This window comes from Kineosporia babensis (assembly GCF_021129305.1).
GTDB lineage: Bacteria > Actinomycetota > Actinomycetes > Actinomycetales > Kineosporiaceae > Kineosporia > Kineosporia babensis.
This window is the reverse complement of the sequence record NZ_JAJOMB010000012.1, coordinates 1-115,343: the sequence shown is the minus strand read 5'-3', so window position 1 is coordinate 115,343 and position 115,343 is coordinate 1. Positions and strand designations below refer to the sequence as shown.

General features: G+C 67.7%; 107 protein-coding genes, 2 pseudogenes and 1 riboswitch (1 of these 110 running past the window's edge). Of the genes and pseudogenes, 38 read left to right on the top strand and 71 right to left on the bottom strand.

The window, feature by feature from the left end; translation table 11 throughout:
- The 3 genes in view from trpS to LR394_RS21955 are tightly spaced (at most 48 nt apart) and all read left to right on the top strand, a layout consistent with a single transcriptional unit that may run on beyond the window.
- Nucleotides 1-327, top strand: the end of a protein-coding gene (gene trpS, locus LR394_RS21965; RefSeq protein WP_231444906.1) for a tryptophan--tRNA ligase. 693 nt of this gene lie to the left of the window's left edge; only the last 327 of its 1,020 coding nucleotides appear in the window; its start codon lies beyond the left edge, outside the window; its stop codon occupies nt 325-327.
- A 5-nt stretch (nt 328-332) separates the two neighbouring features.
- The gene (locus tag LR394_RS21960; RefSeq protein WP_231444904.1) at nt 333-902 is read left to right on the top strand and encodes a 2'-5' RNA ligase family protein; all 570 of its coding nucleotides are present in this window, start codon (nt 333-335) and stop codon (nt 900-902) included.
- A 48-nt stretch (nt 903-950) separates the two neighbouring features.
- Nucleotides 951-2,141, top strand: coding sequence for a YihY/virulence factor BrkB family protein (locus tag LR394_RS21955; protein ID WP_231444902.1), 1,191 nt, complete (start codon nt 951-953; stop codon nt 2,139-2,141).
- Nucleotides 2,142-2,188: 47 nt separating this feature from the next.
- Here LR394_RS21955 and LR394_RS21950 read toward each other — a convergent pair whose 3' ends face one another.
- Both LR394_RS21950 and LR394_RS21945 read right to left on the bottom strand, forming a co-directional pair.
- Nucleotides 2,189-3,574, bottom strand: a complete 1,386-nt coding sequence (locus tag LR394_RS21950; RefSeq protein ID WP_231444901.1) for a TolB-like translocation protein — start codon at nt 3,572-3,574, stop codon at nt 2,189-2,191.
- 295 nt (nt 3,575-3,869) lie between these two features.
- Nucleotides 3,870-4,166, bottom strand: coding sequence for an AbrB/MazE/SpoVT family DNA-binding domain-containing protein (locus LR394_RS21945; RefSeq protein WP_231444899.1), 297 nt, complete (start codon nt 4,164-4,166; stop codon nt 3,870-3,872).
- A 237-nt stretch (nt 4,167-4,403) separates the two neighbouring features.
- Between LR394_RS21945 and LR394_RS21940 the strand changes: the two genes are divergently transcribed.
- Together LR394_RS21940 and LR394_RS21935 are read left to right on the top strand one after the other, a co-directional pair.
- On the top strand, nt 4,404-4,658 hold the full coding sequence (locus tag LR394_RS21940) for a type II toxin-antitoxin system Phd/YefM family antitoxin (protein ID WP_231444897.1): 255 nt from the start codon (nt 4,404-4,406) through the stop codon (nt 4,656-4,658).
- An 86-nt stretch (nt 4,659-4,744) separates the two neighbouring features.
- Nucleotides 4,745-4,921, top strand: a complete 177-nt coding sequence (locus LR394_RS21935; protein WP_231444895.1) for a Txe/YoeB family addiction module toxin — start codon at nt 4,745-4,747, stop codon at nt 4,919-4,921.
- Between the two features lie 48 nt (nt 4,922-4,969).
- On the opposite strand, the gene LR394_RS21930 is transcribed toward LR394_RS21935, so the two are convergent.
- On the bottom strand, nt 4,970-5,119 hold the full coding sequence (locus LR394_RS21930; protein WP_231444893.1) for a hypothetical protein: 150 nt from the start codon (nt 5,117-5,119) through the stop codon (nt 4,970-4,972).
- 53 nt (nt 5,120-5,172) lie between these two features.
- Between LR394_RS21930 and LR394_RS21925 the strand changes: the two genes are divergently transcribed.
- Together LR394_RS21925 and LR394_RS21920 are read left to right on the top strand one after the other, a co-directional pair.
- Entirely contained in the window at nt 5,173-6,837 is a 1,665-nt protein-coding gene (locus tag LR394_RS21925) for a recombinase family protein (protein WP_231444891.1), read from the top strand.
- Nucleotides 6,838-7,259: 422 nt separating this feature from the next.
- Nucleotides 7,260-7,841, top strand: a complete 582-nt coding sequence (locus LR394_RS21920; protein WP_231444889.1) for a hypothetical protein — start codon at nt 7,260-7,262, stop codon at nt 7,839-7,841.
- 219 nt (nt 7,842-8,060) lie between these two features.
- On the opposite strand, the gene LR394_RS21915 is transcribed toward LR394_RS21920, so the two are convergent.
- From LR394_RS21915 to LR394_RS21900, 4 genes are all read right to left on the bottom strand, one after another.
- Entirely contained in the window at nt 8,061-9,524 is a 1,464-nt protein-coding gene (locus tag LR394_RS21915; protein WP_231444887.1) for a replication initiator, read from the bottom strand.
- Nucleotides 9,525-9,847: 323 nt separating this feature from the next.
- A complete protein-coding gene (locus LR394_RS21910) occupies nt 9,848-10,045 on the bottom strand; it encodes a hypothetical protein (protein WP_231444885.1) in 198 nt (65 codons plus the stop codon).
- On the bottom strand, nt 10,045-11,562 hold the full coding sequence (locus tag LR394_RS21905; protein ID WP_231444883.1) for an FtsK/SpoIIIE domain-containing protein: 1,518 nt from the start codon (nt 11,560-11,562) through the stop codon (nt 10,045-10,047). Before LR394_RS21905 ends, LR394_RS21910 begins: the two co-directional genes overlap by 1 nt.
- Nucleotides 11,559-11,951, bottom strand: a complete 393-nt coding sequence (locus tag LR394_RS21900; protein ID WP_231444881.1) for an SCO3933 family regulatory protein — start codon at nt 11,949-11,951, stop codon at nt 11,559-11,561. Before LR394_RS21900 ends, LR394_RS21905 begins: the two co-directional genes overlap by 4 nt.
- A 218-nt stretch (nt 11,952-12,169) precedes the next feature.
- Here LR394_RS21900 and LR394_RS21895 point away from each other — a divergent pair, with 218 nt between their 5' ends.
- A complete protein-coding gene (locus tag LR394_RS21895; RefSeq protein WP_231444880.1) occupies nt 12,170-13,015 on the top strand; it encodes a GntR family transcriptional regulator in 846 nt (281 codons plus the stop codon).
- 567 nt (nt 13,016-13,582) lie between these two features.
- On the opposite strand, the gene LR394_RS21890 is transcribed toward LR394_RS21895, so the two are convergent.
- The 6 genes from LR394_RS21890 to LR394_RS21865 all read right to left on the bottom strand — a co-directional run bounded on the left by LR394_RS21890 (nt 13,583) and on the right by LR394_RS21865 (nt 16,799).
- Nucleotides 13,583-13,777 carry a hypothetical protein gene (locus tag LR394_RS21890; protein ID WP_231444878.1) on the bottom strand — a complete coding sequence of 65 codons (195 nt, stop codon included), beginning with the start codon at nt 13,775-13,777 and terminating at the stop codon, nt 13,583-13,585.
- A gap of 72 nt (nt 13,778-13,849) precedes the next feature.
- Nucleotides 13,850-14,284, bottom strand: a complete 435-nt coding sequence (locus LR394_RS21885; protein WP_231444876.1) for a hypothetical protein — start codon at nt 14,282-14,284, stop codon at nt 13,850-13,852.
- Between the two features lie 182 nt (nt 14,285-14,466).
- A complete protein-coding gene (locus LR394_RS21880; protein ID WP_231444874.1) occupies nt 14,467-14,739 on the bottom strand; it encodes a hypothetical protein in 273 nt (90 codons plus the stop codon).
- 5 nt (nt 14,740-14,744) lie between these two features.
- The gene (locus LR394_RS21875; protein ID WP_231444872.1) at nt 14,745-15,140 is read right to left on the bottom strand and encodes a hypothetical protein; all 396 of its coding nucleotides are present in this window, start codon (nt 15,138-15,140) and stop codon (nt 14,745-14,747) included.
- Nucleotides 15,137-15,493 carry a hypothetical protein gene (locus LR394_RS21870; protein WP_231444869.1) on the bottom strand — a complete coding sequence of 119 codons (357 nt, stop codon included), beginning with the start codon at nt 15,491-15,493 and terminating at the stop codon, nt 15,137-15,139. Before LR394_RS21870 ends, LR394_RS21875 begins: the two co-directional genes overlap by 4 nt.
- 124 nt (nt 15,494-15,617) lie before the next feature.
- On the bottom strand, nt 15,618-16,799 hold the full coding sequence (locus LR394_RS21865; RefSeq protein ID WP_231444867.1) for a helix-turn-helix domain-containing protein: 1,182 nt from the start codon (nt 16,797-16,799) through the stop codon (nt 15,618-15,620).
- An 87-nt stretch (nt 16,800-16,886) separates the two neighbouring features.
- Here LR394_RS21865 and LR394_RS21860 point away from each other — a divergent pair, with 87 nt between their 5' ends.
- From LR394_RS21860 to LR394_RS43690, 4 genes are all read left to right on the top strand, one after another.
- Complete coding sequence (locus LR394_RS21860; protein WP_231444865.1) at nt 16,887-17,423, top strand: flavoprotein; 537 nt, start codon at nt 16,887-16,889, stop codon at nt 17,421-17,423.
- A 139-nt stretch (nt 17,424-17,562) separates the two neighbouring features.
- On the top strand, nt 17,563-18,486 hold the full coding sequence (locus LR394_RS21855) for an abortive infection family protein (RefSeq protein ID WP_231444863.1): 924 nt from the start codon (nt 17,563-17,565) through the stop codon (nt 18,484-18,486).
- 78 nt (nt 18,487-18,564) lie between these two features.
- A complete protein-coding gene (locus LR394_RS21850) occupies nt 18,565-19,392 on the top strand; it encodes a hypothetical protein (RefSeq protein ID WP_231444862.1) in 828 nt (275 codons plus the stop codon).
- On the top strand, nt 19,389-19,988 hold the full coding sequence (locus tag LR394_RS43690) for a metallophosphoesterase (RefSeq protein WP_407937095.1): 600 nt from the start codon (nt 19,389-19,391) through the stop codon (nt 19,986-19,988). Before LR394_RS21850 ends, LR394_RS43690 begins: the two co-directional genes overlap by 4 nt.
- Here LR394_RS43690 and LR394_RS21845 read toward each other — a convergent pair.
- Entirely contained in the window at nt 19,981-21,549 is a 1,569-nt protein-coding gene (locus tag LR394_RS21845) for a tetratricopeptide repeat protein (RefSeq protein ID WP_231445158.1), read from the bottom strand. The two genes, LR394_RS43690 and LR394_RS21845, sit on opposite strands and share 8 nt — an antisense overlap.
- 384 nt (nt 21,550-21,933) lie before the next feature.
- On the opposite strand from LR394_RS21845, the gene LR394_RS21840 reads away from it, so the two are divergent.
- Nucleotides 21,934-22,758: a hypothetical protein gene (locus tag LR394_RS21840; RefSeq protein WP_231444860.1), complete on the top strand. Its 825-nt coding sequence runs from the start codon at nt 21,934-21,936 to the stop codon at nt 22,756-22,758.
- A 90-nt stretch (nt 22,759-22,848) separates the two neighbouring features.
- Here LR394_RS21840 and LR394_RS21835 read toward each other — a convergent pair whose 3' ends face one another.
- Together LR394_RS21835 and LR394_RS21830 are read right to left on the bottom strand one after the other, a co-directional pair.
- The gene (locus LR394_RS21835; RefSeq protein WP_231444858.1) at nt 22,849-23,658 is read right to left on the bottom strand and encodes an exodeoxyribonuclease III; all 810 of its coding nucleotides are present in this window, start codon (nt 23,656-23,658) and stop codon (nt 22,849-22,851) included.
- Nucleotides 23,652-24,371 carry an exodeoxyribonuclease III gene (locus tag LR394_RS21830; protein WP_231444856.1) on the bottom strand — a complete coding sequence of 240 codons (720 nt, stop codon included), beginning with the start codon at nt 24,369-24,371 and terminating at the stop codon, nt 23,652-23,654. Before LR394_RS21830 ends, LR394_RS21835 begins: the two co-directional genes overlap by 7 nt.
- A gap of 379 nt (nt 24,372-24,750) precedes the next feature.
- Between LR394_RS21830 and LR394_RS21825 the strand changes: the two genes are divergently transcribed.
- Both LR394_RS21825 and LR394_RS21820 read left to right on the top strand, forming a co-directional pair.
- Entirely contained in the window at nt 24,751-26,526 is a 1,776-nt protein-coding gene (locus tag LR394_RS21825; RefSeq protein ID WP_231444854.1) for a hypothetical protein, read from the top strand.
- Between the two features lie 167 nt (nt 26,527-26,693).
- Nucleotides 26,694-27,902 (top strand): M20 metallopeptidase family protein, encoded by a 1,209-nt coding sequence (locus LR394_RS21820; protein WP_231444852.1) that lies wholly within the window; start codon nt 26,694-26,696, stop codon nt 27,900-27,902.
- Nucleotides 27,903-27,956: 54 nt separating this feature from the next.
- Here LR394_RS21820 and LR394_RS21815 read toward each other — a convergent pair whose 3' ends face one another.
- The gene (locus LR394_RS21815; protein ID WP_231444850.1) at nt 27,957-28,835 is read right to left on the bottom strand and encodes a bifunctional methylenetetrahydrofolate dehydrogenase/methenyltetrahydrofolate cyclohydrolase; all 879 of its coding nucleotides are present in this window, start codon (nt 28,833-28,835) and stop codon (nt 27,957-27,959) included.
- On the bottom strand, nt 28,832-30,124 hold the full coding sequence (glyA, locus tag LR394_RS21810; protein WP_231444848.1) for a serine hydroxymethyltransferase: 1,293 nt from the start codon (nt 30,122-30,124) through the stop codon (nt 28,832-28,834). The genes LR394_RS21815 and glyA overlap by 4 nt, the downstream gene beginning before the upstream one ends.
- A 60-nt stretch (nt 30,125-30,184) precedes the next feature.
- Nucleotides 30,185-30,270: riboswitch (ZMP/ZTP riboswitch) on the bottom strand.
- Nucleotides 30,271-30,376: 106 nt separating this feature from the next.
- Here glyA and LR394_RS21805 point away from each other — a divergent pair.
- A complete protein-coding gene (locus LR394_RS21805) occupies nt 30,377-30,763 on the top strand; it encodes an SUKH-4 family immunity protein (RefSeq protein WP_231444846.1) in 387 nt (128 codons plus the stop codon).
- Between the two features lie 192 nt (nt 30,764-30,955).
- Here LR394_RS21805 and LR394_RS43100 read toward each other — a convergent pair whose 3' ends face one another.
- Nucleotides 30,956-32,896, bottom strand: a complete 1,941-nt coding sequence (locus tag LR394_RS43100) for a glycoside hydrolase family 26 protein (protein ID WP_231444844.1) — start codon at nt 32,894-32,896, stop codon at nt 30,956-30,958.
- A gap of 535 nt (nt 32,897-33,431) precedes the next feature.
- On the opposite strand from LR394_RS43100, the gene purU reads away from it, so the two are divergent.
- The 3 genes from purU (at nt 33,432) to LR394_RS21785 (ending at nt 36,009) form a co-directional block, all read left to right on the top strand.
- A complete protein-coding gene (purU, locus tag LR394_RS21795; protein WP_231444842.1) occupies nt 33,432-34,388 on the top strand; it encodes a formyltetrahydrofolate deformylase in 957 nt (318 codons plus the stop codon).
- A 314-nt stretch (nt 34,389-34,702) separates the two neighbouring features.
- Nucleotides 34,703-35,137, top strand: a complete 435-nt coding sequence (locus tag LR394_RS21790; RefSeq protein WP_231444840.1) for a DUF6318 family protein — start codon at nt 34,703-34,705, stop codon at nt 35,135-35,137.
- Nucleotides 35,125-36,009 (top strand): hypothetical protein, encoded by an 885-nt coding sequence (locus tag LR394_RS21785; RefSeq protein WP_231444837.1) that lies wholly within the window; start codon nt 35,125-35,127, stop codon nt 36,007-36,009. Before LR394_RS21790 ends, LR394_RS21785 begins: the two co-directional genes overlap by 13 nt.
- A 107-nt stretch (nt 36,010-36,116) precedes the next feature.
- Here the strand turns inward: LR394_RS21785 and LR394_RS21780 are convergent, their stop codons facing one another.
- From LR394_RS21780 to purN, 13 genes are all read right to left on the bottom strand, one after another.
- A complete protein-coding gene (locus LR394_RS21780; protein WP_231444835.1) occupies nt 36,117-37,001 on the bottom strand; it encodes an FHA domain-containing protein in 885 nt (294 codons plus the stop codon).
- Nucleotides 36,998-38,281, bottom strand: a complete 1,284-nt coding sequence (locus LR394_RS21775; RefSeq protein WP_231444833.1) for a vWA domain-containing protein — start codon at nt 38,279-38,281, stop codon at nt 36,998-37,000. Before LR394_RS21775 ends, LR394_RS21780 begins: the two co-directional genes overlap by 4 nt.
- 104 nt (nt 38,282-38,385) lie before the next feature.
- Nucleotides 38,386-39,612: a PP2C family serine/threonine-protein phosphatase gene (locus LR394_RS21770; protein WP_231444831.1), complete on the bottom strand. Its 1,227-nt coding sequence runs from the start codon at nt 39,610-39,612 to the stop codon at nt 38,386-38,388.
- 33 nt (nt 39,613-39,645) lie between these two features.
- Nucleotides 39,646-41,895: a serine/threonine-protein kinase gene (locus LR394_RS21765; protein WP_231444829.1), complete on the bottom strand. Its 2,250-nt coding sequence runs from the start codon at nt 41,893-41,895 to the stop codon at nt 39,646-39,648.
- Nucleotide 41,896: 1 nt separating this feature from the next.
- Nucleotides 41,897-43,018, bottom strand: a complete 1,122-nt coding sequence (locus LR394_RS21760) for a hypothetical protein (protein ID WP_231444827.1) — start codon at nt 43,016-43,018, stop codon at nt 41,897-41,899.
- A 46-nt stretch (nt 43,019-43,064) separates the two neighbouring features.
- The gene (locus LR394_RS21755; protein ID WP_231444825.1) at nt 43,065-44,036 is read right to left on the bottom strand and encodes a glutamate ABC transporter substrate-binding protein; all 972 of its coding nucleotides are present in this window, start codon (nt 44,034-44,036) and stop codon (nt 43,065-43,067) included.
- Between the two features lie 5 nt (nt 44,037-44,041).
- The gene (locus LR394_RS21750; protein ID WP_231444823.1) at nt 44,042-45,340 is read right to left on the bottom strand and encodes a hypothetical protein; all 1,299 of its coding nucleotides are present in this window, start codon (nt 45,338-45,340) and stop codon (nt 44,042-44,044) included.
- Nucleotides 45,337-46,902, bottom strand: a complete 1,566-nt coding sequence (locus LR394_RS21745) for an AAA family ATPase (RefSeq protein ID WP_231444821.1) — start codon at nt 46,900-46,902, stop codon at nt 45,337-45,339. Before LR394_RS21745 ends, LR394_RS21750 begins: the two co-directional genes overlap by 4 nt.
- Complete coding sequence (locus LR394_RS21740) at nt 46,899-47,564, bottom strand: hypothetical protein (RefSeq protein ID WP_231444819.1); 666 nt, start codon at nt 47,562-47,564, stop codon at nt 46,899-46,901. The genes LR394_RS21745 and LR394_RS21740 overlap by 4 nt, the downstream gene beginning before the upstream one ends.
- A gap of 257 nt (nt 47,565-47,821) precedes the next feature.
- Nucleotides 47,822-49,078, bottom strand: a complete 1,257-nt coding sequence (locus LR394_RS21735) for a toxic anion resistance protein (protein WP_231444817.1) — start codon at nt 49,076-49,078, stop codon at nt 47,822-47,824.
- 175 nt (nt 49,079-49,253) lie between these two features.
- Entirely contained in the window at nt 49,254-49,550 is a 297-nt protein-coding gene (locus LR394_RS21730) for a DUF3017 domain-containing protein (protein ID WP_231444815.1), read from the bottom strand.
- A gap of 19 nt (nt 49,551-49,569) precedes the next feature.
- Nucleotides 49,570-51,204: a bifunctional phosphoribosylaminoimidazolecarboxamide formyltransferase/IMP cyclohydrolase gene (purH, locus tag LR394_RS21725; protein WP_231444813.1), complete on the bottom strand. Its 1,635-nt coding sequence runs from the start codon at nt 51,202-51,204 to the stop codon at nt 49,570-49,572.
- Nucleotides 51,205-51,346: 142 nt separating this feature from the next.
- Nucleotides 51,347-51,991, bottom strand: coding sequence for a phosphoribosylglycinamide formyltransferase (gene purN / locus LR394_RS21720; RefSeq protein WP_231444811.1), 645 nt, complete (start codon nt 51,989-51,991; stop codon nt 51,347-51,349).
- Between the two features lie 161 nt (nt 51,992-52,152).
- Between purN and LR394_RS21715 the strand changes: the two genes are divergently transcribed.
- Nucleotides 52,153-53,436 carry a hypothetical protein gene (locus LR394_RS21715; RefSeq protein WP_231444808.1) on the top strand — a complete coding sequence of 428 codons (1,284 nt, stop codon included), beginning with the start codon at nt 52,153-52,155 and terminating at the stop codon, nt 53,434-53,436.
- A 387-nt stretch (nt 53,437-53,823) separates the two neighbouring features.
- On the opposite strand, the gene LR394_RS21710 is transcribed toward LR394_RS21715, so the two are convergent.
- The 3 genes from LR394_RS21710 to sucC all read right to left on the bottom strand — a co-directional run bounded on the left by LR394_RS21710 (nt 53,824) and on the right by sucC (nt 57,812).
- Nucleotides 53,824-55,497 carry a cell division protein PerM gene (locus tag LR394_RS21710; RefSeq protein WP_231444806.1) on the bottom strand — a complete coding sequence of 558 codons (1,674 nt, stop codon included), beginning with the start codon at nt 55,495-55,497 and terminating at the stop codon, nt 53,824-53,826.
- A 242-nt stretch (nt 55,498-55,739) separates the two neighbouring features.
- On the bottom strand, nt 55,740-56,627 hold the full coding sequence (sucD, locus tag LR394_RS21705) for a succinate--CoA ligase subunit alpha (protein WP_231444804.1): 888 nt from the start codon (nt 56,625-56,627) through the stop codon (nt 55,740-55,742).
- A gap of 3 nt (nt 56,628-56,630) precedes the next feature.
- Nucleotides 56,631-57,812: an ADP-forming succinate--CoA ligase subunit beta gene (gene sucC / locus LR394_RS21700; protein ID WP_231444802.1), complete on the bottom strand. Its 1,182-nt coding sequence runs from the start codon at nt 57,810-57,812 to the stop codon at nt 56,631-56,633.
- A gap of 252 nt (nt 57,813-58,064) precedes the next feature.
- On the opposite strand from sucC, the gene LR394_RS21695 reads away from it, so the two are divergent.
- Nucleotides 58,065-59,348 carry a glycoside hydrolase family 3 N-terminal domain-containing protein gene (locus LR394_RS21695; protein ID WP_231444801.1) on the top strand — a complete coding sequence of 428 codons (1,284 nt, stop codon included), beginning with the start codon at nt 58,065-58,067 and terminating at the stop codon, nt 59,346-59,348.
- Here LR394_RS21695 and pcrA read toward each other — a convergent pair.
- The 3 genes from pcrA to LR394_RS21680 form a co-directional block, all read right to left on the bottom strand.
- On the bottom strand, nt 59,335-62,064 hold the full coding sequence (pcrA, locus tag LR394_RS21690) for a DNA helicase PcrA (RefSeq protein ID WP_231444799.1): 2,730 nt from the start codon (nt 62,062-62,064) through the stop codon (nt 59,335-59,337). The two genes, LR394_RS21695 and pcrA, sit on opposite strands and share 14 nt — an antisense overlap.
- Before the next feature lie 416 nt (nt 62,065-62,480).
- Entirely contained in the window at nt 62,481-63,221 is a 741-nt protein-coding gene (locus LR394_RS21685) for a response regulator transcription factor (protein ID WP_331283091.1), read from the bottom strand.
- Nucleotides 63,218-64,921 carry an ATP-binding protein gene (locus tag LR394_RS21680; RefSeq protein ID WP_231444796.1) on the bottom strand — a complete coding sequence of 568 codons (1,704 nt, stop codon included), beginning with the start codon at nt 64,919-64,921 and terminating at the stop codon, nt 63,218-63,220. Before LR394_RS21680 ends, LR394_RS21685 begins: the two co-directional genes overlap by 4 nt.
- Before the next feature lie 191 nt (nt 64,922-65,112).
- On the opposite strand from LR394_RS21680, the gene LR394_RS21675 reads away from it, so the two are divergent.
- Together LR394_RS21675 and LR394_RS21670 are read left to right on the top strand one after the other, a co-directional pair.
- Entirely contained in the window at nt 65,113-66,792 is a 1,680-nt protein-coding gene (locus LR394_RS21675) for a PspC domain-containing protein (RefSeq protein ID WP_231444794.1), read from the top strand.
- On the top strand, nt 66,792-67,796 hold the full coding sequence (locus LR394_RS21670; RefSeq protein ID WP_231444791.1) for a hypothetical protein: 1,005 nt from the start codon (nt 66,792-66,794) through the stop codon (nt 67,794-67,796). The genes LR394_RS21675 and LR394_RS21670 overlap by 1 nt, the downstream gene beginning before the upstream one ends.
- 52 nt (nt 67,797-67,848) lie before the next feature.
- Here the strand turns inward: LR394_RS21670 and LR394_RS21665 are convergent, their stop codons facing one another.
- The 3 genes from LR394_RS21665 to LR394_RS41865 all read right to left on the bottom strand — a co-directional run bounded on the left by LR394_RS21665 (nt 67,849) and on the right by LR394_RS41865 (nt 72,652).
- Nucleotides 67,849-68,988, bottom strand: coding sequence for a glycerophosphodiester phosphodiesterase (locus tag LR394_RS21665; RefSeq protein WP_231444789.1), 1,140 nt, complete (start codon nt 68,986-68,988; stop codon nt 67,849-67,851).
- 165 nt (nt 68,989-69,153) lie between these two features.
- Nucleotides 69,154-71,322: an Eco57I restriction-modification methylase domain-containing protein gene (locus LR394_RS21660; RefSeq protein ID WP_231444787.1), complete on the bottom strand. Its 2,169-nt coding sequence runs from the start codon at nt 71,320-71,322 to the stop codon at nt 69,154-69,156.
- A gap of 112 nt (nt 71,323-71,434) precedes the next feature.
- Nucleotides 71,435-72,652: an NUDIX hydrolase gene (locus tag LR394_RS41865; RefSeq protein ID WP_331283090.1), complete on the bottom strand. Its 1,218-nt coding sequence runs from the start codon at nt 72,650-72,652 to the stop codon at nt 71,435-71,437.
- 163 nt (nt 72,653-72,815) lie between these two features.
- Here LR394_RS41865 and LR394_RS21645 point away from each other — a divergent pair, with 163 nt between their 5' ends.
- The 3 genes from LR394_RS21645 to LR394_RS21635 all read left to right on the top strand — a co-directional run bounded on the left by LR394_RS21645 (nt 72,816) and on the right by LR394_RS21635 (nt 75,093).
- Nucleotides 72,816-73,343, top strand: a complete 528-nt coding sequence (locus LR394_RS21645) for an NUDIX domain-containing protein (protein ID WP_231444785.1) — start codon at nt 72,816-72,818, stop codon at nt 73,341-73,343.
- Entirely contained in the window at nt 73,336-74,130 is a 795-nt protein-coding gene (locus LR394_RS21640; protein WP_231444783.1) for a nucleotidyltransferase family protein, read from the top strand. The genes LR394_RS21645 and LR394_RS21640 overlap by 8 nt, the downstream gene beginning before the upstream one ends.
- Before the next feature lie 99 nt (nt 74,131-74,229).
- Nucleotides 74,230-75,093: an NAD-dependent epimerase/dehydratase family protein gene (locus LR394_RS21635; protein WP_231444781.1), complete on the top strand. Its 864-nt coding sequence runs from the start codon at nt 74,230-74,232 to the stop codon at nt 75,091-75,093.
- Nucleotides 75,094-75,194: 101 nt separating this feature from the next.
- On the opposite strand, the gene guaA is transcribed toward LR394_RS21635, so the two are convergent.
- From guaA to LR394_RS21620, 3 genes are read right to left on the bottom strand one after another with little or no spacing between them, the layout of a single operon-like run.
- Nucleotides 75,195-76,778 (bottom strand): glutamine-hydrolyzing GMP synthase, encoded by a 1,584-nt coding sequence (guaA, locus tag LR394_RS21630; protein WP_231444779.1) that lies wholly within the window; start codon nt 76,776-76,778, stop codon nt 75,195-75,197.
- A 21-nt stretch (nt 76,779-76,799) separates the two neighbouring features.
- Nucleotides 76,800-77,210 carry a DUF3817 domain-containing protein gene (locus LR394_RS21625; protein WP_231444777.1) on the bottom strand — a complete coding sequence of 137 codons (411 nt, stop codon included), beginning with the start codon at nt 77,208-77,210 and terminating at the stop codon, nt 76,800-76,802.
- Nucleotides 77,211-77,236: 26 nt separating this feature from the next.
- A complete protein-coding gene (locus LR394_RS21620; protein WP_231444775.1) occupies nt 77,237-78,037 on the bottom strand; it encodes an SURF1 family protein in 801 nt (266 codons plus the stop codon).
- 81 nt (nt 78,038-78,118) lie between these two features.
- Between LR394_RS21620 and LR394_RS21615 the strand changes: the two genes are divergently transcribed.
- Together LR394_RS21615 and LR394_RS21610 are read left to right on the top strand one after the other, a co-directional pair.
- Nucleotides 78,119-79,858: an ABC transporter transmembrane domain-containing protein gene (locus tag LR394_RS21615; protein ID WP_231444773.1), complete on the top strand. Its 1,740-nt coding sequence runs from the start codon at nt 78,119-78,121 to the stop codon at nt 79,856-79,858.
- Entirely contained in the window at nt 79,855-81,633 is a 1,779-nt protein-coding gene (locus tag LR394_RS21610) for an ABC transporter ATP-binding protein (RefSeq protein ID WP_231444771.1), read from the top strand. The genes LR394_RS21615 and LR394_RS21610 overlap by 4 nt, the downstream gene beginning before the upstream one ends.
- A gap of 43 nt (nt 81,634-81,676) precedes the next feature.
- Here the strand turns inward: LR394_RS21610 and LR394_RS21605 are convergent, their stop codons facing one another.
- Together LR394_RS21605 and LR394_RS21600 are read right to left on the bottom strand one after the other, a co-directional pair.
- Entirely contained in the window at nt 81,677-82,069 is a 393-nt protein-coding gene (locus LR394_RS21605; RefSeq protein ID WP_231444769.1) for an ArsR/SmtB family transcription factor, read from the bottom strand.
- Nucleotides 82,070-82,083: 14 nt separating this feature from the next.
- Entirely contained in the window at nt 82,084-82,728 is a 645-nt protein-coding gene (locus LR394_RS21600; RefSeq protein ID WP_231444767.1) for an SRPBCC domain-containing protein, read from the bottom strand.
- Between the two features lie 110 nt (nt 82,729-82,838).
- Between LR394_RS21600 and LR394_RS21595 the strand changes: the two genes are divergently transcribed.
- Both LR394_RS21595 and LR394_RS21590 read left to right on the top strand, forming a co-directional pair.
- Nucleotides 82,839-83,168, top strand: coding sequence for an ArsR/SmtB family transcription factor (locus LR394_RS21595; protein ID WP_231444765.1), 330 nt, complete (start codon nt 82,839-82,841; stop codon nt 83,166-83,168).
- The gene (locus tag LR394_RS21590; RefSeq protein WP_231444763.1) at nt 83,165-84,052 is read left to right on the top strand and encodes an SRPBCC family protein; all 888 of its coding nucleotides are present in this window, start codon (nt 83,165-83,167) and stop codon (nt 84,050-84,052) included. Before LR394_RS21595 ends, LR394_RS21590 begins: the two co-directional genes overlap by 4 nt.
- A 94-nt stretch (nt 84,053-84,146) precedes the next feature.
- Here LR394_RS21590 and LR394_RS21585 read toward each other — a convergent pair whose 3' ends face one another.
- The 17 genes and pseudogenes from LR394_RS21585 to LR394_RS43685 all read right to left on the bottom strand — a co-directional run.
- A complete protein-coding gene (locus tag LR394_RS21585) occupies nt 84,147-84,428 on the bottom strand; it encodes a DUF4287 domain-containing protein (RefSeq protein ID WP_231444761.1) in 282 nt (93 codons plus the stop codon).
- 108 nt (nt 84,429-84,536) lie between these two features.
- Entirely contained in the window at nt 84,537-84,953 is a 417-nt protein-coding gene (locus tag LR394_RS21580; protein WP_231444759.1) for a hypothetical protein, read from the bottom strand.
- Nucleotides 84,954-85,075: 122 nt separating this feature from the next.
- On the bottom strand, nt 85,076-86,470 hold the full coding sequence (locus LR394_RS21575) for a DUF2786 domain-containing protein (protein ID WP_231444757.1): 1,395 nt from the start codon (nt 86,468-86,470) through the stop codon (nt 85,076-85,078).
- Nucleotides 86,471-86,835: 365 nt separating this feature from the next.
- Nucleotides 86,836-87,639: a DUF1295 domain-containing protein gene (locus LR394_RS21570; RefSeq protein WP_231444754.1), complete on the bottom strand. Its 804-nt coding sequence runs from the start codon at nt 87,637-87,639 to the stop codon at nt 86,836-86,838.
- Nucleotides 87,640-87,645: 6 nt separating this feature from the next.
- On the bottom strand, nt 87,646-88,869 hold the full coding sequence (locus tag LR394_RS21565; RefSeq protein ID WP_231444752.1) for an SAM-dependent methyltransferase: 1,224 nt from the start codon (nt 88,867-88,869) through the stop codon (nt 87,646-87,648).
- Entirely contained in the window at nt 88,866-90,182 is a 1,317-nt protein-coding gene (locus tag LR394_RS21560; protein ID WP_231444750.1) for an SAM-dependent methyltransferase, read from the bottom strand. Before LR394_RS21560 ends, LR394_RS21565 begins: the two co-directional genes overlap by 4 nt.
- Entirely contained in the window at nt 90,179-90,940 is a 762-nt protein-coding gene (locus LR394_RS21555; RefSeq protein ID WP_231444748.1) for a DUF1365 domain-containing protein, read from the bottom strand. Before LR394_RS21555 ends, LR394_RS21560 begins: the two co-directional genes overlap by 4 nt.
- Entirely contained in the window at nt 90,937-92,187 is a 1,251-nt protein-coding gene (locus LR394_RS21550) for an NAD(P)/FAD-dependent oxidoreductase (protein WP_231444746.1), read from the bottom strand. Before LR394_RS21550 ends, LR394_RS21555 begins: the two co-directional genes overlap by 4 nt.
- Complete coding sequence (locus tag LR394_RS21545; RefSeq protein ID WP_231444744.1) at nt 92,184-92,843, bottom strand: alpha/beta hydrolase; 660 nt, start codon at nt 92,841-92,843, stop codon at nt 92,184-92,186. Before LR394_RS21545 ends, LR394_RS21550 begins: the two co-directional genes overlap by 4 nt.
- Nucleotides 92,844-93,064: 221 nt before the next feature.
- Nucleotides 93,065-94,186, bottom strand: coding sequence for a GuaB3 family IMP dehydrogenase-related protein (locus tag LR394_RS21540; RefSeq protein WP_231444742.1), 1,122 nt, complete (start codon nt 94,184-94,186; stop codon nt 93,065-93,067).
- Nucleotides 94,187-94,249: 63 nt separating this feature from the next.
- Nucleotides 94,250-94,891, bottom strand: a complete 642-nt coding sequence (locus LR394_RS21535; protein ID WP_231444740.1) for a DUF4276 family protein — start codon at nt 94,889-94,891, stop codon at nt 94,250-94,252.
- Between the two features lie 25 nt (nt 94,892-94,916).
- Nucleotides 94,917-96,056, bottom strand: coding sequence for an AAA family ATPase (locus LR394_RS21530; protein ID WP_269329553.1), 1,140 nt, complete (start codon nt 96,054-96,056; stop codon nt 94,917-94,919).
- Nucleotides 96,057-96,120: 64 nt separating this feature from the next.
- A complete protein-coding gene (gene guaB / locus LR394_RS21525) occupies nt 96,121-97,593 on the bottom strand; it encodes an IMP dehydrogenase (protein ID WP_231445152.1) in 1,473 nt (490 codons plus the stop codon).
- A 162-nt stretch (nt 97,594-97,755) separates the two neighbouring features.
- Nucleotides 97,756-98,910, bottom strand: coding sequence for a hypothetical protein (locus LR394_RS21520; protein ID WP_231444736.1), 1,155 nt, complete (start codon nt 98,908-98,910; stop codon nt 97,756-97,758).
- Nucleotides 98,907-99,488, bottom strand: coding sequence for an RNA polymerase sigma factor ShbA (gene shbA / locus LR394_RS21515; protein ID WP_231444734.1), 582 nt, complete (start codon nt 99,486-99,488; stop codon nt 98,907-98,909). The genes LR394_RS21520 and shbA overlap by 4 nt, the downstream gene beginning before the upstream one ends.
- Before the next feature lie 64 nt (nt 99,489-99,552).
- Nucleotides 99,553-100,167 (bottom strand): response regulator transcription factor, encoded by a 615-nt coding sequence (locus LR394_RS21510; RefSeq protein ID WP_052530831.1) that lies wholly within the window; start codon nt 100,165-100,167, stop codon nt 99,553-99,555.
- A 1,962-nt stretch (nt 100,168-102,129) separates the two neighbouring features.
- Nucleotides 102,130-102,372: pseudogene (locus tag LR394_RS43685) on the bottom strand (MerR family transcriptional regulator); the annotation flags it as partial.
- Between the two features lie 367 nt (nt 102,373-102,739).
- Between LR394_RS43685 and LR394_RS21500 the strand changes: the two are divergent.
- Complete coding sequence (locus tag LR394_RS21500; protein ID WP_231444730.1) at nt 102,740-103,054, top strand: WhiB family transcriptional regulator; 315 nt, start codon at nt 102,740-102,742, stop codon at nt 103,052-103,054.
- 149 nt (nt 103,055-103,203) lie between these two features.
- Here LR394_RS21500 and LR394_RS21495 read toward each other — a convergent pair whose 3' ends face one another.
- Entirely contained in the window at nt 103,204-104,400 is a 1,197-nt protein-coding gene (locus LR394_RS21495; RefSeq protein ID WP_231444728.1) for a class I SAM-dependent methyltransferase, read from the bottom strand.
- A gap of 232 nt (nt 104,401-104,632) precedes the next feature.
- Here LR394_RS21495 and groES point away from each other — a divergent pair, with 232 nt between their 5' ends.
- From groES to LR394_RS21470, 5 genes are all read left to right on the top strand, one after another.
- Nucleotides 104,633-104,932, top strand: a complete 300-nt coding sequence (gene groES, locus LR394_RS21490; RefSeq protein WP_231444726.1) for a co-chaperone GroES — start codon at nt 104,633-104,635, stop codon at nt 104,930-104,932.
- A gap of 123 nt (nt 104,933-105,055) precedes the next feature.
- On the top strand, nt 105,056-106,675 hold the full coding sequence (gene groL / locus LR394_RS21485; protein ID WP_231444724.1) for a chaperonin GroEL: 1,620 nt from the start codon (nt 105,056-105,058) through the stop codon (nt 106,673-106,675).
- Nucleotides 106,676-106,911: 236 nt separating this feature from the next.
- Nucleotides 106,912-107,613 carry a Holliday junction ATP-dependent DNA helicase RuvA gene (locus LR394_RS21480; protein ID WP_231444722.1) on the top strand — a complete coding sequence of 234 codons (702 nt, stop codon included), beginning with the start codon at nt 106,912-106,914 and terminating at the stop codon, nt 107,611-107,613.
- Nucleotides 107,614-107,693: 80 nt separating this feature from the next.
- Nucleotides 107,694-108,116, top strand: coding sequence for a hypothetical protein (locus tag LR394_RS21475; RefSeq protein WP_231444720.1), 423 nt, complete (start codon nt 107,694-107,696; stop codon nt 108,114-108,116).
- A gap of 2 nt (nt 108,117-108,118) precedes the next feature.
- Entirely contained in the window at nt 108,119-108,556 is a 438-nt protein-coding gene (locus LR394_RS21470) for a hypothetical protein (RefSeq protein WP_231444718.1), read from the top strand.
- A 46-nt stretch (nt 108,557-108,602) separates the two neighbouring features.
- Here the strand turns inward: LR394_RS21470 and LR394_RS21465 are convergent, their stop codons facing one another.
- The 5 genes from LR394_RS21465 to LR394_RS21445 form a co-directional block, all read right to left on the bottom strand.
- A complete protein-coding gene (locus LR394_RS21465) occupies nt 108,603-108,947 on the bottom strand; it encodes a hypothetical protein (RefSeq protein ID WP_231444717.1) in 345 nt (114 codons plus the stop codon).
- A gap of 177 nt (nt 108,948-109,124) precedes the next feature.
- A complete protein-coding gene (locus LR394_RS21460; protein WP_231444715.1) occupies nt 109,125-110,078 on the bottom strand; it encodes a DNA-processing protein DprA in 954 nt (317 codons plus the stop codon).
- Between the two features lie 104 nt (nt 110,079-110,182).
- Nucleotides 110,183-110,512 carry a hypothetical protein gene (locus LR394_RS21455; RefSeq protein ID WP_231444713.1) on the bottom strand — a complete coding sequence of 110 codons (330 nt, stop codon included), beginning with the start codon at nt 110,510-110,512 and terminating at the stop codon, nt 110,183-110,185.
- 57 nt (nt 110,513-110,569) lie between these two features.
- A complete protein-coding gene (locus tag LR394_RS21450; protein ID WP_231444711.1) occupies nt 110,570-110,857 on the bottom strand; it encodes a hypothetical protein in 288 nt (95 codons plus the stop codon).
- Nucleotides 110,854-111,132, bottom strand: coding sequence for a hypothetical protein (locus LR394_RS21445; RefSeq protein WP_231444709.1), 279 nt, complete (start codon nt 111,130-111,132; stop codon nt 110,854-110,856). The genes LR394_RS21450 and LR394_RS21445 overlap by 4 nt, the downstream gene beginning before the upstream one ends.
- A 191-nt stretch (nt 111,133-111,323) precedes the next feature.
- On the opposite strand from LR394_RS21445, the gene LR394_RS21440 reads away from it, so the two are divergent.
- On the top strand, nt 111,324-111,473 hold the full coding sequence (locus LR394_RS21440; RefSeq protein ID WP_231444707.1) for a hypothetical protein: 150 nt from the start codon (nt 111,324-111,326) through the stop codon (nt 111,471-111,473).
- On the opposite strand, the gene LR394_RS21435 is transcribed toward LR394_RS21440, so the two are convergent.
- On the bottom strand, nt 111,457-112,038 hold the full coding sequence (locus LR394_RS21435; protein WP_231444705.1) for a Uma2 family endonuclease: 582 nt from the start codon (nt 112,036-112,038) through the stop codon (nt 111,457-111,459). The two genes, LR394_RS21440 and LR394_RS21435, sit on opposite strands and share 17 nt — an antisense overlap.
- A 295-nt stretch (nt 112,039-112,333) precedes the next feature.
- Here LR394_RS21435 and LR394_RS21430 point away from each other — a divergent pair, with 295 nt between their 5' ends.
- Nucleotides 112,334-114,814 carry a plasmid pRiA4b ORF-3 family protein gene (locus LR394_RS21430; RefSeq protein WP_231444703.1) on the top strand — a complete coding sequence of 827 codons (2,481 nt, stop codon included), beginning with the start codon at nt 112,334-112,336 and terminating at the stop codon, nt 114,812-114,814.
- A gap of 115 nt (nt 114,815-114,929) precedes the next feature.
- Here the strand turns inward: LR394_RS21430 and LR394_RS21425 are convergent.
- Nucleotides 114,930-115,343: pseudogene (locus LR394_RS21425) on the bottom strand (Fic family protein); the annotation flags it as partial.

The window sequence follows — 115,343 nt, the reverse complement described above, 5'->3', positions numbered from 1 at the left end:
GACACCGGGCGCGAGGTCACCTTCGACCCGGCCGGCAAGCCGGGTGTCTCCAATCTGCTGACCATCCTCTCGGTGCTCAGCAGCACGCCGGTCGAGACCCTGGTGGAGAAGTTCGCCGGGGCCGGTTACGGCGACCTGAAGAAGGAGGTCGCGGCCGCGTACGAGGAGTTCGCCGGCCCGATCGCCGAGAAGGCCAACGCCCTGATCGCCGATCCGGGCACGCTGGACGACATCCTCGCCGACGGGGCGGCGAGGGCCCAGGAGACGACCGCGCGGGTGCTCGCCGAGGTCTACGACCGGGTCGGGTTCCTGCCTCCGAAGCGGTGAGTGAGATGCCGCAGTCGCCTCCCACGATGAGCATGGCGGTGCTGAGGCCGCCGGCCGACGACGTGGTGACCATCGGGGTGGTGCTGGACATCCCGCAGCCGCACGGTGATTTCCTGCGCCGCTGCCGGGCCGACTTCGGCGATCCGCTGGCGCAGGAGATCCCGCCGCACATCACGTTGCTGCCGCCCACCCCGGTGCCGCACGACGAGGACCAGGCGATCCAGGACCACCTGGCCGCGGTGGCCGCGGTGACCGCGCCGTTCCGGATCGTCATGTCCGGCACCGGCTCGTTCCGGCCGATCTCGCCGGTGGTGTTCGTGAAGCTCGGCGAGGGCGCCGAGCACTGCGCCGACCTGCAGCGTCTGCTGCGCACCGGACCGCTCAAGCGCACCCTGGAGTTCGACTACCACCCGCACGTCACGGTGGCCCACCACCTGGACGACGCGGCGATGGACCGGGCCGAGAGCGCGCTGGCCGACTACCAGGCGCAGTTCGAGGCCACCGGGCTGAACTTCTACGAACACGACGGGGACGGGGTCTGGCAGCTGCGCCGGCGCTTCGGATTTCGCGGTTGATCCGATCTTCGGACGCGCAGGTGACCCGGTTTGCTGGAAACTAGGCGCGTGAGCGAGACGACGACTGCCTCCAAGTCCCCGGCCGGGTTCCTCGAACGAGCCAAACGCACTGTGGCGTGGCGGGCCTGGCAGCGGTACGGCAAGGCCCGCGGCGGCATCCTGGCCGGCGGTATGGCCTACGCCGCGTTCTTCTCGATCTTCCCCGCCCTGGCCGTCGGCTTCACCGTCTTCGGCCTGGTGGTCGGCGACGACGTGGACATGCAGAACAGCGTCGTCGAGGCGGTCAACGACGGTGTCGGCACGGTGATCATCAGCCCGGTCGGCGGCTCCGGCGGCATCGTCTCGATCGACACCCTGACCGGCTCCAGCGAGCTCACCATCGCTGGCATCATCGGTCTGGTCGGTTTCCTGTTCACCGGTCTGGGCTGGCTGGACGCCATGCGTGAGGGCATCCGGGCGATGTTCGGGCAGGCCACCCAGGAGGCCAACTTCGTCCTGGCCAAGGTCCGCGACCTGGGCGTGCTGGTCAGCATCGGCCTGGTGATGCTGCTCTCGGCGATCTCCGGCATCTTCGTCAGCGCCTCGACCGGGGTGATCCTGGGCTGGATCGGCATCGACGAGGGCTCGGGCATCGGCCGGGTGGTGCTGGGCTGCGCCGGGACCCTGCTGGTGCTCGGCGTCGACATCCTGATCTTCATCCTGCTGTTCCGCCTGCTGTCCGGGGTGCGGCTGCCCAACCACGACCTGTGGGACGCGGCGCTGTTCGGCGGGATCGGCCTGGGCATCCTGAAACTGCTGTCCGGCGTGCTGCTGAACGGCGCCTCGAACAACAAGTTCCTGGCCACCGCCGGAGTGGCACTGATCCTGCTGGTCTGGCTCAACCTGGTCTGCCGGCTGACCCTGGTGGCGGCGGCCTGGGGGGCCACCCAGGCGATCGATCGTGGGCACCTGGCCGACACGCTGGCCCTGCCGGAGTCCACCATCACCGTCGAGCGGGTGCGCGCCGGTGTCGCCGGGCGTTCCGGACCGGCCGCCTCGGCCAACCCGGCGGCGGCGGGGATTCGTACTGCGGTTCCGGTGCCGCCCGCCGCTTATACGCCGGTGGTGAGTCCGCGTGCGGCTGACCGAGTTTCGGTTGCTGCTGGTGCGGTGCTGGGTGCGGCCGGTTTTGCCGTGGCCCGGACCGCCGTGGGTGCGGCGCGTTCGGTGGGCAGCGTGTTCCGCCGGGACGAGGACTGAGAGCTGGCCTGCCCTTTCGAGGGCAGGCCAGCTCTACGGCCCGGACGTCAGAGCTTGCGCTTGAAGATGTCCTTGACCTTGTTGGTGTCGCCACCGACCAGGTTGCTCGCGTCGCTCTCGAACACCACGGCCTTGGCCTTGGTGGTGAGGACGAAGCCGTAGCTCGCGGCGTTGGGCATCTTCTTCGCGCCGGTCACGGAGACGACCTTGAGCTTGTTGGTCTTCAGATCCCGGATGAAGATGTCCCGGACCGTCCCGGTGTAACCCTTCTTCACGTTCGGGTCCGTGCTGGCGAAAGCCAGGTAACGGCCGTCCGAAGAGACGGACGTGTCGGCGGCCGACCTGCTGGTCCGCTCGCCGTCCACCCGGGACACCACCCGGCTGGTGATCCGAGTGCTCAGGTCGCGCACGTAGGCGTCGAACTGGTGCCGCTGCTCGGCGGGCCCGTCCACCAGGTCGGCCTGCGCCCCGGACATCACGATGACCTTGCCGTTCGCGGAGATCGACACCGGGACGCTGCCGTAGCCCCGACTGGAGTTGTTGGCCTGGGAACCGTCGGTCTTCACGCTGACCCGCTTGGTGGTGCCCGTGCTCAGGCTGTGCACGAAGACGTCCGAGGCGTTGTTGGTGTCCTTCGGCACCAGGTTCCGGGCGTACGACGAGAACGCCACCACGTTGCCGTTGCCGGAGATCAGCGGGGCTGAACTGCCGCGTTCGTCGAAGTGGGTCGGGGAGCCCGGGTTGGTCGACACCACAGCGTTGTCGGACTGCTTACCCTTGGACGAGACGGAGACCCGGGTGAACTTGTTCGTCCGCAGGTCCTTGACGAAGATGTCCCTGGTCCCGTTCGTGTCGTTGGGAACGAACTCTGTGCTCCCCGACGAGAAGGCCACCAGCCGGCCGTCCGCACTGATCGACGGGCTCTCCCCGCCGCCCTCGCCGCCCTTGACCGAGACCCGCTTGGTGACACCGGTCTTCATGTCCCGCACGAAGACGTCGACCTTGTTGTTCGTGTCACCGGCGACGAGGTTGTCCGCCGCGGAGTCGAAGACGACGTACCGGCCGTTCGCCGAGATGCCGTTGTATCCGCTGAACATCGCCGTGCTGGCCTCGCCGCGCTCGGCGGACCAGGTGACCTTCTCGGTCTTCCCGGTGACCGTGTCGCGGCGGTAGAGCTCCTGGTTGCCGTTGCTGTCGCCCTTCACCAGATTGGTTGCGCTGGAAAGGAAAAGCACGTAGCGGCCGTCGGGCGTGACTGCCCCGAGCAGGCTGTAGGCGTTGGCCTGCTTGCCGTTGATCCCCAGCGAGACCCGGGTCGGCTTGGGCGCGGCTGCCTCGGCGCTCTGCGTGAGCAGGGTGACGCCGAGCAGACCGACCGTGACCGTCGCGGTGGCGCCGACCCTGGTAAAGACGCGGCTTCTGCGCGTTCTCATGTTTCCTGACCTTCTGCTGGACGGGGCCTAGAACCGAACGCGACACTAATCGCTCGCGGCGCACGCCGTACACGAAATGGTGCAAGTAACTCCGGACCGCGCGAATGCCACGCTGTGCAGGCCAGCCGGATCGGCTCCAGGCCGGCGCCATGCGTATGCGCAGCGGGCCACTTGCGCCCGCGCTCGGTCGCCACAGGCAGGGGCGAACTCGCTCAGGGCAGCCTTCAGAAAAGGGTCTTTGCGCCCGGTTTCAGCTTCTTGTAGTCCGGCTTGAGGCCGTCGAGGGTCCGGAACTTCACGAGGCGAGGTCCGTGAGAAACGCGTCGGCGCTGTCATGGTCAGCGAACCGGCCCGCCTGCAGATCAGCCGTGGCCTCGCGCTCGCGCTGCTGCCACTCCCTCTCCCAGAACCAAGCTTGGGACGCGGGGATGGCCGCCTGCGGACGCACCTCTAGGACACCGTCCGCACGCTCCGTGATCTCTACCTGGGCACCGGGCTTGTCCAGCCCGTACCGCCGCCGAAGCTCGCTGGGCAGCGCGAACAGGCCTCGCGACTGTAGGGCAATGAATCCATGGAAAAGAGCGCCTGTCACGTCGATCCCCCTTACACCCGGTCAGCCAGCCTGACCCAGGCTAACTGCGGACATCCCTCCGGGAGATTTTCGCTCAGGCAATGACCGACGGCAGGCTTATCCGAGCCCGCCTGCGCTGACTCTCGCTTCGCTCCCCTACGCACCCCGGCCTCGCGTGGGCATCTGCAAACAGCACAGGTGAGTGGTACCAATCTGGCACCAATGACTTTCTCGATGTCAAGCCGAGTGGAGAGCACCATGGCCATCACCGCAACCGAAGCCCGCAAACGCCTCTTCCCCTTGATCGAGGAAGTCAACAACGACCAGCAGGTCGTCGAGATCTTGTCCAAGGGCGGCACCGCCTTCCTCGTGCCGGAAGAGCAGTGGCGGCGCATTCAGGAGACCCTGTTCCTGATGTCCGACCCGCAGGTCGCCAACCGGCTCCGCAAGTCCGTTGCGCAGGCAGAGGCCGGCTTGGCCCAAGAGCGGGAGCTGATCGACCCCGATACCTGATCGCATCCTCACCTTCACCACCCAGGACAAGGACGATTACCAGTCCTGGGTGGCACAAGAAGCCCACGCTTCGGCGGATCAACCGCATGATCGACGAAACTCGCCGCACCCCGGAGGAAGGGATCGGCAGACCTGAACCCCTGGTCGCCGAGTGGGCCGGGTACTGGTCCCGACGCGTGACCGAGGGCGACCGTATGGTCTACAGCTTCACCGAGAAACAACTCGTGATCGTCCTTCTGCGAGGCCACTACTACGATCACTGAATCCGGGCCCATGGCACGGTCCCGCTGAGGCCATGAACCACCTGCCGTCTAAAGATCCAGGTCCACGACGACCGGAGAATGGTCGCTCCAGCGCTCGGCGTAGGTCGGCGCGAGGTCGACCTCGGCGGTAGTGGCGAGAGCGGCCAGGCCAGGGTTGGCGATGGCGTAATCGATGCGCCAGCCCGCTCCGGTGTCCAAGGGCCGTCGTTAACCTACCCAATGTATTAGAATCGTACATTGGGGGTGGTCGCATGGTTCGGGCACCACGTAAGGCTCTGATCTACGTCCGGCAGTCAACGTACAAGGAAGAGTCGATCTCGCCGGAAGTTCAGATCGAGCAATGCCTTTCGCACTGCCGACGCGAGGGGTACGAGGTCATTGGGGAGCCGGTGATGGACCTCGATCTCTCCGGGCGGACGTTCACGAAGCGCAAGATTCAGCCACTGATCGACCGCGTTCGCGACGGCGAGGCGAACACGGTTGTCGTCTGGCGCTGGTCGCGTTGGGGCCGGAATCTGGTCGAGTCGCTGCGCTGCATTGCGGAGCTGAAGCAGGTGGGTGGCCGCCTCGAATCCGCTACCGAGCCCATCGACGCCAGCACCCCGGCCGGCCGCTTCAGCGTCACCCAGATGCTCGCGATCGCCGAGTTCCAGTCTGACCAGATCGGCGAATCGTGGCGCGACGCGCGCCGGGCGATGATCGCCAAGGGGCTGCCGTCTCACGGTGGCCCGAGGTTGGGCTATGTGTACGACAAGCCCGCCAAGCGCTACACCATCGATCCTGTCACCGGACCGATCTTCCGTGAGTGCTATGAGATGTACCGTGACGGCAAGTCGATGCATGCCCTCGTGCTTCATCTTCGTGACCGCGATGTGCGCAGCCTCTTGGGCAATCCGATGTCTGAGAGCGCGCTACGCGGCTACCTCGATAGCGGCTTTGCCGCAGGCCTGATCGTGCTCAACAAGCCAGAAACCTTCTTCTCCGAGGATCGAATGGAGGAGTTGGGGATCGGTACTACCGAGCGGCCCGTGTTCCTGCCCGGAAGCTGGGACCCGATCATCTCCGAAGATCTTTGGCTCTCCTACCGGGAGCGGCGCCGGGTCCAGGCGCTCAAGCCGAAGCGTTCGCGTAATCCGCGGCAGCACCTCAGCGGGCATCTGCGTTGCGCAGGTTGCGGGAAGCGAATGCTCTATCGGCCTGAGAGATCGCGGTGGGTTTGTTGCTCCCAGCTCACGAAGGACGGGGCGCCGTGCCCGGTGCACGTCAGTGTGAGCAACTCTGAGGCGACCGAGTTCACCAAGGACTGGCTTCGGTCGCTGGCTGGCGAATACGGCGAGTCTTTCGATTCCTTGGTCGCCGAGCAGATGAAGCGCCAGGACGCCAACACCGACCGCGATGCCGTGCAAAGCCAACTGCTCACCGAAGAACGCCGGCGCGAGAACCTGGTCCGAGCCGTATCCACGGGAGCGTTCGAGGCTGCCGATGTGGCGGACGAGATGCGGCTGATTAAGAAGGAGATTGAACGGCTGAAAATTGTCCTCGCAAGCTTGAAACGCCAAGGCGATCGCATCCAAACACCTTCAGACGGCTTTCTGCAGCTCCTACAGAACTGGGAGGCCGCAGATGCTTCCACGGCCAGCGTTCTCTTGGAGCAAGTTCTGGAAGGGATCTACGTCTACCCGTTCCGTACCCGTCCCCGCATGAGCGCTCGGGCCGTATGGGAGAGCGAGAAGAAGATTCCGCGCGCGGAACCACCGGACCTGGACTTCAGCCAGGGACGGACGTGCACCAAGTGCCAGGAGTGGAAGCCACGGAGTGAGTTCACGATCTATGGACCGGCCCGGAAGATGAAGCCCAGATGCAAGCTCTGCACCGCCGCCTATACGCGCGAATGGCAGCGATCGAGGAGAGCCTGAACGACGGGTAGAACGGATCCATGTCTGCTCACCATCGCATCAGATCGACCCAAAGCCCACCCGTGGCGCCGATTGACAATCAGGCCATCCCAAAAGACCAGCGCAGCTAGCCTTCATCTGCTTGGATACTCCTTGTGGCAATGAGTTGGGTTCCGTTGTGGGCACGAGGCGACGACGACGGCGTAAAGGCATATCGGGAGACTCTCTACGAAGGCGTTCCCGAGCACCTGTTTTCGTCACTCCGATCCTGGCTTATCTCTGCTCTCGCAGACGATTACGAGATCATGGGCCGGGAGTTGCGGGTTGCAGTCGAGCCGCACTCCGGCTCGGCATCAGCTGTCAGTGCCCTACTCAGAAATCCCGACCGGCGTGACGATCTACTGCTAGCCGCCGCAGATTGGATCCTCCACCGCTGGTACGGTATGGACGACTATGAACGGACGGTCGAAGAAGATCAGCTGATCTCCGAATTGGTTCAACTCTTAGAGCAAAGCGGTTCCGCCTGGAAGGTCTCGCTCGCAGAACCCTACTGGCGGCTGATGCGTCGGGTCTCTCCCGAACTTCAGAGTCAAGCTGATCTTGTTGTGCCCAGCGGGACGACGGCTGGCTCAGAAATTGGCCTTGCGTGGGCCGCCGCCTTTGGGCTGAAACCGGACTACCCGAAGGCGTTTCAGCACGCTGTCACGGCGGTCGAATCAGAAGCACTGCAGCTGTTCATCCCAAAGGATGGCGCGGGCACCCTCGGTAAAGCGATCGCGCATTTGTCGCTGAAGCCTGAGCGCTACACCGTAGCAGGCCTGGATGACAAGAAGTCTGACTCTGCAGCAACACTTCTCGGAATGCTGCGCATGCTATGGGACAACCAAGAACGTCATGCTCCGCCGAATGGCGCTGCCCCGGAACCAGCTAGTGAAGAGCAGGCGGTGGCCGCAGTGACCGTAGCAGTCACACTGGTTCAGTGGTTCCAGGCCGGAACCATTCGCGAAGCCAATGGATCTTCGTAAACTACTACTGGAAATGGGTTTTAGCTCGCTCTCCTGCTACGGACGGACTTCGCCCTCATAGCCTCGGCAGCTGAGAGCTAAGGCGGCCGTCCCGGGCCAATCGAGCAACTTCCCCAGCTGCGATCAGAGCAAAGCCTTCAAGCGCTACGCCGCGTTCGACAGCCCGCGCAGCGAATGGCCAGTACTTGGGCTCTTCGGCCGACACCTTCCGTGGCTGTCTCATAGGTTTCGCTCGTCTCGCGCTGCGTCACGTCGGTTCTTCAGGTCACGCGCCACGTCAGCCGCGAGCCGAGCCTGCCCCTGGTTGTATCCGTGGCCAACGAGCTTCCAGGACGACCGGACTACGACATCGGGGGCGGGTTGCTGCTCAGCATCGGCGGAGTCCTGCCGGCGGTAGGCGCTTCGTGCGGCCCGTAGTTCGCCGAGGGTGGTGGAGTAGCGGCGGGATTTGGATGAGACATGGCCCCGGTAGCCGAGATCCTTGCCCCACTTGCGGAGTTTCAGGTGCTCCAGCTCGGGCCGTTCGGCCAGGGCCCAGGCAGTGTGCACCATCGTGGCGGCGTGTCGTCCGCGGGGTGTCTGGTCCCAGTTCTGGGGGTTCCAGCCGGTCTCTTCGCTACCCTTGGATGCGTATTTGGCGACGTAGGCAGCTACTTTGGCGATGCTTTCGCCGCGTTCGAGGTTTTCGCCGATGTCACGGACGTCAACTTGCTGCCCCCACCGCAGCGCCCAGGACTGACCGGCGCTGGCCTCCTGGGTAATGAGGACAGCACTGGCAGCGGACAGCACGGCTTCTTTCAGCGCGGCTGCAGTGGCCCAGGCGGGTGCGGGTGCCAGGTCGGTGGGGTTGTCGGTGCGTCCGTCCAGGCGGATGACGGCGTGGACGTGGACCAGGCCGCGCCGTTGGAACTCGATCACCTTCACGTACGAAGGTCGCAGTACTTGCCGCAGGTGGGTGATCGGAACGCCCGCGTGCCGGGCGAGGTGACGGGGTAGGTAGATGCAGAAGCGTTCCCACAGGCGCCCGAGGTTGGCTTGCCAGATCACCGCAGCTTCGTAGTCGTAGCAGTCCCTGCACAGCGGGGTTCCGACTTGCGGATCAGCTTCGGCGTGCCGGGCGAAGCACGCGACGGGGCGCCCGTGTTCGCAGTCCGGACCGCGCCGAGGACGGCAGATTCCGCGTGCGTCGCGGTGATCGCCGCGTGTGACCTTCGTGCGGCCGGCCGGTCGGGAGGAGTGAACGGCGCCGAAGGATGGGGCGGTCAGGGTGATGAACACCCGGGGGTGCCCGGCGACGGTTTCGGGGACTCCTTTGCCGCCGGCCAGTCCAGCCTTGACCAGTTGGAACAGGTCGCCTTGGTAGATCCGGGCGCAGGACGGGCAGACGGCTGCGCGGCGGTTGCGGCAGCGGATCAGGATGATGCCGTCCGGGGCATTGCGGCTGCTGAACTCGTGATCGACGCGGCCGGTGGCTTTGTCGATGATGCGGGTGGAGCCGCGCATGTGCAGGGGGTGGGAGCAGCCGCCGATGCGCTGGACTTGCTTGAGCCAGTCCCGGTGATCGGGACGGTTGACTTGCTCGATCAACTCGGCCAACTCGGGGGCCAGGCCCAGGCCAAGCGTCAGTTGCCGATCAGCGTGCTTGTCAGCGCTTTTCTGTTTCCGTGGAGCCTGTTTCGCCATCCAACCACCTACCTAATGTTCGCCATTGCTGGTGTGGTGCCGGGGAGCCCGGCCCGTCCGAGGCGGAGTGAGCGCTGCGGACGGGCCGGCCGGGAACGCGGTGAATGGTCACGATGACCTCCTGAAATGAACTGTTCTGAGGGTTGTTTAGAGGAGTCCGGTTCCCCGGCAGCGACGGCAACGCAACTGCCGGCCGCTCTCGTTCTTGCAGGTCCGGTCCCAGCTGGGAACGCAGGTGTCGCCAATACCGCGACAGGCGGGGCAGTCCACGTCAGCGAACCCGCGCAGGGCCGAAGTCGGGCGCTGGCTCGGGCGAGGGTGGTTCACGTGATGCTCCAGGTGCTGATCCAGTCGAACACGGTCTGCACCGCCTCTGAGACTGAGGGGGCGATGACGGAGCCTGCGAGGAAGAACCCGAACAGGAAGCTGCAGAACACCTGGAATCCGCGCAGTTCACCGGATCGCCAGATCGCCCAGAGGACGGCGCCGAACACCAGGACGGCCAGGGTGGGCAGGTCCACTACCAGGCACCTCCCAACCGCACCCGCTGTACCGCGGCATCGACTTCGGGCAGGTCCAGCCGCAGACTCGCGTACTGGCTGGCCAGCGCGGCAGCTTCGGTGATGTCCATTGGGTCGCTGCGGACCAGGTGCCAGGCCCCGGAGTCGTCCCCGGACACCGCGACCCCCGCCAGATCAGCCGGGATCTTCTGTGCCTCCACCACCGACTCAGCGGGAAGGCCGGCCAGGGTCATGCCGGCGGTTTCGGCGTCGGCGACCCGGTGACAGACCCGCCCGGCCAGCTGCGCCCGCAGCAGCGTCGCCCCCGGTCCGAGATCCGAGCCGAACCGTTGCCCGGAGATCCACAGGTGGATGCCGAGGGCCGCGCCGAGTTGGCCCAGGCGCACCAGGCCCTGGATGCACCGGGTGGTCTCCTCCTTACCGGCCCGATCGACCGACAGCATCAGTTTGGCGACTTCATCGACCACGACGACGATCGGCCATGGGCGCACCGGCACGGGCAGTTCCCAGATCGAGCGGGCGCCGTGTTCCTGACACGTCATCGCCCGCAGTTCGAGCACCCCGAGCAGACCCTCGATCGCCGCGACAGCCTCAGCCCGGTTAACCGCCAACGCTGACAGGCGCGGACCGAACGGCGACAATTCCATCCCGTTCTTCGCGTCGATACCGACCAGACCGACCGGGCGCCGCGCGAGTTCGGACAACATCCGGACCGTCAGGGTCGATTTGCCCGAGCGGGTGGCCCCACACACCAGGTAATGAGGGCGGCGAGTCAGATCCAGTTGCCAGGGATGGCTGTCTTCCCGGATACCGACACTCACCGACAGATCCGCCGGCGTCACCTCGATCTGATCAGGAACAACCAGATCAGTGGGGTACTCGGCTCGTTCCTGGCCATCCTGATCACTGGCCGGAACATCAACCGGACCAGCAGCGACCGCCTGAGCTTGCCGGGGCTTGGGGTGCCGGAGCGGATCGAAACCCAGCCCGACCAGGGTCCCGAACCCCGGACGAGGCACCTCCACCCGGACCCGGTGAACCCGCCAGGCATGCGCCAAACCTTCGGCCGCCCGCTCGAACTGGGCCGGAGTCTGCCCCGGCGCCAGCCGCACCCGAACCTCCAGACCACTGGCCCGGATCTTCAACCCGATCCGGCGCGGAGAAACAACTTTCAGAGGTGTTCCCCGCACGATCAACCCACCAGCGGGACCGTCCAGCAGCCCGAACCGTCCCGATCGAGCCGCCGGGACCGCCAGTCCGAGTTCCTCGCAGGCTGCTGACCAGGTACGCAGCATCCACCACACCGCAACCGGCGCCCCGAACACCGGCCACCACGACCACGGCCGTGCCTCCCGCAACCGGCCCGCCATCCGCCAAACCAGCATCCCGAGCACGATCAGAGCCAGCAGAGCCACTGGCGCAGCTGCACCGAAGATCGCTGTGAAGCCGTCCGCGATCCGGCGCAGCACCCACACCATTGCAACCAGGGCAACGACTTTCAGCAGGAGGGAGCTCATCGGGCCTCACCCCGGCTCGTCGCACCCGGACCTGCCGATGCAGCACTCGAGCTACTCGGCCGACCACCCGCCGGAGCCTGCATCGGCGCCAGAGCCGAGGCCCGCCAGGCCACACCCGAGCGACCATCCCGGTCCCACGGCGTCGCCTCCAGATCCGAAACCCGCACCGGAGCACCCAAGATCAGGCCCTGCGGTTCCCCGACGACCGTCACTTGAATCACCGAGGAGTTGCGGCCCTGGATCGCGCAGACCCCGACCGAGTACATCGTCTGACCGGTCTCCCGGTCCTTACGCAGCTCCCCGGTATCGGGGTTCGCCACCCTCGGTTCGGGCAGCATCACGCACAACCACGCCTCGAACGCCGAGACGTTCACAGGAATCGTCCTCATCCAGACCACCGGCTCTCCGTAGACCACTCATCAACTCGTTATGACGAGTGCGGTGATCAGTAGACGCCGTGGACGCCCGAGAGTCAACTACTTATGATGACGAGTGAACGAGTCGGAACTCGCCGGACACAGCCGGACACCACGAACCGGACCGGACACCAGCACAGACGATCAGGTTCGTAGCCGCAGATCGCACCAGGAAGAGAGGGGCCGAGCCCATGGGCAAGCCGCCCGCGCACGAGAACGACGCCACCGTCGGCACCTCGTCACCGACGTTTCACGCTGACAGCGCGCCCGACCGCACGGCTCGAGCCCTCAGGGCGCGCCTGCCCCGCTACGAACAGATCGCCCTCACCCTGCGAGAGCGCATCGAGAACGGCGACCTACCCCCCGGCAAGGCCATCCCCAGCGAGACCGCGATGATCGCCGAGTTCGGCGTTTCCCGGATCACCGTCCGCCACGCCATCGCAGCCCTACGCGCCGCCGGCCTCATCACCACTGAACACGGCCGAGCCTCTCGCGTACGCCAACCCTTCACCTTCGCAGCGGGACTCGTCCTCGAGTTCGACCCGTCCATCATCCTGTCCGACGCCTCTGACGGGCCGCGCTATCAGACGTGGGATGCACAAGGCTGGGCCGAGGTCGAGACGCCATCCCGCTACCGCACCGAGGCCGGATCTTACGCCATGGCCCTTGCAATTCGGCCCTCAGAACCGGTTTTCGTCCTGGAGCGCCAGCTCCTGCATGTTGGCGGCACGCAGGTCATGCACCGCGTCTGGCTCCCGTTCGCCGTCGTCGACGATCTCCACCTGGACGACAACCCGTTCCGGTTGCCGGCGGATCTCTACCAGGTCTTCAGCGAAGCCGGTCATCCGCTCACCTGGACCGACCGCACCCGCGCCGAGATGCCCCGTCCTGACGATGCAGCCACCCTCGACATCAGCCCTGGAATCCCGCTGATCATCCACGTTCGGATCACGCACGGGCAAGACGATCGGCCGCTGCTAGTCGAAGAGACCCGCATTCCAGCAGATCGAGCCACTCTGATCAGCCGTCCCAGCTGAGTCCACCCTGGAAAGACAGTAGGAGCCCAGCAGTTCAGGCGTTCGGCTCACCTTCCGTTACCACGCCCCGACTCCCGATAAACCCCGCAGTTCCAGCCCGGTCCAGGTCTGTGCTCCGCACAGGCGCCTGCAGACGAGGCGAGTCAGGGCGGGGTTGATCGCGAGCCTCCCGGGGCGCGGTACACGGTGCCCGCAGCGGGGCAGGGAAAACCACCCGGCCCCACCGCGAGACCACCATCGGGAGGGCAAGGTCATGACTCGCCGCCGTACCCCGCACTTCTGGTTCCCGGTCCTCCTGCTGCGCGATGCACTCGGTCGCTTTGCGCGAGTTCGCAGGCTCCTTGCGCCCAAGCGTCGCCGCCCCCGAGTCCGCCGCCCTACCCTGCCGGTCTTCGTGCAGCTCGAGCTCGACCTCGCGTAACCGGGAGCAGCCCCCGGGGAGCTGTAGAAAGTTGCCCTTACATCATCAAGCCGGACCGCTGGCGCGGTCCGGGGCCGTCCGCGCCGCGCGTGCGGCGCGGACGCCGGTCACGACGCGGCGGCCAGACCGCGTGACTACGAGCGCAGCTACGATCCGTCGAGCACGAGCCCTTGGATGCGTTGCAGGCAGACGCGAAGGTCCGAAAGCGTCGCCTCCTTGCTGCGCTGGCCCTGTTCCAGGACCGCGAGATAGGCCATGCACATGCCGATCTCGCGCTCGACTAGGGCCAGCCGTCGGAACTCCAGCGGTACCGACATGACTGCCCTCTCGTATCCGGTCATCGAAAGTTCCCCCGTCTCAGTGAATTGGCAAACGTGGACGGGCCAACCGGCCCAGGACCGGAGGGAAGAGATCTAAGCCGCGCTGCGTCCCTCATCACCGGGCGGCAGTCGCCGAGATTCCAGCAACAGCATCAGGCGGACGACCGTCGCTTCAGGAACCGCTCCCAGGACGACCACCGGCCGGCCATCGGGCGCGACGCCCGCACCAAGTTCCGGAAAGTCGGTGTCCGTGAAGCCGACGTCCCCGAGGCAACGACGAAGGCGAGCAGCGAGCCGACGCGCCCGGCGGTAGGACATCATCAGTTCCCGCGACTCCCCCGGACGCACCGACTGCCACGGCACGGTCAAGCTCTCTTCGCCACCGGCGAATGCTTCGTTCTCCAGGAAATCCCAGTCACGCGGGCTCATCGCGTCCCGGTCCGTGCGCGCATCACCCTTGGGCGCCTCGCGCCGGCCCCACTCTGGGCTGCTGTCCCCGTGACCGTCGTCCTCGTCTTGCTTCGTCAACTCTCGCTCCCACCTACCCCGAACATTTCTGCTCAAGGCACCGGCGAGCCAGACACGCGCGTCCGATTTATCACGCACGCCGACTACGCCCCGGTACCATCCGACACCGGGACGTGACACGTTCCAGCCGGGCCACCCTTCTCCCCGCATAGGAAACGGGGTGGCCCGGCCTCAGCTTCATCTCATGCGGCCGTCTCCCCTCGATCGACCGCCGCGACCGTCACGCGGAGGATGGTGGGGACCCCGGGCTCCTCCTCGACGCCGAAGACACCGGGGATCGCAGCAACCCTTCGCATCGCGACGCCGTGAGCCCATTGGCCGGCCGGTCCGTGCAGAAAGACCGTGAACCGCCCGGCCTCCCGCTCCTCGGTGACCGCAAGAGCCACGACGTTCACGCGCTCCAACGCCTTGACCAGAGCGGTTTGATTGAGGACGACTGCCACGGGCTCGATCACTCGGCTCACACCCAGCGGTACAGGGTGTCGACGACCCCGGTGGGGACGAGTTCCGGCAGCCGACCCGCGATGCTCAGCGACAAACGTCCCTCATTCGTCCGCTCCAACGCGATGTCGTCCTGTTCCAGCGGACGAGCCGGAGCATGGAGCCAACGACGGAGCCGATCCCGATCGACGACCGCCAGGCAGGTCGGCCCGAACCAGATCATCACGTGATCGAGGCGGGCCACGATCGACGCATCGGCGACCCGCCGTCCCTGCCGATCCGTGACCGCGAACTCGAGACGCCCCGTCCACAAGTTCGACGACCCCTTCGCCACGAGTGCCGGCCGAAGGCGCCGAAGGGAACCGGGGACAAGGCCACGGATGGGAATGCGCGGACCAGCAATCGCCTCGCTCACGCGGACCACCGCCGCACAGCCTGCGGCTCCATCGATTGGAGGACGAGAACGGTCAACCCACCGCTCTCCAGCTTGCGCCGCACCAGCTCCTGAACACGTGGCAGACGCCCCAGGTCGAGCGCCGAAGGCACCGCGACCGTTCGAACCCTGCACCGCTCAGCCGTAACCACCAGCGCGGACAACGCCGAGAAGGACGTCCCCGGCGTCCATTCCAAGAAGATCTCGCCGAGGGTGTACCCCTCCAGAGCGGCGTACGCGACCAGAAGCCGCCGCCCGTTCGTCACTTCGTCATCGGACGAGTCCGGCCGCACCGTCTGGTACCCGAACAGCATCGGACGCGGGTTCGTCCCCACGTCTTGGACCGGTTGCGCTCTCCCCGTCACGATCGCCCCGCGACGGCGTCCCCACGTAATCCCTCGCATGCCCTACAGGGTGCAGTCGCGCAAGGGTCGAAAGGTTGCCAGATTGGCAACCCCCTTATACCTCGCCGAGGACTCCGCAACGCTCGGCCAGCCCACGCAGTTCAGCGCCGGCCACCCTGCGGTGACTCTGGTTGAGCAAATCCCGCACGCCATCGCGGACCACCGGGCTCAGCCGAACCCGTAGGGGCGCAGAGCGCTCAGCCCGCCGGAACGCATCGATCGCGTCGCGATGCCGATCCATCCGCGAGAACGCGCGTCCCATGTCGACCCAGAGGTACGACATCCGCTCGCGCTGCTTCACCGGCCGAGATGCCAACGGACGCGCAGTCTCCAGCGCCGCCGCCGGGTTGCCCGACTCCACCTCGACAGCCACGCGATGCATGATCACGTTCCACGAACTGAATGACGTGTGCCGCGCGACCATCGTCGGCTCCTCAACCCGGGCCGCCAGGCTCATCGCGTCGTCCAACTGAGCCCGAGCCGTATCGATGTTGCCCAAGCTCGCATTGGTCGCCGCGCCCACCAAGAGGCAAGAACCCCGAGCAGCAAGGCTCTCGCTCTCACCCAGATCACTTGCATCGAAACCAGACTGAGCAACAGAAGCCGCCCGCCTCAACGCTCCCGAAGGCGTCAGCGCGTGAGCCTGCCCGTACGCCGCAAGCCCCAGCGTCGCCGGATCATTCGACGCCTCAGCCGCAGACCGCAGCCTCTCCGCGGCCATCCAGGCGAGGTCGAACTCCCCCATGTTCCGCGCGTAGAAGATCGCCGTGTACGCCGCTATCGCCACGCGCCGATGAGCCTCAGGCGAACCCGTCTCATCGGCAAGCTGCTGAGTCCAACGCAGGACATTGGGCACGATGCGTGCCTCATCCACGAGGTCGCACCGAGCCATGATCTGGTCCAGGCCATCGATGATGGCGGCAACTTCTTCCTCAGACCGCCCCGGCCCTTCTGGATCGAGCAGCGCCAACCGCGTCGCCTGCACCCCACGATGAGCGTCCGCATGTTTCTGCTCGCGCGGGGCGTACGGCTGACCGGTCAGATCAGCCACCGAGACTTCCAGCGCCTGAGCGATCGACGTCAACCGAGCCCGCGAGTCCACCGAGCGTTCCCCGCGCTCCAGCCTGGATAGGTACCCCTTGCTGATGCCAGCCAGCCCGGCCGCCTGATCCAAGCTCAGCCCGCGTGCCCTGCGGTATTGGCGGATGCGCGCACCGGTGTTCTCGACGTCACCCATGCGACCCCCCTCGCTATCGATGCACCGGAGGGTGACATTCTAACGACGGATCGACATTGCCCGAGCGCTATCGACAGGAGTTGCCAGGTGAGCGGCGCCAAAAGGGTTCTGTACTTGATCATCTGCGGAGTTAGCAACGCAGATGAGTCGTATGAGTTCGTGAAAAGCGCGAAGGCCGATGGTTGGGACCTTTGTGCAGTCACAACTCCAATGGGTTCACGCTTCGTCGATTCAACCCACCTGTTCGACTTGACCGGGCATCCCGTCAGGTCTCACTACAAACATCCCGACGACCCCGACGTTTTGCCAATGGCAGACGCGATCGTGGTTGCGCCTGCCAGTTTCAACACCATAAATAAAATCGCACAGGGAATATCGGACACTCTTGCCGTTGGCATCGTTTGCGAAGCGATCGGTGCCGACAAGCCTGTCATCGTTGCTCCTTGGATGAATCGCGCTCTCGCTTCGCACGGAGCCTATAGGCGAAGTCTTGCGCATCTGCGCGAAGACGGCGTCACGCTAGTTCTGACCGATCGCACAGTTGCAGACGGGGGTAGCGAGTCGGCCCCCGTCCGGTTTCCTTGGAAGCAAGTCTCCGACGAGCTACGCAAAATCACTCCCTAGCAGCCAGAAAACGCCCTCGGGTGCACATGTATGGCAAGGGGCCTCCCGGGTCAACCCAAACGAGCTTCCATACGTTCAACTCTTGCTATATTCGGCCTCAGGCGCGGAACGTCCTCGAATCCGAAAGGGATGATTTTGGTTGCTAGATCCAGAGGATTTCTTTCATCCATCGTCGGCGGTTTCAGACCCTTGGGGTTTGCCACGCCTCCAATTGAAAACCGACCTGCTGGATGAGTTGCGGCAAGCACCGGTGCCGGGCGTTTCCGATCTTGATGCTGGCGAATCTCTATCTCTTTTGCTGCACGGTGAGTTCAACACGTACGGCACGAGCGGCGGAGAACGCATCACCGATCAAGAGGCGCGCTTAGCCTTACGCGCGCTCAAGTCCATCTGTAAGCGTTTCGGTATCTCATTTGTTTGTCCTTGGCAGGACTTCACGACGTTCAGGACCTATTGGCTTTCTCATGGCGGACAAGGATCATGGGCCGCTAGGCGCAGCATGGTGACTGCCGTTTTCGAACCCACCCTTGCACACTTCCATCGGTTACAGGATCAAATTCCAGCTGGCGAGATGGCTGCCCCCGCGATGAACGCCCTAGCCGACTCAGCAGCAATTACTGAGAACCTTCGAAGGCTCTCAGCTAGCGTGGATTCTGATCCACGGCTTGCCGTCAGTGTTGCTAAGGACCTAGTCGAAAGCACCGCTAAACTTGTCCTACGCGAGCGGAGAATCGAGTTCAATTCAAAAAGCGATTTACCTGCTCTGGTTACGCAAGCGCAACAATGCTTAAAGTTGCATGCAGCAGGCGTCAAGGATGGAGCGACCGAAGAGGCGAAGGCCCTCAAAACAATACTTGGATCGCTTACTCGTCTAACTCAGGGCGTAACGGAGCTTCGCAATCAAGTCGGTGTCGGTCATGGACGGGAATCGGTTCCGGGGTGGATTCGACCAAGGCATGCACGCCTCGCAGCCGGCGCTGCAGCCACCTGGTGCAACTTGATGCTCGAGACCCTAGGAGACCCTGATGCGCCGTGGAGGAACGAAGAGGTGTCCTCCAATTGATGGTCTATCATTCTGGGCAATGTGCGCTGACCAGGGAGACCATCCAGCGGTAGATCGATCTCCTTTCGAGTCCGGATGGTGGCCATGACAGTTGACCGTGACCGTACCGCCACCAACTGGCGCGAAATCAGCAGGTCGCTAACCTCCCTACAGGTGCCTAGAAGTGTTCAAGCGGATCTTCGCGCGAGCCTTCCGGGGCAATTTCAGTGCCTATTGGCATATGGAAGTTGGGCCAGGGGTGATGTTGATGAGCACTCCGACCTGGATGTACTGGCCCTGAACTATATTTCCCCAGGGAAACATCCAATTCACGAAAACATCAGCTTCTCCTCCTACAGCGAATCGCAGTTGCGGGCAACTTCTGGAACGCTTTTTGGCTACCACTTGAAGCGCGACGGCAAGATACTGTTAGACAGAAACAACGATCTTGCCCAGATGCTCGCTTCAATCGACTCGCCCGACCCGACCAAAGTCGCATACCGCATTAAAGGGCTAACGCCGGTAATAGATGCCTCGCGGCGTGATCTTGTCGAGCACATCGTCGGCCTAACGAAGGTAGCCCGGTACCTACTTCGATCTGCCCTTTACACCAAGGCACTCCAAGACGGCGCTCCCTGTTTCTCGGTAAAAGAGATCGCTACCCGAAACAGAGACATGGATCTGATCCCGCTACTCTCGTCACATAAAAAAGTTCAGCTACCCGCATCCGAGGAGACTTTCCTTGAACTGCGCTCGCGCTTGCACGAGCTTTGCGGCGGCCTTAAATCCAATCCTTTTGGAAGCTTGGAGGAACTCGCAGAGGGCACCTGGTCGAGCGATCGGGACCTCTCAAACTTCGCCGCATTCGCGCTTCACGGATTCGACGACGAGATTGACTACGATGCGCTCGATAAGGTTGTGCTATGAAGGCCGCAAATGGAATGGTCACTGCCTTTGTCGGCGACGTCCATGGCCAACTAGATCCGCTAGTGAAAATAGTTTCACTAGCCAGTACCCAGGCCGAAAGGCTTGTGTTCCTTGGAGACTACATAAATCGGGGTGATCAATCCCGCCAGGTCCTGGATTTTCTCATAGATCTGAAGGCCAATCTCCCAGACACTCACTTCTTGCGTGGTCACCACGAAGAAGCGCTTCTCCGCGCTATTGACGAAAACAACTCTGCCGGGTTTATTCGAATTGGCGGGGCAGCGACTCTAAGCGCCTACCCACGCAGGGCCAGTTCCGAATCGCTCTCAGACCGAATGCCCGCATCTCACATTCGGTTTCTTCGTGACCTTGAAGAGGTATACCAGCAGGCTGATCTACGAGCAGCACACGCCCCCATGTTGAATGAGATCAAAGGTAAGCCGTTGTACGGAGTCTTTGGCCATGCCGTACAGGCAAGGGGGGTCCCTTTAATCACAGATAAATATGCACTCATTGATACAGGGTGCGGCTCTATCTCAGGATACCCATTGACCTGCTTCATCTGGCCAAGCCGAAAATGGTTTCAAGTTACCTAAAGAGTCTATTTAAATTATCAATTTTCCGCCTGAGCGATTGATTGGGAAACTTGGCGTGTATCTCTTCGGCTGCTAGAGCAGCCGTCGCAGCTTGCTCAGTTTTTCCTTGTTTCAGCTTCAGTATTCCCAAGAATGCTAGTAGAACTCCTTTTCCATGTGGATTATCCAGTCTTTCAGATAGATCAGAAGCTTGTGTCAGATGAAACTCGGCTGTATCCCATGCTTCAGCATTAAGAGCTAGTCGACCCATTAGTCCATGCGCGATACTGAGCCCGTCGATACTTTGAAGGCGTTCATTCAGTTCGAGCGCCTCGCGAACTGCCGGCATTGCCTCTTCGTCGCGTCCTAGCTCTATTAGACTCTCGGCCAGACCAGCCTTTGCGTTTGCGCGAAGATGATGGTCTTGACTATTGAGCAAAAGTTGGTCCGATTCTTCGAAATGACTCAAGGCTTCCGCGAACTTGGAATGCATCAGTAGCTGCCTGCCCAGATTTACTGCAGACTGGGCCTTCTTGTCGCTGTCGCCGTGGGCTTCGCGCACTTCGTATGATTCCTGGAATGCTTGCAGCGCTTCATCTGGGCGGTTTAGCTGAAGAAGCGTATAGCCGAGATTGTCCAGGGCATAGCAATACTCGTCACTCTTTTCGAGATGTCCCTGCTTGGAAGTGGCAACCGCCTCGGTCAAGGCAAAGAGCGAGTCTGCGAATTTTCCCTGCTTTCGTCTTATCACTCCGTTATTCGCTAGGGCGCTGACCCTCGCTGCAGTCTCAGCGGGTGTTTGGAGTGACGCAGTAGTGGAACTACTTATCACCTGCTGATTGAGGTCCAGGGCCTGTTCGAACCGGCCAGTGCGACGCATGAATTTGGCGTACTCAAGCAGGGCATCCGGGTCTCCTTCCCTAGTTGCCAAGGCATAAGACGTGTCAGCTTGCGTCAGTAGTTTGGCTCTCGCTTCCTCGCGAGCAGATCTGAGGTAATCCTCCTTACTCGCTCCGGTTCCAGAACCTGCAGTATCAGGTCCGGGGAGAGTCACCTTCTTGGCAATTTTCGTTTCAAGCGGTTTTGCCCATTCGACTAATCTTCGCCGGACTCGGTGCTCAAGATTCTCCAGAGAGTCGAACGTTTCGTACATAATCTGCTTGGACGCCTCTAGTCTTTGGCGAAATGCCAGCACCGTCTGAAGGCTTGGTCCCGGGTCTCGAAGTTGCGCAGGAGGAATCGCTTTGAACGCGACAAATATGTCTCTCATCGGGGCATCCTCCTTGGCGAGTAATTCCAAGGACCGATAAAACTCTTCTTCAGTGCCTGACGTATGTGCGCCCTCATTATCTGGCGGACTGCCCCACCAATCCCCCATCAACAGTAGGGTAAAATCGCACTCGTCTAGCTTCGCATTGATAAGTTCTTGGGGTCGTCCAACTCCGCCTGGAGCGTCTTCCCAAGCATGAAGGAAGAAACTTGACCTGCTTTGGAGTGAGTCCCGCTCGTTGTACTCAGTTATGAGACGCCGACATGCCTCCCGCTCATCCGCAAGGCCACCCGGACTCGCGAGAAAAACCACGCGGCATGACAACTCTATGGGCACAAGGCCGACTGTACCTCAGCATGAGAGTTGACGAGACGCTGACTCGCCAGCGTTCGCGACTAGCGTCGGCAAGCTGGGTTGGACTTAGAACGCTCTGTGCGATGCCACAGCTCTCGCCAAGACCTATCTGGCTGGAGCAACACGACCCACCTGTTTGCCCTTGGCGAGGCCGCGCCCAGGATCCTGTCCATAACGGCAGATCAGTGACGCTCCAAGGGCTGTTTACCTCGTCCTTCGGTCACTCTTAGTTTGACCGCATGCCTGGCTAGGTCCACTCCGCCTTGGAGAACTGTTCCGGTGAGTGTCGGCGGACTCTAGGATGTGCAACCCGACTGTAGAGATCGATGGGAGCGAACAGCAGTGTCAGGCGATCGTGACGAGCAGTCCAAACGTGCATTGACGTTCCGCGAAATCTTAGAAGATCCGAAACTGCAAGGGGATTCACGGATGGAGGCAATGGGAGAGGCTGTATTGGCTCACGCATTGACCTTGTTGCTACAGCGAGGAGATAAAGAGAAAGCGTTACGTTTTCTCGAGGTTCAATCGTTTGCGATTGAATACGACCATGAGTACGAAGAGTACGAACTTTGGCTCGAAGTCTTGCCGGAGCAGCAGTCAGCTATTCCCCGAGAATGGGTTAAAGCACTTCACAATACATGCGCCGAAGTAAGCAAGCGCCTGAGGTACAGGGATTTCAACGTCGGTCTCCGTGAAATCCTGCCCGAAGTTGGTCCCGATTGGCGTGCACGACTTCTTGGGGAACTGGAGCCGCCAAAGCGGCCTACCAACCAGGGGCGAAAGTTGCGTCAAGGACCGCCCCGATGGTCGACTGATTATCTGTTCTTCACTAACGAAGGCGAACAAAAAGTGTACCTCGCCTTGAAAAGGCTTCAGGAAGCCCTTCCCAAACAAGAAACGATCGCCGTTTTCCCTCTCGCAGGTGGTCGAGTGCTGGGGAGGACATGGGAGCCGGACTTTTTAGTCACCTACAAAGGGCGAGCTGGCGTGTTGGAAGTAGACGGCCCTCACCACAATGCCCGCCGAGCTCTGGACACATCACGTGAACATCTGCTACACGAGGCCGGTGTAGCCTTCGTAGATCGAGTCGTGGCTGAAGCGGTCCACGATCCAATTGAGTTGGACAGCGTTCTTTCCAGATTCTTGCGCCGACTTGAAAAATCTTGACAAGTTATTCAGTTACCACGGGAGAACCCATTTCCCAACTAGGAGCCGCCGATCCTGGCTTGGCAGCCGATCGTAGAAGCGCTCGGCCAATTAACTGAACACTACATCCAAAATCACAGGGGAATGATCACTCCAACGTTGGTCATACGTTGGAGCGAGATCAACCTCAGTAGATTCAACCATTTCGGCAAGACTGTCGGTTGCGATAGCATAATCAATTCTCCAACCGGCTCCTGTATCCCATGCGCGGCCTCTCCATGAAAACCATGTATAAGGCCCAGGCCCTTCGCCGGCCATCTTCCGATGGACATCCACAAACCCGTCCTCATGGAACAACGAATCCATCCAGGCTCGCTCCCGCGGCAAGAACCCAGACTTCTTCAGATTGCCTTTCCAGTTCTTCAGATCCACCTCGCGATGGCAGATGTTGAAGTCACCGCACACCAGCAAATGCCGACCATCAGCAGCGAGTTTGTTCATCCGCTCCCGGATCTCATCCATGAACCGGTACTTTTCATCCTGCTTCGGTGTGTCAGCCTCACCGGTGTGGATGTACACCGACACCACCGTCAAGAGCGAAGGCTCTCCTTCAGCAGAAGGCGTCAGAGCGAAGTCAGCCTCAACCCAGCGCCCAGCACCGAGGAACGAGCCCAAGCCAGAGCGCACCGCCACCGGCTCAGTCCGAGACAGCACAGCAACGCCGGCCCGCCCCTTGGCCGAGGCCGACTCTTCATGCACCCCGTACCAGCCCTCACCCATGATCTTCATGAGCGTCGCATCGTCCGCGCGGATCTCTTGGAGGCAGAGGATGTCCGGCTGACGCTCAGCGAGCCAGGCAGGCATCCCCCGCCGCTCAGCAGCCCGGATACCGTTCACGTTGGCAGTAGCAACCCTCAGCACGACGCGTAAGCACCCTTCGTAACGCTCTGACCTGCACTAATACACGGGGTAGATTTACGACTTGCGCTATCCCAAGCCTTGCCCCTCCAGGAGAACCACGTGTAGGGCCCCGGCCCCTCCCCCGCCAGCTTGCGGTGCACGTCCACGAAGCCGTCCTCGTCGAACAGCGAGTCCATCCAGGCGCGCTCGGCGGGCAGGAAGCCGGACTTCTTCAGGTTGCCCTTCCAGTTCTTCAGGTCGGCCTCGCGGTGGCAGATGTTGAAGTCGCCGCAGACCAGCAGGTGCCGGCCGTCCGCGGCGAGCTTGTTCATCCGCTCCCGGATCTCGTCGAGGAACCGGTACTTCTCGTCCTGCTTGGGGGTTTCGGCCTCGCCGGTGTGCACGTAGACCGACACCACCGTCAGCAGGCCGCCGTCGGCCAGGGTGAAGTCAGCCTCGACCCAGCGGCCTGCGCCCAGGAAGGAGCCCAGGCCGGTGCGGACCTCGGCGGGCTCGGTGCGGGACAGCACGGCCACGCCGGCGCGGCCCTTGGCGGTGGCGGACTCCTCGTGCACGCCGTGCCAGCCCTCGCCCATGATCTTCATCAGGGTGGGGTCGTCGGCCCGGATCTCCTGCAGGCAGAGGATGTCGGGCTGCCGTTCGGCCAGCCAGGCGGGCATACCGCGGCGTTCGGCGGCACGGATTCCGTTGACGTTGGCGGTGGCGATCCTCATCGTGACATCTTGCCGCATCGAGGCGATGCCCCCCGACCTGGCCACGCGAGGTCGCGGATGTGGACGGCCGACCGGATTGCCCGGACGAACTCTTTCTGGGAAGTACATCTGGGCAGGTCACCTGGGCGCCGACGACCCGGCCGACAGAAGGCTGAGGGCGTTGGATGCGGGTTCTCGTTGCCTCGCAGGCTCTCTCCGGCAGCACGCGATCAACCTGTGAGCGACCTAGGTGGCGGCTGTCGGGGAGTGTGCACCGCGGGCTCTGGGTACGGCATCGGCCCAGGTCTGCGTGTTCTGGGGCTGTTGAGTCCTGTTTAAGGTTTGCCCGGGCCCGACCTCTGAGGGCTGCTAGGAAGTCGTTTGTCTGGGGTGTGACGCAGTGGCGAATCAGCAGGATGCGGGCGATCAGGAGTCCAAGGCGGTGACCGGTGGGGAACCTGTGGCACAGGACAAGCCGGACCAGCAGACCGCCGGCACCTCGGGTTCCAACGCTTCTGGCCAGTCACCTACTCCCCCGCCGCCGGGCTGGACTCCGCCGGGCGCGCCGCAGCAGTGGAACCAGCCTGCTCCCCCGCCGCCGGGCTCTGGCATGGGTCAGTTCGGCGGCCAAAGCTCGGGCTACGGACAAGGTTCCGGCTACGGGCAAGGCTACGGCCAGGGCTCCGGGTTCGGCCAGGGCTCCGGCCCGGACCAGGGTGCTGGGTACGCACAGCCGCAGCCCTACGGTTTCGGTGGCCAGACCTTCAATTCCGGTGCTCCGGGCTGGCAGTCGGGCCCACCGCAGCAGTTCGGCCCGCAGGGCAACTGGAACCCGGGGAATCAGCCCACCGGCGGGAAGCCGCGGAACAAGAAGCTGATCATGGGCGGCATCGGAGCCGGGGTCGCGCTCGCGCTGATCGCCGTGGTGGCGTTGATCGTGGTGCGCCCCGGGACAGACAGCCCCATCGGTGGCGGTGGTGGTGACGGCCAACTGGTCAGTGGCGCCGCGTCGTCGGAACTGGCGGCGCCCTTCGTGGAGGCTGCCAACGCGCTCAAGAACTCCCCTGGGCTCGCCCTGAGCGGCTACGACTACAACATCCGGATGGGCAAGGACGGCACGCTCAACGGCACTTACGGCGTGCTCGACCGGCCGATCGCCCGGATCAACGGCCAGACTCTGCTGCAGGCGGGAAGCCTGGAGATGCAGAAGCTCCTGCCGACCGCCTTCTCCATGCGCGACTTCCCCCGGGATCCCTGGGTCCGGGTGGACAACGCCCATCTCGCGGACCTGGAAACGGAGACCGTGCTGCCGGCCACCCCGGCGACGCTCGGCCAGCGTCTGCTGGACACGCTCGAGGAGCCGACCACCGACTTCGCCCCGGACCCCTACGCCAACGACAGCCTCTCCGACCTGCGCACCCCGGAGAACGATCCGGATGCCGAGCCCACCATCGTGCAGCGGGACGGCCAGGAGGTGATGATGCTCGGTACCTCCTACGGAAACATGTACATCACCCCGACCGCGCCGTACACCTTCGTGCATCTGCCCGCCACGTTCTTCGCCCCTGACGCCATCGCCTCTGAAGGCTCGCCGCCCGCGCCCGAGAGTGAGGAGGGCAACGAGCTCGGCACCCGGCCGAAGGTCGACGGCGTGGCCTTCTCCAGCAACACCCCGCGCGAATACGTGCCCAGGGTAAGCGAGTTCAAGGGAACCGACGTGCTCCTGATGAACGCGTCCCAGGCCCAGAAGATCTACGACGACCTGTCCGACGTGGTCACCGACATGAACGGCATCTTCGACGCCCGGTACACGGTCACGGTGTCTGCGGAGTCCGGCAAGTGCACCAGCAAGTCCTGCGTGATGAAGGTCAAGGCGACCGCCAAGGCCACCAAGGCCGGTACCTCCGACATCGCCGGGATCGGGATGCAGGGGGCCTTCACCGTCGGTCTGGACTTCGACCCGGTCTACTGCTTCGGGGCCGGCGCGGTGAAGGTGGACCAGGTCTTCACGATCGACTGCTCGAGCAAGGAGGGCGGGGCGAAGTTCAGGCGGGCCAAGCAGCAGGGCTTCGGCGAACCGTTCCAGCGGGCGTCGAGCTGGGCGGCGGCGATGGTCCCGTTCAACGAGGAGCAGGTGAAGAAGAGCCTGGAGCAGCAGAAGAACGCCCTGGGCTGAGCCGGCCCGAACCGCCGGTCCAGCCGGTCCGGCCGTCTCTTGTCACCCGAATCGGCCGCCCGAAAGCTGCGGATTACCGACCGGTCACCCCACTCGGGCGACCAGATCGATACGGCTTTGCATGAAACCCCTGTCACAGCGGCGCCGGAGAGGGTAGACAACTTGTCATGAGCCTTCTGGAGGACGCGGCCGGGATCAGTGGCGATCTCGCCGAGCTGCGGCATCGGCTGCATCGGCGCCCCGAGATCGGGCTGAAGCTGCAACGCACCCAGCAGGCGGTGCTTCAGGCCCTGGACGGGCTGGACCTGGAGATCACGGCGGGCGCGGACATCGGCTCGGTCACGGCTGTGCTGAGAGGTGGGGCCGCGGCGGAGCCGGAGCAGGCGCCGGTGGTGCTGCTGCGGGCCGACATGGACGCGCTGCCGGTGCACGAAGAGGTGGACGTCGAGTTCCGTTCCACGGTGGACGGCGCGATGCACGCCTGCGGCCATGATCTGCACACGGCGATGCTGGCAGGGGCGGCCCGGCTGCTGTGCGACCGGCGTGATCAGCTGAACGGTGACGTGGTGCTGATGTTCCAGCCGGGCGAGGAGGGTTACCAGGGCGCGGCGAAGATGATTCAGGGTGGCGTGCTGGGGGCGGCCGGCCGGGCGGCGGACAAGGCGTTCGCGCTGCATGTGCTGCCGAACCAGGTACCGCGAGGCGTTGTGGCCACCAAGCCGGGCGCGGTGATGGCCGCTGCGGACGGGCTTTTCGTTACTGCGCGGGGGTACGGCGGGCATGCTGCCTCACCGCATCTGGCGCATGATCCGGTGCCGGCCATCTGCGAGATGGTGATGGCGCTGCAGACCGCGATCACCCGCCGCATTGATGCTTTCGAGGCCGCGGTGCTGACCGTGGGCAAGCTCAAGGCCGGTACGAAGCACACCGTCATTCCGGACACCGCCGGATTCGAGGCCACCGTGCGCACTTTCGACCGGGGTGTGCGGCGCAAGGTGCGCGAGGTGGTGCACCAGGTCTGCAACGGGATCGCCGACGCGCACGGGGTGGAGGTGAGCATCGAATACCTGGACGAGTGCCCGGTCACGATGAACGACTCCAGCGCAACCAGTTTCGCCTTCGAGACGGCCGCTGAGCTTTTCGGCGAACAAAGGACGTTTGTGCTCCCCCGGCCACTGACCGGCACCGAGGATTTCTCCCGGGTTCTCGAAAGGGTTCCGGGGGCAATGGTTCTGATCGGAGCCTGCCCACCGGGGCGCGATCCGGAAACCGCGCCGAGCAATCATTCCCCGCACGCCATGTTCGACGATTCGGTGCTGCCGCAAGGGGCAGCGCTCTACGCGGAACTTGCTCTGCGCCAACTCAAACAGAGCTAAACCCAAATGGGGGACGTCGGTGGTCACCGACGTCCCCCATTTGCACTTACGCTCTTACTGCCTTTCGGCGGCCTCGACCACGTTGGCCAGCAGCATGGCCCGGGTCATCGGCCCGACCCCACCGGGGTTGGGCGCCACCCAGCCGGCCACCTCGCGCACGTCGAGCGCGACATCACCGGCCAGCTTGGACTTTCCGGTGACCGGGTCCGCAACCGTACGGCTGACGCCGACGTCCAGAACCACGGCGCCCGGCTTGACCATGTCGGCAGTGATCATGTTGGCCACACCCGCGGCGGCAACCACCACATCGGCCCGGCGAACGTGCTCGGCCGTGTCCCGAGTACCGGTGTGGCACAACGTGACCGTGGCGTTGAGCTCGCGGCGGGTGAGCAGCAGGCCCAGCGGGCGACCGACGGTGACGCCGCGGCCGACCACACAGACCTCCTTGCCCTTGAGGTCGATGTCGTTGCGCAGCAACAGATCCACGATGCCGTGCGGGGTGCACGGGATCGGCGACGTCATCGGCGCGTTGACGTTGAGCACCAGGCGGCCGAGGTTGGTCGGGTGCAGACCGTCCGCGTCCTTGTCCGGGTCGATCAGCTCGAGCACCCGGTCGGAGTCCAGGCCCTTGGGCAGCGGCAGCTGGACGATGTAACCGGTGCAGGCCGGGTCGTCGTTCAGCCGCTTGATCGCGTCCTCGACCTGGGCCTGGGTGGCGTCGGCGGGCAGATCCTCGCGGATGCTGTTGATCCCGACCTCGAGGCAGTCCGCGTGCTTCATCGCCACGTACTTGGCGCTGCCCGGGTCTTCCCCGACCAGAACCGTGCCCAGACCAGGGACGATGCCCTTGGCCTGCAGCGCGGCGACCCGCTCGGTGAGCTCGGCCCGGATGGCGGCCGCGGCGGCCTTGCCGTCGAGAAGCTTGGCGCTCACCAGCTCTCCAGACCTTCGTACAGCGGGAAGTCGGCGGCCAGCGCGTCTACCCGCTTGCGCAGCGCGTCCACGTCGCAGGTGGGCTGCAGGGCGGCGGCGATCACGTCGGCGACCTCGGTGAACTGCTCGTCGCCGAAGCCCCGGGTGGCCAGCGCGGGGGTACCGATCCGCAGGCCGGAGGTAACCATCGGCGGGCGCGGGTCGAACGGCACGGCGTTGCGGTTGACCGTGATGCCGATCTCGTGCAGCCGGTCCTCGGCCTGCTGGCCGTCCAGAGTGGACTCGCGCAGGTCGACCAGGACCAGGTGCACGTCGGTGCCGCCGGTGAGCACGGAAATGCCCGCCTTGGTGGCATCCTCGGCGGTCAGGCGCTCGGCCAGGATCTTGGCGCCGCGCAGCGTGCGGGCCTGGCGGTCCTTGAACTCCTCGCCGTGGGCGATCTTGAACGCGGCCGCCTTACCGGCGATCACGTGCATCAGCGGGCCGCCCTGCTGGCCCGGGAACACCGCGGACTGGAACTTCTTGGCGTGCTCGTCGCTGTTGGCCAGGATGATGCCGCCGCGCGGGCCGGCCAGCGTCTTGTGCGTGGTGCTGGTGGTGACGTGGGCGTAGGGCACCGGGTTGGGGTGCAGACCGGCGGCGACCAGGCCGGCGAAGTGCGCCATGTCCACCATCAGGTAGGCGCCGACCTCGTCGGCGATCGCCCGGAAGGCGGCGAAGTCGAGCTGGCGGGGGTAGGCCGACCAGCCTGCCACGATCAGCTTGGGCCGGTGGGCCAGCGCCTTCTCGCGCACCACGTCCATGTCGACCAGGAACGTCTTCGGGTCCACGCCGTAGGCGGCCACGTCGTACAGCCGGCCGCTGAAGTTGATCTTCATGCCGTGGGTGAGGTGGCCACCGTGGGCCAGCTCCAGGCCCAGGATGCCGTCACCGTGGCGGATCAGGGCGTGCATGGCGGCGGCATTGGCCTGCGCGCCGGAGTGCGGCTGCACGTTCGCGTACTCGGCGCCGAACAGCGACTTGACCCGGCTGAGGGCCAGTTCCTCGGCGACGTCGACGTACTCGCAGCCGCCGTAGTAACGCTTGCCGGGGTAACCCTCGGCGTACTTGTTGGTGAGCACCGAACCCTGCGCCTCGAGCACGGCGCGGGGGGCGAAGTTCTCGCTGGCGATCATCTCCAGCGTGCCCCGCTGGCGGCCGAGTTCCTGGCCGAGAACAGCGGCCAGTTCCGGGTCGGCGTCGGCCAGCGAAGTCTGCGTGATCGCACGGCTGGTGGTGGCTTCGGTCATGCGCTCGGGCTCCTAGCGAGTAGCGGTCGTCGGGCGGGCAGGGGCAGGTGCGCCCCAGTGACCCCGGGCCCAGGCGAACGACCCGAAGACGACGACTCACCGCTTCCCGGTGGTGACCCACCCGAACGCCAGTTGCGGCGCCGACCATCCTACCAACGTGTGCCGGTGGGCAGTCGAGAGCTTGGCCACCCGGCCCGCGTACTGCCCTCGGGCGGATCCGGCCTTCGCTGGTCAAAGCCATAAACTCCGGGCATGGAAGAGCTGCGCTTCGGCATCACCCTCGACGACCGCCCGGCCCGCGTCCAGGAGATGGGCGGACGGGACTTCACGGTGCTCGGGGCGGTCTCGTCCTACCAGGAGATCGGGATCGACGCCGAAGGCCGGTTGTTCCTGCTGGATCCCACCCCGAGCACGCCCAGCCTGCTGAACACCACGATGGACACCTTCCGCGGTTTCCTGAAGGCCTTCGACGAGTTCTACGCGGGTGAGCCGGCGGCCGAGGGTGAGGAGCCGCTGGTGCCCCGCCGCAAGCGCTTGAGGTTGCTGAAGAAGCAACTCACCGCGGTGGACGAGGCCGCGATCGCGAAAGACCTCTACTGGTGCGTGATCGTGGAGCAGATCGAGGACGCGATTCTGTAAAACCCGACCACACCTCATTTGCCCGCCGCCGGCGCGAGCCGCCACGCGCATCGGCGGGATCTGAAAGGCCACCAATGACGGACGTTCTGGTCGCCTTTGGGGTGACCACAAACGTTTTCCATTCTTGGTCCTTCCAAAACCAAGAACGGCCTCCAGGAAGGTTTTCCCGGAAGCCGTTCTCGTCAGGGTCGGCTAGTTGCCGTAGACCTCTTTGTACTTGGCCGCGGCCTTGGGGTTCTGCCCGCTGCCGTAGATCGAGCCCGCGTAGTAGCCGTCGTCCTCGTTGAAGTAGGCCTCGTAGGCGAGCTGGTCGCCCAGGCTCTCGAACCAGTCCTTCATCTTGCCGATGTAGTACGGGTTGTCGCCGCCGTTGCTCTGCGCGTTGGCGGTGCCCGGGTAGACGCCCCACTCCGGCACGCTGATCTTCTTGCCGTGGCTCTTGGCGAAGTTGGCCCAGTACTTCAGCCCCTGCTTGCCGTTCAGGTGCTGGTTCCAGGTCTCCTCGTTGGTGGCGCCGGGCCACATGTCGTACGAGTCGACACCGATGATGTCCACGTACTCGTTGCCCGGGTAGGCCTTGGTCGGGTCGGACAGACCGGCGCTGACGCCCCGGTTGACGTTCCAGTCCCAGGTCAGTGCGGGGGCCACGGACTCGGCCGAGGTGACCACCTGGCGCCAGCAGCCGGCGAAGGCCTCGGCGTCACCGGCCTGCCAGTCGTACCAGTCACCGTTGAACTCCCAGCCCAGCCGGATGATCGTGCTGTCCGAGATGCCGGCGTCCTTGATGCCCTGGGCGATCTGCTTCCACTTGCCGTTGTAGTCCCCGGCCGCGCAGGCCTGCAGGGTGCTGCCGTCCTCCGGGAAGGGCGGGAAACCGAACGACTTGGTGTAGGAGGTGTTCTTCCAGCTGCGGTACAGCCAGTCCGGGTTGATCAGATCGTCCCAGTTGGAGCGGGCCGGCCAGTCCACGATGACGTCCAGGTCGCGGCCGCGCCAGTCGCCGAAGCCCTCTGCGTTGCTGGCCAGGCTGCCCGGCATGTACAGACCCGAGGCCCAGCCCAGCCCGGAGGCCTTGTCGCTGAGGTTGGCCAGGCCGATCTGGGTGGTGCCACCGGTCTTGGGCGCCGCGCTCTTGGTGGTGGAGCTGCTCTTACTGGCCTCGGGAGACTTGCTGGCCGTCTCCTTGGCCTTCTTCTCGGCGGCTTCCTTGGCCGTGGCGGTGGCCTTGCCGAGGCGCTCCTGGTTCTTCTTCAGCTCTTCCGAAGTCGGTGAGGGCGGCCGGGTCTGGGTGATCGGCGGCATCTCCAGGCTGTCCGTGGTGAGCGCCGCGTCCTCGATCTTCTGGTCGGAGTCGCGGTCGATCAGCTGGGAGGCGGGCACGGCGACCACCAGGGCGATCGCCACAGCGCCGAGCCAGGCGCGCTTGTTGCTGACCGCGCGGCCGATCGGGCCCCGGTTGGAGCGGCGGCCCGTCTTCGGGCGCTTGCCGCGCAGGTCGCGGCGGGACAGCTCACCGGTCGGGGTCGGGTCCTCGACGGTGACGTCGGCCTCGATGACGTCTTCTTCGGCGAACGCCGGGGTGGCGATCGAGCCGGTGGTGGTGGGGATGGAACCCGTGCTGTGCCGCGGGATCGCCCCGGTACGGCCCGAGCGCACCCGGATCGAGCCGGTGCGGGTCTCGTCGAGCTGGGGGAGCGCCTCGGTGGCCGCGTGCGGGTCGGTCTCCCGGCCGATCAGGCCGAAGGTGAGCTGACGCTGCAGGGCGCGGCGCTTGCGGCGCTTCTCCATCCGCTCGCGGCGGGCGCGCAGTTCGGAGCGGCTCAGCTGCGGTTCTTCGCGGGCTGCGGCGACGCGGACCGATTCGCCTCGGCTGCGGCTCCGGGAGCTCGTGGTGCCCGGCTGGTCCGGGGTCTGTGACGAGCCGGGGGTGTCGGCGAAGAAGGACTCGCCCGCGGCACCGACTCGGGCACCGGCGGCGGACCGGCGCTTGCGGCGGGCAGGAACGGGCTCCGACTTCTTACGGCTGCTGCCACGGGTGTCGAGCACTTCGCCGCCGGAAGCGGAATCCTCACGCTCCGCAGCCAGGTCCATCTGCCAATCGCCGTCGGCCTGAGCTTTACGTCTGCTCGTCACGGTGGTTCTGCGCTCCCATGGTCGCCGGCGTCTGGTTCAGCTTCGGGCCGCCATCGGCCGGTCGGTACGGATGCATCCCGGTCATTCGCCGCAACCGAGATCGAATCGTGATGCTAAGGGTCCCCGCTCCCAACCGTCTAATGTGGGCCAGACCATACCAGCGCTGGTCAGAGGGCATTCAAAACATATTGCGGATTCTCAGGGCAGGCTCAGTGGTTGCCCGAAGCAGCCGTTTCATAACCCTCGCAGAACGGACGCCGCGCAGGTCGCCGCGGCGTGTTGAAACCGCCCGACGATCTTGTGACCAGGGCTTCTCACGTTCGGCTGATGTGCCGTCACCCGATATCCCGAATCTGGGCCGTGCGCATCTTTGCCGGTCTCATAACATTCGCTTAGCGTGACGACTCTGGAATGGCCTGACCATCCCTGACACTGTGCTATGCCATCCGCACTCCGGGTGGTTCACCGGCCCCGGGCGCCGGTTACCGGGGCGCCGCTCTTGACCGTTCGGTGCCCGTCCAAGCACGCTGCGGAAGTGACCGATGCTTCGTCCTTCGCAACAGCCGGTGCCGATCCCACCGCGACATCCGCACCTGCTCCTCTTGGCACGGGCGGATCCGCTCCGGCCGACCGCAGGCAGTACGTCCTGACGCTCGCGTGCGAGGACCGGCCGGGCATCGTCTACGCCGTCTCCAGCTTCCTGATCCAGCACGGCTGCAACATCCTGCGCAGCGAGCAGTACGACGCCGACACCGATCAGGGCACCAGCACCTTCTTCATGCGGGTGCAGTTCTCCGCGCTCGACCCGGTGGAGACCCTGGAGCGCCTGCGGGCCGGGTTCCTGGCCGTGGCCGACTCGTTCCAGATGCAGTGGCGCCTGGTCGACGCCGCGACCCGCTGCCGCACTCTGATCCTGGTCTCGAAGTTCGGGCACTGCCTGAACGACCTGCTGTTCCGGCACCGGATCGGCGCGCTGCCGATCGACATCCCGGCGGTGGTGAGCAATCACCGCGACTTCGAGGACCTGGTCCAGTCGCACGGCATCCCGTTCATTCATGTTCCGGTGACGAAGGCGACCAAGCCCGAGGCCGAGAAGCAGCTGCTGGAGATCGTGGACCGCGAGCAGATCGACCTGGTGGTGCTGGCCCGGTACATGCAGGTGCTCTCGCCCGAGCTGTGCCAGGCGCTGAGCGGGCGGGCGATCAACATTCACCACTCGTTCCTGCCCAGCTTCAAGGGAGCAAGGCCGTACCAGCAGGCCCATGCCCGGGGCGTGAAGATCATCGGAGCCACGGCGCACTACGTGACCAGCGACCTGGACGAAGGCCCGATCATCGAGCAGGACGTGGACCGGGTGACCCACGCGACCACGGCCGAGCGGATGGCGGCGGCGGGGCGGGACGTGGAATGCCGGGTGCTGGCGCGGGCGGTGGAGTGGCACGCGGAGAACCGGGTGATGATCAACGGCAACAAGACTGTGGTGTTCGGCTGAGCCTGACCAAGAAGACCGGGGCAACAAAGTCTGCTGGGGGCAGAGTTTGTTGCCCCGGTCTTGGTTTGGGCCATCCTGGCGGCAAGTTATCCACAGATTTTGCGCGAGACGGGCTTTTGGGGTGAGGGCTGGTTACTCTCGTTCGCATGAACGGGGGACGTTTTTGCGCAGCAGTTCTGGTCGGGGCCCTTTTGCTGGTGGCTGGGTGTTCGGGGTCTGGTTCTGATCCGGAGCCTGGGCCCAGCACTTCAGTCCCAGGTGAAACTTCAACGCCAGCGGTAACAGTGAGCTCAGATCCTGCGGTTGAGGCGCCTGTGGCGCCGGCCGCGGAGAAGAGCGCGAAGGGAGCCGAAGATTTCGTTCGGTACTTCTGGGAGGTCTACGACTACAGCTACTCCACCGGAAATGTCACTCCACTGTCAGCAATTAGCGACAGCGACTGCGTCTTCTGCGAAGACACAGTCTCTAAAGTGGGAAAACTATCTGCCGCTAACCAGAGGGTTGCTGGTGCACACGTCGAAGTAGTGGCAGCGATCGCTCCGCCCTCAGATCCATCCAAGGGCCTGATCGTGGTAACCATCCTCAACGAGCGTCCCAGCACGATTGTTGACGCCGATGGTGTCACTGTTAAAAGCCAGCAGGGTTTTCGCAATATGAAGAGCGAGATAGCGATCATCTGGCGCGATTCTCAGTGGATAGTTCGGGATCTCGCAAATAACGAGAAGTCTGGGCAGCCATGGACTTCTTGACCGCAAAACGCTCATGCAGCTTCCTTATCGCTTTAGTCGCTGTCACGCTTCTCGCCCCCAAAGCTCACGCAGACGAGCCGAACAGTCGCATCTCCGCCACTGCCGACCAAGACTCTGCAGAGCTTCGCGCGAAACTTTGGGGCGCTACATCTTCTTCGTCGACGTCGAGCACTGAAACCAAAACGGCTTCAAGCAAGCCCACGACCATCCGTACTTATCTGCCCGCCTGCTCGGAGAATTGGCCTCAGCGGGGCAACTCCAACACTTGCATCGGTGCGACCGTCATGTGTCAGGACACTCCTGATCCGCAGGACATTGGGTTCTGGGTGTTCAGTGCGCCGGCTGGTCCGACGACGGCCGAGAGCTGGACTCCTACCGGTGAATACCTTTGTCTCGGCGGGACTGATCCGGATGATCCGCCGCCGGTGATTCCGGTGCTTACCGGTGATGACTTCCGTCGGCTTCCTCTGCCTGCTTCTCCGATCGTGGTGCAGCCGGCGAATGGGCGCACGCTGGTTAATGTTCCGACGAACCTTTACGCCGACGCGGACACTGTCACGCTGCCGACGACCGTGCTTGGGCAGCCGGTGCGGGTTCGGGCTACACCGCAGGAGTTTCGGTGGACGTACGGCGATGGCAACGGCCTGTCCACGGAGGATGCTGGGGCACCCTATCCGGAGCTTCGCACCGCTTACACGTATCGCAAGGCGGGTGAGCAGGAGGTGGGTCTGACCACGGTTTACAGCGGGGAGTACTCCGTGAATGGTGGGCCCTGGTTACCGGTCGACGGTACGGCGACGGTGGCCAGTCCGGGGAGTACCCTGGAAGTCGTCTCGGCCGAGAACCGGCTGGTGGCCGACGGTTCCGCCTGACCAGCTTTCGCGCTGATCGGGAAGACAAAGCAACGCTGGAGCGCGCTTTGTCTTCCCGATCAGCGATGAGCCTCGTGGCTGCGCATGATTGACGGCCGGTCGGGAGGCTACTGCTCGTCGGGGGTGGCTCGGCGGATGACGATTCTGGTCCAGGCGCCGACGTAAACCCGGTCGCCTTCGCGGAACTCGATGCGCTGGCCTGCCTCGATCGGGTCGACCGGGAGCGGGGCGCCGGCCGGGGCGATGTAGGTGCCGTTGGAGGACTGCAGGTCTTCGGCGAACCAGCGCTGGCCGTCAGTCGTCAGCTGGGCGTGCCTGCGCGAGACGCCGTGGTCGGTGCCGCAGTCGACCTGGGGGTGGATGTTCCTGCTGGTGGACTTGCGGCCGACCAGGATGCTCTTGTCCCACAACGGAATCACCGCAGGCATGCCCGCGGAAGGGCAGGGCTCGTCACTCTCCTGGGTGGAGTACCAGTCCGGGTCGATCCAGACCTCGGCCACCCAGGTGAGCTTGCTCGGCTCCGCTGCAGCGGGCTCGACCGGCGTGGTCGGGTCACCAGCGGCAGGCGGGTTGACCGCTGCCGACGGGTCGGCCGCGGCGGGTGAGCCGGAGGCGGGCGGGGTGACGGGCCGGGGGTTGGTCGGTTCGGCCGCCGCGGCGTTGACCACAACTGCGTCGGGGGCCGGGGCCTCCGTCTCGGCGTTGGGATCGGTGACCGGCTCCGGCATCACGCCGGTGGTGAAGTCGTAGCCGCAGACCTCGCAGAACAGGTCGTCGACCGGCACCACGGCCTGGCAGTTGGGGCACTCCTTGTCCGCAGCACCACCGGAGCCACCGGCACCGCCGGACGTGGGCGCGGGGCCCAGGTCGAGCGGGTTGGCGGCCGGGGTGGGCGCGGGCGGGGCCGCCGGGGCCGCGTTCATCGGCACACCGCAGACGTCGCAGTAGTCCGTCGATTCGGAGGCGTGCCCGTCCGGGCAGCGTGAGCTCATCGCTTGTTGACCCTTGTCGTCTTCGTCGAAGCGGTGTCGAGCGCCATCTCGTCCAGCTTGTCGACAGAACGCTTCAGCCGCACGGTGCCGGTGGCCGGATCGTCGATGTCGACCACCTTGCGCAGCTTGCTGGTGGCCTCATCGTTGCCGGTCTCGGCGGCGAGGGCCACCGCACGGCCCAATTTGGTGGTGGCGGTCTCCGCGTCGCCGGCGGCCTTGGCGGCCAGGCCCTCCTGGATCGCGGTGGCCAGCTCGGCCTGACCGGTGTAGTGCGCAACTGCCGGGTCGATCCGGGTGGTGAGTGCGTCGTCCCCTGACCACTTGGCCTTGACCAGCCCCTGCGAGACGGTCTCCTGACCGACCAGCAGCTGCACCCGGGCAGCCAGCCGTTCCTGGCCCACGGCCTGCGGCGGTACCCGGACGGCCACGTGGTAGTCGCGGGACTCGTCGCCCCACGCACCGGTGGGGAAGGCTGAGGTGAGCGGGTTGACCTCGACCCTGCGGCTGGTCAGGTCCTCGACGTTGGGCGAGACCTGGCGCACCCACAGCAGCTGCGAGCCCTGCGGCGCCCAGACCCGCAGCGTGGCCTCGGCCACGCCCCGGCCCATCGCCTTCTGCATGAGCTGCTCGAAGTCGGCGGCCATCGAGGCCGGGTCGGCGATCAGGTCGACCGTGCCCAGCAGCGCGGTGGAGACCCGGCGCAGTTCGGCCACGTCCCAGTCGGCGCCGACCCCGCGGCAGTCACACTGGAAGCGGCCGGTGACCGAGTCGATGGCGTTCTGGAACTGGTGCGGCTGCTCGCTCTGGTTCTGCCCGTCGGTCAGCAGGATCGCGTGCCGCTGGGTGGCCTGCGGCACGGTGTCGAACAGCTGCCCCGCAAGCTTCAGCCACGAGCCCATCGCGGTGCCGCCGTCGGCCTCCAGCCGGGAGATGGCCTCCTTGGCGGCGGCCCGGGCGCCCGGCTCCATCTGCACCATCGAGACCCGGGCGTTCGGGTACGGGAAGGCGCGGGTAGCCACGTGGGTGCCGGAGATGATCGCGAACCAGGTGCCGTCCAGGATCTGGTCGACAGCTACCGCGGCGGCCTGGCGGGCGGCGACGATCTTGGCGTCGAGCATCGAGCCGGAGGTGTCGACGATGATGATCTCGGCCGCGTCACCCCCTCCCCCACGGCCCGCCTCGCCGGCGCCGGTGCAGGTCACCGAGACGATGGCGTGCACATCGCTGCTGCCTTCGGAGATGAACTCGTTCTGGAACACCTCGGCGCTGAAGGAGGGCATCTCGTTCTCCGATCGTTGGTGGGTCACCGGCCGGATGACCCTGTTCATCGTGCCCGATTCAAGGGCGGGTGGTGCAGTCGTGGCGAAAACGCCCGGACGGTCGGTCAGGTTTCCGGGCTGCCGTAATCGGCGTCCGGATAGAGGTTCCAGCCCTCAGGCATCGGCTGGGTCGGCTGCAGGGCAGCTTCGGCCGCAGGCCCGCGTTGCGGCGGGATCGGCGCGATCCGGGCCAGGGCCACGGTGATGTTGTCCTGGCCGCCCCGGGAGTTGGCCCAGTCGATCAGGCGGCCGGCCAGCAGCCCCGGGTCGCCCTGCACCTCGTCGGCCAGCGCCCGCACCACCTCGGCGAGATCCCGGGCGGGCGAGGCGTAGTTCCAGAGGCCGTCGGAGCAGACCAGCAGCCAGCCCGGCCGGTCGGGTACCCGGGAGTCACGGGTGGGCACGCTGTCCGGGCTGTCCGGGCCCAGCCAGCGGGTGATCGCATGGGCGCGGGGCCCGTTCTCGGCCTCCTCGCGGGGCACCCCGGCGAGGATCTGCTCGGTGGCCCACGAATCGTCCCGGGACATCTGCTCGGGTTCGCCGGAGTCCGGGATCCAGTAGATCCGGCTGTCGCCGACCCAGCCCACGACGATCACGCCGGAGTCGAAGACGGCAGCGGCGAACGTGCACGAGGGCGGGCTGTCCTGACGCTCACCGGCGCGGCCACTGGGATCGCGGCCGGCCTCGATCGCCTGCTTGTTGGCCTCGGCCCCGGCCATCGCCAGACGCTCGTTCCAGGCCGAGATCCGCCCGGCCACCGAGGGCACGTCGGGGCGCGGCCGCTCGAGCACGTCGCGGGCGGCCCGGGCCGCCGCCAGGCTGGCGATGTCGGAGTCGGCGGAGGAGGAAACCCCGTCGCAGACCACCAGGATCGCGCGGCTGCCGGGCTCCGGGCGGGCGCTCAGGGCCAGCCCGTCCTCATTGCGGTGATGCCGGATGCCACGGTCGGACATGCCCGCCACCCAGGTGGCCGGACGTTCCTGCCAGTGATCACGAACCTTGACCGCGGGCGTCCCACAATTTTCGCAGTAGCCGTCCAGGAAGGTCGTCCCGGCGCAGTTGCGGCAGGTCGGGCTCAGGGCGTTCATGTCCATCGGCCGGGTCGGCGAACTGGCGTTGGGGTGAGCCATCCCGCCGGGGCGCCGGTTGCCGACCGCCGCGGCCGGGGTGATGCCGTCGGGCAGGTCCTGACCGCAGCCCTCGCAGAACAGGTCGCCGGGCTCGGCGTCCTCCCCGCAGTTGGGGCAGTTGATCTGCTGCCCCGCAGCGTCGGTCGGAGGATTCTCGTTCACATCAACCTCATTGCCAGATGAATCACGCATAGGTCACCGCCACGTCCAGCGGCGTACTCGGTTCGCCTCGTCGACGAGCCGCACCCGCTCGTCACGCTGCTCGGTGAGCTGCGCCAGTTCCCGGTAGGCCGTCTCCAGCTCGTCCTGCAGCCCCGGAGCCTGGGCCGGCACCCCACCGACCGTGACATCGGGACGTTCACCGCTGGAGTTGACGTCGCTCAGCGCGGCGGAGAGCACGTCCACCCGCAACTGGGCCCGATCACGCGGGTCCAGCCGGACCGCCGAGACACTCTCCAGGGCGGCCGAAAGGGCGTCCAGCCCGGCGCCGGAGTCGACCAGCAGAGCGGCCTTCTGCCGGCGCGCGCTGACGAAGCTGCGGCTGGTGGTGGGCACCATGTCCAGCGCCGCGATCGCCGCCTCGAGCTCGCCCTGGCCCTCGGTGTGCCGCTGCGAGCGGATCCGGGCCAGGCCGAAAGCGGCTGCGGCGGTGAAGTTCGCGTCGGTGCGCAGGCAGGTCAGGTACAGGCTCTCGGCGATGTCCGGCTGGTGGCCCTCCTCGCAGGCCACCGCCAGCGCCAGCTTGGGCGCCAGCTCGCCGGGGACCTGACCGTAGACCGCGTTGAAGGCGGCCTGGGCGTTCGTCGGGTCCTGCCGGGCCAGCGCGGCCAGGCCGGCCAGCCAGATCGCCCGCCATTCCCACGGGTCGTCGTTGAGGATCTCGCCCACCACCCGGTCGGCGGTGGCCAGGTCGCCGGCCTCGACCGCGGTGTAGGCAGTGGCCAGCCGGACCTCGATCGAGGGGTTCAGCGCGTTGCCCAGCAGGTCGAGCTTGGCCTGCGGGTCGTCGACGCTGATCGAGGCCAGCCAGGCGGCCTGCGGGTCGGTGTCGTCGACCTTGAGCCGGGGCAGGTTGTCCCACTGCAGCCGGTCGCCCTCGACCACCGGCGGCTCGAACAGCAGCGAGGCGGTGGAGTGCGAGGCCGGGCGCTCGCCGCGGTGGGCGGCCACCACCTCGCGCAGCACGCCCAGCAGCTGGGTGCGCAGTTCGTCGGCGGTGGCGAAGCGGTCGCCCGGGTTGGGGGCGCAGCACTTGGCCAGCAACCGGTACAGCGAGTCGTACTGCTGGAACAGCGGCGTGTCGGCCACGTTCGGCAGGGTGGTGGCGTAGGTGGTGGTGTTGCCACGGAACTCCATCGCCAGCGAGACCAGGCTGCGCCCGAGGGTGTAGATGTCGCTGGCGATCGACGGGCCGACGTCCGGTACCTCGGGGGCCTGGTAGCCGACGGTACCGTAGATCGCCGAGTCCAGGTCGTCGATCCGGCGCACTCCGCCGAGGTCGATCAGCTTGATCGAGTCGCCGGCCTGAATGATGTTGTCGGGCTTGAAGTCGCAGTAGATCAGCCCGGTGTCGTGCAGGTACTGGAAGGCCGGCAGGACCTCGAGGATGTAGGCGATCGCCTGGTCCACCGGGATCGGGGTGTAGACCCCGCCGGCCTCTCTCATCCGGTCCTTCAGGATGTCCTTCAGCGACTTGCCGCCGACGTACTCCATCACGATGTAGCCGGCGCTGTCGTGCGTCACGAAGTTGTAGATCTCGACGATCAGCGGGTGCTCGACCTGGGCCAGGAACCGCTGCTCGGCGATCGCCGCGGCCAGGGCGTCCGGGTCACCGGAGTTGAGCAGGCCCTTGAGCACCACCCAGCGGTCGGAGACGTTCTTGTCCTTGGCCAGGTAGATCCAGCCCAGGCCGCCGTGGGCGATCGCGCCGACCACCTCGTACTGGTTGGCGACCAGGTCGCCCTTGCGCAGCTTGGGCGTGAACGAGAACGCCGCGCGGCAGTTCGGGCAGAACCCCTCCGGACGGCCTTCGCGGCCCTGCCGGGACCGGCCCACCGGGTTGCCGCAGTTCGGGCAGAAGCGCCGGCTCTCCGGTACCTGCGGGTCGTCCTTCACCGCGGCCAGCGGGTCGGGGACGGGAGCCGGGGGCACGGTGGTGATGCCCGCGCCCAGCCGGGCTCCCCGGGTACGCGCGGAGGTGGAGTTCACCCGGCGGGTGCTGTTCGTGCCGCCCATCGCCCGGGCCGAGCCCAGCGGAGCGCTGGCCAGACGGTTGGACGAGGCGGTACGGGTGGAAACCGCATGGCCGGAGTCCGGGTCCGACTGGGCGCCGGTGGCCTGGGCGGGCACCCCCATCGCCGCGGGCGACCCGCAGACGTTGCAGTACCCGTCCTCGATCGTTCCGGTACAGCCGGGCTGGGTGCAGGCGAGCGGAGTCGAAGGCATTTCAGATTCCTCCCCCGGGGACCGGGACGATCAGCCGCTGGTAGTTCTCGACCGAGTTGCGGGCGTCCTCGATGTGACACGGCGTGGCAGACAGCAGCGTCTGCGCCTGCTGATGAACGAGTGCGACGAGCGGGTCCTGGGCCCGGCCGTTGGCCTGGGCCTTGGCGGCGAAGGCGCGCAGCAGGCCGAGCAGGACCTCGGGCTCGCCCAGCGCGCCGGTGTAGGTGGCACGGACCTGCTGCAGGCCCCGGCCGACCAGTTCCAGCCGGGCCCGGAACGCGTCCAGCGCCTCCCGGGTCTGGGGCACCTTGCCGAGCCGGGAGACGTCTGGGACCACCAGTTTCGGGGCCGGGACCACGGCCGCGCGGGTCTTGTCGACGAGCTTGGTCAGCTCGTCGGCCTCGGCCTCCAGTTCGCGACGGCGCGAGAGCGTGGCGCGGTAGTCGCGGCCCAGGTCGCGGTGGGCGGCGCCGGCCACGATCAGGTCGCGTTCGGCCTTGGCGGCGGCGGCCTCGATCGCGGCGAAGGGCCCGCTCACGTCGGAACCGCGGCGGGCCTTGGCGGCCAGTTCGTCCAGGCGCCGGGTGAGGGCGTCAATGTCGGGCAGGGCAGCCGGGCGGGCGGCGCGGCTGGAGGCCAGTTGCTCGGCGCAGCGCTCGAGGGTGGCGCGGGTGGCCTGGATCCGGGCGGCCACGTCGGCGGCCATCGGGTCGAAGGACAGTCGGGCGCGCAACGTGGCGGTGAGCGCGTCGGACAGCCGGCAGGCCTCGACCAGCGAGAGCGTCATGGTGGTGGATCCACTGCCGGCGCCGGTGCCCCAGATCACCCGGGACATCTCTTCACGCTGCTGCGGGCCGACCCGGCCGGAGTCCCAGATCTTGGTGAGCTCGCCCCAGCGGTCGCTGACCGACTGCCACATGCTCATTGCCAGGGCCAGGTCGGAGGTGTAGCTGTCGGCCTCGTCCGAGCGCAGGGCGGCCGCGTCGATCTGGTCGAGCTCCCGCTTGCGCGAGGCCCGCCAGGAGTCCAGCGCGCCCAGGTAGGTGCGTAGCTCGTCCACCCCGATGGCCTGGCCGAGGCGGCCGGGCGCGGCCGGGGCCATGGCGTGTTCCGGTTGCGTCATCGTGGGCAATTCGACCACGCTGCGCACTGCTTGCGCTGCACCAGGGTCACCGGCCGTCGACTTTACGGCCGTAGACGGCCTTCGGCACCGCCGGCAGCTCGCCGGTGCCGGCCATGTACTTGTCGGTGAGCCGTTGCAGCGTGCCGTCCGAGCGCATCTCCTCCAGCACCGCGTTCACGAACTGGGTGAACTCGACGTCGTCCGGGGCGATGCCCACGCCGTAGGGCACCTCGGTGATCGCCTCGCCCTTCACCTCGGCGTACGGATCCTGTGCGGCGAAGCCCGCCAGCACGGTGTCGTCGCTGGTGATCGCGATGACCTCGCCCTCCTGGAACTTCACCAGGCAGTCGCCGACGTCGCTGACCTCCAGCGGGTCGCCGCCCTGTTCCTTCAGGTTGGCCAGGCTGGTGGATCCGGTTGCCGCGCAGATCTTCTGGCCCTCGAGATCGGCCAGGGTGGTGGCCTTGGAGTCGCTGCGGACCAGCACCTTCTGCCCGGCCCGGTAGTACTCGGTGGAGAAGTTGATCGCGTTCTCGTCGAACCAGCGGGGGCAGGTCATCGTCATGGTGTGGGCCACCAGCTGCACGTCGCCGTCGATCAGGGCGGGCTGGCGCTCGGCGAAGTTGATCACCTTGTACTCGATCTTGAGGCCCGGGCCGATCTCGGTGGCGATCCGCTTGAGCACGTCGATGTCGAAGCCCTCGAGCTGACCGGTCTGGGAGTTGCGCGAGCCCCAGAGCTTCACGTCCCCGGCCACGCCGACCACGAGCTTCCCGGACTTGCGGATCTTGCCCATGGTCGACTCGTCGGACCAGGAGCTGGGGTTGGTGCTGATGCCGTCCGGAGCGAACGAGGCAGTGGCGGACAGACCGTCCTGGCTGCACGTCTCCACCTCGGTGGCGGCCAGGACCGCGGCCGCGGGCTGAGCCTGGATGGTGGCCGTCGGGGCCGCGCCGCAGCCGGCCAGCAGCAGAACGCCGGCGGCAGTGGCGGTCAGAGCGCGCTTGGAAAGATTCATCACCATCACCGGTACTCGTCGAGTCGGAGCGAGACTCCCCACCAGACGCCGCCCGCGCAGAGCAGGCCGACCACCAGCAGGATCAGGGCCACCGGCAGCAACCGGTCGTTCGCGTCGCCCAGCCGGTCCGAGGCGGCCGTCGCCTGAGTCTCCAGGTCTTTCTGGGTGGTGTCGGAATAACTCTGGAACAGGTCGTTCACCGAACCGTCGGCCGTGCTGATCGCCTGTTTGACCGCGGTGTCCCAGTCGCCGTCCACGTCGGTCTGGTTGATCGCCTGGTGCGCCGTGCCGTACTCGTCCAGCTGTGTCTTGGCGGTGAAGTAGATCCGCTCGTCCAGGCTGTCGACCGCCTTGTCGAAGGCGTCGTTCCAGGCCTTGTCCTCCTCATCGGCCGAGCCCCGGTTGATCAGGGTGAGGCTCTCCTGAGCCTTGGCATCGAAGGCGGCCACGCGGGAGGTGCTCAGACCGATCGCGTGGTTCAGCGGCCCGTCCCGGACATCGCTGGCCTCGCTCTGCGCCGAGGACATCACCACCGCGGCCCCGATCAGCACCACGACCAGCCCCAGGGTGGACGCCGCGGCGGGCAGATTGACGTAGCGGTGCGAGTGCCGGGTGAGGAGAACCTGCGCGTAGACCAGGCCGCCGACGCCGATCACCGCGGCCAGGAGCAGCAACCAGCGAGCGTTCGCACCCTGCGAGAACGCGCTCTTCACGTCAGCCGTATCGGCGTCCGCGCGCTCCTGCAGCGGCGGGATGATCTTGTCCCGCATCAGGTTGCTGGCGGACTCCAGGTAGTTCGCCCCGACCGGATTGCCCTCCCGGTTGTTCGCCCGGGCCGAGGCCACGTAGGCCGAGTAGCGGTTGAGCGCGGCGTTCGCCTGGCCCAAGGCCTGCGCGTCGGCCCCGCTGTGCCGGGCGGCCTCGGCCAGTTCGATCGAGGCGTCGCTCAGCGCAGCCAGATAGGTGAGGCGCTGCTCCTGCGGCTCGAGCCCGAAACCAAGGTACGAGTTCGTCGCGGCCGCGTCGGCCTGGGCCAATTTGGTCTGCACGTCCTGGAGGAGCAAGAGATGAGCAGAGGACGCGGCGGCCCGGTCGAGCGCGGAGGCGCGCATCTGCAGGGCCCACCCGCCGAGCAGGGCGGAGAGCACCACGCAGGCCACGGCGCCCAGCGAGATCAGGCGCAACCGGCCCGGGCTGCCGGAGAGCGAGGCCCGGATGGCCTGGCTCGCCTCGGCCAGACGGCTGGGCGGTGGGGCCGGGACGTTGCGCGTGAACACGGGGGCCGGAACGACGGTTTGGCTCACTGCGCACTCTCCTGGCCGGTGGTCTCGGGAGCGCTCACATCCGTGTTGACGTCCGCCTCGGGCGATTCGTTGCTTTCGGTTCCGGCAGTTTCGTCCGCCGGGTGTTCACTGCCGTCCAGATCGCTGGGCAGCAGTTGGCGCAGCTGCTCCACGGTGGGTGTCTCGACCTCGCGCAGCCGCCAGGCCTGGTGGCCGATCGCGGCCTCGAGCACGTTGCGGGCCCAGCGTCCGTTGCCGAACCCGACCGGACGCTCGTCCGGCAGCAGTTCGCGGAACCGCTGGCGGGCGTCCTCCTCCACCACGTAGTCGGCGTTACCGGCGTGCATCAGGAAGATCTGCTCGAGCTCGTCGTCGGTGTAGTCACCGAACTCGATCGTGGTTCGGAAACGGCTGGAAAGACCCGGGTTGCTGGAGATGAAACCGGCCATCGGGAGCGGGTATCCGGCGACGATCACGACCAGGTCGTCGCGATGGTCCTCCATCTCCTTGACCAGCGTGTCGATCGCCTCGGTGCCGTAGTCGTCCCCGGCCAGCGAGTACGCCTCGTCGATGAACAGCACCCCACCGAGCGCGCTCTTGACCACCTCGGCGGTCTTCGGCGCGGTCTGGCCGAGGTAACCCGCCACCAGTTCCGAACGGTCGACCTCGATCAGATGCCCCTGAGCCAGCAGGCCCAGCGCGCGGTAGATGCCCGCCACCAGCCGGGCCACCGTGGTCTTGCCAGTGCCGGGGTTGCCGTTGAACACCAGGTGCCGGGTGATCGTGACACTGCGCAGACCGGCCTCGGCACGTAGTTTTTCCACCCGCAGCAGCTGGGCCTGCCGGTGGATCTCGTTCTTCACCGAGGTCAGGCCGATCAGCTCGTCGAGTTCGGCGAGCAGCTCTTCCAGCGTCTTGGGCGGTACCTCGGGCTCTTTCGGTTCTTCAACTGCAGACGCTGTGGGTGCCTGAGGCTGCTGAGCAGAGGTTGCGCCCGGGGTCGGCTGGAGCGGGGTGCTCGGATCCTGGCCCCCGGTGAAACGCCAGCCGCCGGGCAGGTCCTGGACCGAGACCGGGGCGAACGGAGCCGGTGCGGGCAGGGTCGGAATCTGCGGAAACCCTGGAACTGGGGACGTTTGGCTCGCCGGCGTGAGGGCCGTGGACCCAGGTGGTTGCTGGCTGCCCGGATGGAGATTGGCCCCCGCCAGTTGTGCGCCGGAGGCAGCCGAGGCGTTGGCCACCACCCGCATCGCCGGTTCGCCCAGTGAGCAGGCGGCGGAGGCCACTTCGGTGAGCGCCTTGGCGTAGTCTCCGGCCCGATCGGATCCGCTGTGCACCAGCTGGATCAGCAGTGCGGTGGGGGCGTTGCGCCAGCGCCGGGCGCTGCTGGCCGCGTCGAAGAAGTCCTGCACCGTGCGGCCCAGCGCGGCACCCCAGGCCTGAGCGGCGCCGGTGGCCGATTCGGCGATGGCGGCCGCGAAAGCCGCTCCCTCGGACTGCACTTGAGCTTCGTCCAGCCCGGCGGCTGTGCCGACGGCGGCGAGCTGCTGCAGCGCCGGGACGAGTTCGTGGCGATCGTTCATGCCGTCCCCGATGGTGGTTCGAGCCGGCGCGCCGGCGGCGTACGGCCCGGATCCGTCGGTTCGTCCTCAAGATCCGGCTGAGCAACGGACGAGGTGGCCGGGGGCGGTGCCTGCGACAACGGCGGCGGCGCCTGGCCCGGTTGGGATGGTGCGGTGATCTCACCGAGCTCCAGACCCGATCCCGCGCCGAACTTCTCGGCGAGGAACTGGCCGTGCGCGATCAGCGCGGCCGCATCGGCCCGGACCACCGCGTCCAGGATCTGGTCCATCTTGTAGCCGAGCAGGTCGAGCTGGTCGCACAGCACGAGCAGCGCCGTCTTGCCGTTGGCGATCGGCCGGGTGTCGGCCCAGGACCGGGGCAGCCGCAGATAACCGCCGACCGCCTCGGGCAGGTAGCTGGTGGCGGTGGCGACCACGGTGTGCGCCTGGTAGCTGCCGGCGCCGAGCTGGTCGAGCCGGGGAACGATGTCACGCACGATCGAGGCCACCCGGGCCACCCGGGACAGGACCATGGTGGGCACCCGCTCGGCGATCTCCTGCTCGAACTCGGCGAGCTCGACCAGGAGTTCCTCGCTGGTCTTGACCTTGGGCAGCTCCAGCCGGGGGGCCTCCGGCTCGGGCTCGCGGCCGAACATCCGGCCGAGCCAGTCACCGAAGGCCACGACCGCCCCGTTCTGTACGCATGATCAGCTCTTCAGCTCCACAACTGGTGCTTACCTCTGCCGCTCTGCCCGCGTCGGCTCCCCTGCCCACGCCGGCCGTTCTTCGTGCGCCGCCTACCCTGCTCACACCAGCCGCTCTTCGAGCTTCTGTTGCTCTGCTCGCCCGGACGGCACCGGCGCCGGACCGCCGCGCCCACCCCGCCGCGTCCGTTGTTCCCGTCCGCACGTGCTTCCCCGCCCCTGCCGTTGTGCTCTCCTCAGCGACCGATGCCCAGGTCCAGCGAGCCGCCGCGTTCGGCCTGGGCGGTGCGCTGATCGTTGGCGTGCACCCGGTCCAGGTAGCCGCGGGCCTTGGTGGTCTCGGTCTCCAGCGTGCCGATGGTGGCGGCCATCGTGTCCAGCGCCTGCACCTTGAAGGTGTCGATCGCGTCCATCGTGGCGTAGATGTTGGCGAAGGCCTTCTGCAGCTCGGGCAGGCCGACCGCGGCCGAGGCGGCGCCGGCCTGGATCCGCGCCGAGTTGTCCTTCAGCATCTCCGAGGTGCTCTCGATCATTCGCGAGGTGGTGCTGTTCAGCGCGGTGATCTGGTCCAGCACCAGCTGCTGGTTCGACAGCGCCTGGGCCACGATCACGGCGGTGCGCAGGGCCGAGACCGTGGTGGTGGTGGCCCGGTCGACGCCCTTGATCAGCTCCAGGTTGTTCTTGATGATGATGTCCATGGCCAGGTAGCCCTGGATCGAGACGGCCAGCTGGGTGAGCAGGTCCTGGTGCTTCTGCCGGACGTAGAACAGCACGTCCTCGCGCAGCGCCTTGGCCCGCTGCGGGTCAGTGGCCTCGAACTCGGCGATCTGCGCGGACAGCCGCGCGTCCAGCCGCTCGGCCACGTAGATGTACTGGTTCAGCCGGGCCATCGTGGTCCACAGCTGCTGCTTCTCCTGGTTCAGCGAGGCGTTGTCGCGGCGCAGCTCGTCCTGGCCGTTGTACAGCGCCTGGATGATCGCGTTGAGCTGCTCCTGCGCGCTCTGGTAGCGCTGGAAGTAGTCCCGGATCTTGTTGCCGAACGGGATCATCCCGAGGAACTTCTTGCTGCCCTGCGCACCCTTGGGGTCGAGGTCCTCGACCGTGCGGCGCAGCTCGATCAGCGTGGCACCGACCTTGGAGCCCTGCGACAGCCCGCCCTCGTTCAGCGCCTTCACCGGCACCTGGAGCAGCCGGTTGGAGCTGTCGGCGGCCTCCCGGATGTCGGTGTCGCCCATGGTCCGCACGTCGTTGGTGCGGCTGGCGAACTCCGGCGACTTGGGGTCGGCGGTCATCAGCGAGCCGATGTAGTCGTCCACCTTGGCGTCCAGACCGGGCAGGGCGGCCGGGTCGACGGCCGGGGCCAGCTCAGGGGCCTGGGTCTGCGCGATGGCGGGCGGTGGCTCGGGCGCGGACAGGGTCAGCGAGGGCGCGGCCGGGGCTGGCGGCTCCAGCCTGGCAGCAGCCTGAAAACCGGGGCTCGTAGGCTCGCTCATCGGATCCCTTTCGCGTCAGTTCCCCCCGGACGCCGCTCCGGCATCTGGGCTTTGCGCGGGCCCGGGAGGGCCCGCACCTTGCAGAACGCTCCACCCCGGACCGGCGTTGCATCACGATCCGGGATCGTCCGGCGACCCTCAGGTCAGCCTAAGCGCTCACCTCTCCGGTGCGGGGTCACCCACCGGGAACTTTCCACGCCAACAGCGCAATCGCGACGCCCAGGACATACATCGTCAGGACGTCCTGCTGACGGGAGCGGACCAGCAGGCCCAGGCAGAGGTGGTCCGGCAGCACCGCGCGAGCGGTGCCGCCGGCCAGCGCGGCCAGGGCGAGCACGAAGCCACCGACCTTGAAACTGATCAGCAGGGTCAGCGGCAGCGAGGCCGCGACCAGCAGCAGCACCACCAGGAACGCGGTCCGGCGAACCGCTAGCGACGGACCGTCCACCCTGTTCAGCTCCCCGATGCTCACTGTGCCCCGTCCGTCCTGATCAGTGGGCGAAGTGCCGGGTACCGGTGAGGTACATGGTCACCCCGGCGGCCTGCGCGGCCGCGATGACCTCCTCGTCCCGGATCGAGCCGCCGGGCTGGATCACCGCGCGCACGCCGGCCTCGAGCAGCACCTGCAGGCCGTCCGCGAACGGGAAGAAGGCGTCGGACGCGGCGACCGCGCCCTTGGCCCGGTCGGTGCCAGCCCGCTCGACCGCCAGGCGGCACGAGTCGACCCGGTTGACCTGGCCCATCCCGATGCCGACGCTGGCTCCGCCGTCGGCCAGCAGGATGGCGTTGGACTTGACCGCGCGGATCGCCCGCCAGGCGAACTCCAGGTCGGTCAGGGTGGCCTCGTCGGCCGGGGAACCGGCGACCAGCGTCCACTTCGAGGGCTCGTCGCCCCCGGTGGCCTCGACGTCACCGGCGCTGGCGTCGATCCGGTCGACGTTCTGCAGCAGCAGGCCGCCGCTGATCGGCCTTGATTCAACTGCCTCGACGGCCGGGGAAGCAGCGGGCACCTTCAGCAGCCGGATGTTCTTCTTGCGGGTGAGCACCTCGAGGGCGGCCGGCTCGAAGTCGGGGGCGGCCACCACCTCGGTGAAGATCTCGGACAGCTGCTCGGCCATGGCCGCGCTGACCGGCTGGTTGGTGGCCACCACGCCGCCGTAGGCCGAGACCGGGTCGCAGTTGTGCGCCTTGAGGTGGGCCCCCGCCACGCCGCCGGAGCCGCTCTCCACCGCGATGCCGCACGGGTTGTTGTGCTTGATCACCGCGACCGTGGGCAGCTCGCCGTGGTCGTGTGCGGCGCGCCAGGCGGCATCGGTGTCGACGTAGTTGTTGTACGACATCTCCTTGCCGTGCAGCTGCTCGGCGTGCGCCAGGCCGGGCCGCTCGCTCTTGTACAGCGCGGCCTTCTGGTGCGGGTTCTCGCCGTAGCGCAGCACCGCCTCGCGCTGGTACGTGGCGCCCGCCCAGACCGGGAAGCCCGAGCCGTCCTCGGCCGGGGCCAGCACGCTGCCCATCCAGGAGGCCACGGCCACGTCGTACTCGGCGGTGTGCCGGAACGCGGCGGCGGCCAGCTGCTGCCGCTCGGCCAGGGTGAAGCCGCCCGCGGCGACCGCGGCCAGAACATCTGCGTAGCGGGCCGGGTCGACCACGACGGCGACCGAAGGGTGGTTCTTGGCCGCGCCGCGCACCATGCTCGGGCCGCCGATGTCGATCTGCTCGACGCACTCGTCCGGGGTGGCGCCGGAGGCGACCGTGGCCGTGAACGGGTACAGGTTGCTGATCAGCAGGTCGAACGGCTCGACGCCGAGCTCACCGAGCTGCTGCACGTGCGAGTCCAGGCGGCGGTCGGCCAGCAGACCGGCGTGCACCTTGGGGTGCAGCGTCTTCACCCGGCCGTCGAGGCACTCGGGGAAGCCGGTCAGGTCCTCGACCTTGGTGACCGGCACCCCGGCGGCGGCGATCCGCCCGGCGGTGGAACCGGTGGAGACCAGGGCCACCCCGGCCTCGTGCAGGCCGCGGGCCAGCTCTTCAAGGCCGGTCTTGTCGTAGACGGAGACCAGCGCGCGGCGGATCGGCAGCCGGGAGGCCGCAGCGGCGGAATCAGGGGTGGCAGTGGTTTCACTCACGGCACCAGACGATATCCGTTACCGCCGACAGTTCTGCACCGGCGTCGGCTCCCTCCGGCCGGTTCCAGGGCCGGTTTCCGGGTCAGCCCCCGGTGGCAGCCCGGGACACCTCCGGGTACTCCCGGATCACCGGGGCGGTGGATCAGTTCAGCCGGACCTTACGGCCGTCCACCGTCCAGCCCTGGGTGGCCATCCGTTCCACCACGTCCACCAGCAGGTCCCGCTCCAGCACCTTGATCCGCTCGTGCAGCGTCTCCTCGGTGTCCTCGTCCAGCACCTCGGTGGCCCGCTGGGCGATGATCGGCCCGGTGTCGGTGCCCGCGTCGACCAGGATCACCGAGCAGCCGGTCACCTTCACCCCGTGCGCCATCGCGTCCCGCACGCCGTGCGCGCCGGGGAAGGCGGGCAGCAGCGCCGGATGGGTGTTGATGATCTTGCCGCCGTAACGGTTCAGCAGCGGCTCGCCGAGGATCCGCATGAACCCGGCCAGCACCACCAGATCGGGTGCGAACGCGTCCACGGCCTTCAGCAGGCCGCGGTCCCAGGCCGCGCGGTCGGGAAAGTCCTTCAGCTGGACGACCGCGGTGGGTACGCCCGCCTTCCGGGCCCGCTCCAGGCCCAGCGCGTCAGCACGGTCCGAGAGCACGGAACTGATGGTGTAACCCTGTGCGTTGTCCAAGAGTGCCTGCAGCAGAGTGCCGCTGCCGGACACGATGACGGCGACCCGCGGTAGCGCGGCTGCGCCCTTGGTTCCGGCGTCGGCGGGTACCTGGGGATCCTCGGTCACGAACGGAGACGATAGCCAGGTCGGGCCGGTCCCGGCCCGCCGGACCCCGCACAAGGGTCCGGGAACGGTGCGCAGCCGTCACGAACTGCCGGTAGAAGATGTTTTGAGAACCTTGGAAGAGCGGCTGCCCCCGGGTGGCCCCGAGTCAGCGATGAGGAGCCGTGCCGAGCATCCCGAACCCCGGGCCGGGTAACACCTGGCCCGAAGCACCGGAGAACCGTCCGGTGCCGCAGGACGACGACCGCCGCACCGAGGTGGCCGGCGCCCCCGCAGGGAGCCCGCATGCCCCAGAGACAGTTCCGCCGGAGCCCGGGACCAGCCCGATCCCGCCCGGCGAGACCGGGGCCACGCACCGTCCGCCGCTCTCCCTCGGTGAGATCCCCGCGTCCTGGCTCCCGGTTCAACCGGCCCAGCCGGCCCAGTCACCCGAGAACGAGCACCCCGAATCCAGCCGGGACAACCCCCAGCCAGACACCCAGAACGACGCCGTGAACCCGGACGCTCCCGGCCGGTCTTCGCCCGACCAGACTTCGCCCGAGCAGTCCTCCGACCACGGAACCGCGAGCGACGGGCCGGGAACCTCCGCCAGCCCGAGCCCGGCCGAGCCCAAGCCGAACGCTTCTGCCCAAGCGGTATCCCCGCCCGGCCAGACTCCGTCCGCCCAGCACCAGGACGGAGCAAATGAGCCTGGGGCACCCTGGCCCGGCCAGCACCCCACCGGCCAACCCTCACCGGGCCAATACCCACCTGGACAGTTCCCGCCAGGCCAGTCCCCGGCCGGCCAGTACCCACCGGGCCCATACCCGCCTGGGCAGTTCCCGGCCGGGCAATTCACGCCGGACCAACACCCCGCCGGCCAACACCCGTCTGGACAGTTCCCACCGGACCAGCACCTCGCCGGCCAATCCTCACCGGGGCAGTTCCCGCCGGGCCAGTACCCGCTCGGTGGGCCTGAACAGTCCGGGCCGCCGAGCCCGCAGGGGCCGCACGGTCAGCCGGGCTGGCATCTGCCGGAGGCCAAGCGCAAGTCTCCCGAGGAGTTGAAGGCCTCGGTCCTGCGCACCCGGGACCGGCTCCGACTGTTCATCGTCATGGTGATCGGCCTGCTCATCGTGTCTGAGCTGGCTCTGCCGTTCCGGTTGGCCGGCATCGGGCTGGGTCTGGCCGCGGGCTTCGTCGGGGTCAAGGTGCTGATCGGTCTGGCCGAGATGCGCCGGGCTGGACTGGGCGCGCGCGGAGTGGTTTTCACCGTGTTCGGTCTCGGGCTCAGCGGCATGCTTCTGTTCGTTCTGGTGACCCAGGCGGTCTACTACCCTGTGGTCGCCGATCTGGAGGAGTGCCAGGAGCGAGCCATCACCACCTCGGCCGCCGAGACCTGTGTGGACGAGACGAATGCTCGCTTCGAGAACATCCTCGAGAACATGAACCAGCGCATCCGCAACTGATCGCCGTTCCGAAAGACGCCCCGCAGCAACGGCAGCGATCAGCAACGTAGGACGAGCGGGGTCGGCCTGGTGTTACGGGCCGACTTCGCGCTCGGGTTGTGATGAGGCCGTGAGCTGGTGCGGCTGACTGTCGGCCGGTGCGCGTCCCTGGACGAGCTTTGTCGTTAGTGGCTTCCGGCCGGGATCAGCCGTGCTCTGAGAGCACCGCCTACTCCGCGATGTGTACACCTGGTCCCAGGCGTACTCGATGTACGCATTCAGGGGTGACCTCGCCGGACCTCCAAAGCGGCTCCGCGCCGGTTTAGGCGGGCCAAAAGGCATGCCCAAGGAGTCAAACGGGTCAAAGGCCCGACTGAGAGTCAGGCGAGCCAAAGGCCCGACCAGGGGTCAAGAGGCGTGGCGAGGCGGATCGGTCCGCTTGCGAGGGCTGGTCGGTGGGTCAGGTCGGTCCAGCCAGGACAAGGGGTCGTGGGTGGCGTCGGCCAGGGACGCGGGGCCCGACTCAGAGGCCGAGGCGGAGGCTGCGGGCAGGTTGGCGAAAGGGTTGTCCGGCTCTTGGACCCCTGGTCGTCGCGGTGCCCGGTTCTTGGGCAGGCCGCCTGCGGGGGTTTGCCTGGGCGGGGTCCGGACGCCAGAACGTGGGGTTGCGGGCGCGGCCCCAACGGATTCGGTTTGGCCGCCGAGCCCGACAGCGCCCGTTGCCGTTCCTTGTCCAGAGGCGCCAGCCTCAACAGGGTTGTTAAAGGCGGGACGTCCAAGCCAGCGCACGACCAGACCGAAGGCAACCGTCAGGACGATCGCGGCGCCGGCCTCGGCGGCTATGAACAGGGCGAGTGCAGGTACGTCGGGGCCCATGACGGTCAGTCGGCCTGGGCCGGCCGGACCACCGGAGAGCCAGCCGAGCAGGGCCCAGACCAGAACCATCAGCACGGCGGCAACCAGGGAGCGGACCAGGGGTACGCGCACGTGGTGCGGAACGCGCTCGATCATCCTGCGGGTGGACGATGCGTCGACGTGGATGAGGTTGCGGCCCAGGGGCATCCGCAGCACTCGATATCCCGTGACCATGCCGCCGACCACGGGGATGGCGACGAGCAGCCAAAGGGTTTCCGGGCCGGGGGCAGAAGGCAACGCGCCCAGGACGGGTAGGGCCGGCAGTGCGCCAAGGTCCAGTTGCCCGGGGGCGACCGTGGTATCGGTGCCGACCGAGAAGCCGGCCCCGGAGGCGTAGGAGCCCGACCAGATCACCAGGTTGGGCACCACCAGAAGCTGGGCCAGGGTCAGCACGATGCCACCGACGACACCGGTGTTCAGCGCCGAGTGCAGCATCGTCACCCGGTCCCAGCCGAGGACGGTGGCGGTGATCAGCAGGATCAGGGCCGCGCCGAGCTGGACGCCGACACCGAGCAGGACCGGCCGGAAGCAGCGGCGGATCACCTTGGGGGCTCGCGACTTGTCCACCAGCAGACGCAGGCCGGGGATCACTCCCCCGCCGACCCAGGCCGCCATGCCCGCGGCACCGGCCAGGCAGACGATCGTCATGGCCCCGGCGAAGGTCTGGCCGAGCAGGGGACGAACCTCCTGCGTGGTCACGAACACCGCGACGGCGGTGACCAGGCCGGTGTAGGTGAAGGCGAACACGGCCATCGCCTTGGGCCGGGGAGCGCGCGGGCGGGCCCGGCCGATGCCTTCGCGGATCTGGTCGGCGTTCGGGTCCAGGCCGCGGGCCAGGCGTACTCCGCCGATCCAGCAGGCGATCACCGGCACCAGCAGCAGGCCGATCGGGACCAGTCCGATCTGCCCCTCGGCGATCACGAGGCCGGAGTGGTGCGCGAGCAGCCAGGTGCCGGTGCCGAGCTGGACCACGTCGGTCCACGGCGCCCGGCTGTACGAGGCGGTGGCCCAGGCCAGCACCACCGGGACCATCACCACCACGAGCGAGGCGATGGCGGCCTGAGCGGCGACGACCGCGGAGTAGAGGACGACGTGTGGATGCCGTCCCCGGGCTCGGATCGGCTCGGCCACCGCCTCTGGCCGGATGCGGTCCCGTACGGTGCTCATCCGAGTCATGCTGGTCCAGGAAGCCCCCGTGACGTGGGAACTGGGCGGGGGTGTCGCCGGATAGGTGACGAGTCACAGGTTTGGGGCGAAGGGCGTCTACCCGGCCGACCATTCGCAGAAGCGGCCGAAAGCACCCAACGTGCCCACACCCGTTTCGTCCTCAAACACCAACCACAAAACGGTTCGGCCGCAGGAAGCCCGAACCTACGGGCCCCTGCGGCCGAACCGCTGTGCGAACCGGATCAGAGAGCGGAGACGATCTCCCGCATCAGCTGGGCGGTTTCGCTCGGCGTCTTGCCGACCTTGACCCCGGCGGCCTCGAGGGCCTCCTTCTTGGCCTGGGCGGTACCGGACGAGCCGGAAACGATCGCGCCGGCGTGACCCATCGTCTTGCCCTCGGGGGCGGTGAAGCCCGCGACGTAGCCGACGACCGGCTTGGTCACGTGCTCCTTGATGTAGGCCGCGGCCCGCTCCTCGGCGTCGCCACCGATCTCGCCGATCATCACGATCGCCTTGGTGTCGGGGTCGGCCTCGAACGCGGCGAGCGCGTCGATGTGGGTGGTCCCGATCACCGGGTCACCGCCGATCCCGACGCCGGAGGAGAAGCCGATGTCCCGCAGTTCGTACATCATCTGGTAGGTCAGCGTGCCGGACTTGCTGACCAGGCCGATCGGGCCGGCGCCGGTGATGCTGGCCGGGATGATGCCGACGTTCGACTTCCCGGGGCTGATCAGGCCCGGGCAGTTCGGGCCGATCAGCCGGGTGGTGCCGGAGTTGACCGCGTGCTGGTAGAAGTCGGCGGTGTCGTGCACCGGCACGCCCTCGGTGATCACGACGGCCAGCGGGATGCCCGCGTCGATCGCCTCGTACGCCGCGGCCTTGGTGAAGGCGGCGGGCACGAAGATGACGCTGACGTCGGCGCCGGTCTCCTTGATCGCCTCGGCGACCGAGCCGAAGACCGGGACGGACACGCCGCCCTCGAACTCGACCGTGGTGCCGGCCTTGCGCGGGTTCACGCCGCCGACGATCTGGGTGCCGGACTTGAGCATCAGCTGGGCGTGCTTCTTGCCCTCGGAACCGGTCAGGCCCTGGACGATGACCTTGCTGTTCTCGTCGATGAAGATCGCCATCGCTCAGGCTCCCTTGGCTGCGAGCTCGGCCGCGCGGGAGGCGGCGCCGTCCATCGTGTCCACCTGTTCCAGACCGGCCAGCTTGGCGTCGGTCAGGATCTTCCGCCCCAGTTCGGCGTTGTTGCCGTCGAGCCGGACCACGAGCGGACGGGTGACGGCCTCGCCGCGGGACTCCAGCAGCGCGAAGGCCTGCACGATGCCGTTCGCCACCGCGTCACAGGCGGTGATCCCGCCGAAGACGTTGACGAAGACGGACTTCACCTGCGGGTCGGAGAGGATGATCTCCAGGCCGTTGGCCATCACCTCGGCGCTGGCGCCACCACCGATGTCGAGGAAGTTGGCCGGCTTGGAGCCGCCGAAGTTCTCACCCGCGTAGGCGACCACGTCGAGCGTGCTCATCACGAGCCCGGCGCCGTTGCCGATGATCCCGACGTTGCCGTCGAGCTTCACGTAGTTGAGGTTCTTCTCCTTGGCCTTCGCCTCGAGCGGGTCGGCGGCGGCCTTGTCGGCCAGCTCCTCGTGCCCGGGGTGGCGGAAGCCGGCGTTCTCGTCCAGCGAGACCTTGCCGTCGAGCGCGATGATCTTGCCGTCACCGCTCTTGATCAGCGGGTTGACCTCGACGAGGGTGGCGTCCTCGGACTTGAAGACGGTCCAGAGCTTCTGGATGACCTCGATGATCTGCGGCTTCACGTCTTCGGCGAAACCGGCGGCGTCGACGATCTCCTGGGCCTTGGCCGCGTCGATGCCGGTGATCGCGTCGACGGGGATGCGGGCCAGAGCCTCGGGCCGCTCGACCGCGAGCTCCTCGATCTCCATGCCGCCCTCACGGGAGGCCATGGCGAGGTAGGTACGGTTGGCCCGGTCGAGCAGGACCGAGAAGTAGTACTCCTCGGCGATGTCGGCGCCCTGGGTGACCATGACCCGGCGCACGGGCAGGTCCTTGATGGTCAGCGCGAGGATGTCCTTGGCGCGCTCGGCGGCCTCTTCCGGGGACTTGGCGAGCTTGACGCCGCCCGCCTTACCCCGGCCACCGGCCTTGACCTGCGCCTTGACGACGACAACGGAACCTTCGAGCTTGCTGGCGGCCTCGGCGGCCTGTTCCGGTGTGTCGGCCACGACGGCGTCCAGCACCGGTACGCCGTGGGCCGCGAACAGGTCGCGAGCCTGGTATTCGTACAGATCCACGGGTGGGTCCTCAACGACGGGGACGGTTGTGTTCGTCGAGCCTAGTCCGGACAGGTTGGTCTGCCGGACCAAGTAACCGTGTAGCGCGTCACGTCAGGGCCGCGATCCGGACGTTCGCCTCTGGCCGCCGGGATTCAGGGGCCGATTGCAGACGTCCGTGGTCACCGGTCCGGGTGACGCGCGGGTCGGGCAGCAAGCAGAGGACGTGCGGGCCGGGTCGGGAGGGACAGCTCGGCATGGCAGGCTGCGGGGGTGATTGTGGCTTCTCGGCAGCATCGACGGTACGGCCTGGCGCGCTCCGGTGCGGTGACGAGTCTGCTGGTCAGCGGCCTGGTGCTGGCCGGTTGCTCGTCCTCGGACGAGCCTGAGGCGCAGCCGGGTCAGCCGGGCGTCTCGCCCACTGCGGACAGCCGTGACCTGCCTACTGGCACCGGCACTGCATCGCCCGAGGCGACTACGGATCCGGCGGAGGCCTGCGTGCAGTCAGCGGTCTCCGCGATGACCACCGCCGAGCAGGCCGGGCAGCTGGTGATGGCGGGCACCCCGCTGACCGACGCCGATGCCGTGGTGCCGGTGGTGAAGCGCAATCACCTGGGCTCGGTGTTCCTGCACGGGCGCAGCAGCCGTTCGGCGGCCGGGCTGAAGAAGGAGATCAACCGGATCCCGGCGATGCAGGCGGGCGAGGCCACGATCGAGCCGCTGGTCTCGATCGACCAAGAGGGCGGGAACGTGCAATCGCTGCGGGGTGCGCGCTGGGGCAACCTGCCGGCCGCCCGCAAGCAGGGGGAATGGGACCCGGCGCAGCTCACGCAGGAGACCGAGGCCTGGGCCGAGGACCTGGCCAAGGCCGGGATCACGATGAACCTGGCCCCGGTGGCCGACGTGGTGCCGAGCGGCACGGAGGACCGTAACCCGCCGATCGGTAAGTACGGACGCGAGTACGGCACCAGCAGCACCCAGGTCGCCGATGCGGTGGCCCGGGTCACGCAGGCGCTGCAGGCGCAGAACGTGGTGGCGACGGTGAAGCATTTCCCCGGTCTGGGCCGGGTTTCGCTGAACACCGACCTGTCGGCCAACGTGATCGACACCAGGACCAGTGCGGACGACGCCTACCTGCAGCCGTTCGTGGCAGGCATGGAGGCCGGGGCGGGCGCGGTGATGATGTCGTCGGCGACGTACGACCGGATCGACTCGGAGAACCGGGCGGTGTTCTCGCCGACGGTGATCACCGAGCTGCTGCGCGGCCAACTGGGCTGGCAGGGCGTGGTGATGACCGACGACGTGGGCGCGGCCAAGGCGGTCGCCGACGTGAAGCCCGGGCAGCGGGCCGTGCGTTTCGTGGACGCCGGCGGTGACCTGGTGCTGACCGTGGAGCCGGGCCTGGCCCGCGAGATGATGCGGGCACTGGCCACGAAGGGCGCCAACGACGCGGACTTCGGCGACAAGATCGAGGCCGCGGCCACCCGCGTGCTCACCCTGAAGCAGACGGCCGGGCTCCTGACCTGTTCTCCGGAAGCCGGTTCTACAACTTCGTGACCGGGGCGTAGCGCAGCAGGAGCCGCTTCACCTCACCGCCGAAGTCGATGTGTGCCACCGTCTTGTCGCCCTCGCCGACCACCTCGACCACCTTGCCCATGCCGAACGCGTCGTGGGTGACCCGGTCGCCGGGGGAAAGGTTGATCAGCGCCCGGTTCCCCGGACCACGCCCACCCGGGCGCTGGGCCAGCCGGGCCACCGCCGGGCTGGCGGACGTGCGCATCTGGGTGGACTCGCTACGCCGCCAGGTGACCAGGCCGGGCGGGATCTCGTTGAGGAAGCGGCTGGGCGGGTTGTAACTGGGCTGGCCCCAGGCACTTCGGATGGCCGCCCGGGTGATGTAGAGCCGCTGCTCGGCCCGGGTCAGGCCGACGTAGGCCAGACGGCGTTCCTCGGCCAGCTCTTTCGGCTCCTGCAGCGAGCGCATGTGCGGGAAGTTGCCGTCCTCCATGCCGGTCAGGAACACGACCGGGAACTCCAGGCCCTTGGCGGTGTGCAGGGTCATCAGCGTGACCACGCCCTCGTCGGCCTTGCGCTTGGCCTCGTCCTCGTCCTCGTCGGGGATCTCGTCCGCGTCGGCGACCAGCGAGACCTGCTCGAGGAAGTCCTGCAGCGAGCCGTCCGGGGTGGTGCGGGCGTACTCCTGGGTGACGGCGACGAGTTCGGCCAGGTTCTCCACCCGGGTCTCGTCCTGCGGGTCGTGGCTGGACTGCAGCTCGTCCAGGTAGCCGGTCTGCTCCAGCACGGCCTCCAGCACCGTGCCCGGGTCGGAACCGGCCTCGACCAGGGTGCGCAGCTCGTCCAGCAGCAGGGCGAACTTCTTCACCGCGGTGAGCGAGCGGGTGGCGATGCCGGGTGCTTCCTGGGCCCGGAACAGCGCGTCGCCGAAGCCGATGTTCTCGCGCTCGGCCAGCGCCGCCAGCGCCCCCTCGGCCCGGTCGCCGATGCCGCGCTTGGGCACGTTGATGATCCGCCGCAGGTTGACCGTGTCCTGCGGGTTGACCAGGACCCGCAGGTAGGCCAGCGCGTCCTTGATCTCGCGGCGCTCGTAGAACCGGGTGCCGCCGACCACCTTGTAGGGCACGCCCGCGCGCACCAGCACCTCTTCCAGCGCCCGGGACTGGGCGTTGGTGCGGTAGAAGATCGCCACGTCGCCCGGGCGGACCTTCTCGTTCTTGCCCAGCCGCTCGATCTCCTCGGCGACGAAGGCGGCCTCGTCGTGCTCGTCGTCGGCCACGTAGCCGGTGATCTCGGCGCCGTCGGCCCCGGCGGTCCAGAGCTTCTTCGGTTTGCGGTCGGGGTTGTTCTCGATCACCGCGTTGGCCGCGGACAGGATGGTCTGGGTGGAGCGGTAGTTCTGCTCCAGCATGATGGTGTGGGCCTGCGGGTAGTCCAGCTCGAACTCGATGATGTTGCGGATCGAGGCACCGCGGAAGGCGTAGATCGACTGGTCGGCGTCACCCACCACGGTGAGCTCGGCCATCGGGATGACCGGCTTGTCCGGATCCGGCTTGCCCTGGGTGGCGGTCTCGCCGCCGACCAGCTCGCGGATCAGGACGTACTGGGCGTGGTTGGTGTCCTGGTACTCGTCCACCATGATGTGCCGGAACCGCCGCCGGTACTGCTCGGCCACCTCAGGGAAGGCCTGCAGGATGTTCACCGTGGTCATGATCAGGTCGTCGAAGTCGAGCGCGTTGGCCTGGCGCAGCCGACGCTGGTACCCGGTGTAGACCTCGGCCAGGTTGCGCTCGGCCGGGTTGCTGTCGCTGACCCGGGAGGCGTTGGTCTCCTCGTCGATCAGCTCGTTCTTCAGGTTCGAGATCTGCGCGCCCAGGCTGCGCGGGGAGTACTTCTTCGGGTCCAGGTCGAGCTCGCGGGCGACCAGGCCGATCAGGCGCTGCGAGTCGGCCGAGTCGTAGATCGAGAAGTTGGAGCGCAGGCCCACCTTCGGCGCCTCGCGGCGCAGGATCCGCACGCAGGAGGAGTGGAAGGTGGACACCCAGATCGAGGCGGCCCGCGGGCCGACCATGGTGGCCACCCGCTCACGCATCTCGGCGGCGGCCTTGTTGGTGAAGGTGATCGCCAGGATCTGGCCGGGCCGGACGTTGCGGGCGGCCAGCAGGTAACCGATCCGGTGGGTGAGCACCCGGGTCTTGCCCGAGCCGGCCCCGGCCATGATCAGCAGCGGCGAGTCGCGGTGCAGCACAGCGGCGGCCTGCTGCTCGTTCAGGCCCTCGACCAGCTTGGCCGGGTCCAGGTTGGGTGCCACCGCCCGCAGGTCACGCTTGGGCTCCTCGCCCGCTTCCTCGTTCTCGCCCTTGGCGATCCGGGGCAGCGGGTAGCGCTTGGCCGACCGCTCGGCGGCCAGCTGCTTGGCGTTCTCCTTCTTGGACAGCTCCACCGGCTCGCCAGCCCCCTCAGCCTGCCCAACTTCCCCCGGCTGCCCGGCCCCTTCTGCTTGCCCCGCCGTGCCGACCTGCCCGCTAACGCCCGCCTGCCCCACATTGCGCGGCCGCGGGGTCTCGGTCCACACCACCCCACCGGGACGCTGGGGCGTCGCCGGCTCTTGGGCCGCGGCAGACTCCTGCACCACTGAAGAGGTGGGCTCGACGACCACCGGCGCCGCCTCGGGGGCTGTGGCGGTGGCGCGCCGATTGCCCGCCTTGCCCTTCTTGGGCGCCGGGAAGTCGTCGGGGAGGTCGAATAGCGTGCTCATCGGAAATCAGCCTACGTGCCCGCACCGACAGCCATGACCCTCGATCCCGGTCCGAGGCCGAGCCACCGAGCAGTCACCCTGGTTTCGAGGCTGAGCCCGCCGAGCAGTCGCAAAGTAGTCCCCGAACCGTGAGCAGGCGGGCGGACAGGGACACCTCGACGACGTGTACACCTGGCACCGGATGGACCACCTTTACACATCGCGAGCAGTCGTTCGCCGGGCCCTGTGCCATAGCACTGAGGTAAGGGCCGCGCGGGCGCACCGCAGCGAGAGGGGGTGGATCCGCCGACCGGGCGCTGGAGCGGGCGATTCCAGGGATCGCGGAAACAAAGTGCAGCCAGAGCACACTTTGTCTCCGCGTTGTCGCGAATTCGCCGAACAAGCCATCACGGTCGGCATGACCTCCGAAGCCCGACCTAGAGCAGACGGCGGTCGGCCGCCCAGCGGGTGAGTTCGTGCCGGCTGGAGAGCTGGAGCTTGCGCAGCACCGCCGAGACATGGGTCTCCACCGTCTTCACCGAGATGAACAGCTCCTTGGCCACCTCCTTGTAGGCGTAGCCCCGGGCGATCAGCCGCATCACCTCGCGCTCGCGGGCCGAGAGCCGGTCCAGCTCGTCGTCCACCGCAGCCACCTCACCCGCCCCGGTGCCGAACGCGTCCAGCACGAAACCAGCCAGCCGGGGCGAGAACACCGCATCGCCGGAAGCCACGGTCAGCACGGCCGCGATCAGCTCGGTACCGGTGATCGACTTGGTCACGTACCCCCGTGCCCCAGCCCGGATCACCGCGATCACGTCTTCGGCGGCGTCCGACACGCTCAACGCCAGGAAGCGGGTGACCGGCTCGGCGCCCTCGGCCGGCTGACCGTTCGGCGACGTGGGCCCGATCAGTGAGGCCGACCTGGACAGCACTTCCCGTCCGCCGGGGCGCATCGTTCCCCCGGGCAGGTGCACGTCGAGCAGCACCACGTCCGGCCGGGCCTGGGCGACCACGGCGATCGCCTCTTCCACATCGCCGGCCTCGCCGACAATGTCCAGCCTTCCGTCGGCGACCGCCGGGGCGAGCTCGGCCCGGACCCCGCTGCGGAACACCCGGTGGTCGTCCACGATCACCACCCGCACGGGCAACTTCACGGCGGGGGTTGCTTCCTGACTCACTTTTCCTCCTCCGGGGCGCCGTCGTCCGGCAGCAACAGCCGGACCTCGGTGCCCTCGCCTGCTTCGCTGCGGATCCGGGCCGATCCGCCGTGCCGTTCCATCCTGCCGATGATCGACTCCCGCACGCCCAGCCGGTCCTCCGGCACTGCGGCCAGGTCGAAGCCCGGGCCCCGGTCGCGGACAAACGCCTCGATCCCGTCGGGCATGCACTCCACGTACACCCGGACCGACTCACCTCCGGCGTGCCGCGCCGCATTCGCCACGGCTTCGCGCAGGGCCGACAGCAGCGAGATGGCCCGCTCGTCCACCGGCCGGTCGCCCACCGTGACCACCTCGATCACGGCGCCGTGCACGTCTTCCGCCTCGGCCGCCAGGGCTTGCACCCGGGCCGAGATCATCGTCGGGTCGTTGTCCGCCCCGCCGTACAGCCAGCCGCGCAGGTCACGTTCCTGAGCGCGCGCCAGCCGGTTCACCTCCGCGCCGTCCGAGCTGCGGCGCTGGATCAGCGCGAGGGTCTGGAGCACCGAATCGTGCAGGTGGGCGGCAATGTCGGCCCGTTCGGCCTCGCGCACCCGGCCGGCGCGCTCACTGTCCAGCGCGCGCCAGAACCGCACTCCCCAGGGGGCGAATACCACGGCCACCCCGACCAGCACGGCGAAGGTGGCCAGCAGGGTCTGGCCGAGCAGCAGAGGGTCTGTGTTCTGCAGGACCATGAGCACGATGCCCAGCACCACCAGCACTACGCCGAGCAACAGCCGGAGCGTGGCGGCGCGGGTGGTGAAGCCGGTGGGCGAGAACCAGCGCGAACGGTCGGCCTCGTCGAACTGGGCGTAGGCGATCACGGCGCCGGAGGCGACGATCAGCATGGGCAGGACCAGCCCGGCCTGTACGTCCCAGCCGCTCCAGGAGGCGACCAGGACGGCCGCGGCGGCGAGCAGGCAGAGCCCCGCGAAAAGATCCGCTCGTAGCCGGGTGCGCCGGGTGGAGCGTTCTTCCTGCTCCACTTGCTCGACTGCGGCGGCGACGGCGGCGGCCCGGGCGGCCTGGGCCGCGTCGGTGGCGCTGCTGGTGGGCTGGGCGCCGGGCTCTACGTTCGCAGCAACGGACGCCGGGGCCGACAGCGTTTCTGGCTCACCTACGTCCATTGTTTCGCTGGTGGGCTCTTCAGAAATTTTGGACGCGTCGGGCGCCGCTTCCGGCTGGGTCACCGGTGCGGTGCCTACCTCGGGCGCGGAAGCGGGCGCGGCCGCCGGAACCGCCCCGGACGCGGGGAACGGCCTACCCCCGATCTGTGTGCCCAGGATCGGCCCGCCGGTGTAGGGGGTGTAGCTGGACTGGCGTAGCGCCTGTTCAGCGGCCTCGGCTGCGGCAGCCGACGACTCGTCCGGCACCAGGGCCCACAACCAGGCGTACAGAACTGCGCCCGGGCCGCCCATGAAGGTGGCCACGATGAAGATGAAGCGGACCGCGCGAACCGGCAGGCCCAGGTGAACCGCTACTCCGGCCGCCACTCCGGCCAGCATCCGGTGGTGCTGCGGGCGGACCAGCGCAGGACGGCGGCGGGGACCGGGCGGCATCGAGCCAGGAGGCACGGGCCCGGACGACAGCGGGGCAGACGACAGGGGCGCAGCCATGGGAGGCCGCGCCGCCGGTGCCCCGACGCTCGGATCCGGGCCGATCAGGCCAGGCGGTGTGCTCACCGGTCAATCGTCACACGTACCTACGCGCTTGCCCTCAGGGACGAGCCCGGTCTTCGGATCAGGGTGGTCTCCGGGGCACCCCCGATCCCGCTGAGAGCCTTGAGCGAGCAGCATCTTCGGTAGACCTCCGGCCCTGCTCTCCCGCAGGAGCCGGCTCAGTACCACCGAGCACCGATCGAGGGGGCCATCACATGTCCGGAACGCAGGAACCGGGCGGCGCTGTCTGGGGTACGCCCGAGCCGCCACCGAACCAGGGGCAGCAGGGCGCACCCGGCCCTGGACCGGCCGGCCCGAACTCCTGGGGTGCGAGCACCCCGGGCAGCCCTGGCGGCCCTGGCAGCTCAGGCGGCCCAGGCGGCCCAGGTAACTGGGGCGCGGGCAACGCAGCGCCGGGCGCGCCGTCCGGCTGGGGCCCGCCGCCCGAGCCGGGCTCGCCGGACCGCCGTCCGGGTGACGACTTCTTCGGCCGGATCCGGGATTTCGGTGCGGCCCGGCCCTCCGAGGGGCGTTGGGTCGCCGGTGTGGCCAGCGGTCTGGCGCGCCGGCTGGACATTGACCAGACGCTGATCCGCGGTGGTTTCGTGGCTCTTTCGATCGTCGGCGGGATCGGCGTGGCGCTGTACGGGATCTGCTGGATGCTCCTTCCGCAGCAGCATGACGGCCGGATCCACCTGCAGGAAGCGATTCGCGGGCGGTTCAGCGCGGGCTTCTTCGCGGCCGTCCTGCTGTCGCTGGCGCTGGTCGGCGGGGGTAGCGGCAGCATGTTCGGCAGCGCGGGCTTCTGGAACTTCCCGGGCACGCTGGTCCTGGCCGGGCTGATCGTCGCCGGTCTCTGGTGGATGGCCAAGAAGCTGCCGCAGCCGGACCAGACCCAGCAGAACCAGGCGACCGGCGGCGTGCACAGCGGCGGCCTGCACGGGGGCGGTGTGCACGGCGGCGGTATGCACGGCGGCGGGGTTCCGAACCACGGGATGCCGCACTGGACCACGCCCGAGGGCAGTAAACAGCTCGCCGACAACGCGGCCCGCTGGGGCCGGGAGACCGGCGACGCGGTGCACGCCTGGGCCAAGGACTTCAGCCAGCGCTCACCGCACGCCGAGGCCTCCTGGGCCCGGGCCGAGGCGCAGCGGCAGGCGCGGGCCCGCACGGCTCCCTCACGGCGGGTTCGGCTGCTCACCCTGGGCGGCGCCCTGATCGCGGCCACGTCGATCCTGATCGCCGAGGCCTACGGCGACGTTCCGGGCTGGGCCGGGCTGACCGCGCTGGGTGCGGCCGTGGTGGTGATCGCCTGCGGAGTGGTGGCGAACGGGCTGCTGGGCCGGCGCAGTCCGGGCCTGGCCGCGCTGGGCATCCTGCTCGCCCTGATCATGGGGGCCGGGGTTGCCGCCCAACGCGCCGGGGTAGACACCAATCAGCACCTGGCCGTGGTCGGCGAGGCTCGCTGGGCGCCGGAAAGCCGTAGCGCCGCCGAAAGCCAGTACAACCTGGGCATCGGCGAGGCCAGCCTGGACCTGACCTCGGAAGCCGCACTGCGTGGCGCCACTGCCGAGAACCCACTGGAGGTAGAGGCCAACGTCGGGCTCGGGCGTCTGGTCCTGACCATTCCGGACTGGCTGCCGGTGGAGGTCGAGACCCGGCTCGGCGCCGGTGAAGTGGTGAAGCCCGACGGTACGCGGATCGAGGTCCGCAACGACTCCGACCGCCAGACCCGCACGCTCACCTACGGTTCCGGTGAACCCGTGCTGAAAGTGGTGGCGCAGCAGGGTGCCGGCCAGCTGGAGATCAAGCAGGAGGGGCAGGGCCTTCCGTCCGGACTCGAGACTCCGGCCGATGAGCTGCCCAGCGGTAGCAACTCGGAAGGGGAGAACTGATGAGCAACAACGACTTCGAGAACGAGGTGGCACCGGCCAAGCGGGTTCCAGACGCGGACGACCCTGCGGGGAACACCGAGCAACTGCCGGTCGACGCTCCTGGCGCCACGCGGAAGTTCGAGCTGGACCAGACCCGGTCTTTCGAAGCAGAAGCAACGGACGTAGCCGGTGGGGTTGAGCCGGCGGGTTCGGCTGAGGATGCCGGCGAGATCGAGAAGGACACGGCGGACAAGAGCGGTGAGGCGGGCGCGAAGCGCACGTTCGATCCGATCGTGCCGGTAAACGCGCCGGTCCCCAGCTCGAACCCGCTCGATCTGAGTGAGCCGGTCAGGCCAGGCACAACGGGTAGCGGGTCACCAGATCCTGCGCAGTTCGAGAGCACGCAGTCCGGGGTCACCCCAAGCGGAATCACACCGCCCGGGGCCATTCCCGCTGAGGCCGCCTCGCCGGGCGCCGCCTCTCTCGGAACCACATCATCCGAAGGCCTGCCATCCATGCCCACCACGTTTTCTGGAGGAGAGCCCGCGGATCAGACGGCGGCCAAGTCGGCGCCGCAGGAACCCGGAACCAAGCCAGCCAAGCCCACGGTCGAGGAACAGGCAGCCGCCTTCATCGCCGCCGAGAACCCTGCCCCGGCGTTCCGGCCCGAGAACGAGTCCGAAACCGGCTTCGTCGGGTACATCACCTCCAAGCGTGGGCCGCAGATGCCCCCGCAGGGTGACGCCGCACGTCCTCAAGCACCGCAATTCACCCCCGCCGACAACCCAGCCCCCGGAGCACCGGTCAGCGCAGTTGCCCCACCGCCCCCGCTGGGCCACCCGGGCATCCGGATTCACACCGTGGTGATCGGCCTGATCCTGCTCGCCATCGGCCTCAGCACCCTGGTCAGCCAACTCAGCGGCATCTCGGTCAACCCGGGCGCGGTGATCCTGGCAATCATGCTCGGAGTGGGCGTCACCCTGATGTCCGCCGCGATCAAGCGTTCTCAGAAAAGCCGGGCGTAACAGCCGAGGGCCCTCTCTCCGTGTTGGAGGGAGGGCCCTCGGACGCTTGCGATCAGGCGGCCGCGCGCTCCGAACGGGCGAACACCCCAATGTCGGGCTGGTCGGTGAACAGGCCGTCGACCCCCACGGCCAGGAAGGCGATCTGCTCGTCGATCGCCCGGCCGTAGTCGGTCTCGCTCGTTCCCACCCGGAAGTCCGTGGGCAGGAAGCTGTTCTCGGCGCGGAAGGTGTACGGATGCACGAGAAGACCCTTGGCGTGGGCGTTGTCAACCAGCTCGGTGGGCTCGCCCAGGGCACCGGCTGCAGTCCGCGCGATCACCAGGTTCTTCTCCGGCCCGAGCCCCTGGGCATACTTGGCAATAACCTTCAGGCCCTTCGGGGTGATCAGGTCGGCATAGGTACGCGGATCGCCGGCAGCAACCAGGTCGTACGGGGCCCCAGCAGCGCTGAGTAGCTGCACGACCGGCGATTTCAGGCCCAGCTTGCGCAACTGCTGCAGGTTGGTGGTCTCGAACGACTGCACGAAGATCGGGGCGTCCGGGTGGTTCAGGCCGTGCTTGCGGACCAGGCCCAGCAGCCGCTTCTCCAGCGGCAGGCCCAGCTCCTGGAAGTACGTGGGGTGCTTGGTCTCGGGGTAGATGCCGATCCGGCGCCCCAGCCGGCGGGAGAGCTCGGCGCGCAACTGGAACACCTCGTCCAGAGTTGGCACCCGCAGCCGCTTGTTGTACAGCGTGTTCTCCTGGCGTACGGCGGGCAGGCGCTCGGCCGCGTACAGCGATTTCAGCTCCTTGAGCGTGAAATCCTCTGCCCACCAGCCGCTCACCTCCACACCGTCGAGCTTCTTGGTCTTCTTGCGGTCGGCGAACTCCGGGCGCTCGGCCACGTCTGTGGTGCCGCCGATCTCCGGCTCGTGCCGGCAGACCAGCACCCCGTCCTTGGTGATCACGACGTCGGGCTCGATGAAGTCCGCGCCCATCCGGGCGGCCAGCTCGTAAGCGACCAGAGTGTGCTCGGGCCGGTAACCGCTGGCACCGCGGTGCCCGATCACGAGCGTGGCGCCCTTGCGCGAGCTGGCCGAGACCGACAGCGGTGCTGCCTCTGCCGCCAGGGCGGGCTCCAGACCGGTGACCGCGCCGGTAGCAGCAGCGAGCGGGGTGACTGCCAGGCCGGTGATGACCGTGCGACGGTTCATCTTTCCTCCATGGCGCCCGTGGCGACCTTCGCCGTTGCGGCGCCCCCGACACGGCAGGAAACCGAGACCGGCCGACGCCCGCCCCGACACGATGTGTCTGCTGGGCGACGCGGGGATGAACTACGGCGCAGTTCAGTTACCCGGCGTTTCACCTGCCCCGAGAATTCACACCGCTTTCAGGCGGTCGTAGGAGCGCAGCACCCGTTCGGCGCTCAGCCAGGCGCCGTGCCGCAGCTCTTCCTGACGGCGCAGTGCAGTGAAAGTGCCCATCAGATGGACAAGTTCAACCCGGTCGAAACCGAGCAGGATGGCGTGGGCCGCATCGAGCTCGGCCCGGGCGGCCACCACCTCTTCCGACGGCAGATCCGGCACCGGCTCGACCCCGGCCGTCCGCAGCTCCGCGGCCAGCCCGGCCAGATCGTCCGACCACACCACCGACCGGGCGAAGCGCTCCAGCACCCAATCGTTGATCGTGCCTTCGCCCCAGGGTGAGGGGCGGTCGTAGGCCTCGGGCGGCGGCACCGGCACCTGTTCAAGCTTAAAGAAATTCACGTTGGCGCCAGCATGTTTCTGCCTGAGCAAGTAGTCCACCGGCAGCGTGGACATGGCGGCCAGGAGCAGCGGCAGGCGCTCGGCGGAGATCAGGGGCAGCGAATTGCCTACGGCCACGACGGGCAGCGGGGTAGGCAGCAACGTGCGCGGGGCCACGGTGGTGGAGACGTTGCGATATCCGGCCAGCCACCCCCTTTGGCACAGATCGCCGTAGCGTTCTTGGACGACCTCCATGGGCACCCAGTAGCGCGGCGCGGTGGTCGTACCGCCGTTCGGGTCGAGCATGGCGCAGTGCTTCGCTTCCCACAGCGGTACCAGGCCTTCGCCGGGCGCGGAGCGGAAGTGCCGGGCGTCGCGAGTCATGTGCAGCGGGGTTACGAGGCGCAACTGCCAGGGATCAGAACTGGGGACGCCGGTGCTGGGTTCGCGACGCAACAGCACCGGAGTGCGGCGGTGGGCTTCGGTGACGATGGTGGCGTCGGTGGCGGAGGCGAACAGTGGCGCGGTGGCCGTGTTGGGGTTCAGCACGCGCAGCAGGTGGGCCGGCAGCTGCCAGGCCCGCTCCCCCGGCGGTTGGTCCGGGCCCGCCAGGCCTACCGCTACCTCGGCGCTGGCCGGGCCCCGGGATGACGTGGGTCCCCCGTGCAACTCGACGAAGGCCACGCCGACGCGTCCGCTTACCCCGGCGAAAATCGGCCCCCGGGGCTCGATCAGGTGCAGGCGGCTCAGCGAACCGGCGTTGCAGAGGGCTTCCAGCAGGCGGGCGGCCGAGCGGTCGGAGGCGATACCGGCGGGGACCAGCAGGGCGGCCCGGCCCTGCGGGGAGAGCAGACGCCAGCACGTCTCGACGAAGGGCAGGTAGGCGTTCAGCTCCCCGGCGCCGGTCAGCGGGTGCCGGCCGGCATCGCGCAGCGCCCGAGCGGTTCCGGCCCGGTGATCACGCAGACCTACCGGAATGGCGCCGCCCCAGTCGCGGGCATGCACCTTCAGCCTTTCCCAGGGCGGGTTGGCCACCACCACGTCGAAGCCGCCGCGCCACCCGGTAACCGGCTCCGGCTCAGCCCCTTCGACATCGAGCACCGCTGGGAAAGCCTCGTGCCAGTTAAGCCCGGCGCCGGCCGCCGCTTGGTTGGGCGATGCGCCGGACAAGCCATCTCCGGCCACGATCCGGTTCTCCAGCTCGGCCGGTTCGGTCGGGCGGCCGGCCAGGCTGAGGTCTGCGGCGAGGGCCGACCGGGCCAGTGATGCGGCCACGGGATCGGCGTCTACCCCGTGCAGCGCCCAGATCGCCTGCTCCGGCGGAACTCCCAGGGAGAGGAGACGGGCCAGTGCGGCGCGCAGCAGATTGCCCGCACCGCAGGCAGGGTCGACGACGGTGGGGACGGATCCGTCGGCCGGGAGCTCGGGGATCGCCCGCCGGGCCAACGAATCGGCGTAGACGGCGGGGGTGCTGAATGCGCCGCGGTGACGACGTTCGGCGTTGCCGATGGGCTGAAGTGCGAGGGCGCCGCCGATTTCGGCCGGCACGTAGAGCAGGAGTGCGTCGTAGCCGGTGGCCAGCGCACCGACCGTGACCATGTCGCCGGCCGCCCAGGCTTTCTCGGCCGCCCGCAGAACGGCCTGGTCACGCCAGAGCTGAGGGTCGAGCTCCTGGTCCTGAGGCTCCTCGGCAGCGGAATCGGTGGTCTGGGCAATCGGTTCGGCGGCTATTTCCACAGCCGCCGCAAGGACCAGCCCGGCTTGGCCGGTCAGTTCGGGGGCGACCCGCACGCGACGGTTCACCAGATACCTCGGGTGCGTCTGCGCCGTCCCCAAGCCGCCCGACGCACCGCACGACGAGTCCAGCGCCGCACGGTACGGCTCGTCCTACGCAGCATCCGCCAGGTCCCCGCCATCAGTTCTCCCCCACTGCCTGCGACTCAGCATCATCGCGGTACGCCCGCCATGCCGCCAGAGCTTCGTGCGCAGTCGGCACCGCTCCGACCCGGTCGAAGTCGGCCACCGGGATCCAGGCCACCTCGTCGGTCGACCCGTCCACCTCGATCACCTCTGGCTCCTGGTCCACCGGCACCGAGCCCGCGTAGATCAGCCGCAGGGCATGGAAGTCCTCGAGCCGGCCGTGCGGCGCCCGCCCGACAAAGTGCCGGCTGGAGATGTCGATCAACGGACCGGCCGTGTACGGCAGCCCCGCCTCCTCGTAGATCTCTCGCTGCAGCGCCAGCCGGGGGTGCTCGCCGTGATCGATCCCGCCGCCGGGCAACGTCCAGGTGCTCTCGCTGCTGGCCAGCTTGCTCAGCAGCATCCGGGCCCCGCCCGGGGCGTTCTCGTCCACCAGCACCGCATAGGCCGCCGGCCGCTGCACGAACACCGGTACCTCGGCCGCCCCGGCAGCGGTCTCGGCCACGACACCCAGGCCTGCCAGCAGGGTCGGATCGATCGCCGGGTCCAGCAGTTCCACGCCCCCTACCGCAATGTTCGGGGGAACCACCTCGGCCGAAGCATCCGCCAGCAGAGCCGAGTGCAGGAAGGCCGAGAGCGGCAACCCGGCCAGCTCGTGCGGCGCCATGAACCGCCCGACGAACTGCGCCACCGGACGTTCGGGGTCCGGTGGCACGACCACCGCCACCGGAGAACCATCCAGCGCCGGGGCAACCACCGGGTCCTCCCCCGGCAGCCGATCCACCCGATCCAGTTCCAGCTGCTGCGCCAGCACCCCGGAGCCATCAACCACCGCAGACCGCCCCGGCCCCCCGATCCCGGCCGGCTGCCCGTACAACGTCACGTCGAACAGCAACCGCAGCGTGTGCACGCTCACGCCCTGCTCCGGCATTTCCACCACGTCGGCCGTGGCATCGCGGGGCGTGATGCTCGCCGCCCGCAGCCCGGTCTGCTCCAGCAACCCGGCCTGCACCCGGTCCCGCGGATGCTCCCCGTGCCGCACCACTCCCCCAGGCAGCGACCAACGCCCCTCGGGATCGCGCCCACCCGGCACGCGCAGCAGCAGCACACCCCCCGACCCGTCACTGACCACGCCGTACGCCGCGGTCCGCTGTACTGGGCGCAACGCGGACGAAGAGGGCTGAACATCAGGATCTGATTCGGCGGACGGCACCCGAAGACGCTACAGGCCACCGCCGTCAATTGTTGGACAGTTGTCCTGCACACCCGCCCGGTCAGCCCTGACGCCGCCGCCCACCACCCCTCACGAGCCCGATCGCGACCCCAACGGCCCCACCCGAATCACCCGGAACGGGCATCTGCCCTATCCTGCGGGGATGTCCGGCCGTCAGGTAGTGCGCCGCCCGTATGCGATGGCTCTGAGCCTCTATCGCCGTCTGCCCCGATTCCTCCGTCTGTGGATCATCCGCCGGGTCGCCCCGGGCCACACGGTCGGTGCCCTGGCCCTGATCGAGCACGACGGCCACTTACTCATGCTCAAGCAGCGGCACAGAAGAGGCTGGACGTTCCCCGGCGGCCTGCTCAACCGGGGCGAGAACGGCTCCTCGGCCGTGGTCCGCGAAGTCGAGGAGGAGACCGGCCTGCGGGTCGAGGTCGGCCTGCCCTTCTCCACCGTGGTCGAGCCGGGCTCGCGCCGGGTGGACATCCTGTTCTGGGTCCGGGTCGAGGAGCAGTTCCCGGTCGAGGCCGCCGGCGAGGCGCTGGAGGCCGGCTGGATCGCGATCGAGGACCTGATGGACCCGGCCACCACCGACGAGCCCACCCGCACCGCTGTGGCCGAGTTCGTGCGGTTCCAGGGCGCCAACCCGGCTCCGCACCAGGGCCGCAAGCTCGGTGTTGTCTGAGCACCGGCCGGCCGGGATCGCCCTGGCCGCCGGTGAGGGCAGGCGGTTGCGGCCGCTGACCGAGCTGCGTCCCAAGCCGTTGTGCCCGGTGGGCAACGTCGCGCTGCTCGACCACGCGCTGAACCGCCTGTCTCCGCTCACCGGCGCCGGCCCGGCCCACCTGGCCGTCAACGCGTTCCACCACGCCGACCAGATCCGGCAGCACTGCGGCACCCGGGCCACGGTCTCCGTCGAACCCGGCGAAGAGGCCCTGGGCACGGCCGGCGGGGTGGCCAACCTGCTGCCCTGGCTGGACGGCCGGGACGCCCTGGTGACCAACGCCGACCAGTACCTGCCCGACGGCCTGGCAGGTTTCACCGACGGCTGGGACGGCGAGCGCTGCCGGCTGCTGTGCCGCCCGGATCCGGTGAAGCAGGACTTCACCACCGCCGCGGGTCAGGGCGTGCGGTACATCGGCGCCTGTCTGCTGCCCTGGAACCTGATCAAGGACCTCAAGGCCGAGCCGACCGGCCTGTACGAGGTGCTGTGGCGCCACCAGCTGGACCAGCTCGACCTTTTCGTGGTGCCGGAGGCCACCGTGGCGATCGACTGCGGCACCCCGGCCGACTACCTCCAGGCCAATCTGCACGCCTCAAAGGGCGAGAACGTGATCGGCGCCGGGGCTCAGGTGCTGGGTCAGGTCAGCGCGTGCGTGGTCTGGGACGGCGCCTACGTGGGGCCCGAGGAGACGCTGAAACACCAGATCCGGGCCGGTTCCCGGGAGCGGAGGGTCACTGTTGCGGGCTGATCGAGCGGGAACCGGAGGATGCCCCGGTCACTCTCCAGCGCCGTCCGGACACGCGATCGGGGGATGCCAAGCGCGGCGGGCCCGGCTACTGTCGCCACGGTGACCACCCTTGCGGCCTCCTCGCAGTCCCCGGTGCTGATCACCGGGGCAGCGGGCACCATCGGCCGGATGGTGCGCCCGCGCCTGGCCGCCATGGGCTGGGAACTGCACTCGCTGGACCGGGAGCCGGACGGCGACCCGGACATCAGCTCCATCGACGTGCTCGACGCGGACGCGCTCGACGCTGCCACGGTGGGCTGCGGTGCGGTGATCCACCTGGCCGGTATCCCGCACGAGGCGCCCCTGGCGCAGATTCTCGAGGCCAACGTCCAGGGCACCCAGGCGGTGCTGGATGCGGCGCTGCGCCGGGGAATCCGGCGTGTGGTGCTGGCCAGCAGCTGCCATGCCGTCGGCTTCTGGGAACGCACCGCCGGCGGTAGCGACCTGGGGGTAGACGTACGTCCCCGGCCCGACACGTTCTACGGCGTGGCCAAGGTCGCCCTGGAGGCGCTCGGCCAGCTGTACGCCGATCGGTTCGGCCTGGAGGTCGTTTCGCTGCGGATCGGCGCTTGTAAGGACGCGCCAGTGAATCGCCGGGAGCTGTCCACCTGGCTGAGTCCGGCGGACGCGGCGCGATTGATGGACGCCAGTCTGCGCGGCAAGGTGCGGGGTCACGTGATCGCGTACGGCATCTCGGCGAACACCCGGGCGTGGTGGGATCTGGGGTCTGCGCGGGCGCTGGGGTACATGCCGGAGGACGACGCGGAGGCCTTTGCCGAATCGATTCCGCCGGAGACAAGCCGTCGTTCGCGGACTGGTCAGCAGCCGCCGCCGGCGCCCGAGCGCGTCGGGGGGCCGATGACCTCGATGCCGCTGGGCGGGATCACCCGCTCGTTCCTGCCCACCCCGGGCGGGGATTTCTGAAGCGCCACCCAGCCACAACGTCCGTTGGTCCAGAGCTTTCAAACAACGGACGGTGTGGTCACCGAGGTAGGTGACCACACCGTCCGTTGCTCAAAGGGCTTCTACTCCCACTCGATGGTGCCCGGGGGCTTGCTCGTCACGTCGAGCACCACCCGGTTGACCTCCGCCACCTCGTTGGTGATCCGAGTGGAGATCTTGGCCAGCAGTTCGTAGGGCACGCGGGTCCAGTCGGCCGTCATCGCGTCCTCCGAGGAGACCGGGCGCAGCACGATCGGGTGCCCGTAGGTACGCCCGTCACCCTGCACGCCGACCGAACGCACGTCGGCCAGCAGCACCACCGGGCACTGCCAGATCTCCCGGTCCAGCCCGGCCGCGGTCAGCTCGGCCCGCACGATCGCGTCGGCCTGGCGCAGCGTGTCCAGCCGCTCCTTGGTGACCTCACCGATGATCCGGATCGCCAGGCCCGGCCCCGGGAAGGGCTGGCGCTGAACGATTTCCTCCGGCAGGCCGAGCTCGGCGCCGACCGCGCGGACCTCGTCCTTGAACAGCGTGCGCAGCGGCTCGACCAGCTTGAACTGCAGGTCGTCGGGCAGCCCGCCGACGTTGTGGTGGCTCTTGATGTTGGCCGTGCCGGTGCCGCCGCCGGACTCCACCACGTCGGGGTAGAGCGTGCCCTGGACCAGGAACTCGACGTCTCCGCCGCCGGACTCCTGGGCCTCCTCGACCAGCTCGCGCGCCGCGTCCTCGAAGACCCGGATGAACTCCCGGCCGATGATCTTGCGCTTGGTCTCCGGGTCGCTGACCCCGGCCAGCGCCGTGGCGAACCGCTCGACCGCGTCCACGACCTTGAGCTTGACCCCGGTGGAGGCCACGAAGTCCTGCTCGACCTGCTCGGCCTCACCCGAGCGCAGCAGCCCGTGGTCGACGAACACACAGGTCAGCTGGTCCCCGACGGCGCGCTGAACCAGCGCGGCGGCGACCGCGGAGTCGACCCCGCCGGAGAGCGCGCAGATCACCTTCGCGTCGCCGACCTCGGCGCGGATCCGGGCGACCTGCTCCTCGATCACGTTGCCGGTGGTCCAGTCACCCGGCAGGCCGGCGCCGGTGTGCAGGAAGTTGGTGAGCACCTTCTGGCCGAAGGTGGAGTGCTTGACCTCCGGGTGCCACTGCACGCCGTAGAACTTCTTCTCCGGGTTCTCGAACGCCGCCACCGGGGCGCCGGAGGACTCGGCCAGCACGCTGAACCCGGGCGGGGCGTTGTGCACCGCGTCGCCGTGGCTCATCCACACCGACTGGTCGGCGGGAGTGCCGTGCAGCAGCGTGCTCTCCTGCGCGGTGACCGCGACCTTGGTGCCGCCGTACTCCCGCAGCCCGGTGTGCGCCACCTCGCCGCCCAGGGCCAGGGCCATCGCCTGGAAGCCGTAGCAGATGCCCAGCACCGGTACCCCGGCCTCGAACAGCGCCGGGTCGACCTGAGGGGCGCCTTCCTCGTACACGCTGCTCGGGCCGCCGGACAGCACGATCGCGGCCGGGTCCTTGGCCAGGATGTCGGCGACCGGCATGCTCGAGGGCACGATCTCGGAGTAGACGTTGGCCTCGCGCACGCGGCGGGCGATCAGCTGGGCGTACTGGGCACCGAAGTCGACGACCAGCACGGGGCGGTGGTCCGCAGGGGGTTGACTCACGCGGACCAGGGTAGTGCTGTTTCAGGAGCTGACCGTTCCGGCCTTCTTCTCCTTCACCGCGCCGACCATGGGCTGCACCCGGGCGGTCACCCAGCGCTCGGCCACGAACGACATCACCGGAATGGTCCCGGCCAGCACCACGCCGACGGTGCCCCAGGCGGGCAGCCGAGTGCGCATCCACAGGTCCACGGCGACGATCACGTAGGCCAGGTAGAGCCAGCCGTGGATCATCGGGATGATGTGGCCGCTGCCCGGGACGATCTGGCTCATCCCCTCGTTCGAGAACCAGAACTCGCCGGTGTCGGCGGCCTGGAACCCCTGCAGCACGATGTGCAGGGTCAGCAGCAGCAGGAAGATACCGGTGGTCCAGGCCAGGACCCGGTACCGCAGCAGGGCGTTGCTGAGCGCCTTCGCGCGTGGGCCGGTGGCCATGGTGTCGTCCTCTTTCGTGCGGTTCTTCAGGAGTGGGAGACGGCCGGTGCGGCCTCGTCCTCGTCGTCGTCTTCTTCTTCGAGGTCGCGGCGCAGCAGGCCCTTGTGGTCGTCACGGACCAGGCGGAACCAGAACAGCAGGGCGATCAGGGCGAAGGCCCACCACTGGATCGCGTACGAGACGTTGCCCCAGTCGAGCTTGCCGTCCGAGGTGGGCGGCGGCACCAGGGTCAGCGCCGGGTCGGTCTGCGGAGTCTGCGAGCTCATCACCACGAAGCCGGTGACCATCGGCTGCGGCCACAGCCCGGCCAGCTGGGCGGCGGCCACCCGGTCGATCTGGCCCTCGGGCAGGCCGCTGGTCTCGCCCGGGTCGCGCACCGCGGACGGTTCGGTCGGCTGCACCAGGCCGACCACGGTGACCTCGGTGTCGCTGTCGGGTTCGGTGGCCTCGGCGGCGTCGGCCACCCAGCCGCGGACCACGGGCACGGTGGTGCCGTCCTCGGTGATCAGCGGGGTGAGCACCCACAGCCCGGGCTCACCGTCGAGTTCGCGGTCGGGTACCAGCAACTGGTCCGCGCCGCTCCAGTGCCCGGTGGCGGAGACCTTGGCGTTGATCGCCTCGCGCTGGAAGGTCTGGCTCGGTCGCAGCACCTCGCCGATCGGGACCGAGGCGCCGGATTCGGCGGCCTGCTCGGCCTTCTGCGCGGAGTCGCCGTGCTCGCGGGCACGCTGCAGCTGCCAGTCGCCGAGCTTGGCCATCACCGAGGCGGCGAGCAGCATCACCACCAGGAGCGCCAGCCATCTCGGCTTGAGGGCGGTACGCAGCACCCGACAACGGTAACGCGGCGCCGGTGCGGCCCTGGAAACTGGGGTGCGCAAGACCGGTGCGCGTCCGTAGCGTGACTAGCTGTGATCACTCTCCCCGATGCATCACCTCAGCAACCTTCGATCGCCTCGGCCGGGGCCTACCTCCGTTCGATCAGCGGGGCTCAGCGGCTGACGCTGTGCGGAGCGGGGCTGGCGGGGGTGCTGTGGATGGGCACCCAGGCCGCGATCCCGCTGGTGGTGGGCAACACGGTGGACGCCGGGCTGGTCCGCGGCAACCGCTCCGATCTGGTGCTGGGCTGCCTGCTGCTGCTCGGGCTGTGCGTGGCCGCAGCGGTGACCAGTGTGGTGCGGCACCGGTTCTCCGTGTCCAACTGGCTGCTGGCGGCGCTGCGCACTCAGCAGCTGATCGGGCATCACGTGGCCGATCACGGCCTGACCGTGGCCTCCCGGACCACCACCGGTGAGGTGATGCAGGCCGCCGGCACCGACGCCACCCGCTTCGCCGACCTGATGGACATGGTGGCGCGCGGTACCGGTGCGCTGGTCTCGTTCATCGCGGTCACGGTGTACCTGCTGCGGATCGACGTCACGGTCGGGCTGTTCGTGGTGATCGGCCTGCCGTTGCTCGCAGCCTGCTCGATCGTGCTGGTCCGGCCGTTGCAGACCCGGCAGTCCCGGCACCGCACGGCCGAGGGTGAGCTGACCTCGCTGGGCGCGGACACCGTGGCCGGTCTGCGGGTGCTGCGGGGTATCGGCGGGGAGCAGCAGTTCACCGACCGGTACGCCGAGCGCAGTCAGGAGGTGCGGCGGGCGGGTGTGGTGGTGGCCGGGCTGCAGGCTCTGCTGGAGGCTGCGCAGGTGTTGCTGCCGGGGCTGTTCCTGGCCGGGCTGACCTGGCTGGCGGCGCACGGAGTGCTGACCGGGCGGCTGAGTGTGGGCGACCTGGTCACGGTGTACGCCGTCACCGCGTTCCTGCGGCTTCCGCTGGAGACGGCGACGGGCGTGCTCGCGATGTGGGTGCGCTCGAGAGTGGCCGCCGGGCGGATCATCGCGGTGCTGGAGCAGAAAAGCCCACCAGAGGACGTTGTGGCTGGGGTCGCGCTGCCCGGTTCACCTTCCGAGCTGGTTGACCCCGGGTCAGGTCTGCGGGTTCGCCCGGGGCAGCTGACTGCCCTGGTCAGCGCCCGGCCGGAGACCGGTATCGAGATCACGGACCGGTTCGTGCGGCTTTCCTCGGTGGGGCCCTCGCCGACCTGGGGCGGGGTGGCTCTGGCGGAGATTGCGGCCGATGAGGTGCGCCGGCGGATTCTCTTGAGCGATGCCGAACCTTGGCTCTTCACCGGCACTTTGCGCGAGCAGATCGATCCGGCCTCGGCGTTTACGGATGCCGAGGTGCTGGCGGCGGTGCGCACGGCCGCTGCGGAGGATGTGCTGGCGGGGCTGCCGGACGGGCTGACGGCGACGGTCGGGGAACGGGGTAGGGACTTCTCCGGCGGGCAGCGGCAACGGCTGGCTCTGGCCCGGGCCGTGCTTCTGGCGTCGCGGCCGGAGGTGCAGGTGCTGATTCTGGTCGAGCCGACCTCTGCGGTGGACGCCCATACCGAGGCCCGGATCGCCGAACGACTGAGCCGGGCCCGTTCGGGGGAAACGACCCTGGTGGTCACGGCCAGTCCGCTGCTGCTGGAGGGCTGCGACCACGTGGTGCTGCTGGAGGACGGACGAGTGATCGCCGAGGGCACGCACCGACAGCTTCTGCGTTCCGACGCCCGGTACCGAGATGTCGTGGTGCGCGAAGATTCTCCGCTGGAGGTGTTGTCGTGAACACGCAGCTTCCGGTCGCCTCGCCTGAGCTGGTGCGCCGCGAGACCTCGCGGTTGCTGGGCCGGCATCGGGGTGGCTTCGCCGGTTCTGCCGCGGCGCACTGTGCGGCCGCCGTAGCCGGTCTGGCCGGGCCTGCGCTGCTGGGTGCGCTGGTCGAGGATTTCACCCGCGGCACGGCCACCGCGGCGACCATCAACCAGGCCGTGGCTCTGCTCGTGGTGGCCACCCTGCTGCAGGCGGCCCTGGCCTGGTACGCGCACCGCAGTTCGCTGGTGCTGGGCGAACGAGTCTTTGCCGAACTGCGGGAAGGGTTTCTGCGCGACGTCACCCGGTTGCCGCTGTCCGTGGTGGAGAAGGCCGGCAGCGGTGACCTGATCGCGAGGACCACCAGCGATGTCGAATCGGTCAGCTACAGCGTGCGTTACGCCGTTCCCAACCTGCTGGTCGGAGCAGTCGGCACGGTGGTGACCGCGGTCGCGATCGTGATCACCGCCCCGCTGGTCGGCCTGGGCACTCTGAGCGCGCTGCTCGTGGTAGTTCCGGGTACTCGCTGGTACCTGCGCCGGGTGCGGGACGGCTACCTGGCCGAGATGGCGGCGTACGCCGAGCTCGACGGTACGGTGAGCGAAACCCTGGATGGGGCAAGGACGGTCACCGCGCTGCGGCTCGGGGCGCAGCGTAAGCAACGGACCGATCAGAACCTGTCGCGGATCTACCGGGCCGAGCGGTACACGCTGTGGCTGCGCTCGGTCTGGTACCCCTGCGCCGAGTTCGGATATCTCCTGCCGGTTGCCGTTGCCCTGGCCTGGGGTGGCTGGCTGATCAGCGCCGGGCACGCGCAGATCGGCGAGGTCACCACGATCGCGCTGTACGCGTCGCAGTTGATCGGCCCGTTCGTCCTGGTGCTGGATTTCATGGACGAACTGCAGACCGGTGGGGCCTCACTGGCCCGGATCATCGGAGTCGGCCAGGTGCCCGACGATCGGGAGGTCCGGGCTGACGTCGCCACGTTGCCGGCCGGCCCGCGCTCGATCGCGACCGAGGAGGTGCGGTACGCCTATCGCGACGGAATCGATGTGCTGCACGGGATCTCGTTGACGCTACGGCCGGGTGAGCGGCTGGCGGTGGTGGGGCCGAGCGGTGCCGGGAAATCCACCCTGGGCCGGTTGCTGGCCGGGATTCATCCGCCCCGGGCCGGCCGGGCCCGAGTCACCTCGGATCAGGACGGCCTTGATCTGGTCGATCTGCCGCTGCCGCAGTTGCGTCAACAGGTCGCCCTGGTCACGCAGGAACAGCATGTCTTCGTCGGGACTCTGGCGGACAACCTACGGCTGGCCCGGCCGGATGCCTCGGACGAGGAGCTGCTCCGGGCGATTTCAGCAGTGGACGCGTCGGGCTGGGTTGCGCAGTTGCCGGAAGGGCTGGCGACGGTGGTGGGTTCGGGCGGGCACAGCCTGCGGCCGAGTCAGGCGCAGCAGGTTGCCCTGGCCCGGCTGACGCTCTCCGATCCGCACACCCTGGTGCTGGACGAGGCCACCTCGCTGCTCGACCCGCGGGCGGCCCGGCATCTGGAGCGCTCGCTGTCGGCGGTGCTGACCGGCCGAACGGTGGTGGCGGTGGCACACCGGCTGCACACTGCGCACGATGCCGACCGGGTGGCGGTGGTGGAGGACGGCCGGATCAGCGAACTGGGCACGCACGAGGAGTTGCTGCAGCGAGACGGTTCCTATGCCGCGCTATGGCGTTCCTGGCAGGACCAGGGCGACGCTCCCTGACACCGCGCCCACGTGCGTCCCCCGGTTGACCCAGCCGCCCTGATCAACCGGCCTCACGAGCGCTCCCCGGCGCCCCACGTCCATTGTTCTGCTGCCCTTTACGCCGTTCGCGCTGCCCCCGCGAGATCTCGGTGGCCAGGGCATCGAGCGGCTGCGCCAGCATTTCGACGGGGTTGCGCAGCGCGTCCAGCCAGTCGCGGGCCGCTGCTACCCCCGCCTCGTCGATCGCGTACAGCCTGCGCTGCCCCTGCGCCCGCACCGTGACCAGACCGGCCTCCCGCAACACCTTCAGGTGGTGCGAGACGGCCGGCTGGGTGACGGCGGTCCGCGTACCGACCGCCGTCACCAACGCGCCCACCGGCAACTCTCCGGCCGACAGCAACTCCAGGAGGTGCCGCCGCACTGGATCGCCTAACGCCTCGAACACGCCTTCCATAGCGGGAGATCCTGTCAGTTGCCCGATTCGTCCTCGGGGGCGGTGGTGTAGAACGCCAGGACCCGAGCTGCCGACGCACGCGCCGCCTCGGGCTCGTCCCCTGACGCGATGGCCGCCTCGGCCCAGCTCTCCGAGCAGAGCCGCATGAATTCCTTCCCCTCCGGCGTGGTACCCCACAGGGCGGCTGCGGCCGGATCCATCGGCGCATTCGTCTCCAGGTACAGGCCGAGCCCGTAGAGCCCGCCGTCCCAGCCGACGCCGGTGGCGCCCGGGCCGAACTGGTCCCACATCTCCTGCGGCACAACCGCTTCGTGCTCCAGCTCCAGCGTCGCCCCCGCCCCGTCCGGCTGTACGCGGACCTGGACCCACGACGTCATCCCGCCGAACTCCCAGGTGATGGCGAAGACCTCGGGGGCCTCGCAGCGCTCGACCGTACCCCCGGCATTGCCTTCGAGCTGATACTTGCCACCGACCTGCAGATCGCCGCTGATCGGCAGGAACCAGCGGGGGATGCGCTCGGCGTTGGTCAGGGTGTCCCAGAGATCGGCCTGATCAGTGGCGTAGGTGCGGCGAGCGATCTGCACCTTGGTCGACACCCCGTCCCTGGTGGAGTTCCGGATCTCCCGGACCACCAGGCCTGCCGCGGTTGCAACGTCCACGTTCGCACTCCTCAGATCGATGGCTGCTTATATAAATTCCAGTCTATACATAGCCTCCATTCACGCTACATTCCCTTGACGGTATATATCTGACGCGCTACTTTCAGTGGGTGCTGACCGTCTTCGAAATCCTTGCGCTGCCGGCCCGGCGCGAGATCCTGAGCCTCCTGCGGCAGGGTCCTCGCTCGGTCGGGGAACTGGTCGAGGAGCTCGGGATCAGCCAGCCGATCGTGTCCAAGCAGCTGCGGGTGCTGCGCGAGGCCGGATTCGTCAGCGTGCGGGCCGAGGCCCAGCGCCGCTGGTACGAGCTTCGCCCGGAACCCTTCACCGAGGTGGCGAACTGGCTCGAGCCGTACCGCTGGATCTGGTCCGAGCACCTGGACCGGCTCGGGGACCAACTCGACGCCCTTGCTGCCGCCCCGCCCGAGGAGGATCGATGACCGAGCCGCAGTACCTGAACGACCGTGAGCGCCCCGCCGTCCGGCTGGAGCGGCGCTACGACCATCCGGTGGAGCAGGTCTGGCGCGCCGTGACCGAGCCCGCCAGCCTGGCCAAGTGGTTCCCCAGCCAGGTCGAGTTCGATCTGACCGCAGGCAAAGTAGTGTTCGACCCGCAGGGCGACGAACCCTTCTTCGGCATCGTGCTCGAGGCCGATCCGCCGCACCGCCTGGTGTTCACCTGGGACACCGACCAGCTGGAGTTCACTCTGACCCCGGACGGCGAAGGCACCGTGTTCACGCTGGTGCACCTGTTCGACGACCGGCCCGGCGCAGCCAGTTTCGCCACCGGCTGGGAGATCTGCCTCGAGGCGATGTTCTCGGAGAATGCTCCGGCACCGCAGGGCCGCAAGAAGTCCGATCGACACGAGGAACTGGCCCGGCGATTCGGCCTTGATGCTCCGGACGTGACGCGCACCGCTTCTGGGTGGCGACTGAATTACGAGCGCCAGTTGAGCACTTCGGCCGATCGCGTCTGGAGCTTGTGGCTGGGCGCATCGGCGGTCTCGGTGGGCAGTGCTTTTGGTGCTTCGGCGGGCTCGGATTCGTTGCTCGGGAAGATCACAACGGTAGACGCCCCACGCGAGTTCGCTTTCGAGGTCGCCGACGGGGTGCCGGGGCAGGAGGGCCGGGCTCGGTTCGGGGCAGGCACGGGTCAGGGAGCCCGGCTGATCCTGGAGGTGTCGGGCTCTGGTGAATCGGAGTTGGATGCTGCTGCGCAGGTCTGGGGCGCCGACTTGGTGGAGGCCTTGGCCCGGGCAACGGCTGACCTGGCCAACGCCGAAGCCAACGCCGAGGTCGGGGCCGCTGGGCCGAACTCGGCCTGACCGGCCACCACCTCCGGCCACCGGGCCCTCGGCTCCGGCTTCGAACTTCGGCGTCGCTCCCGTGCCCGGCTCCGACTCTGGTTCCGGCTCCGGCTCAGCGGTTGGCTTTGCCGTCCAGCCGCAGTACTGCGGACTCGTCTTCGTGGGTACCGCCGCTGCCGACGTGCTTTTCGCTGATCTCCGGACCGTTCTTCAGCACGTGGAAGAACGCCATGGCGTGGCCCCGCCCGATGCCGTAATCCTCCTTCAGCCAGGCCGCTACGTCGTTTGCCTTGCTGGTCTCGCTGAAACCGCGTTCCCGGGCCACCTCGAGCAGGGCGGACGGGATCATGCCGGACTTGACCTCGACGGCGTCGATGTAGGCCTGGAAAGACATCGCTTCTCCTCGTGCTGCTGGCTACTGCAGACTGCTGGCTACGCGGACTACCGCAGTCCTACCCGATCAGACCGCTCCCCCGGGCCGAACTCATCGGGCATTTCGGCGTCAATCTGCGAGCAGGCCCAGGGTGTCGGCGCTCCAGGTGATCGTGACGCTGCTGTTGGAGACGGTGATCCCGCCGTCGGTCAGGCTCACCTCGGCGTCGGCGACGTCACCGGCGAACGGGTCGGTCACCGAGTAGAAGCGGCCGTTCTCCTGTCCCACGCGATAGACGTGCACCTCATCCCTTCCCTTGGAGACCAGCAGATCCGGATAGCTGACCCAGGTCACGCAGTACTGCTCCGCCACGCACTCCTTGCGGTTGGTCTTCTCGAGTACGGCCAGGTTGTCTCCGACCACCCAGCGGCAGCCCAGGATGAACAGCACCACGACCACTGCGGTGCCGACCATCACCGGCCACCGACGACGTCCGCGAGGAGCAGCAGCGCCGGATTGAAGCTGGGTCTTACTCGTCGTCTCCATGAGCAAGAAGCTATGGGCGGGGCACCCTGACCGGCGTCACTCAACCGTCTGATCCCTCGAAGACCACCGATGCGACCAAAGGATGGGACCCGTCCTCAGTTCGGTTGTCCTGATTACCTCTCCTACGGCCTCACCTGCGCCGAGGTCCCGAAGGTGGCCTGGTCGGCGGCGCCCCGGCCGCTGGCCCAGCCCATCGCGTCGCCCACCCGGATGCTGCGGCCCCGGGTCACGCTGGGGAACAACTCGGCGAACCGGTCCTCCACGTCCTGCTGACGGCTGGCCAGCACCGGCAGCAGGCGGTCGTCGCCGATCTCGGTGCGCGCCGCCTCGGTCTGCTGCTGGGTGACCTCGGTCAGGCGTTCACCGATCCGGAAGGCGTAGGCGGCCAGGAACGACTGCCGGAAGGTCTTGCTGCGCGCCCGGCCGCCGGCCTCTTCGATCCGCCCGGCCCGGTTCATCGCGGCCGTGGCCTGGACCAGCAGCGAGGTGAACAACGCCTCGACCGCATCCAGGTCGGCGCCGAAACCGATCACCGTGCAGAAGCCGATGTTCTTGGTCCAGACCGAGCGGGTGCGGTTGGCCGAGGCAACGGCATTCAGCAGAACTGTTTTGGACTGTTCGTAGGGCGGGTCGATCCAGATGCGGCGGGTGGCCGGGCGTTCGCCGTGAGCGCCACCATGGCCCTGCCCGGAGGCGGCCTGCACCATGGCCAGGTCGATGCTGTGCCGAGCCATGCGTTCCTGCGCCCCGGCGGTGAAGGCCTCGGCCTCGGCTTCTGAGGTGGTGGCCTCGGCTTTGGCCAACAGCGCCCGGATCCGGCTGAGCACCCGCTCGTCCACCGGCCGGGCTCCCCCACCGGCGCCCATCGGTCCGGCGCCGTTCGGCCCAGCTCCTGCCGGCCCAGCCCCGGGGCCGTTCGCTCCACCAGCGCCATTGGCCTCGGAGGCTCGGTACTCCCCCGGCGGCGGCCCGATGCGCTCCAGGCCGGGCAACACCAGCAGGAAAGCAACCAGCTCCAGCAGCTCCGGCGCGAACACCACCCAGCTGTCCCGTTCCAGGCGGGCTTGCACAACGCTCTGCCCGGCCGGCCACCAGCGGTCCACCTCGAACTCGGCCACCTGGGCATGCCACCGCGGATCGACGGTGACCGCGGCATACCCGGCCAACTGCTCGGAGACCGCCTCGGCGGCCAGCCCGGCCCGGCCGGGGCCCAGCCGACGGCCGACGTAGCGGATCACGTCGGCCGGTTCCCAGCCCCGTGACCAGGCCTGTTGCACAGCCGAAGGCAGGCGTGTGGCCAGGTCGCGCACCACGTACGAACGCCACTCGTCCACGTCCGGCCGTTGCACCAGAACCTCGGACACCGACTCGAAGCCCGCCCGATCGTTGCTGCTGAGCACGTTCATGGCCGACTGCAGCAGAATCTCGGCCAGCCGGACCGGCGGAAGATCAGCGGCGAGGCCGTCAGCGCCTCTGAACCCGGTGCCGCTGCTCTTGCGGCGGTCTCTGCTACCCATGCCGACACCTTAGGTTTTGCGGCCGGAGGACCAGGAACCCGGCAGGCGGGTAGGTGGACAAGGAGGACTTCTCACAGGTCACGACTCATACGAACTGTGGACGGCCGGGAGCTCCGGTCACCTTGTGGGTACCAGGTGTACACATTTCCGGTGTGGCCCTACTCCGTCCTGTGGCTCAGGAAGGGCAGGCCACGAAGGCCCGAACTCGAGTGGGCCAGGGCCGGGAAGAGAAAGGACCGGCGGACAGGAGGCGGAAGGAGCCGTGTGCCGGGCGAGGGAAGTCGGGCCGAGAGAAAGGGCGGTCCAAGGAGAAGACAGCCAGCGAGGGGACAGCAGACCAGGAACAGGGCCGAGGAGAGGGCTGGTCAGGATCGGGGGCGCCGAGGCGGCCAGGGAATGAACCCGCTGGTTCGTTCGACGTAGTCGGCATAGCCCGGACGGGAGCGGGAAAGCTGCTTCTCCAACAGCGGTTTGCCGGTCTTGGCGGCCAGGAACCAGGTCATCAGCAGGGGCGAGAGCACGGTCAGGGCGGACCATCCGGCGTCGGCGGCGATCAGGTAGATGCCCCACCACACGCAGGCGTCGCCGAAGTAGTTCGGGTGGCGGGTGTATCGCCACAGGCCTTGGTCCATCACCCGGCCGCGGTTGGCCGGTGAAGCCTTGAAGCGCCGCAGTTGCCGATCGCCCACCGCCTCGAAGAAGAACCCGATGCCCCAGACCGCCACCCCGAGCCACAACAGCGGGCCCGGACCACCGGCGTCTGCCATTGAGAACTGCACCGGCAAGGCGACGAACCAGGCCACCACCGCCTGCAGCAGGAACACCTTGCGCAGGGCGACGAGCTTCGGGTGACCAGACGAGCGCGACAGCATTTCCGTGTACCGCGGGTCGTCGGCCGTCTCACCGCGCTGGCGTTGGCCGATGTGCCAGGCCAGCCGCACGCCCCAGACCGTTACCAGCACCAGCATCAGGCCCCGGCGCAGCGGATCGGCCGGGCCACCCGTCGAGACCAGCCAGGCGAGAACGGCGATCAGCGCGAAGCTCAGGCCCCAGGTGACGTCGACAACGCTGAATCGCCGCACCCGCAGGGCGTAGAAGAAGGTGAGCACCTGCAGCACCAGGGCCGCGACCAGGCCGGTGAGCAGCACCGGCCAGATATCCGCCAGCATGAACGATCAACCCTTCGAATCGGCTCGCACGGCCAGGATCTGATCCACGCCCATCCGTCCCTCCTCGAACGCCAGAGCACCACCGGCCAGGTAGATCCGCCAGACCCGGGCCATTTCCTCGCCGACCCGGGCGACCACCTCGTCCCAACGTTGTTCGAGCAGTTGTGACCAGGCGTGGGCGGTGCGGACGTAGTGCTCGCGCAGGGCCTGCACGCCGAGTACCTCCAGCCCGCCCTGTTCCAGAAGGGCCACGGTCTCGCCCAGCGGGCGCATGTGCATGTCCGGGGCGATGTAGGCCTCGATGAACGCCCCGCCACCGGGACGACCGGCGCTCCGGGACATCTGCTGCACCAGGACCCGACCGCCCGGAACCACCATCCGCCGCAGGGTTTGGGCGTACACCGGGTAGTTGGCCTGGCCCACGTGCTCGCCCATCTCCAGTGAGGCCACCGCATCGAACGGTTCGCCGGCCAGGTCACGGTAGTCGAGCAGCTTGATCGTGATCCGGTGCTCAAGACCCAGCTTTTGGACGCGTGTGCGCACGAACGCAGCTTGCTGCGCCGAAAGCGTGATGCCGGTTACCTGGACGTCGAAGTGCTGCGCCGCATGGATGCTCAGCGATCCCCAGCCGCAGCCCACGTCGAGCAGCCGGTTGCCGGGCTGCAGTTCCAGCTTGCCGCAGACCAGGTCGAGCTTGGCCTTCTGGGCGGACTCCAGGGACTGCTCGGCGTGGGTGAAGTAGGCGCAGGAGTAGGCCATCTGGGGGTCGAGGACGAGTTCGTAGAAATCGTTGGACAGGTCGTAGTGATGAGCGATCGCAGCCTTGTCCCGGGCGGAAGTGTGTAGCTGGCCGCGGATTCGAGCCTGGGAACGCGGGGGCGGGAGCGGGCGGCCGAGAGCACCGGATTCCTTGGCCAGAGACAGGATCTGGGGCGCCAGGGCAAGCAAAGAACGGGTGGACAGGCCGCGTTGCCGGGCCTGCGACCAGACTCGGCGCAGGCCGTCGGTCAGGTCGCCCTCGACGTCGATCTCACCGCTCACGTAGGCCTGAGCCAGTCCGAGTTCGCCCGGATGCCAGAGCAACCGGCGCAGCGCCCGAGGTGATCGGACGACCAGGGCCGGGGCATCGGGCGGGCCGATCTGAGAGCCGTCCCAGAGGCGGATCTGGATCGGCAGGCTGGGGCCGAGTAGTGCCTCGGCGACAGGTACCAGACGCTGGGCCGCGTTCATGACCGGTCCTGCGCTTCGGGCCGGCGCAGGACGAACTGGTGCACGTCCAGGTAGCGAGCGCGGAATCCGGCCTCGGAGTAGGCCAGGTACAGCGTCCACATCCGGCGGAAGATGTCGTCGAAGCCGAGCGCCTGAAGCTCTTCCGACGCGGCCTCGAAGCGCTGTCTCCACAGTCGCAGGGTCTCGGCATAGGCCGGGCCGAACGACAGATCGCTCGTCACCCGCAGCGAGGTACCTCCGACGGCCTGCTGCAAGGCCGTTACCGAGGGAATGAGACCGCCTGGGAATACGTACTTCTGGATCCAGGTCCAGGTGTTTCGGGAGGCAACGTAACGCTCGTGCGGCATGGTGATGGCCTGCACACCGACGCTTCCGCCGGGGGCCAGGCAACGGTCGACAGCGTCGAAGTACGCCGGCCAATAGGCTTCGCCGACCGCCTCGATCATTTCGACGCTGACGATGGCGTCGTACTGTCCAGCCACATCACGGTAGTCGCGCAGTTCTATCGTCACCCGCTCGGACTGCCCGGCCTGTGCTACGCGTTGGCGGGCCAGCAGCAATTGCTCGTGGGAGAGCGTGATCGAATGTACCGAGGCACCTCGCTGGGCTGCCCGCAGAGCCAGTTGCCCCCATCCGGTTCCGATCTCGAGCATCCGGCTGCCCGGCCCGACCCGGCATTCGTCCAGCAGGCGGTCGATCTTGCGCAGCTGCGCGGCTTCCAGGTCGTTCCAGGTATTGCCGACCTCGTGGTCGAACAGGGCGGCGGAATAGGTCAGCGTGGGATCGAGGAACGTGGCGAAGAGCTCGTTGGACAGGTCGTAGTGCCGGGCGATGTTGGTCCGCGAGCCGTCGGGGGTGTTCTCGTCGGCGGCCGGGCGGCTGCGCACGGCGAAGCGGCGTAGGCGTTGCAGGGTGGGCGGGACCAGCCGGGACAGCTGAGTGGCGAAGACGGTGAGCAACTCGACCAGCGGATCCTCGCCGCGCCCGGGCGCCGGTTCGGCCGGGGGCAGCGCCTGCCAGTCGCTGGCCTGGAAGGACTCGCCGAACCCGATCAGCCCGTCATTGCCGACCCGGGCGAAGAAGTCCTCGGGCCGGACGATGCGCATGACCGGATCGCCCGGGCCGCCCGCACCGAACACTCGTTCGCCTCGGCGATCGCCTAGTTCGACGCGGATGGGCAACCGGGTGACCGCCTGTCGGAAGAGTGCTCGCGCCGCCACCGCGCGTAGTCCGCCCGGGGGTACCCGCACCACGTCGGGCCAGGCCAGGGCCGGAAGGGCAACGCCGAACCCGGTCGGATCGGTAGTGCTCATTCGACTGCCTCCTGACGAACGTGGGCCGGGCGGGGCACGATGCGCAGGCCCCGGGCCCAGAGTTTGATGCCCTGGAAACGGATACGGGCAGTGACGGCGAGCGGAGCCAACGGGAAGCGGAGGGCGAAGCGGGCGATGACGCGGCGGGTGGCCGGGTGACGGCGGCCTTTCACTCCGGTGACGAAGGGGGCCTGACCGGGTCGGTGCAGGGTGACGGTGAGGTCGAGATCTTCGCCGGGTTCGGGCAGCGACATGGTGTAGTGACCGCCGGAGGATGGCTCGAACGGGGATACGTAGAAGTCTTTTTCGACCTGTCCCCGGCCATGCTCGTCGGTGCGGATCAGATAGCAGTGCCGCCCGCCGTAGGTGTTGTGCACCTCGGCCACCACGCAGACCAGCTCGCCGGAACGGTCGTGGCACCAGTACACCGACAGCGGGTTGAACACATATCCGAGCACCCGCGCGGCGGTGAGCAGCCGAACCCGGCCACCGTCCAGATCAATGCCCTGCGTGGCCAGGTAGTCGTCCAGGTTGGCGCGGATCTGCGGCCCGGAGCCGAGGTGGTCAGAGGCCCGAAAATCAGCCAATGGACGAGGGGCGCGGGGTAGGTCGTCCAGGTCGACGAACCAGAGGTAGCTGCGGTACTGAAAATGGTTACGCAGCGGCGTGGTCCGAGTATGCCGGATGGAACATGAGTAGATGGCCGGGCCACCGGATCGATCGACGACGGCGTTGGGAACTCGAAGGCGATGCCTCACCAGTGGCCTCCCAGTGAAGAAGCTGCGGCCAGGCCGGATCGGGCTCCGTCTTCGTGGAATCCCCAGCCGTGATAGGCCCCGGCGAAGGCGAGCGTGCCGTCGTTCAGCGCGGGCAGCAGCTTCTGGGCGGCCACGGACTCCGGCGTGTACTGCGGGTGCGCGTACTTCATCTGATCGATGACCAGATCCGGCCGCACCGCCGCCGCATTCAGCGAAACCAGGTAGCGCTGCGGTACGTCCAGTCGCATCAGCCGGGTCAGGTCGTAGCTGACCTGCACCGACTCGGCTCCGCCGGAGCAGCGCGGCATCAGGTAGTTCCACGATGCGGCCGCTCGCTCAGCCCGGGGCATGACCGATGAATCCGTGTGCAGAACAGCCGGATTGATGCTGTACCGAAAAGCCCCGAGGGCCTTTCTTTCGGCACCCGACGGCGAATCCAGCAGCCGCAGAGCCTGATCCGGATGCGTGGCCACCACCGCCGCATCGAATCGTTCAAGCTCGTCGTTCTGCGAACGGATCTCGACGCCACCCTCCGGACAACGACGCAAGGTGCGCACCGACGTCCCCAATTTGACCGTGGAGAGCTGCTTGGTGATCAGCTCGACGTAACGCACCGAACCGCCCACGACCGTGCGCCAACTCGGCGAACCGCCGACCGCGAGCATGCCGTGATTGTCCAGAAAGACGAACAGGTATCGCGCCGGATAACGCAGCGCGGTCTCGGCACTGCACGACCAGACCGCGGCGATCAACGGCACGATGAAATGCGCGGTGAAGTAGTCCGAATAACGGCCCCGGCTGAGGAATTCGGCCATGGTCAGATCGTCGTCGGGCGGCATTTCCCGGGCCTGACGGTGAAAACGCAGGATCTCCAGCAGCATTTTCAGGAACCGGGCATTGACCAGAAGGCCTGCCCGAGGCACGATTCCGCGAGCGCCCTGCCCGCCCGAATATTCCAGCCCACAACCGTCGCAGCGCACCGACATGCTCATATCGGTCTCCTGCGTGGCCACCCCGAGCTCGTCGAACAGCCGTAGCAGGGTGGGATAGGTACGAGCGTTGTGCACCAGAAAACCGGTGTCCATAAACAATTCTCGACCTTCCGAGCCGATCACGGTGTGAGTGTCCGCGTGCCCGCCCGGCCGGGAATCCGCCTCGTACAGCGTGACGTCGGCCGACTTCTGCAGGACGTAGGCGGCTGTCAGCCCGGAGACTCCGCTGCCGATCACCGCAATCCGGCGTCTCATGAGCGAACCCCGTTCGCCGCCAGGATGTCCAGCACCCCGGCCGCCGCCAGATCGTCCCACCGTCGGACCGACTGCAGCATGGCATGCCCGGCCTCCGGTATTTCTTGGTGCACCAACGATTTGGCCACTGGCCGAGCCCGCTGCGCGTAGGCGGCGGTCAACGCCGGATCGGTGACCCGGTCGGCCGTGCCGTGCACCAGTACCACCGAGCGCCCGGCGAGTTGGTCCACCGGATCCTCCGGGGGAACCCACGGCGCCAGCCCCACCGCGCCGCAAACATCCGGTTCACCCGAGACGCGCAGTGCCGTCCGGGCCCCCATCGAATGTCCGACCAACACGATCGGGCGAGCACAACGTCCTCTGATTTGCTCTAAAGCCCAGCGGGCATCGGCGAGCGGCGAGGCTTCGGGGCCGTTCCACCCCCGCACCGCGAAGCGCAGGTTCCAGACCTGGACGCCGTGCCGGTGTACCCGGCGATGCAGGGCCTCGGCCAGCAGGTTCATCCGGAGCACGGCAGGCTGGTACCAGGTGACCGGCTCACGCCCGCTCACCCGGCCGCCGTGCAGCACCAGCGCGACAGCCCGGACCTGCTCGGGCGACAACCCGGCACCACGTACAGCCAGATGCCGGCCGGTCTGCAGGAATCGATTACCCACGTGAATGCTTCGGAGCCGAGGGCCGGTGCGGATGCCTCGATCTTCGGAATATTTTCGTGCTCATCCGGACCGCCACGTCCTTCCGGCTCAACCAGGCTTGGATCGACGTCGGATCACAGCCTGCCGCAACGAAACGTGACCGGCAGGTACAGCTCGGCAAAACGCGGATGGGCCCGGATCATTCCGGGCCCATCCGTCGTTCTGAGCTTGGTGCCAGTGGCTCAGCTCGGCTGGTACGGCGAGACGACGACCTCGACCCGCTGGAACTCCTTGAGGTCGGAGTAGCCGGTGGTGGCCATCGACCGGCGCAGCGCCCCGATCAGGTTGGTGGTGCCGTCGGCGACCCGGCCCGGACCGTAGAGGATCTCCTCCAGGGTGCCGACCGTGCCGACCTGGGCCCGGGTACCGCGCGGCACCGACGGGTGGTGCGCCTCCGGACCCCAGTGGAAACCGCGGCCCGGAGCGTCGGACGCCCGGGCCAGCGCGGCGCCGAGCATGACGGCGTCGGCGCCACAGGCGATCGCCTTGACGATCTCACCCGAGCGGCCCAGTCCCCCATCGGCGATGACGTGCACGTAGCGGCCGCCGGACTCGTCCATGTAGTCGCGGCGGGCGGCGGCCACATCGGCCACGGCGCTCGCCATCGGGGCGTGGATACCCAGCGTGTCGCGGGTGGTGTGGGTGGCGCCACCGCCGAAGCCGACCAGCACGCCGGCCGCGCCGGTCCGCATCAGGTGCAGCGCCGCGGTGTAGGTGGCGCAGCCGCCGACGATCACCGGCACGTCGAGCTCGTAGATGAAACGCTTGAGGTTCAGCGGCTCGGCCCGGCCAGAGACGTGCTCGGCCGACACAGTGGTGCCGCGGATGACGAACAGGTCGACCCCGGCGTCCACCACGGTCTTCCAGAACTCCTGGGTGCGCTGCGGGGTGAGCGCGGCCGCCACGGTCACGCCGCCGTCCCGGATCTGCTTGATCCGCTCCACGATCAGCTCGGGCTTGATCGGCTCGGCGTACAGCTCCTGCATGCGCCGGGTGGCCACCGCCGGCTCCAGGCCCGCGATCTCGGCGAGCAGCGGGGCCGGGTCCTCGTACCGGGTCCACAGGCCCTCGAGGTCCAGCACCCCGAGACCGCCCAGGTTGCCCATCGCGATCGCCGAGGTGGGCGACATCACCGAGTCCATCGGGGCGGCCACGATCGGCAGGTCGAAACGGTAGGCGTCGATCTGCCAGTGCGTCGACACCTCTTCGGGATCGCGGGTCCGCCGGCTGGGGACGATCGCGATGTCGTCGAACGTGTAGGCGCGCCGGCCTCGCTTGCCCCGGCCGATCTCGATCTCAGTCACGAACAGCAGGTTACCGATAGGGGTGGGCTCACGTGGCAGCGCCGTGTCTAGGGAGAGCCATGATCAGCCTTCGGCGAGCCGCCGGATCCAGTTCCCGAGTACCGGGCAGTCGTCCGAAATCTTCTCCAGCCCGGACTCCCGCAGTGCGTCGATGCCGTCGACTGTCTTGAGATACCCGGGCCAGGCGTCCTTCAGCCGCTTCGACGGTGCTGTGGCCGGGCCGTCGTCGATCAGTTCGAGGTCACCCGCGTGCTCTCCGGCGACCACCTGCAGCCGTTCGTGGACTTCAGGACCACCCAGCGACGGGCGGACCGCCAGCAGCGCCGCGATGACCCAGGTCTCGAACTCGTGAAGAGCCACCCCCGGCACGAAGCGGGGATCCGGATACTTCTGGGCCAGCGCCTCGAGTAATTGCTGGTGCCGGGTTCTTCCAGCACCGGCTGTTCGCACGCCCGGGGCATCTGCGGGATAGGCGTAGTAGTCCAGCAAAAGTCCGATTCGGTACCAGTGCTTTTGGACGAGTAATCGCCTCAGGTCCCGGTCGTAGTGGGACCAGCCGCCCCCGCCCCGGTTCTTGGCCCCTAATGGAGTTCGTGAAGTCATCACCACTATGGGCTGCAACCAGAAGCCGTCGAATTCGGAAGACGGATTGAGGTGAGGCTGCAGAATCTGCTCGACAAAGCGTTCCTCGGTCTGCCCTTCCACCAGGACAGCGATCCGCTTCATCGGTTCAGATCGGCGCCGGCGGATTCGTCCTGCTCGAGCGCGGCCGCCCGCCCAGCACATTCTTCTCCCACAACTCCCCCAAAGAATAGTCGGCCAGCCAGTCATCCAGATCTTGCACGTCCAGATGCTGGGCTGACGTCCCTTGTTCCCCGCGTTCGATGACCACGATCTCTTCCGGCCGGAAATGCGAGAGCAGCGTAACCGACTGGGTGGCCACGATGATCTTTCGGTCCTCGACCGCCGCATTCCGGATCAGGCTGCCCAGGAGATCAATGGCGAATGGGTGCAGTCCTAGTTCCGGCTCGTCCAGGACGATGGTGCTGGGTGGGTCCGGCTGCAGCAACAGGGTGGTCAGACAGATGAATCTGAGGGTGCCATCGCTCAACGCATCAGCTGAGAAGACCCCGTCGAGTCCTTCTTCCTGCCAGCGTAGTCGCATTCTTCCGGACTCGGCTTTCAGCACGAAGCTCCCGAAGAAGGGTGCTACCGATCGCACCGTCCGGACGATCCGCTGATAAGTCTCCGGAACTTCGTTCTGTAGACGGGCGAGAAGCGGAGCAAGGTTGGCGGCATCCGGCGCGAGGGAAAGATTGTCCGCCTCATCCGTGCGGCGTTTCACCGGAGCATCCGAACTGGTGTCATGAAAGTGGAACACCCGGCAGCCGGTCAGGACTGCGGTCATCGCCGAACGAATCTCAGGCGGAAAAACCGGGTGGTCGACGCCGGCGGTGACCAGACTCTCCCGGGTGGTTGGCCCGACCTGCTCGAGTTCACGCTCCGGTGAGCGGGACCGCAGGTATTCGGTGATCAGCCCCTGATCCCCGGGCCCGGGCCGGACCACTGCGCGATACCCGAGTTGAGCTCCGAATTCATCGGCACCCCAGATATCGATCCCGATCTCGCCCGCACTCAGTCCAGGCCGGGCCGATCGGTGCAGCAGATTGGAGAGACCACCCTGCTCGACGACAAAGGTCTGCAGCTGCTGATCAACGATGCGGCCCAGCATCTCGAACGACTGGACCAGATTGCTCTTACCGGAGCCGTTGGGCCCGATCAGCACACTGACCGGCGTTTCGAGGGAGAGCTCACAGTCGTGCACCGAAGTCAGGCCGGTGATCCGTACTGATTTCAGTGCCGCTGTCATACCCCACAGACTACGGGCCCGGTGCTTCGTCGGAGAGTTCCTGCGAAGCACCGGGCCCTTGAAGTCAGCGGCGGCTGTAGTTCGGGGCCTCGACCGTCATCTGGATGTCGTGCGGGTGGCTCTCCTTGAGGCCCGCCGAGGTGATCCGGACGAACTGGCCCCGGGCCTTCAGCTCCGGCACGGTGGAGGCGCCGACGTAGAACATCGACTGCCGCAGGCCACCGATCAGCTGGTAGGCCACGGCACCGAGCGGGCCTCGATAGGGCACCTGGCCCTCGATGCCCTCGGGCACGAACTTGTCGTCGGTGACGTCGCCCTGGAAGTAGCGGTCCTTGGAGTAGGACTTGGCCTTGCCTCGGGACTGCGCGGCGCCCAGCGAGCCCATCCCGCGGTAGCTCTTGAACTGCTTGCCGTTGATGAAGACCAGGTCGCCCGGGCTCTCCTCGCAACCGGCCAGCAGCGAGCCCAGCATCACCGTGTCGGCCCCGGCCACCAGGGCCTTGGCGATGTCACCGGAGTACTGCAGCCCGCCGTCGCCGATCACCGGCACACCCGCGGCCTTGGCTGCCCGCGCCGCCTCGAGGATCGCGGTGACCTGGGGGACGCCGACGCCGGCGACCACCCGAGTGGTGCAGATCGAGCCCGGCCCGACGCCCACCTTCACGCCGTCCGCGCCGGCGTCGATCAGGGCCTGCGCCCCGTTCTTGGTGGCCACGTTGCCACCGATGATGTCGACGTGCGCCGCGGCGCTGTCCTTCTTCAGCCGGGCGATCATGTCGGCCACACCGTGCGAGTGCCCGTGCGCGGTGTCCACGATCAGCACGTCCACCCCGGCCTCGACCAGGGCCATGCCGCGCTTCCAGGCGTCGTCGAAGAAGCCGATCGCCGCGCCGACCCGCAGCCGGCCCGCGTCGTCCTTGGTGGCGAGTGGGAACTGCTCCTTCTTGGTGTAGTCCTTGACCGTGATCAGCCCGGCCAGCCGACCGGAGGAGTCCACCAGAGGCAGCTTCTCGATCTTGTTCTTGGCCAGCAGCGCCATCGCGTCGTCCGGGCTGATCCCGACCGGGCCGGTGATCAGCGGCATCCGGGTCATCACCTCGCCGACCCGGCGGCTGGAGTCGGACTCGAAGCGCATGTCGCGGTTGGTGATGATGCCGACCAGCTTGCCGGCCTCGTCGACCACGGGCAGACCGGAGACCCGGTAGTGCCCGCACAGCGCGTCCACCTCGCCCAGCGTGGCGTCCTGGGTGGTGGTGACCGGGTGGGTCACCATGCCGGCCTCGGAGCGCTTGACCTGGTCCACGTGCTGGGCCTGGTCCTCGATCGAGAGGTTGCGGTGCAGCACGCCCAGGCCGCCGTGGCGGGCCATCGCGATCGCCATCCGGGCCTCGGTCACGGTGTCCATCGCCGCCGACATCAGCGGGATCGCCACCTCGACCCGGCGGCTGACCCGCGAGCGGGTGTCCGCGGCGCTGGGGATCACGTCGCTCTCGCCCGGCAGGAGCAGGACGTCGTCGTAGGTGAGTCCGAGCGGCATCGCCGGGATCTCGTCGTTGGGGTTCACGCTCACCAGAAAACCTTCCGCATCGCGGCTCTTCGGCGGGTTCCGGAAGGCGGACGACGCCGGAGCGCCATCGTCTTCCCTGCGCTCATGCTAGTCACGATCGGAGGGTGCTCTTGACACGCGTCCGGTAAGTGCTCAGCTCCCGGAGGGCGCGGTGGCCGGTGCCGGGTCGGTCGTGGGGTCGTTCGTGTTGGCGGCCGGCGGGTCGCTCGGCCCCCCGCCGCTGCCCCCGCTGCCGCTGGAAGGCTCGGTGGTAGGTGCGGTGGGGGCCGTCGGCGCCGTGGTGGGGGGATCGCTCGGCGCGTCGCTGGAGGACGTGGGCGGCGTGGTCACTCCCCCTCCACTGCCGTCGCTGGTGGGAGGCGCGGTGGTGGGACCGTCGGTGGTCGGATCCGTGGTGGGGCCGGTGGTGGCCGAGCCGTCGGTCGGGGTGGCGGCCGGGGTGTCGGTGGCCGCCACAGTGGTCACCCCTGGAATGGACGAGGGGTCGGTCGGGTCGATCGGCGCCAGCTGCGAGGCCAGCACCTCGGCCCGCTGGTCCAGGTCGGCCGTGTCGTCGTCGGGCAGTTCCGCCAGCATCTGCTGGGCAGCGGCCAGGTGGGCCGCGGCCTGCACCGGGTCACTGGAGGCCAGCTGCTGGGCCAGGACCAGTTCGGCCTGGGCCTCCTTCAGCTTGTCCTCGTTCTTGTCGGCCTGCTTGACCCCGGGCAGCTTGGCCACCACTGAGCCGACACCGCTCAGCGGGGCCAGCGGGTCGCCCGCGACGGCCGCGCTGACGCCGCCGCCGAGCAGCACCATGACCGCGATCGAGGCGGCCGCGACCGGCGCCGAGATCTTGCCCGCGGCGGTGCGCCAGCGCTTGCTGCGGGCCGCCGTGATCGGGGTGACCTCGACCCCCACCGGCGGGCCGCCCGCGGAGTCGTCCTCGTCCTTCGGCTTCTCCTCGGCCGTCTCCGCCGTCGCCTCGGCCTCCGGCGCCTGGCCGGTGAGGTCGATCAGCTCCTCCTCGGCCTCGACCACGGCCGGCCCGTCGATGTACAGCGGGCGCCCGGCCAGCACCTCGACCAGGCGGGCGGTGGCCGAGTCGGCGCCGGACTCGGCATCGATCTCGGTCAGCAGCGAGTTCAGCGCGAGCGTGGTCGGGTCGAGCAGGTCCTGCTCGCTCGCCGAACGTGCGGCCAGCCGGTCGAGCAGCGCATCGGTGGCCGCCAGCTCGGACAGATCAGCCGTGGGCAGGTCCGCCGGGTCGACCTTGGCGTCGTCTTCAGGGGGCGGGGGCGCAGTACTCATGCCGTCTCCGTCGCGGGAACGTCGATCATGCTCCGCAGGCGTTGCATCGCCCGGTGCTGGGCCACTCTGACCGCCCCCGCGGTCATGCCCAGAGCCCGGCCTGTCTCCTCCGCCGACATCCCCACCGCCACGCGCAGCACGAGTAGCTCGCGCAACTGGTCGGGGAGCCGGCCCAGGAGTTCCCGGACCTGCTGGGCGTCGCCGGCCCGTTCGGCCAGCTCCTCCGGCCCGGCCGCGGTCTCCGGAGTCTCCGGGACCTCGGCTACCGGTACAGCAGCCCGGTAGAAGGCCCGCTGGGCGTCCGCCACCTTGTTCGCAGCGATCCGGTAGACGAACGCCTCAAACGGGCGCCCCTCGTCTCGGTACCGTCCCAAGGCCGAAAGCACAGCGATGCAAACCTCCTGCGCAACATCGTCCGCCGTGTGCTCACCCCCAGGCATGCGGGCGAGCCGGGCGCGGCAGTAACGCCGGGCCATGCGGTGGACGAGTTTGAGCAATCGTTCGGTGGCCGCGTCGTCACCCTGGACGGCGCGGGACGACAGCTCCTGGAAGTTCTCTGTGTCGTCCGGTTGAGACATCGCGACAGGAGGCCTCGGCGTTACACCTACGGCATTCGACTTGCCGCCCCGGACGGCCATTACTTCACCGTATCAGGCCCCAACGGAAGCCGACCGCAACGGCCTGAGCCCGATCTGCGGCCCCCATCTTCCGAAAAAGCCTGCGCGCGTGTGTCTTCACGGTGTCCTCGGAGAGGTACAGCTCCTTGCCGATCTCGGCGTTGCTCCGACCACGACTCATTCCGGTGAGCACCTGCATCTCACGCTCGGTGAGCGGCGGGGCCGACACGTTCGCGTCGTTGCTACGGGGGGCCGGGACCGTTCGCCGGGCCAGGCCGTCGCTCAGGGCGTAGACCACCGTTGCCGCCACCTCCTCCCGGGACGCGTCCTTCACCAGATAGCCGCGAGCACCTCCGGCCACCGACCGGGCCACCCCGTCGGCGTCCTCGGCCATGGTCACCATAACCACGATCGCCTCGGGATGGCGCGAGAGCAACCTCCGCGCCGCCTCGACACCACCGATACCAGGCATTCGGACGTCCATCAGCACCAGGGACGGCCGTTCGACCGGCCAGCGCGCCAGCGCCTCCTCACCCGAGGATGCGTCCACGACACGGGTAATGCCTGGAACTGAGGACAATGCCCTGTGCAAGGTCTCCCTGACCAGCGCAGAGTCGTCGCACACCAGAACCGTTGCCACAGATACACCTCACGAGACCTTGGCATCCCCCATCCGTGGGAGATGTCCCTGGTCCAAGGTTTCGACCGTGGCGAGACGGACTTGAGCCGGAGGCGGAGATCAGCCGTTCGGTCAAGGCGGCAAATGATGGACGCTGTGGGCGCGTCGCGGGGTGGGCGCACCTGTGCAGGTGGCCGGGGGACACGGAGGCAGCCGGTTCGTGGGGCAGGGAGCCTGCCGCGGGTCGGGGCGGGCGACGAGCTCCTCTTCCCGGCCGGGCGTGGGGCCGGACACACCCCACCGGCAGGGGCTCGGCACCTGGCCGTGGCTGCATCAAGGCGGCATCACACGACCCTGCCGGCAGCAAAGGCGGCCGCTTGTCGCAGTCAGCGGCGCCAAGTCGAGGTTGGCGGCGCCAAGTCGCAGGTGGCGGCTGCAAGTCGCAGAAAACCGCCCGAAAACGGCCCATTTCTGCGACTTGCGACCGCCAAGTGCAACAACCAGCAGCGCACTGCGACAACCAGCCGCCAGAAGTGTTCCGCCCGAGCTGGGCTCGGTCACCACCGGCCCCCGACAGCACTCCCCCGGGCAGTGCCCGTTCACCACCGGATCCCAACAGCGTCCCCCGGGCTGGGCCCCTTCACCACCAGCCATCACCAGCGGGCAGCCGGGCCGGGCCCGCTTGCAATCAGTTGGCCAAGAGTGGCCTGGGCAGTGCTGGAGATGGCAGCGGACAAGTACCCGGTCATGACCTCGCCAGAGGCATATCGGCTTGGTCCCAGCCCCAGGTTTGGGCCCGGATCAGTTGTGCAGGCCGCGCAGGACTTCGTCGATGGCCTCGATCAGCGAACCGGCGGTCCGGGCGCTGGCCGGGATCGTGTCTGGACGCCAGCCGGGGCCGGCCAAGATCACCGTGGGGGCGGGGCGCTGGCGCCGGAGCACCTGGGAGTCGCCGGCGTCGGCACCTGGCATCCGGGCGAAGAGCACGATGACTGAGGGGCCGGTCCGGCGCACCGAGGAGGCCAGCGCGTGCGGGGGCAGGCCCGAGCCGAGCATTCGGGTGGGCACCTCGTGCTCGGCCAGGGCCGCGGCCAGGGCGTGCAGGGGCAGCGAGTGGTAGTCCGAGTCGGCGCAGGCCAGCAGCACCATCGGCGAGTTACGGGTGATCCGCACGCTGACCGCGGTGTTGCGGAACACCCCCAGGACGACCTCGGAGAAGGCGTGCTCGACGTCGATGCCCTCGCCCGAGACCCGAACGCGCTCACCCAGTGCCCGCAGCACCGGCATGATCATCGTGTTCCAGGTGGGCACCGTGCCCTGGCGGCGGATGCTCTCGCGCAGGATCCGGTGTGTCTCGAACGAGTCCAGCGCCATGGCCGCGCGGGCCAGGCCCCGGCTCTGCGGGGTGCCGTCGGGCAGGGCCATGATCCGGCCGCCGCCGGAGGGCCCGCCGCGGGCGGTCTCGACCGAGCGCAACACGCCGGGCCAGTCGTCCTCGTTGCGCTCGTACTCCCCGAAGCCCTCCAGCGACAGCTCGTCGCCCGGGTGGTTCTCCGGGGTCGGTGCCTCCCAGGCCTGGCCGCGGGCCGACCACGCGGTGGGCTCGTCCCGTTCCGGCATCCGGTCCGGCGTACGCTCGCGGTCCGGCGTGCGGTCGCGCTCGGCCCGGCGGTCGGGGTCCTGGAAGGCCTGGCTGTAACCGTCGGCGCGGTAGCCGTCCGCAAGTTCCACGTCGTCCAGCACGTTGTCGTCCGGACGGCCCAGCCCACGGCTCTTCACGTCCCGGTCGAGGTCGATCTCGTCCAGGAAGGAGCCGGGCGGGTAGCGGTCCTCGTCCGGCGCAATGCTCGGGCCCGGGCGGGTGGGCTCGGCCGGGCGGACCGTGCCGAACGGATCGTTGTTCAGGGCTGAGGCATCGAAACCCTCGACCGGGGTGTGCTCCTCGCCCTCCGGCTGGACCGGGCGGCCCTCGGGGGTGAGCGCGGTGGCCAGGGCGATCTTGGCGGCGTCGCTGGGGGCCACGCCCTCCAGGGTGAGCCGGCGCATGACCATCAACCGGGCCACGTCGGCCGGGGAGTAACGACGGTGAGCGCCTGCGGTGTGGGCCGAGGGGCCCAGGCCGTAACGGCGGTCCCAGGTGCGCAGAGTCGGGGGTGCCACACCGAGGCGGCGGGCCACGGCGGCGACCGTGAGAGTCGGTGAGGGGGGCGTCGAACTCGCCTCCATCACCTCGATCGGACCTTCGACGGGCTCTTCAGCTCCGGTCTCGGCCTGCCGAGACGTTTCTGACACTTCACCCGCCCCCTGGCACTAGAGAAACAGACACTAACCCAGATCGCCTCCCGGCGCCGCCCGAGTCGAACAAGTAGTGAAGCGATGACCCGTGAACAACTGCTGAAGCGGTGGCCGGTTTCGGTAACCGCTTCAAAGGTAGTTCACCGACGCTTCAAGCGCGCCCCGAGGCGGCCGATGCATCTAGAGCCAGGTGCACCGCCGATGCTCCGGCAGTACAGCGCAGCACAACCTCGGCATCAACAGAACCTGCGGCCTCAAGGCCGCCCTCAGGCTCTTCGATCGGAATGGTGTGTCCATGATGGCTGAGATCTCTCGTCTTCCCGGGCCCGTTGCCGATCTGTGGGAATGGCAGCTCGACGGGGCCTGCCGAACCGCGGATCCCCGGGTCTTCTTCCACCCCGAGGGTGAGCGCGGCCCGGCCCGCCGGCAACGCGACGTGGCGGCCAAGTCCGTCTGCGCCCGGTGCCCGGTGCTGGCTCAGTGCCGCTCACACGCGCTGCAGGTACGTGAGCCGTATGGAGTATGGGGCGGCCTGACCGAGGACGAGCGGGAGAGCATCTACGCTTCCGGCCGTCCCGGCGCGGTGCCCGAGCCGCAGACCGCGGCGAGCTGAACCGCCAGCGGCCGAAGGTGCCCGGCCCTACTGGACCAAATGGCGTATACCCAGCGCGCCACCCACCCGGCCGCCCACCCGCTCGCGGGGGTGGAGCCGGGTACGGCCGGGACCGGACCCGACCGCTCCGGCGACCCCAAACGTTCCAGTCAGTTCTGTTTGTAAGGACGCACCACGATCACCGACTGACGCCCGGCGACCCGGGTGAGCACGATCGTCGCCTCGTTCGGGCCGGCCAGCCGCAACTGCCGGCGCAGCTGCTCGGGCTCCACCGCGGTGCCGCGCTTCTTGATCGTGATCCGGCCGACGCCGCGGTCGCGCAGATAGGTGCGCAGCGCCTTGAGCTGGAAGCCGAACACGTCGTCGACCGCGTAGACCTTGGCCAGCGGGTTGTGCTCGATCCGGTCGGCGGTGACGTAGGCGATGGTCGGGTCGATCAACCGCCCGCCGAGCTGGTTGGCCACCGCGGCGACCAGACCGGCGCGGATCACCGCGCCGTCGGGCTCGTAGAGGAAACCACCGACCTTGCCCACCTCGGCGGGCACCGTGTCGGCCATCGAGCTGTCGTTGATCTCGGCGCCGCCACCGGCGGAGTCGAGCACCAGCGCGCTGCGCCGCACCCCCTCCCGGCGAACCTTACCGAACCACAGCCCGCACTCGACCACGTCACCGTCCACCGAGACCCACTGCGCCTCGGTGTCCTCGGGGACCAGGTGATGCGGCACTCCGGGTGCAGTCTTCATACCGACCGCGGGCAGTCGCCCGGCCAGCTCCCGCACGAACGACAGCGGCGGGTTGCCGGTGCGCGGGTCGAGCAGCCGCTTGCCCGAGGCCTCGCGCCGGGCCGGGTCCAGGAACGCCCCGTCCAGCCCGTCCAGACGGGTCGTCATCGCGTCCTCGTGCCGCACCACGGCCTCGGGCCAGTGCCGCAGGTTGACCGTCGCGATCGCCGCGGTGACCTCGTCCTTCTCCACCGCCACGACCTCCCGGTCGAGGGTGGCCAGGGCCATCGAGTCGGCCCCGACGCCGCAGCCCAGGTCACCGACCCGCTGCACGTCGGCGGCGGCGAAGCGCTGCGCGTGCCGGGCCGCGACCGGCAGCCGGGTGGCCTGCTCCAGCCCGGTCGGGGTGAACAGCATGCCGTCGGCGAACGGGCCGAACTTGGCTCTGGCCGCAGATCTGAGCCGGGACTGGGTGAGCGCGGCGGCGACCCGGTCGGCCGGGTGCCCGTCCCGCCGCAACTGCTCGCCCAGCGACATCGCACTGGCCTCGTCGTAGGACGGCAGTGACTCCAGCAGGGCCCATCCGTCCGCCGTCAGCAGGGTCGCGATTCCGGTCAGCTCCACGTCGGGATTCTGCCACGCACCAAGTGCGTTCCCGACGCTCCGGCTTTGGCACTCGGGTTGACCGAGTGCTAACGAGCGTTCTAGATTCGGTGCTGGCACTCTCCTGGTGAGATTGCCAGCAACACCACCCTCAGCAGGCCCCGATCGGCACCCGCGACGACGGTCGATGCCCCAGCTGGGGACCACAGTCCTGAGTAATTCCATCGCCGTTCGGAGAAGGGGAGGTCCGCCAGTGTCGGTCTCCATCAAGCCGCTCGAGGACCGCATTGTCGTCAAGCCGCTGGACGCGGAGCAGACGACGGCCTCGGGCCTGGTCATCCCGGACACCGCCAAGGAGAAGCCCCAGGAGGGCGAGGTCCTGGCGGTTGGTCCCGGCCGGTTCGACGACGAGGGCGAGAAGCGGATTCCGCTCGACGTCAAGGTCGGCGACACGGTGCTGTACAGCAAGTACGGCGGCACCGAGGTCAAGTACTCGGGCGAGGAGTACCTCATCCTCTCGGCCCGTGACGTTCTCGCGATCATCGAGAAGTGATCTGCCGGGCCCGTTCTGAGAACGGGTCCACGCGCACCCGCCCCGGTCTGCCTTCGTGGCGGCCGGGGCGCGTGCCGTTCTAGTACCCAAAAGCACACCTCGATCCAAGGGACTTGACCCACCATGGCAAAGACTCTCGAGTTCAACGACGACGCCCGGCGTTCGCTGGAGCGCGGCGTCGACGCGCTCGCCAACGCCGTCAAGGTGACGCTCGGCCCGCGCGGCCGCAACGTGGTCATCGACAAGAAGTGGGGCGCCCCCACGATCACCAACGACGGTGTCACGATCGCCAAGGAGGTGGAGCTGGACGACCCGTACGAGAACCTGGGCGCCCAGCTCGCCAAGGAGGTCGCCACCAAGACCAACGACGTCGCGGGTGACGGCACCACCACCGCCACCGTGCTGGCCCAGGCCATGGTCAAGGAAGGCCTGCGCAACGTCGCGGCCGGCGCCGCCCCCTCCAGCCTCAAGCGCGGCATCGACGCGGCCGTCGAGGCGGTCAGCACCAAGCTGCTGGAGACCGCCCGGGAGATCGAGGGCAAGGAAGAGATCGCCCACGTCGCCACCATCTCGGCGCAGGACTCGGTGGTCGGCAACCTGATCGCCGACGCGTTCGACAAGGTCGGCAAGGACGGCGTGATCACGGTCGAGGAGTCCTCCTCGGCCGGGACCGAGCTGGACTTCACCGAGGGCATGCAGTTCGACAAGGGTTACCTCTCGCCCTACTTCGTCACCGACCCGGAGCGGATGGAGGCCGTCCTGGAGGACGCCTACATCCTGATCCACCAGAACAAGATCTCCTCGATCTCCGAGCTGCTGCCGCTGCTGGAGAAGGTTCTGCAGGCCGGTAAGCCGCTGCTGATCCTGGCCGAGGACGTCGACGGCGAGGCGCTGTCCACCCTGGTGGTCAACAAGATCAAGGGCACCTTCAACGCCGCCGCGGTGAAGGCCCCGGGCTTCGGCGACCGCCGCAAGGCCACCCTGCAGGACATCGCCGTGCTCACCGGCGGCCAGGTGGTCAGCCCCGAGATCGGCCTGAAGCTGGACCAGATCGGCCTGGAGGAACTCGGTCGCGCCCGGCGCATCGTGATCACCAAGGACGACACCACGATCATCGAGGGCGCCGGCGAGCGCAGCGAGGTCGAGGGCCGGATCGGCCAGATCCGCGCCGAGATCGAGCGCACCGACTCCGACTGGGACCGCGAGAAGCTGCAGGAGCGGCTCGCGAAGCTCGGTGGCGGCGTCTGCGTGATCCGCGTGGGTGCGCACACCGAGGTCGAGCTCAAGGAGAAGAAGCACCGGATCGAGGACGCCGTCTCGGCGACCCGCGCGGCGATCGAGGAGGGCATCGTCTCCGGCGGTGGCTCGGCCCTGATCCACGCCGTCTCGGTGCTGGAGGACAGCCTGGGCCTGACCGGCGACGAGGCGACCGGTGTGGGGATCGTGAAGCGCTCGGCTGCTGAGCCGCTGCGCTGGATCGCCGAAAACGCTGGTCTCGAGGGCTACGTCGTGGTCCACCGGGTGCAGGAGGGTGGCGTCGGCACCGGTTTCGACGCCGCTGCCCAGGAGTACGGCGACCTGCTCGCCAAGGGCATCATCGACCCGGTCAAGGTCACCCGCTCCGCGCTGCGCAACGCTGCTTCCATCGCGTCGATGGTGCTGACCACCGACACGCTGGTGGTGGACAAGCCGGAGCCGGTCGAGGAGCCCGCCGCGGGTCACGGCCACGGTCACGGCCACTGATCCACTGGTAATTGCAGGCCCGGCTCCCGTTTCGGCGGGGGCCGGGTCTGTTTTGCTTTTGGACGTTTGGCTCACCGAGGGTCTTCGGCCGCCGGTCCCAGCCGTCCCCGGCTCCAGGGACGCCCGAAGGCGTCTGGTCGCGTAGATGCCGCGCCAACCGCCATAACCCCTGGTCGCCAAATGCCACTTTCGGTAGGTTTGGGACGCGCACAACTCGGTCGTGGCGGAGGGACAGCTTGGTGTCGGGGATCGGGGACCTCGCGAAGCGTGTCGGTGGTTTGGCTGCCTCGATCGATGAGGCGATCGACCGTTGCGACGAGGCGTCCCAGAAGGCTCAAGACGTGGTCAACGCGCTGGAAGCCTTGGGTGCCCAGGCCTCCCTGGAGCGGGCAGATCAGGCCAAGGACGATCTCGCCCGTCTGACCGCCGATCTGAAAGGCGCTTCTGCTCAGGCAGGGCAGACTCAAGCCCTCATAGCCAGCCTCTCCACCAGTGGCTCCGGGGCGTCGGGTGCTTCGCCCGGCCCCATGTCAGCGAGCACCGATCCGACAGCCGTCCCAACGCCTGTTCAGTCGAGGAATTCTTACCGGAGCAAGAAGGTCAAGAAACCTGGTGCCGCGCAGCGGGCCGCCACCCGGGCCGCCAAGAAGGTTGAAGACGCTGAAGATCTGGTCGGCGAGCTTCAGGACAGGGGAACGGATTTCGCCGAGAAGGTGATCAAGGCGCCTGAGCCTCCCACCAATACCTCGGCCGGAACTCACGAAGCGGCATCCGGATCAGCGGCACCGGGTCCCGGCATCGAGGCCCCTTCGTTGGCCAGCGCCGGCATTGGCCTTGGCGTCGTCTACTTCGGGGCACGAGAGATGGCTCGACGAAGAAAGCGCGCCTTCCAGACCCCACAGCAGTTTCCCGAGGGTGAAGAACCGCCACCAACGTAGCGCTGCGGCTCTGTTCACCAATATCCGTAAGCACACAAGAACTAGAGTCCGATGGCCGGGCCGCAACAGATTGGGCTGTGATGTCAAGCAAGGCAGAAGACTACGTCCGCTGGATTCTCCAGTTGGATGGCGCGTACAACGTCCCGATCGCTGAGCTGGGGGCCAAGACTGCAGTCACCACGTCGATCGCTGCCTTCTCGACCGCTCTGGAGAAGCGCTTCGAGGACGGCGCTTCACCTGATGAAGCCCGCGAGTTCGTCGGGCATGTTCGGGGCAAGTGGGTGAAGTCAGACGCGCTCAACCCGGTCCTCGCCGAGCTGGCCATTATGGACGGGCTGGGCGAGGAAGGCTTGGTCGATGACGTCCCGATCGCGGAGCTCACGGAAACCCAGAACCTTCTCACCTACGCCATCGTGAACGACCTGGGCCTCGCCGGCCCTGCAGTCGAGGAGTTCATCCGCGAGAGCATGGCGCTGCTGAACACTCTCGAGGATGAGAACTGAAGATGGCTGAGAGCGGCCCGCCGCTGGAGGGCCTGGTCGCCGGGTTCCTGCCCTTCGACGTAGACGCCGCTGAGTCTGCCTTCAATGACGAGGACCAAGTGGGCACCCTGGCCGCGTCTTTGGCCTCCTTTTCGGTAGCCTCCCGGTATGCGCTTGAGCGCTTGAACGAGGACCAGCGGCGCGGATTCTGCCGACAGGCCGCTGCCTTGTCCGAGGGGCAGGTTCAGGCCTGGATGGTGGAAGCAGCCCTGAGAAGCGTCGAAGGCGACCGAGACGCGATGGCTGCCACCGACCCGTCGACCATGAGCGGTGTTCACATTCTTGGCCTGATCCTGCTCAGCAGTGAATACCTGACTGCAGAGGAGTGCCGGGCCCTGCGCCCTGCCGCCACGGAATATGCGAAGACCCTTCGGCCAACGTTGGCCGCTCTGCCCCGGTGACTGCTGGCGTCATCTCGACAGCCTCGTAGTCCTGGCGAAGGGGACGTCACCCAGGCCCGTCGAAGGCGTACGCATCATCGTCAGGGTCCAGACCCAAGTTCCAGATGAGCCGCGCATCCGCCAACGTCTCTTCCCGAGTCGGCTGGGCAGATTGCTGGTCGTCGGACTCATCGGCCGCGACGATCCATGGCAGCAGCGCGTCAGCCCTGACCTCCAGGAGCGGAGAGAGTGCCTTCGCCCGTGATTCTGGCGTTCGATAGGAGACATAGCTTCGCCGCATGGCCCGCGAGATCTCGAGCGGAATACTGCGGGCTTCTTCCTTATCTGACTGGGCGAAAACGTTGCCATCACTGGCGAGTGACGGATCGCGGGGAGGTAGAGGTGAGGCCACCCGGGCAACTCTACCTTCCGTGATATCCCGGAATGCGCCTGAACGAAACTCTTTCCGACTACATCAGGTGCGAGCCCTTGCTGAGGCTGGGCCAAGAACCAAGCGTCTCGCTCGCGGGAATCACTGGACAGGAGCCAAGAAACTGCTGCAGCCCTTCCGGAAACCTCGGAACCGGCATCAGAAGCTCAGGAGTGAACGCACCGCCGCCCGGGCCTTGTCATAATCCTCGACGATCCGTCTGATCGTCTGGGCCACTTCGTCCAGACTGCCCACCTGATGCACCCCCGGACGCCCAATCAGATCCCGGGCCCACTGATTCTGCTGCACCACCAGATCAGTCAGCACGACCTGGCGGCCATGCTCAACGGCCACCCGCGCTTGGATCCGAGCGCCGCTCTTCTCCCCCGCCTCGACTACAACGGTCGCCATCCCGTACCCCGACATGGTGGCGTTGCGCAGAGGAAAGGTGTGGCGAGCGCCGGGGACATCCGGCCAGAACTGAGACAACAGCAGGCCTCGCTCGGCGATGGCCTCTTGCAGCTCTCGATTCTGGGCCGGGAAGTGCCGCTGGATCCCCGTACCGATCACCGCCACCGTGCGTCCCCCATTTTCGAGAGCCGCCGTGTGCGCCGCTGTATCGATGCCTTCCGCGAGACCCGAAAGCACAGTCAGGCCTTCACCCACCAGAAACTGAGCAATGGCCGAAGCCCGTCTGAGCCCTTCAGCAGAAGCCTTCCGGCTACCCACCACCGACACCGCGCGGTCCTTACCTAGAAGCCGGCCGCGGGAGAACAGGAGAGCTGGCGCCTCATGCACAGCTCGCAGGCGCTGGGGATACTCAGCATCGAGAATGGTCGACAGCGAAATCCCAGCCGCAGCCCAGCCATCGACCTCCGCCTCGGCCTCCTCGAGCGCATTCACCTGGGCCGGGTCGGCCAGCAGAGCATCACCTGTGAGCTCTTCCCACAGGCCTACTGCACTGCCGCATTCGAGGATACGACCGGCCACCTGCGCCAGGACCAGCCCTTGCGGGCGAGAGCGCAGCAGCGCGACAACCGCGATCTGCTCCCGCCTGCACTCGGACTCCATGCGCACCAGCCGAGGGGGCGCCGCCACCGCCGAGAAGCTCATCGCTCGAACATACGTCCAGTTTTGGCTTTTTCACAAGTTGCTTTGCTCGGAAGGCGCCAAATATGCACTTACGACTCACGTACAGCGGGCCCAGCCGAAGGACATCATCCCCGCGGCACCAACAGCCGCCGCCGGATCATCCGGGCCGGCCCCAGCCCCTCGACGAACTCCACCGCTTCCAGCAAATGTCGCGCAATCTCCCGCGCCTGAACATCATTCAGCTCGTAGTCCCCCAGCGTGATCCGCGGCGGGTGCGGCATCACCCCCACCGGAGCCTTGAGCAGGTCGAACTCGACCCGCTGCGCGACCCGAATCAGAAGCGTCTCATTCTCCAAAGCCACTCGGGCAATGGGACGCTCGTGGTCGACGGCCTCGCCGTCGACCACTGCGCTCGCCACCCAACGGTGGTCGATGTCGTGCCGAATCTGACGCATCACAGATCTCTTCTCGTGAGCCTTGAAATTGAGGACGTGGGTCCGCCGGCAGTTCTGTCAGCGCCCCGTTCGGGTGTGGTGCGCCAAGTCGGCCAAGGTGGCCTCGGCCAGCACGTACGTGTGGCGACCATCGATCGTGAGGTGCGCCGCGCGTCCTCTGCTCGAGAAAACGAGATCGTCAATGATCAGGTCACCGCCGCGAAGGCTCCAGCGGGCGAACGCCTCTCGGGCCATGACGGCCAGGGTGCGGTTGCCGAACCAGACCGTAATATCCTCGCTGCGGTAGACGAACTCCAGCGCCAGCACCGTCTCTTCATCGCAGACCAAGACGTCGATCCGTTTCACCGGGCGCGCTTTCGCGAGGCTCGCAGCATCCGATCGTCTACGCGCTCGACCGTCGCGATGTCGGGCCAGGAGAGCAGCAGCCCTTCCAGGATTTCCGCCTGGGTGAGATGCGGTTCGAAACAGATCGAAACAACGCCGCTCTGAACGATCCTCGCCTCATGCACCAGGATGCCGTTGCGCCTGAGGTGAATCATCAACGTGCTGAGCCAGGCGGTGTCCCATTCCGTTGACTCCATCTTCTCCCCTGTAAAGTGTTCGGCTACAGTCTTTGCCATCGGCCGGGCCGTAGGTCAACGGTTCACCGAAGCCACCATGCCGGGCAACGCTTGGTTTCCAAGCACGGCCCTTCGACAGTCGGATTCGCACGGACACGGGGACAACGTGCCGGGATCACAATTGGCGCGCAGCTAGTTGGGGCTGCGACTGGAGGCCGCGCGGAAGCGGGCGAGAAAAAACTCAGGCAGACGTGGCCGAGGCCAAACTGTTCGGGCTCTCGAAGCTGTGCGAGATCGAGAAGGGCCTGCAAGGCGACCCGGGCGAAGTCTTCGCCCTGTGTCGGTTCTACGAACTGGCCAAGGCCGAGACCGACGAGCCGTTTCTCAATCCCGCCCGCTAGGCAGCAACGGACCTGCCCACTCCGGCCAATCCCCAAAGGTCAGATACGAGTACGGGTCGGTGGAGCGGTCCACCGCCAGGTAAGGCACCCCCCACGATTCGTACCGCTGCTTCTTCACGCCGAGATCCACCTCGCGATTGGAAGAGGTGATCTCGATGATCAGTTCCAGCCCGTCCGGGAAGACACCTTCGCCCTGCCCCGGTACTTGGACGATGCGGTCCGTCCGGATCACCGCCACGTCCGGGATGACGCACACACGGTCGGTTCCCGGCTCGAAGACGTTCACCCCGTCCAGCGCCTCGCATCCCGGGGGCACCAACCCGTCCAGTTGATTGGCCAGCCGCCGGGCCCGACGGGTGTGATCCACGTCAGCATGCGGGGTCACCAGGAGCACTCCGTCCAGCAGTTCCAGGCGCCCCACCGACGGGTCTACCCCGTGCAGGTCGGCGACTGTCAGCGGCCGGTGACGCGACAGGTACCCAAGCTTGGCCAAGACCCAGTCCTGCGGCGTCCACTCCTCGACCGGAGCGACCGCTGCCGGAGGCAACACAGGTTCAGCTGACATCGCACCTCTCCGTTCGCGACTCCTCAGGATAGGAGCGACTGAACGCATTGCGCACGGTGTTGGTGTTCCGGCTCGGGTGTCGTACCTCGTCGAGGCCATCCGGATTTTCCGATCAGGTTTCGATCTTTGCCAATTCTGGCCGTTCGGTCAAATCGCACGACGAGACGGAGGCGACAGGTCTGGCCGGTCCACGAGCGCCACTGTTTCAGCGGCCTGCCAGCAAGCGGTCTGCCTGGGTGGTTAGGCCAACCGAGGTTTCGACTCCCGGACGCTTGGCCTGGCAGCATCAGGACCCATGGCGCAGAAGAAGCGACGTCCTCCCCGCCGTTCGGCAACCCGTTCCAGCGCATCTCTGTCCCTGGCACCGATCGTTCCGGCGTCCGCCCAGGCGCTCGCTCCCCTGCCTTTGCCGGACGAGCTCAGTGACCTGCCGGACGATGAGGGCCGGGAAATTGCGCAGGGCGTTGTCACGAGTCTTCTCAAGGCACTCGGCCAGACCCGGCACCGGATGGACGCGGAACTGGCGATCGCCTCGATCTTCGGCACTGTCACGGATGGTCTGGACGACGCCGACGACCTACGGCGCATCGACGCGACCAGCCTTCTGCTCAAGTATGCGGTGGCCTCCTGTCTGCAGGCCCCCTCACCCGAAGCACTCGGGCTCCTCCTGCTGCTGGCTGACCAGGGCCCCGCGCACGTCCGCGAGTTGGCTCTCGATGCGGCCCAACAACTTCAGGGGCTGAACATCGCTCCGCCCCGCTGGGCTCAGCCGGCGTCCCTGGTCGTGCAGCGGACCTGGCTCTACGGAGACGTCAGCGGCGTCCAGAGCTCCTGCGGCATCCACTTCTCCTACGGCCACCGCGAGCACACCCTGATGGTGCTGATCGATCATGACCTGGGCGGCGGCATCAAGGACACCTGGTTCGTCCAGGGCAGCGACGGGCTGCGCGCGCGAGAGGGGGCTGCAGCGATGGCGGCTGAGAACCCGGGCGCCTACTTCCGGGACATCGAGGAGAAGGAAGCTCTGGGCTATCTGCAGGACGCCCTCAGCCGGCCGGCCTGCCCTGAGCAACCCGACCAGATCGAGGACGTCGATGCTTTCCTCTACCTGACCCACACCCGTTCCCGACAGCTGGCCGAGCGCCTGGGTGCGCCGGACGTCTCTCTGTACTCGGACGTCCTCTGGAGCAACGGCGGCGTCGAACCGGACGTCCACGTCGAGGAGATTCTGCAGGTCAAGGTGTCGATCGTGGGCAGCAAACCGCCGACCTGGCGCCGTCTGGAACTGCCTGACGCCCTGACCCTGCCTGCCCTGCACCAGATCATCCAGGCCGCCTTCGGCTGGAGCGACAAGCACAGCCACGAGTTCGTCTACGGCACCGGACGCAACCGCAAACCTCTGGACGAGGCATTGGACACCATGCGCTTGTTCTGGTTGCTCAAGGGCATCGGCGAGAAGGCGACCTACACGTACGGGCCCTGGCAGCTCACACTCGAATGCGAGAAGATCTTCGACCCGCAGGAGGACATCGGGTACCCGCGCTGCACCGGCGGCCGGCGAGCAGCCCCACCTAACCTGTTGTCGGCTGCTGAAGGTACTGCCTCAGCCGACTTTGACGTGTCCTTGGTCGATGCGGCTCTGGCGCGTTTCGTTCTCCAGCCGCCGTCGGCCCAGGACCAGCTCGATCGGCTGGTTGCACTAAGCGCCGATCTCAAGGCTGAACTGCTGACATTCGCCCGTAGCCCACGCTTTTCGTCGGCCCTCGACGCGGCGGCGGCCAAGATGGGATCGACCGACATCGAACCCGAGGCCGAGACCATCGAGATGCTCGAGCACTTCATGCTGCGGCAGCGGTTCGATGATGGACGCACGCTGGTGGAGAAGTTCGTGGACGAGCGTCCGGAACTGTCCCGGAGCGAGCGGGCGATGCTTCTGGACTGGGTCGACCCGATCGAGGAGGTCCTGCAGGTCGAGCGGGTCGATGGGCAGTCGCTGGTGGCCACCAGCGTGCTCAACGACCTGCCGTACCGCGTCCGCTCGAGCGCGGGCCTGCAGGTGTTCCGGATGATGGCGCCGGGCTCGTTCGTCACCCTGAAACTCGTTCCTTTGATGGACGAGTGGCTGATCAGCGGCGTGATGGTGCCGTTCCCCGTCGAACTGAGCCAGCAGGTCCTGAGCTTCGCTGCCCGGCGGTCGATGGAGAATCCGGAACTGGTCTTCCGCAACCCACAGACCTTGGAGAAGGCGTGGGAGGTGCAGCGCAAGGATCGCGCCGAGTTCCTCACGTTCTTTGGTACCGACACGGTGATCCTGCCCGGCGCCGAGTGCCGCGAGCAGTTGCAGGCCTTCCGTGGTGAGCACGCCGGCGTTGACGCCAGTGGTCAGTGGGAGGAGCTGGGTCTGCCGGACGACGAGCCGGTTGCCATGATCTACGACGACCTCGAAGGCCTGGGCTTCTTCACCAACTACCACCTGATCCTGGCCGGTTTCGCAAACACCGGTGAGATTCCCCGAGACGAGCACGCCGAGTTGTTGCTCTCGTACCTCACCGACGACAGCATCGGTGCGGGCCCGCTGCGCCGGGTCGCCGAGCGCTATCCCGACACGGTCGACCGCGTGTACCAACAGGCTTTGGGACGACGTGGGTTCTCGTGGGTGCGCGACGGCGAAAATCTGCTGCGCGAGTTCAAACCGTTTGCTGCCCAGGAGAAACCGCGGATCGTTCCGTTGACACCGCGGTTGGTCGATCACGTGCGCAAACACGGAATGGACTGACGACGGTCGGCTAACAGCTGGACAGGCAGGGCCCAGCGAAGACCGCCGCCCTTGCGCGTGGGCAGATATCGATGCGCACCGTGCATGTGTCTCTATTGACACATGCACGGCGCTGTCAGCCAAGTTGCCGACGCCCTGCCCGGGCAGCGAAGTCATCAAGTGCCGAGATGATCTCGTTGGCCACCCACAACCGGTCCCGCTGCGCTGCGCTCGCCGGTGTCAGCACACCCACCTTCACCAGGTGATTGACCGCGTTCAGCGCGGCCGTGCTGGAAACCCCAACCGCCTCCTGGATGAACCGAACCGTCACCACAGGCTGACTGACGATGTGCGGCAGCACCTTCCAGACCGCCGCATCGCTGCGAGCCGTGACCCGACGCGTCCACTGTTCGTAGGCGTTGGTGATGTCGCGATGCAAGGTGCGCCCGTTCCCGACTGCGGCAAAGGACGCCTCGGTGAAGCGCTGCACGATGGGGCTCGGGTCGCCGGTACGGAATGCGGTCAGCGCGTCGAAGTACGACGCCGTGTC

Bases quoted from the DNA above. Each gene is read 5' to 3' on its own strand.
- LR394_RS21960 (WP_231444904.1), top strand. From the start codon at position 333: ATGCCGCAGTCGCCTCCCACGATGAGCATGGCGGTGCTGAGGCCGCCG.
- LR394_RS21950 (WP_231444901.1), bottom strand. From the start codon at position 3,574: ATGAGAACGCGCAGAAGCCGCGTCTTTACCAGGGTCGGCGCCACCGCG.
- LR394_RS21940 (WP_231444897.1), top strand. From the start codon at position 4,404: ATGGCCATCACCGCAACCGAAGCCCGCAAACGCCTCTTCCCCTTGATC.
- LR394_RS21935 (WP_231444895.1), top strand. From the start codon at position 4,745: ATGATCGACGAAACTCGCCGCACCCCGGAGGAAGGGATCGGCAGACCT.
- LR394_RS21925 (WP_231444891.1), top strand. From the start codon at position 5,173: ATGGTTCGGGCACCACGTAAGGCTCTGATCTACGTCCGGCAGTCAACG.
- LR394_RS21920 (WP_231444889.1), top strand. From the start codon at position 7,260: ATGGACGACTATGAACGGACGGTCGAAGAAGATCAGCTGATCTCCGAA.
- LR394_RS21915 (WP_231444887.1), bottom strand. From the start codon at position 9,524: ATGGCGAAACAGGCTCCACGGAAACAGAAAAGCGCTGACAAGCACGCT.
- LR394_RS21905 (WP_231444883.1), bottom strand. From the start codon at position 11,562: ATGAGCTCCCTCCTGCTGAAAGTCGTTGCCCTGGTTGCAATGGTGTGG.
- LR394_RS21900 (WP_231444881.1), bottom strand. From the start codon at position 11,951: ATGAGGACGATTCCTGTGAACGTCTCGGCGTTCGAGGCGTGGTTGTGC.
- LR394_RS21895 (WP_231444880.1), top strand. From the start codon at position 12,170: ATGGGCAAGCCGCCCGCGCACGAGAACGACGCCACCGTCGGCACCTCG.
- LR394_RS21890 (WP_231444878.1), bottom strand. From the start codon at position 13,777: ATGACCGGATACGAGAGGGCAGTCATGTCGGTACCGCTGGAGTTCCGA.
- LR394_RS21865 (WP_231444867.1), bottom strand. From the start codon at position 16,799: ATGGGTGACGTCGAGAACACCGGTGCGCGCATCCGCCAATACCGCAGG.
- LR394_RS43690 (WP_407937095.1), top strand. From the start codon at position 19,389: ATGAAGGCCGCAAATGGAATGGTCACTGCCTTTGTCGGCGACGTCCAT.
- LR394_RS21830 (WP_231444856.1), bottom strand. From the start codon at position 24,371: ATGAGGATCGCCACCGCCAACGTCAACGGAATCCGTGCCGCCGAACGC.
- LR394_RS21820 (WP_231444852.1), top strand. From the start codon at position 26,694: ATGAGCCTTCTGGAGGACGCGGCCGGGATCAGTGGCGATCTCGCCGAG.
- glyA (WP_231444848.1), bottom strand. From the start codon at position 30,124: ATGACCGAAGCCACCACCAGCCGTGCGATCACGCAGACTTCGCTGGCC.
- LR394_RS21805 (WP_231444846.1), top strand. From the start codon at position 30,377: ATGGAAGAGCTGCGCTTCGGCATCACCCTCGACGACCGCCCGGCCCGC.
- LR394_RS21785 (WP_231444837.1), top strand. From the start codon at position 35,125: ATGGACTTCTTGACCGCAAAACGCTCATGCAGCTTCCTTATCGCTTTA.
- LR394_RS21780 (WP_231444835.1), bottom strand. From the start codon at position 37,001: ATGAGCTCACGCTGCCCGGACGGGCACGCCTCCGAATCGACGGACTAC.
- LR394_RS21775 (WP_231444833.1), bottom strand. From the start codon at position 38,281: ATGCCCTCCTTCAGCGCCGAGGTGTTCCAGAACGAGTTCATCTCCGAA.
- LR394_RS21765 (WP_231444829.1), bottom strand. From the start codon at position 41,895: ATGCCTTCGACTCCGCTCGCCTGCACCCAGCCCGGCTGTACCGGAACG.
- LR394_RS21760 (WP_231444827.1), bottom strand. From the start codon at position 43,018: ATGACGCAACCGGAACACGCCATGGCCCCGGCCGCGCCCGGCCGCCTC.
- LR394_RS21755 (WP_231444825.1), bottom strand. From the start codon at position 44,036: ATGAATCTTTCCAAGCGCGCTCTGACCGCCACTGCCGCCGGCGTTCTG.
- LR394_RS21745 (WP_231444821.1), bottom strand. From the start codon at position 46,902: ATGAACGATCGCCACGAACTCGTCCCGGCGCTGCAGCAGCTCGCCGCC.
- LR394_RS21735 (WP_231444817.1), bottom strand. From the start codon at position 49,078: ATGAGCGAGCCTACGAGCCCCGGTTTTCAGGCTGCTGCCAGGCTGGAG.
- LR394_RS21710 (WP_231444806.1), bottom strand. From the start codon at position 55,497: ATGAGCACCGTACGGGACCGCATCCGGCCAGAGGCGGTGGCCGAGCCG.
- sucD (WP_231444804.1), bottom strand. From the start codon at position 56,627: ATGGCGATCTTCATCGACGAGAACAGCAAGGTCATCGTCCAGGGCCTG.
- pcrA (WP_231444799.1), bottom strand. From the start codon at position 62,064: ATGAGCACGCTATTCGACCTCCCCGACGACTTCCCGGCGCCCAAGAAG.
- LR394_RS21675 (WP_231444794.1), top strand. From the start codon at position 65,113: ATGTCCGGAACGCAGGAACCGGGCGGCGCTGTCTGGGGTACGCCCGAG.
- LR394_RS21670 (WP_231444791.1), top strand. From the start codon at position 66,792: ATGAGCAACAACGACTTCGAGAACGAGGTGGCACCGGCCAAGCGGGTT.
- LR394_RS21665 (WP_231444789.1), bottom strand. From the start codon at position 68,988: ATGAACCGTCGCACGGTCATCACCGGCCTGGCAGTCACCCCGCTCGCT.
- LR394_RS21645 (WP_231444785.1), top strand. From the start codon at position 72,816: ATGTCCGGCCGTCAGGTAGTGCGCCGCCCGTATGCGATGGCTCTGAGC.
- LR394_RS21625 (WP_231444777.1), bottom strand. From the start codon at position 77,210: ATGGCCACCGGCCCACGCGCGAAGGCGCTCAGCAACGCCCTGCTGCGG.
- LR394_RS21605 (WP_231444769.1), bottom strand. From the start codon at position 82,069: ATGGAAGGCGTGTTCGAGGCGTTAGGCGATCCAGTGCGGCGGCACCTC.
- LR394_RS21590 (WP_231444763.1), top strand. From the start codon at position 83,165: ATGACCGAGCCGCAGTACCTGAACGACCGTGAGCGCCCCGCCGTCCGG.
- LR394_RS21585 (WP_231444761.1), bottom strand. From the start codon at position 84,428: ATGTCTTTCCAGGCCTACATCGACGCCGTCGAGGTCAAGTCCGGCATG.
- LR394_RS21580 (WP_231444759.1), bottom strand. From the start codon at position 84,953: ATGGAGACGACGAGTAAGACCCAGCTTCAATCCGGCGCTGCTGCTCCT.
- LR394_RS21575 (WP_231444757.1), bottom strand. From the start codon at position 86,470: ATGGGTAGCAGAGACCGCCGCAAGAGCAGCGGCACCGGGTTCAGAGGC.
- LR394_RS21570 (WP_231444754.1), bottom strand. From the start codon at position 87,639: ATGCTGGCGGATATCTGGCCGGTGCTGCTCACCGGCCTGGTCGCGGCC.
- LR394_RS21565 (WP_231444752.1), bottom strand. From the start codon at position 88,869: ATGAACGCGGCCCAGCGTCTGGTACCTGTCGCCGAGGCACTACTCGGC.
- LR394_RS21560 (WP_231444750.1), bottom strand. From the start codon at position 90,182: ATGAGCACTACCGATCCGACCGGGTTCGGCGTTGCCCTTCCGGCCCTG.
- LR394_RS21550 (WP_231444746.1), bottom strand. From the start codon at position 92,187: ATGAGACGCCGGATTGCGGTGATCGGCAGCGGAGTCTCCGGGCTGACA.
- LR394_RS21530 (WP_269329553.1), bottom strand. From the start codon at position 96,056: ATGACAGCGGCACTGAAATCAGTACGGATCACCGGCCTGACTTCGGTG.
- guaB (WP_231445152.1), bottom strand. From the start codon at position 97,593: ATGCCGCTCGGACTCACCTACGACGACGTCCTGCTCCTGCCGGGCGAG.
- LR394_RS21520 (WP_231444736.1), bottom strand. From the start codon at position 98,910: ATGAGTACTGCGCCCCCGCCCCCTGAAGACGACGCCAAGGTCGACCCG.
- shbA (WP_231444734.1), bottom strand. From the start codon at position 99,488: ATGTCTCAACCGGACGACACAGAGAACTTCCAGGAGCTGTCGTCCCGC.
- LR394_RS21500 (WP_231444730.1), top strand. From the start codon at position 102,740: ATGGCTGAGATCTCTCGTCTTCCCGGGCCCGTTGCCGATCTGTGGGAA.
- groL (WP_231444724.1), top strand. From the start codon at position 105,056: ATGGCAAAGACTCTCGAGTTCAACGACGACGCCCGGCGTTCGCTGGAG.
- LR394_RS21475 (WP_231444720.1), top strand. From the start codon at position 107,694: ATGTCAAGCAAGGCAGAAGACTACGTCCGCTGGATTCTCCAGTTGGAT.
- LR394_RS21470 (WP_231444718.1), top strand. From the start codon at position 108,119: ATGGCTGAGAGCGGCCCGCCGCTGGAGGGCCTGGTCGCCGGGTTCCTG.
- LR394_RS21460 (WP_231444715.1), bottom strand. From the start codon at position 110,078: ATGAGCTTCTCGGCGGTGGCGGCGCCCCCTCGGCTGGTGCGCATGGAG.
- LR394_RS21455 (WP_231444713.1), bottom strand. From the start codon at position 110,512: ATGCGTCAGATTCGGCACGACATCGACCACCGTTGGGTGGCGAGCGCA.
- LR394_RS21445 (WP_231444709.1), bottom strand. From the start codon at position 111,132: ATGGCAAAGACTGTAGCCGAACACTTTACAGGGGAGAAGATGGAGTCA.
- LR394_RS21435 (WP_231444705.1), bottom strand. From the start codon at position 112,038: ATGTCAGCTGAACCTGTGTTGCCTCCGGCAGCGGTCGCTCCGGTCGAG.
- LR394_RS21430 (WP_231444703.1), top strand. From the start codon at position 112,334: ATGGCGCAGAAGAAGCGACGTCCTCCCCGCCGTTCGGCAACCCGTTCC.